116 protein-coding genes, 2 tRNA genes and 1 pseudogene (1 of these 119 only partly in view) are annotated in these 109,923 nt (G+C 57.4%); 72 read left to right on the forward strand and 47 right to left on the reverse strand.

Going from position 1 to position 109,923, the window contains the following annotated elements:
* Positions 1-14 precede the first annotated feature (14 nt).
* A tRNA-Met gene (locus ACR0BZ_RS06290) sits at positions 15-91 on the forward strand.
* A 258-nt stretch (positions 92-349) separates the two neighbouring features.
* On the opposite strand, the gene ACR0BZ_RS06295 is transcribed toward ACR0BZ_RS06290, so the two are convergent.
* The 3 genes and pseudogenes from ACR0BZ_RS06295 to ACR0BZ_RS06305 all read right to left on the reverse strand — a co-directional run.
* On the reverse strand, positions 350-748 hold the full coding sequence (locus ACR0BZ_RS06295; RefSeq protein WP_480919762.1) for a cupin domain-containing protein: 399 nt from the start codon (positions 746-748) through the stop codon (positions 350-352).
* A gap of 296 nt (positions 749-1,044) precedes the next feature.
* The gene (locus ACR0BZ_RS06300; protein WP_480506815.1) at positions 1,045-1,740 is read right to left on the reverse strand and encodes a LysR substrate-binding domain-containing protein; all 696 of its coding nucleotides are present in this window, start codon (positions 1,738-1,740) and stop codon (positions 1,045-1,047) included.
* A 24-nt stretch (positions 1,741-1,764) separates the two neighbouring features.
* Positions 1,765-1,956, reverse strand: a pseudogene (locus ACR0BZ_RS06305) (helix-turn-helix domain-containing protein); the annotation flags it as partial.
* A 121-nt stretch (positions 1,957-2,077) separates the two neighbouring features.
* On the opposite strand from ACR0BZ_RS06305, the gene ACR0BZ_RS06310 reads away from it, so the two are divergent.
* From ACR0BZ_RS06310 to ACR0BZ_RS06340, 7 genes are all read left to right on the forward strand, one after another.
* The gene (locus ACR0BZ_RS06310) at positions 2,078-3,133 is read left to right on the forward strand and encodes a dipeptidase (protein ID WP_480486513.1); all 1,056 of its coding nucleotides are present in this window, start codon (positions 2,078-2,080) and stop codon (positions 3,131-3,133) included.
* Between the two features lie 34 nt (positions 3,134-3,167).
* Positions 3,168-4,763 carry an ABC transporter substrate-binding protein gene (locus ACR0BZ_RS06315; RefSeq protein WP_480474887.1) on the forward strand — a complete coding sequence of 532 codons (1,596 nt, stop codon included), beginning with the start codon at positions 3,168-3,170 and terminating at the stop codon, positions 4,761-4,763.
* Positions 4,764-5,822, forward strand: coding sequence for an ABC transporter permease (locus ACR0BZ_RS06320; protein WP_480919763.1), 1,059 nt, complete (start codon positions 4,764-4,766; stop codon positions 5,820-5,822). It begins immediately after the preceding gene.
* Positions 5,819-6,730 (forward strand): ABC transporter permease, encoded by a 912-nt coding sequence (locus tag ACR0BZ_RS06325; RefSeq protein ID WP_480486519.1) that lies wholly within the window; start codon positions 5,819-5,821, stop codon positions 6,728-6,730. Before ACR0BZ_RS06320 ends, ACR0BZ_RS06325 begins: the two co-directional genes overlap by 4 nt.
* Positions 6,727-7,575 carry an ABC transporter ATP-binding protein gene (locus tag ACR0BZ_RS06330; RefSeq protein ID WP_480506615.1) on the forward strand — a complete coding sequence of 283 codons (849 nt, stop codon included), beginning with the start codon at positions 6,727-6,729 and terminating at the stop codon, positions 7,573-7,575. Before ACR0BZ_RS06325 ends, ACR0BZ_RS06330 begins: the two co-directional genes overlap by 4 nt.
* Before the next feature lies 1 nt (position 7,576).
* A complete protein-coding gene (locus tag ACR0BZ_RS06335) occupies positions 7,577-8,332 on the forward strand; it encodes an ABC transporter ATP-binding protein (protein WP_480506616.1) in 756 nt (251 codons plus the stop codon).
* A 210-nt stretch (positions 8,333-8,542) separates the two neighbouring features.
* Entirely contained in the window at positions 8,543-9,283 is a 741-nt protein-coding gene (locus ACR0BZ_RS06340) for an outer membrane protein (protein ID WP_480539066.1), read from the forward strand.
* 156 nt (positions 9,284-9,439) lie between these two features.
* On the opposite strand, the gene ACR0BZ_RS06345 is transcribed toward ACR0BZ_RS06340, so the two are convergent.
* Positions 9,440-9,529, reverse strand: a tRNA-Ser gene (locus tag ACR0BZ_RS06345).
* 433 nt (positions 9,530-9,962) lie between these two features.
* Here ACR0BZ_RS06345 and ACR0BZ_RS06350 point away from each other — a divergent pair.
* Positions 9,963-11,945 (forward strand): phosphatase PAP2 family protein, encoded by a 1,983-nt coding sequence (locus ACR0BZ_RS06350; protein ID WP_480919764.1) that lies wholly within the window; start codon positions 9,963-9,965, stop codon positions 11,943-11,945.
* Positions 11,946-12,129: 184 nt separating this feature from the next.
* Complete coding sequence (locus ACR0BZ_RS06355) at positions 12,130-13,338, forward strand: hypothetical protein (RefSeq protein ID WP_480919765.1); 1,209 nt, start codon at positions 12,130-12,132, stop codon at positions 13,336-13,338.
* An 8-nt stretch (positions 13,339-13,346) separates the two neighbouring features.
* Here the strand turns inward: ACR0BZ_RS06355 and ACR0BZ_RS06360 are convergent, their stop codons facing one another.
* A complete protein-coding gene (locus tag ACR0BZ_RS06360) occupies positions 13,347-14,288 on the reverse strand; it encodes a YcaO-like family protein (RefSeq protein ID WP_480919766.1) in 942 nt (313 codons plus the stop codon).
* A 68-nt stretch (positions 14,289-14,356) separates the two neighbouring features.
* On the opposite strand from ACR0BZ_RS06360, the gene ACR0BZ_RS06365 reads away from it, so the two are divergent.
* Together ACR0BZ_RS06365 and ACR0BZ_RS06370 are read left to right on the forward strand one after the other, a co-directional pair.
* Positions 14,357-14,668, forward strand: a complete 312-nt coding sequence (locus tag ACR0BZ_RS06365) for a hypothetical protein (protein WP_480919767.1) — start codon at positions 14,357-14,359, stop codon at positions 14,666-14,668.
* Between the two features lie 32 nt (positions 14,669-14,700).
* Positions 14,701-16,320, forward strand: a complete 1,620-nt coding sequence (locus ACR0BZ_RS06370; protein WP_480919768.1) for a hypothetical protein — start codon at positions 14,701-14,703, stop codon at positions 16,318-16,320.
* Positions 16,321-16,326: 6 nt separating this feature from the next.
* Here ACR0BZ_RS06370 and ACR0BZ_RS06375 read toward each other — a convergent pair whose 3' ends face one another.
* The 3 genes from ACR0BZ_RS06375 to ACR0BZ_RS06385 all read right to left on the reverse strand — a co-directional run bounded on the left by ACR0BZ_RS06375 (position 16,327) and on the right by ACR0BZ_RS06385 (position 18,918).
* Positions 16,327-16,710, reverse strand: a complete 384-nt coding sequence (locus ACR0BZ_RS06375; RefSeq protein WP_480919769.1) for a carboxymuconolactone decarboxylase family protein — start codon at positions 16,708-16,710, stop codon at positions 16,327-16,329.
* 235 nt (positions 16,711-16,945) lie between these two features.
* Positions 16,946-18,034, reverse strand: coding sequence for an aromatic ring-hydroxylating oxygenase subunit alpha (locus ACR0BZ_RS06380; protein WP_480919770.1), 1,089 nt, complete (start codon positions 18,032-18,034; stop codon positions 16,946-16,948).
* A complete protein-coding gene (locus ACR0BZ_RS06385) occupies positions 18,031-18,918 on the reverse strand; it encodes a MurR/RpiR family transcriptional regulator (RefSeq protein ID WP_480919771.1) in 888 nt (295 codons plus the stop codon). The genes ACR0BZ_RS06380 and ACR0BZ_RS06385 overlap by 4 nt, the downstream gene beginning before the upstream one ends.
* Positions 18,919-18,986: 68 nt before the next feature.
* Between ACR0BZ_RS06385 and ACR0BZ_RS06390 the strand changes: the two genes are divergently transcribed.
* Genes ACR0BZ_RS06390 through ACR0BZ_RS06415 form a run of 6 tightly spaced genes read left to right on the forward strand, consistent with a single transcriptional unit; the run spans position 18,987 to position 26,573 of the window.
* Positions 18,987-21,440 (forward strand): FAD-dependent oxidoreductase, encoded by a 2,454-nt coding sequence (locus ACR0BZ_RS06390; protein WP_480919772.1) that lies wholly within the window; start codon positions 18,987-18,989, stop codon positions 21,438-21,440.
* Entirely contained in the window at positions 21,440-22,522 is a 1,083-nt protein-coding gene (locus ACR0BZ_RS06395) for an alcohol dehydrogenase family protein (RefSeq protein WP_245220588.1), read from the forward strand. Before ACR0BZ_RS06390 ends, ACR0BZ_RS06395 begins: the two co-directional genes overlap by 1 nt.
* Positions 22,519-23,097, forward strand: a complete 579-nt coding sequence (locus tag ACR0BZ_RS06400) for a dimethylsulfonioproprionate lyase family protein (protein ID WP_480919773.1) — start codon at positions 22,519-22,521, stop codon at positions 23,095-23,097. The genes ACR0BZ_RS06395 and ACR0BZ_RS06400 overlap by 4 nt, the downstream gene beginning before the upstream one ends.
* Positions 23,094-24,200: a mandelate racemase/muconate lactonizing enzyme family protein gene (locus tag ACR0BZ_RS06405; RefSeq protein WP_480919774.1), complete on the forward strand. Its 1,107-nt coding sequence runs from the start codon at positions 23,094-23,096 to the stop codon at positions 24,198-24,200. The genes ACR0BZ_RS06400 and ACR0BZ_RS06405 overlap by 4 nt, the downstream gene beginning before the upstream one ends.
* A complete protein-coding gene (locus ACR0BZ_RS06410; protein WP_480506630.1) occupies positions 24,197-25,300 on the forward strand; it encodes a mandelate racemase/muconate lactonizing enzyme family protein in 1,104 nt (367 codons plus the stop codon). The genes ACR0BZ_RS06405 and ACR0BZ_RS06410 overlap by 4 nt, the downstream gene beginning before the upstream one ends.
* A 1-nt stretch (position 25,301) precedes the next feature.
* Positions 25,302-26,573, forward strand: a complete 1,272-nt coding sequence (locus ACR0BZ_RS06415; protein WP_480919775.1) for an aspartate aminotransferase family protein — start codon at positions 25,302-25,304, stop codon at positions 26,571-26,573.
* A gap of 223 nt (positions 26,574-26,796) precedes the next feature.
* Here the strand turns inward: ACR0BZ_RS06415 and hemC are convergent, their stop codons facing one another.
* Positions 26,797-27,762 (reverse strand): hydroxymethylbilane synthase, encoded by a 966-nt coding sequence (gene hemC, locus ACR0BZ_RS06420; RefSeq protein WP_480539054.1) that lies wholly within the window; start codon positions 27,760-27,762, stop codon positions 26,797-26,799.
* A gap of 106 nt (positions 27,763-27,868) precedes the next feature.
* On the opposite strand from hemC, the gene hemE reads away from it, so the two are divergent.
* The gene (gene hemE / locus ACR0BZ_RS06425; RefSeq protein ID WP_480919776.1) at positions 27,869-28,903 is read left to right on the forward strand and encodes a uroporphyrinogen decarboxylase; all 1,035 of its coding nucleotides are present in this window, start codon (positions 27,869-27,871) and stop codon (positions 28,901-28,903) included.
* A gap of 81 nt (positions 28,904-28,984) precedes the next feature.
* Here the strand turns inward: hemE and ACR0BZ_RS06430 are convergent, their stop codons facing one another.
* Positions 28,985-30,073, reverse strand: coding sequence for a CaiB/BaiF CoA transferase family protein (locus ACR0BZ_RS06430; RefSeq protein ID WP_480919777.1), 1,089 nt, complete (start codon positions 30,071-30,073; stop codon positions 28,985-28,987).
* 170 nt (positions 30,074-30,243) lie between these two features.
* Between ACR0BZ_RS06430 and ACR0BZ_RS06435 the strand changes: the two genes are divergently transcribed.
* From ACR0BZ_RS06435 to uvrC, 6 genes are all read left to right on the forward strand, one after another.
* The gene (locus ACR0BZ_RS06435) at positions 30,244-31,173 is read left to right on the forward strand and encodes an ABC transporter ATP-binding protein (RefSeq protein WP_480869882.1); all 930 of its coding nucleotides are present in this window, start codon (positions 30,244-30,246) and stop codon (positions 31,171-31,173) included.
* Positions 31,170-31,931 carry an ABC transporter permease gene (locus ACR0BZ_RS06440; RefSeq protein ID WP_480506637.1) on the forward strand — a complete coding sequence of 254 codons (762 nt, stop codon included), beginning with the start codon at positions 31,170-31,172 and terminating at the stop codon, positions 31,929-31,931. Before ACR0BZ_RS06435 ends, ACR0BZ_RS06440 begins: the two co-directional genes overlap by 4 nt.
* 114 nt (positions 31,932-32,045) lie before the next feature.
* On the forward strand, positions 32,046-32,843 hold the full coding sequence (locus tag ACR0BZ_RS06445) for a S49 family peptidase (protein ID WP_480482989.1): 798 nt from the start codon (positions 32,046-32,048) through the stop codon (positions 32,841-32,843).
* Positions 32,844-33,014: 171 nt separating this feature from the next.
* On the forward strand, positions 33,015-33,977 hold the full coding sequence (locus ACR0BZ_RS06450; RefSeq protein ID WP_267365434.1) for a calcium/sodium antiporter: 963 nt from the start codon (positions 33,015-33,017) through the stop codon (positions 33,975-33,977).
* Between the two features lie 21 nt (positions 33,978-33,998).
* Positions 33,999-34,778, forward strand: a complete 780-nt coding sequence (locus tag ACR0BZ_RS06455; protein ID WP_480919778.1) for an SDR family oxidoreductase — start codon at positions 33,999-34,001, stop codon at positions 34,776-34,778.
* 290 nt (positions 34,779-35,068) lie between these two features.
* Positions 35,069-36,931 carry an excinuclease ABC subunit UvrC gene (uvrC, locus tag ACR0BZ_RS06460; protein ID WP_480919779.1) on the forward strand — a complete coding sequence of 621 codons (1,863 nt, stop codon included), beginning with the start codon at positions 35,069-35,071 and terminating at the stop codon, positions 36,929-36,931.
* Here uvrC and ACR0BZ_RS06465 read toward each other — a convergent pair.
* On the reverse strand, positions 36,928-37,812 hold the full coding sequence (locus ACR0BZ_RS06465) for a DMT family transporter (RefSeq protein ID WP_480919780.1): 885 nt from the start codon (positions 37,810-37,812) through the stop codon (positions 36,928-36,930). The genes uvrC and ACR0BZ_RS06465 overlap by 4 nt on opposite strands.
* Positions 37,813-37,986: 174 nt before the next feature.
* On the opposite strand from ACR0BZ_RS06465, the gene pgsA reads away from it, so the two are divergent.
* The 3 genes from pgsA to ACR0BZ_RS06480 are packed head-to-tail and all read left to right on the forward strand — an operon-like array spanning position 37,987 to position 39,351.
* Positions 37,987-38,655, forward strand: coding sequence for a CDP-diacylglycerol--glycerol-3-phosphate 3-phosphatidyltransferase (pgsA, locus tag ACR0BZ_RS06470; RefSeq protein WP_480482997.1), 669 nt, complete (start codon positions 37,987-37,989; stop codon positions 38,653-38,655).
* A gap of 3 nt (positions 38,656-38,658) precedes the next feature.
* The gene (gene moaD, locus ACR0BZ_RS06475) at positions 38,659-38,904 is read left to right on the forward strand and encodes a molybdopterin converting factor subunit 1 (protein WP_209506660.1); all 246 of its coding nucleotides are present in this window, start codon (positions 38,659-38,661) and stop codon (positions 38,902-38,904) included.
* A 3-nt stretch (positions 38,905-38,907) separates the two neighbouring features.
* On the forward strand, positions 38,908-39,351 hold the full coding sequence (locus tag ACR0BZ_RS06480) for a molybdenum cofactor biosynthesis protein MoaE (RefSeq protein WP_480494390.1): 444 nt from the start codon (positions 38,908-38,910) through the stop codon (positions 39,349-39,351).
* Between the two features lie 55 nt (positions 39,352-39,406).
* Here the strand turns inward: ACR0BZ_RS06480 and ACR0BZ_RS06485 are convergent, their stop codons facing one another.
* The 3 genes from ACR0BZ_RS06485 to ubiA all read right to left on the reverse strand — a co-directional run bounded on the left by ACR0BZ_RS06485 (position 39,407) and on the right by ubiA (position 42,675).
* Positions 39,407-39,727, reverse strand: a complete 321-nt coding sequence (locus ACR0BZ_RS06485) for a hypothetical protein (protein ID WP_267365430.1) — start codon at positions 39,725-39,727, stop codon at positions 39,407-39,409.
* Position 39,728: 1 nt separating this feature from the next.
* Positions 39,729-41,648 carry an OmpA family protein gene (locus ACR0BZ_RS06490; RefSeq protein WP_480919781.1) on the reverse strand — a complete coding sequence of 640 codons (1,920 nt, stop codon included), beginning with the start codon at positions 41,646-41,648 and terminating at the stop codon, positions 39,729-39,731.
* Between the two features lie 64 nt (positions 41,649-41,712).
* Positions 41,713-42,675 carry a 4-hydroxybenzoate octaprenyltransferase gene (gene ubiA, locus ACR0BZ_RS06495; RefSeq protein ID WP_480919782.1) on the reverse strand — a complete coding sequence of 321 codons (963 nt, stop codon included), beginning with the start codon at positions 42,673-42,675 and terminating at the stop codon, positions 41,713-41,715.
* A gap of 11 nt (positions 42,676-42,686) precedes the next feature.
* Between ubiA and ACR0BZ_RS06500 the strand changes: the two genes are divergently transcribed.
* From ACR0BZ_RS06500 to pheT, 8 genes are all read left to right on the forward strand, one after another.
* On the forward strand, positions 42,687-43,412 hold the full coding sequence (locus tag ACR0BZ_RS06500) for a 16S rRNA (uracil(1498)-N(3))-methyltransferase (protein ID WP_480919783.1): 726 nt from the start codon (positions 42,687-42,689) through the stop codon (positions 43,410-43,412).
* A 68-nt stretch (positions 43,413-43,480) separates the two neighbouring features.
* Positions 43,481-44,254 carry a GNAT family N-acetyltransferase gene (locus ACR0BZ_RS06505; protein WP_480919784.1) on the forward strand — a complete coding sequence of 258 codons (774 nt, stop codon included), beginning with the start codon at positions 43,481-43,483 and terminating at the stop codon, positions 44,252-44,254.
* Positions 44,251-44,778 (forward strand): hypothetical protein, encoded by a 528-nt coding sequence (locus ACR0BZ_RS06510; RefSeq protein ID WP_480558732.1) that lies wholly within the window; start codon positions 44,251-44,253, stop codon positions 44,776-44,778. The genes ACR0BZ_RS06505 and ACR0BZ_RS06510 overlap by 4 nt, the downstream gene beginning before the upstream one ends.
* Positions 44,779-44,844: 66 nt before the next feature.
* On the forward strand, positions 44,845-46,215 hold the full coding sequence (locus ACR0BZ_RS06515; RefSeq protein WP_480919785.1) for a glutamate--cysteine ligase: 1,371 nt from the start codon (positions 44,845-44,847) through the stop codon (positions 46,213-46,215).
* Between the two features lie 71 nt (positions 46,216-46,286).
* On the forward strand, positions 46,287-47,360 hold the full coding sequence (gene pheS, locus ACR0BZ_RS06520) for a phenylalanine--tRNA ligase subunit alpha (RefSeq protein WP_480919786.1): 1,074 nt from the start codon (positions 46,287-46,289) through the stop codon (positions 47,358-47,360).
* The gene (locus ACR0BZ_RS06525; protein ID WP_480919787.1) at positions 47,357-47,695 is read left to right on the forward strand and encodes a DUF2513 domain-containing protein; all 339 of its coding nucleotides are present in this window, start codon (positions 47,357-47,359) and stop codon (positions 47,693-47,695) included. Before pheS ends, ACR0BZ_RS06525 begins: the two co-directional genes overlap by 4 nt.
* A 222-nt stretch (positions 47,696-47,917) precedes the next feature.
* Entirely contained in the window at positions 47,918-48,724 is an 807-nt protein-coding gene (locus ACR0BZ_RS06530) for a CE1 family esterase (protein WP_480919788.1), read from the forward strand.
* A gap of 78 nt (positions 48,725-48,802) precedes the next feature.
* Positions 48,803-51,199 carry a phenylalanine--tRNA ligase subunit beta gene (gene pheT / locus ACR0BZ_RS06535; RefSeq protein WP_480919789.1) on the forward strand — a complete coding sequence of 799 codons (2,397 nt, stop codon included), beginning with the start codon at positions 48,803-48,805 and terminating at the stop codon, positions 51,197-51,199.
* Between the two features lie 43 nt (positions 51,200-51,242).
* Here pheT and ACR0BZ_RS06540 read toward each other — a convergent pair whose 3' ends face one another.
* Complete coding sequence (locus tag ACR0BZ_RS06540; protein WP_480919790.1) at positions 51,243-52,127, reverse strand: LysR family transcriptional regulator; 885 nt, start codon at positions 52,125-52,127, stop codon at positions 51,243-51,245.
* Positions 52,128-52,213: 86 nt separating this feature from the next.
* Between ACR0BZ_RS06540 and ACR0BZ_RS06545 the strand changes: the two genes are divergently transcribed.
* Together ACR0BZ_RS06545 and ACR0BZ_RS06550 are read left to right on the forward strand one after the other, a co-directional pair.
* Positions 52,214-52,846 carry a methyltransferase domain-containing protein gene (locus ACR0BZ_RS06545; RefSeq protein ID WP_480506657.1) on the forward strand — a complete coding sequence of 211 codons (633 nt, stop codon included), beginning with the start codon at positions 52,214-52,216 and terminating at the stop codon, positions 52,844-52,846.
* 74 nt (positions 52,847-52,920) lie between these two features.
* A complete protein-coding gene (locus tag ACR0BZ_RS06550) occupies positions 52,921-53,370 on the forward strand; it encodes a YtoQ family protein (RefSeq protein WP_209506645.1) in 450 nt (149 codons plus the stop codon).
* 47 nt (positions 53,371-53,417) lie between these two features.
* On the opposite strand, the gene ACR0BZ_RS06555 is transcribed toward ACR0BZ_RS06550, so the two are convergent.
* Positions 53,418-54,116 carry a glutathione S-transferase N-terminal domain-containing protein gene (locus ACR0BZ_RS06555; RefSeq protein ID WP_480506659.1) on the reverse strand — a complete coding sequence of 233 codons (699 nt, stop codon included), beginning with the start codon at positions 54,114-54,116 and terminating at the stop codon, positions 53,418-53,420.
* 142 nt (positions 54,117-54,258) lie between these two features.
* On the opposite strand from ACR0BZ_RS06555, the gene mscL reads away from it, so the two are divergent.
* Positions 54,259-54,687 (forward strand): large conductance mechanosensitive channel protein MscL, encoded by a 429-nt coding sequence (gene mscL / locus ACR0BZ_RS06560; protein WP_209598698.1) that lies wholly within the window; start codon positions 54,259-54,261, stop codon positions 54,685-54,687.
* Positions 54,688-54,817: 130 nt separating this feature from the next.
* Positions 54,818-55,606, forward strand: coding sequence for a mechanosensitive ion channel family protein (locus ACR0BZ_RS06565; RefSeq protein ID WP_480506817.1), 789 nt, complete (start codon positions 54,818-54,820; stop codon positions 55,604-55,606).
* 161 nt (positions 55,607-55,767) lie between these two features.
* Here the strand turns inward: ACR0BZ_RS06565 and ald are convergent, their stop codons facing one another.
* Positions 55,768-56,886: an alanine dehydrogenase gene (gene ald / locus ACR0BZ_RS06570; protein WP_267366958.1), complete on the reverse strand. Its 1,119-nt coding sequence runs from the start codon at positions 56,884-56,886 to the stop codon at positions 55,768-55,770.
* A gap of 135 nt (positions 56,887-57,021) precedes the next feature.
* Between ald and ACR0BZ_RS06575 the strand changes: the two genes are divergently transcribed.
* Positions 57,022-57,480, forward strand: coding sequence for an Lrp/AsnC family transcriptional regulator (locus ACR0BZ_RS06575; protein WP_209506641.1), 459 nt, complete (start codon positions 57,022-57,024; stop codon positions 57,478-57,480).
* Positions 57,481-57,483: 3 nt separating this feature from the next.
* Here the strand turns inward: ACR0BZ_RS06575 and ACR0BZ_RS06580 are convergent, their stop codons facing one another.
* Positions 57,484-58,323, reverse strand: coding sequence for a CPBP family intramembrane glutamic endopeptidase (locus ACR0BZ_RS06580; protein WP_480919791.1), 840 nt, complete (start codon positions 58,321-58,323; stop codon positions 57,484-57,486).
* 252 nt (positions 58,324-58,575) lie between these two features.
* On the opposite strand from ACR0BZ_RS06580, the gene ppk2 reads away from it, so the two are divergent.
* Positions 58,576-59,514 (forward strand): polyphosphate kinase 2, encoded by a 939-nt coding sequence (gene ppk2, locus ACR0BZ_RS06585; protein ID WP_267365547.1) that lies wholly within the window; start codon positions 58,576-58,578, stop codon positions 59,512-59,514.
* Between the two features lie 48 nt (positions 59,515-59,562).
* Here the strand turns inward: ppk2 and ACR0BZ_RS06590 are convergent, their stop codons facing one another.
* Together ACR0BZ_RS06590 and rpsU are read right to left on the reverse strand one after the other, a co-directional pair.
* Positions 59,563-60,693, reverse strand: a complete 1,131-nt coding sequence (locus tag ACR0BZ_RS06590) for a CAP domain-containing protein (RefSeq protein ID WP_480919792.1) — start codon at positions 60,691-60,693, stop codon at positions 59,563-59,565.
* A 297-nt stretch (positions 60,694-60,990) separates the two neighbouring features.
* Complete coding sequence (gene rpsU, locus ACR0BZ_RS06595) at positions 60,991-61,197, reverse strand: 30S ribosomal protein S21 (protein ID WP_005614280.1); 207 nt, start codon at positions 61,195-61,197, stop codon at positions 60,991-60,993.
* 111 nt (positions 61,198-61,308) lie between these two features.
* Between rpsU and ACR0BZ_RS06600 the strand changes: the two genes are divergently transcribed.
* Together ACR0BZ_RS06600 and ACR0BZ_RS06605 are read left to right on the forward strand one after the other, a co-directional pair.
* A complete protein-coding gene (locus tag ACR0BZ_RS06600) occupies positions 61,309-62,001 on the forward strand; it encodes a COQ9 family protein (protein WP_480919793.1) in 693 nt (230 codons plus the stop codon).
* A gap of 61 nt (positions 62,002-62,062) precedes the next feature.
* Positions 62,063-63,049: an NAD(P)H-quinone oxidoreductase gene (locus ACR0BZ_RS06605; protein ID WP_480899201.1), complete on the forward strand. Its 987-nt coding sequence runs from the start codon at positions 62,063-62,065 to the stop codon at positions 63,047-63,049.
* Between the two features lie 30 nt (positions 63,050-63,079).
* On the opposite strand, the gene ACR0BZ_RS06610 is transcribed toward ACR0BZ_RS06605, so the two are convergent.
* Positions 63,080-63,937 carry a DUF2189 domain-containing protein gene (locus ACR0BZ_RS06610; RefSeq protein ID WP_480486575.1) on the reverse strand — a complete coding sequence of 286 codons (858 nt, stop codon included), beginning with the start codon at positions 63,935-63,937 and terminating at the stop codon, positions 63,080-63,082.
* Between the two features lie 193 nt (positions 63,938-64,130).
* On the opposite strand from ACR0BZ_RS06610, the gene ACR0BZ_RS06615 reads away from it, so the two are divergent.
* A complete protein-coding gene (locus ACR0BZ_RS06615; RefSeq protein WP_480919794.1) occupies positions 64,131-65,114 on the forward strand; it encodes a quinone oxidoreductase family protein in 984 nt (327 codons plus the stop codon).
* Between the two features lie 129 nt (positions 65,115-65,243).
* Here the strand turns inward: ACR0BZ_RS06615 and ACR0BZ_RS06620 are convergent, their stop codons facing one another.
* From ACR0BZ_RS06620 to ACR0BZ_RS06660, 9 genes are all read right to left on the reverse strand, one after another.
* On the reverse strand, positions 65,244-65,720 hold the full coding sequence (locus tag ACR0BZ_RS06620) for a YHS domain-containing (seleno)protein (protein ID WP_480919795.1): 477 nt from the start codon (positions 65,718-65,720) through the stop codon (positions 65,244-65,246).
* Positions 65,721-65,913: 193 nt separating this feature from the next.
* Positions 65,914-66,183: a hypothetical protein gene (locus ACR0BZ_RS06625; RefSeq protein WP_480483043.1), complete on the reverse strand. Its 270-nt coding sequence runs from the start codon at positions 66,181-66,183 to the stop codon at positions 65,914-65,916.
* Positions 66,180-66,785 carry a glycerol-3-phosphate 1-O-acyltransferase PlsY gene (gene plsY, locus ACR0BZ_RS06630; RefSeq protein ID WP_267365533.1) on the reverse strand — a complete coding sequence of 202 codons (606 nt, stop codon included), beginning with the start codon at positions 66,783-66,785 and terminating at the stop codon, positions 66,180-66,182. The genes ACR0BZ_RS06625 and plsY overlap by 4 nt, the downstream gene beginning before the upstream one ends.
* A complete protein-coding gene (gene pyrC / locus ACR0BZ_RS06635; protein ID WP_480919796.1) occupies positions 66,785-68,065 on the reverse strand; it encodes a dihydroorotase in 1,281 nt (426 codons plus the stop codon). The genes plsY and pyrC overlap by 1 nt, the downstream gene beginning before the upstream one ends.
* On the reverse strand, positions 68,062-68,514 hold the full coding sequence (locus tag ACR0BZ_RS06640; protein WP_480919797.1) for a hypothetical protein: 453 nt from the start codon (positions 68,512-68,514) through the stop codon (positions 68,062-68,064). Before ACR0BZ_RS06640 ends, pyrC begins: the two co-directional genes overlap by 4 nt.
* Positions 68,511-68,897: a hypothetical protein gene (locus tag ACR0BZ_RS06645; protein ID WP_209506628.1), complete on the reverse strand. Its 387-nt coding sequence runs from the start codon at positions 68,895-68,897 to the stop codon at positions 68,511-68,513. Before ACR0BZ_RS06645 ends, ACR0BZ_RS06640 begins: the two co-directional genes overlap by 4 nt.
* Entirely contained in the window at positions 68,882-69,400 is a 519-nt protein-coding gene (locus ACR0BZ_RS06650; RefSeq protein ID WP_480919798.1) for a hypothetical protein, read from the reverse strand. The genes ACR0BZ_RS06645 and ACR0BZ_RS06650 overlap by 16 nt, the downstream gene beginning before the upstream one ends.
* A complete protein-coding gene (locus ACR0BZ_RS06655; protein ID WP_480919799.1) occupies positions 69,397-70,332 on the reverse strand; it encodes an aspartate carbamoyltransferase catalytic subunit in 936 nt (311 codons plus the stop codon). The genes ACR0BZ_RS06650 and ACR0BZ_RS06655 overlap by 4 nt, the downstream gene beginning before the upstream one ends.
* A 59-nt stretch (positions 70,333-70,391) precedes the next feature.
* Positions 70,392-71,006 carry a scavenger receptor class F, member 2 gene (locus tag ACR0BZ_RS06660; RefSeq protein WP_480919800.1) on the reverse strand — a complete coding sequence of 205 codons (615 nt, stop codon included), beginning with the start codon at positions 71,004-71,006 and terminating at the stop codon, positions 70,392-70,394.
* An 83-nt stretch (positions 71,007-71,089) separates the two neighbouring features.
* Here ACR0BZ_RS06660 and ACR0BZ_RS06665 point away from each other — a divergent pair, with 83 nt between their 5' ends.
* The 6 genes from ACR0BZ_RS06665 (at position 71,090) to ACR0BZ_RS06690 (ending at position 78,581) form a co-directional block, all read left to right on the forward strand.
* Positions 71,090-71,857 carry a uracil-DNA glycosylase gene (locus tag ACR0BZ_RS06665; protein WP_480919801.1) on the forward strand — a complete coding sequence of 256 codons (768 nt, stop codon included), beginning with the start codon at positions 71,090-71,092 and terminating at the stop codon, positions 71,855-71,857.
* A complete protein-coding gene (locus ACR0BZ_RS06670; protein WP_480506680.1) occupies positions 71,854-72,453 on the forward strand; it encodes a metallophosphoesterase family protein in 600 nt (199 codons plus the stop codon). The genes ACR0BZ_RS06665 and ACR0BZ_RS06670 overlap by 4 nt, the downstream gene beginning before the upstream one ends.
* Positions 72,450-73,070 carry a LysE family translocator gene (locus ACR0BZ_RS06675; RefSeq protein WP_480919802.1) on the forward strand — a complete coding sequence of 207 codons (621 nt, stop codon included), beginning with the start codon at positions 72,450-72,452 and terminating at the stop codon, positions 73,068-73,070. Before ACR0BZ_RS06670 ends, ACR0BZ_RS06675 begins: the two co-directional genes overlap by 4 nt.
* A gap of 6 nt (positions 73,071-73,076) precedes the next feature.
* The gene (gene moaB / locus ACR0BZ_RS06680; protein ID WP_480919803.1) at positions 73,077-73,619 is read left to right on the forward strand and encodes a molybdenum cofactor biosynthesis protein B; all 543 of its coding nucleotides are present in this window, start codon (positions 73,077-73,079) and stop codon (positions 73,617-73,619) included.
* Between the two features lie 106 nt (positions 73,620-73,725).
* The gene (locus tag ACR0BZ_RS06685) at positions 73,726-75,174 is read left to right on the forward strand and encodes an efflux RND transporter periplasmic adaptor subunit (protein ID WP_480919804.1); all 1,449 of its coding nucleotides are present in this window, start codon (positions 73,726-73,728) and stop codon (positions 75,172-75,174) included.
* A 5-nt stretch (positions 75,175-75,179) separates the two neighbouring features.
* The gene (locus ACR0BZ_RS06690) at positions 75,180-78,581 is read left to right on the forward strand and encodes an efflux RND transporter permease subunit (protein ID WP_480919805.1); all 3,402 of its coding nucleotides are present in this window, start codon (positions 75,180-75,182) and stop codon (positions 78,579-78,581) included.
* Here ACR0BZ_RS06690 and ACR0BZ_RS06695 read toward each other — a convergent pair.
* Positions 78,578-78,997 carry an NUDIX hydrolase gene (locus ACR0BZ_RS06695; RefSeq protein ID WP_480919806.1) on the reverse strand — a complete coding sequence of 140 codons (420 nt, stop codon included), beginning with the start codon at positions 78,995-78,997 and terminating at the stop codon, positions 78,578-78,580. The two genes, ACR0BZ_RS06690 and ACR0BZ_RS06695, sit on opposite strands and share 4 nt — an antisense overlap.
* Positions 78,998-79,001: 4 nt before the next feature.
* Positions 79,002-79,802, reverse strand: coding sequence for a protein-disulfide reductase DsbD domain-containing protein (locus ACR0BZ_RS06700; RefSeq protein ID WP_480585461.1), 801 nt, complete (start codon positions 79,800-79,802; stop codon positions 79,002-79,004).
* Positions 79,803-79,959: 157 nt separating this feature from the next.
* On the opposite strand from ACR0BZ_RS06700, the gene ACR0BZ_RS06705 reads away from it, so the two are divergent.
* Positions 79,960-80,514 (forward strand): YqgE/AlgH family protein, encoded by a 555-nt coding sequence (locus ACR0BZ_RS06705; RefSeq protein WP_480483069.1) that lies wholly within the window; start codon positions 79,960-79,962, stop codon positions 80,512-80,514.
* On the opposite strand, the gene ACR0BZ_RS06710 is transcribed toward ACR0BZ_RS06705, so the two are convergent.
* Positions 80,515-81,465, reverse strand: a complete 951-nt coding sequence (locus tag ACR0BZ_RS06710; protein WP_480919807.1) for an L-threonylcarbamoyladenylate synthase — start codon at positions 81,463-81,465, stop codon at positions 80,515-80,517.
* Positions 81,466-81,603: 138 nt separating this feature from the next.
* On the opposite strand from ACR0BZ_RS06710, the gene ACR0BZ_RS06715 reads away from it, so the two are divergent.
* From ACR0BZ_RS06715 to ACR0BZ_RS06745, 7 genes are all read left to right on the forward strand, one after another.
* Positions 81,604-83,307, forward strand: a complete 1,704-nt coding sequence (locus ACR0BZ_RS06715; RefSeq protein WP_480919808.1) for an acyl-CoA dehydrogenase — start codon at positions 81,604-81,606, stop codon at positions 83,305-83,307.
* Entirely contained in the window at positions 83,307-84,353 is a 1,047-nt protein-coding gene (locus ACR0BZ_RS06720; protein ID WP_480919809.1) for an MBL fold metallo-hydrolase, read from the forward strand. The genes ACR0BZ_RS06715 and ACR0BZ_RS06720 overlap by 1 nt, the downstream gene beginning before the upstream one ends.
* A 4-nt stretch (positions 84,354-84,357) precedes the next feature.
* The gene (locus tag ACR0BZ_RS06725) at positions 84,358-84,810 is read left to right on the forward strand and encodes a DUF6173 family protein (RefSeq protein ID WP_480919810.1); all 453 of its coding nucleotides are present in this window, start codon (positions 84,358-84,360) and stop codon (positions 84,808-84,810) included.
* Between the two features lie 56 nt (positions 84,811-84,866).
* A complete protein-coding gene (locus tag ACR0BZ_RS06730; RefSeq protein WP_480919811.1) occupies positions 84,867-86,708 on the forward strand; it encodes a glycerophosphodiester phosphodiesterase in 1,842 nt (613 codons plus the stop codon).
* Positions 86,695-87,234, forward strand: coding sequence for a hypothetical protein (locus tag ACR0BZ_RS06735; protein ID WP_480486605.1), 540 nt, complete (start codon positions 86,695-86,697; stop codon positions 87,232-87,234). The genes ACR0BZ_RS06730 and ACR0BZ_RS06735 overlap by 14 nt, the downstream gene beginning before the upstream one ends.
* An 89-nt stretch (positions 87,235-87,323) precedes the next feature.
* A complete protein-coding gene (locus ACR0BZ_RS06740; protein ID WP_267364539.1) occupies positions 87,324-87,458 on the forward strand; it encodes an aa3-type cytochrome c oxidase subunit IV in 135 nt (44 codons plus the stop codon).
* A gap of 17 nt (positions 87,459-87,475) precedes the next feature.
* Positions 87,476-88,108: a hypothetical protein gene (locus ACR0BZ_RS06745; RefSeq protein WP_480475007.1), complete on the forward strand. Its 633-nt coding sequence runs from the start codon at positions 87,476-87,478 to the stop codon at positions 88,106-88,108.
* Here ACR0BZ_RS06745 and ACR0BZ_RS06750 read toward each other — a convergent pair.
* Both ACR0BZ_RS06750 and ACR0BZ_RS06755 read right to left on the reverse strand, forming a co-directional pair.
* Complete coding sequence (locus ACR0BZ_RS06750; RefSeq protein ID WP_267364537.1) at positions 88,097-88,429, reverse strand: AzlD domain-containing protein; 333 nt, start codon at positions 88,427-88,429, stop codon at positions 88,097-88,099. The genes ACR0BZ_RS06745 and ACR0BZ_RS06750 overlap by 12 nt on opposite strands.
* Entirely contained in the window at positions 88,426-89,136 is a 711-nt protein-coding gene (locus ACR0BZ_RS06755; protein ID WP_267364536.1) for an AzlC family ABC transporter permease, read from the reverse strand. Before ACR0BZ_RS06755 ends, ACR0BZ_RS06750 begins: the two co-directional genes overlap by 4 nt.
* On the opposite strand from ACR0BZ_RS06755, the gene ACR0BZ_RS06760 reads away from it, so the two are divergent.
* The 6 genes from ACR0BZ_RS06760 to ACR0BZ_RS06785 are packed head-to-tail and all read left to right on the forward strand — an operon-like array spanning position 89,135 to position 93,940.
* Positions 89,135-90,073: a formate dehydrogenase accessory sulfurtransferase FdhD gene (locus ACR0BZ_RS06760; protein WP_480919812.1), complete on the forward strand. Its 939-nt coding sequence runs from the start codon at positions 89,135-89,137 to the stop codon at positions 90,071-90,073. The two genes, ACR0BZ_RS06755 and ACR0BZ_RS06760, sit on opposite strands and share 2 nt — an antisense overlap.
* Positions 90,070-90,726 (forward strand): molybdenum cofactor guanylyltransferase MobA, encoded by a 657-nt coding sequence (mobA, locus tag ACR0BZ_RS06765; RefSeq protein ID WP_480919813.1) that lies wholly within the window; start codon positions 90,070-90,072, stop codon positions 90,724-90,726. Before ACR0BZ_RS06760 ends, mobA begins: the two co-directional genes overlap by 4 nt.
* The gene (mobB, locus tag ACR0BZ_RS06770; RefSeq protein ID WP_480919814.1) at positions 90,723-91,214 is read left to right on the forward strand and encodes a molybdopterin-guanine dinucleotide biosynthesis protein B; all 492 of its coding nucleotides are present in this window, start codon (positions 90,723-90,725) and stop codon (positions 91,212-91,214) included. Before mobA ends, mobB begins: the two co-directional genes overlap by 4 nt.
* The gene (locus tag ACR0BZ_RS06775; RefSeq protein WP_480919815.1) at positions 91,211-91,903 is read left to right on the forward strand and encodes a hypothetical protein; all 693 of its coding nucleotides are present in this window, start codon (positions 91,211-91,213) and stop codon (positions 91,901-91,903) included. Before mobB ends, ACR0BZ_RS06775 begins: the two co-directional genes overlap by 4 nt.
* Positions 91,896-93,350 carry a molybdenum cofactor synthesis domain-containing protein gene (locus ACR0BZ_RS06780; RefSeq protein WP_480919816.1) on the forward strand — a complete coding sequence of 485 codons (1,455 nt, stop codon included), beginning with the start codon at positions 91,896-91,898 and terminating at the stop codon, positions 93,348-93,350. The genes ACR0BZ_RS06775 and ACR0BZ_RS06780 overlap by 8 nt, the downstream gene beginning before the upstream one ends.
* Entirely contained in the window at positions 93,347-93,940 is a 594-nt protein-coding gene (locus ACR0BZ_RS06785) for a GNAT family N-acetyltransferase (RefSeq protein WP_480919817.1), read from the forward strand. The genes ACR0BZ_RS06780 and ACR0BZ_RS06785 overlap by 4 nt, the downstream gene beginning before the upstream one ends.
* Here ACR0BZ_RS06785 and ACR0BZ_RS06790 read toward each other — a convergent pair.
* The 3 genes from ACR0BZ_RS06790 to ACR0BZ_RS06800 all read right to left on the reverse strand — a co-directional run bounded on the left by ACR0BZ_RS06790 (position 93,937) and on the right by ACR0BZ_RS06800 (position 96,032).
* Positions 93,937-94,932 (reverse strand): hypothetical protein, encoded by a 996-nt coding sequence (locus tag ACR0BZ_RS06790; RefSeq protein ID WP_480919818.1) that lies wholly within the window; start codon positions 94,930-94,932, stop codon positions 93,937-93,939. The two genes, ACR0BZ_RS06785 and ACR0BZ_RS06790, sit on opposite strands and share 4 nt — an antisense overlap.
* Positions 94,933-94,946: 14 nt before the next feature.
* Positions 94,947-95,417, reverse strand: a complete 471-nt coding sequence (gene greA / locus ACR0BZ_RS06795; protein WP_209506599.1) for a transcription elongation factor GreA — start codon at positions 95,415-95,417, stop codon at positions 94,947-94,949.
* A 234-nt stretch (positions 95,418-95,651) separates the two neighbouring features.
* Positions 95,652-96,032, reverse strand: coding sequence for a VOC family protein (locus ACR0BZ_RS06800; RefSeq protein WP_209598670.1), 381 nt, complete (start codon positions 96,030-96,032; stop codon positions 95,652-95,654).
* A gap of 81 nt (positions 96,033-96,113) precedes the next feature.
* On the opposite strand from ACR0BZ_RS06800, the gene soxR reads away from it, so the two are divergent.
* The 4 genes from soxR (at position 96,114) to ACR0BZ_RS06820 (ending at position 100,979) form a co-directional block, all read left to right on the forward strand.
* Positions 96,114-96,569, forward strand: a complete 456-nt coding sequence (soxR, locus tag ACR0BZ_RS06805; protein ID WP_209598669.1) for a redox-sensitive transcriptional activator SoxR — start codon at positions 96,114-96,116, stop codon at positions 96,567-96,569.
* A 136-nt stretch (positions 96,570-96,705) separates the two neighbouring features.
* The gene (locus ACR0BZ_RS06810; RefSeq protein WP_480919819.1) at positions 96,706-98,352 is read left to right on the forward strand and encodes an electron transfer flavoprotein-ubiquinone oxidoreductase; all 1,647 of its coding nucleotides are present in this window, start codon (positions 96,706-96,708) and stop codon (positions 98,350-98,352) included.
* Positions 98,353-98,497: 145 nt separating this feature from the next.
* Positions 98,498-100,168: a tetratricopeptide repeat protein gene (locus tag ACR0BZ_RS06815; RefSeq protein ID WP_480919905.1), complete on the forward strand. Its 1,671-nt coding sequence runs from the start codon at positions 98,498-98,500 to the stop codon at positions 100,166-100,168.
* Complete coding sequence (locus tag ACR0BZ_RS06820; RefSeq protein ID WP_480919820.1) at positions 100,158-100,979, forward strand: 4-(cytidine 5'-diphospho)-2-C-methyl-D-erythritol kinase; 822 nt, start codon at positions 100,158-100,160, stop codon at positions 100,977-100,979. The genes ACR0BZ_RS06815 and ACR0BZ_RS06820 overlap by 11 nt, the downstream gene beginning before the upstream one ends.
* Here ACR0BZ_RS06820 and ACR0BZ_RS06825 read toward each other — a convergent pair.
* Entirely contained in the window at positions 100,972-101,970 is a 999-nt protein-coding gene (locus ACR0BZ_RS06825; RefSeq protein WP_480919821.1) for a polyprenyl synthetase family protein, read from the reverse strand. The two genes, ACR0BZ_RS06820 and ACR0BZ_RS06825, sit on opposite strands and share 8 nt — an antisense overlap.
* Before the next feature lie 56 nt (positions 101,971-102,026).
* Between ACR0BZ_RS06825 and ACR0BZ_RS06830 the strand changes: the two genes are divergently transcribed.
* From ACR0BZ_RS06830 to ACR0BZ_RS06840, 3 genes are all read left to right on the forward strand, one after another.
* Positions 102,027-102,242, forward strand: coding sequence for a putative signal transducing protein (locus tag ACR0BZ_RS06830; protein ID WP_050604033.1), 216 nt, complete (start codon positions 102,027-102,029; stop codon positions 102,240-102,242).
* A complete protein-coding gene (locus tag ACR0BZ_RS06835; protein WP_480919822.1) occupies positions 102,239-103,003 on the forward strand; it encodes a tRNA1(Val) (adenine(37)-N6)-methyltransferase in 765 nt (254 codons plus the stop codon). The genes ACR0BZ_RS06830 and ACR0BZ_RS06835 overlap by 4 nt, the downstream gene beginning before the upstream one ends.
* A gap of 131 nt (positions 103,004-103,134) precedes the next feature.
* A complete protein-coding gene (locus ACR0BZ_RS06840) occupies positions 103,135-103,299 on the forward strand; it encodes a YdcH family protein (RefSeq protein WP_083445267.1) in 165 nt (54 codons plus the stop codon).
* On the opposite strand, the gene yddG is transcribed toward ACR0BZ_RS06840, so the two are convergent.
* From yddG to ACR0BZ_RS06880, 8 genes are all read right to left on the reverse strand, one after another.
* Positions 103,296-104,162, reverse strand: a complete 867-nt coding sequence (yddG, locus tag ACR0BZ_RS06845) for an aromatic amino acid exporter YddG (protein ID WP_209598665.1) — start codon at positions 104,160-104,162, stop codon at positions 103,296-103,298. The two genes, ACR0BZ_RS06840 and yddG, sit on opposite strands and share 4 nt — an antisense overlap.
* Positions 104,159-105,106 (reverse strand): transcriptional regulator GcvA, encoded by a 948-nt coding sequence (locus ACR0BZ_RS06850; RefSeq protein WP_480919823.1) that lies wholly within the window; start codon positions 105,104-105,106, stop codon positions 104,159-104,161. The genes yddG and ACR0BZ_RS06850 overlap by 4 nt, the downstream gene beginning before the upstream one ends.
* A 300-nt stretch (positions 105,107-105,406) precedes the next feature.
* The gene (gene phbB / locus ACR0BZ_RS06855) at positions 105,407-106,129 is read right to left on the reverse strand and encodes an acetoacetyl-CoA reductase (RefSeq protein ID WP_209506587.1); all 723 of its coding nucleotides are present in this window, start codon (positions 106,127-106,129) and stop codon (positions 105,407-105,409) included.
* A gap of 187 nt (positions 106,130-106,316) precedes the next feature.
* A complete protein-coding gene (locus tag ACR0BZ_RS06860) occupies positions 106,317-107,492 on the reverse strand; it encodes an acetyl-CoA C-acetyltransferase (protein ID WP_209598663.1) in 1,176 nt (391 codons plus the stop codon).
* A gap of 190 nt (positions 107,493-107,682) precedes the next feature.
* Positions 107,683-108,516 (reverse strand): EAL domain-containing protein, encoded by an 834-nt coding sequence (locus ACR0BZ_RS06865; RefSeq protein WP_480919824.1) that lies wholly within the window; start codon positions 108,514-108,516, stop codon positions 107,683-107,685.
* Between the two features lie 104 nt (positions 108,517-108,620).
* Positions 108,621-108,809: a hypothetical protein gene (locus tag ACR0BZ_RS06870; protein ID WP_480585514.1), complete on the reverse strand. Its 189-nt coding sequence runs from the start codon at positions 108,807-108,809 to the stop codon at positions 108,621-108,623.
* 90 nt (positions 108,810-108,899) lie between these two features.
* Positions 108,900-109,871 (reverse strand): sterol desaturase family protein, encoded by a 972-nt coding sequence (locus tag ACR0BZ_RS06875; protein ID WP_480919825.1) that lies wholly within the window; start codon positions 109,869-109,871, stop codon positions 108,900-108,902.
* Positions 109,868-109,923, reverse strand: partial view of a hypothetical protein gene (locus ACR0BZ_RS06880; RefSeq protein WP_480558783.1) — the final stretch only. It continues 331 nt past the right edge of the window; only the last 56 of its 387 coding nucleotides appear in the window; the start codon falls outside the window, past its right edge; the stop codon is at positions 109,868-109,870. Before ACR0BZ_RS06880 ends, ACR0BZ_RS06875 begins: the two co-directional genes overlap by 4 nt.

Here is a 109,923-nt window from a genome sequence, read left to right on the forward strand (position 1 = left end):
AAATCTGACTCTGACGCGGGATGGAGCAGCCCGGTAGCTCGTCAGGCTCATAACCTGAAGGTCGCAGGTTCAAATCCTGCTCCCGCAACCAGCGTCAGAAAACCCCAACACTGCCCGTTCAGACCACAAGTGATCCCCCGGATCTTTTGCTTAACCTCTTAACCTCGTCAGCATCATAACCTCAACCGCAGAGGATCATATCCTCTCACCACAACCAAATATAACACACAATATCAGATTGTTACGAACCGCCTCAGGGCGGTGTTTCTATTTGCGCAAATACCGCCGGAAATACTCTGGAAGAAACAGGAATTAGAGAACTGCTGCTGGCCCCCAACAGTATTTTGCGTCACCCCGGAATAAGGTCTTCAAGCTCCGGCATCAGGACAACGCTTTCCTGTTCGTTCGGGTCCGTGCGTGCGATAACTGCAACTGCGGGTTCGTTCCCATCGTTGAACGGAAGGTGCGGAGTGTTTGCCGGTATATAGATCAGGTCTCCTGCTTGCGTTTCCATAACGTGTTCCAGCCTGTCGCCCCAATACATCTTCGCAGACCCGGAAAGCACATAAATCGCAGTTTCATGTGTCTCATGTTTATGCGCCTTGGCGCGCCCTCCGGGCGGGACCGTAAGCAGATGCATGCAGATAGCTTGGCTTCCTACCGTCTGTCTGGCGATGCCTTCGAAGTAATCGAACCCCTGTTTCCCGGAATAGGTTTCGCCGGGGTGCAGTTTCGCACAATCCGCCATCTAGGTATTCCTTCCTAAGATTTGAGCGAGAGAATGATACGCCAGCTTCGCCTGGAAACGTAGGGAAATCAGAAGCGGGTTTTGGGCGGAGATTCTAACGAGCCTTATGAACGAACCGCATACCGGGTGATACGGCCTGAGATACATAAGGACGAAGAAACCCACGTTTGCGGACGTTACTCATACCAAACTGTGCACGTAGCCATGACAGGTCCGTACCTCGACCCTCCTCCAAAATCTTCCCTGTTGGGCGGTCACATGGCGTATTGCCAGTGAAGACCTTTGGAAAGATTTCATTACCTCGGGTCAGAGAAAGGGTCCGGAGGGGTATTCAATCGCAGATGCCGCATGAATGCCCGTGCGATCCTTGGAACCGGTTTTTGATCAGAGACCACAAAATGGCCCCGGTACCGCATAAGAGATTCAAATCGGACAAATGCCAGGTCGGGAGATCGGTAATGGTAGACGGGAAAGGGATTGATAACAGACAGCCCCAATCCTTCGCGCGCCATGTCGGCAGCGGCGAATGAGGTTGAAACTTCGGCAACGATCCTCGGTTTAGCGCGCACTTGATGAAGCAACCGGTCCAGCTGCCCGCGCCGCCCATGTCGATACGTCAGCGCGATCAGCTCTTGCTCATGCAAGTCTGAAGGCGTCAGAACGGTGCGTTCAGACAGAGGATGTTCGGGTCGCATGACGCAAACGGCTGGTGACTCGCGAAATGGTATAAGTTTGATGCCAGCGCGGCTTTGTTCAATCCCGGTCACGGCAAGATCAAATCGGTTCTCAAGCACGCCAAGCGTGACCATATCCGACGTTGTCACCTCAAGGTTCACGAAAAAACCGGGATTCCCGCGAATGAAACTGGCGATGAGGGAAACGATGTATCGATGAGCATAGCTGGGCGGTGCAACGAGGCGCAGTGTTTCCTGCACAGTTTCGCCCGGACCATCGATCCTGTCCAATGCCTCGAACAAAGGATCCAATCGCATATTCAGCCTTACGGCTTCTTGCGTCGGTCGCAATCTGCCTGCATCCCGTTCGAACAGTGTTCTGCCCAGTCGATCCTCTAAGCTGCTGACCGAGCGACTGACCGCGGACTGAGATAAGCCGAGCTGTCGTGCGGCAGCGGCCGTTGTTCCAGACTGCATGAGCGCACGGAGCGCCTGGTATTCCGGCAGAGAATGCCAGTTGCGAGGTTTCTTCATCGCTGGGCGCCCGCATGATTCCGACTAGCTCTATGAGTAAAACTCATCAAGATTTTTTGCAATCATGATGATTGCGTCTGTTAGCGTGTGTCGAAATGACACTAACCTGGGAAAAACGAGTTTGAGCACCTCCCCTCTTATCTTTGATGGGCACAATGATGTTCTGTCAAAACTGGCCTCGTCAGGCGGTCTGCCCGAAGCGGGCCGCTTCCTGACCGGGCTCGAAGGCGCGATCGACTCTGTTAAATCCAAGGCCGGTGGATTTGGCGGAGGCTTCTTTGCCGTCTGGGTCCCTTCGCCTATCGATGCCGATGCTAAAATGGAAGAAATGGTCCAGCCTAGCTATGACCTGCCGCTTCCCAATCATATAGACGCCGAAGATGCTCTGCCCTCAGCGCTGGGGCAGATTGCCATACTGCTGGAACTGGAACGTTTGGGGGCGTTGAAAGTGGTTCGATCAGTTTCGGATATTCGAAACAGCATGGCGCTAGGCCAGATTGCGGCCATTTTTCACATCGAGGGCGCCGAGCCGATTGATGCCGATCTGCATTCGCTTGACGTGTTTCATGCGGCGGGGTTGCGATCATTGGGGCCCGTGTGGAGCCGACCCAACATTTTTGGCCATGGTGTGCCGTTTAGATATCCATCGGGGCCGGACACTGGCCTTGGATTGACGGATCATGGACTGCGGCTTGTGCAGCGATGCAATGCGCTGGGTATCATGTTGGATTTGTCCCACCTCAATGAAAAAGGTTTCTGGGATGTAGCGCGGTATTCGGATGCGCCTTTGGTCGCAACGCATTCGAATGCCCACGCCATCTGTCCGCACGCGCGAAATCTGACCGATGATCAGCTTCGCACCATCGCGGAAAGCGACGGGATGGTCGGGTTGAACTTTGCCACTGCGTTTCTGCGTGAGGATGGTCGGATGCTGTCCGATGTGCCGTTGATGCAGGTTCTGAAGCACCTTGACCACCTGATCGGGATAATGGGTGAAGACCGGGTCGGGCTTGGGTCCGATTATGACGGGGCGGTCGTGCCGGACGACGTGAAGGACATCTCGATGCTGCCTCGATTGAGAGATGCCATGGTGACCCATGGATACGGCGAAGAGCTCATCAAGAAGCTCTGCCACGAAAACTGGTTGCGTGTTCTTGAGAAGACCTGGGGCTCGTAACCGTTAGTGAAGACTTGATGACAGAGAGGACAAAATGAACGCATTTAACAGATTGCTTACCGGTGCGGCGCTAGGATTGGCGCTGGCCGTGACCTCGACTTCGGCAATGGCCGAAACGCCGCCGAACATGTTGGTTATCGCGCATCGTATCGACGACATCACGACGTTGGACCCGGCCGAAAGCTTTGAGTTTGCGGGTTCGGATGTCAGCCGGAATGTCTATCAGAAGCTGGTGAACTTCGACCCGCTCAATCTGGATGCTGGCTATCAGCCCGACATCGCTGAAAGTTGGGATGTGTCTGAAGACGGCAAATCGATTACCTTCAATATCAGGGAAGGGTTGACCTTTCACTCCGGAAATCCGGTGACGGCCGAAGATGTTGAATTTTCACTGCGTCGGGCGATCATTCTAAACAAGACCCCGGCCTTTATCCTGACCCAGTTTGGGTTCACGCCGGAAAATGTCGAACAAACGATTGTCGCGGACGGCAACACTCTGACGATCACGACGGACAAACCCTATGCGACATCCTTCGTTCTGAACTGTCTGACCGCTACCATCGGCGGCATTGTCGATAAGAAGACGGTGATGGAACACGACAAGGATGGCGACTTGGGCAATGAATGGCTCAAGACCAATACTGCTGGATCTGGGGCTTATAGCCTGGTCAGCTGGAAACCCAATGAAAGCGTAACACTGAAGTCGAACCCCGATTTCTATTTGGGTGCTCCGGCCATGGAGCGTGTGGTTGTCCGCCACGTTCAGGAAAGCGCCAGCCAGCGCCTGTTGCTGGAACGTGGTGATATCGATGTCGCGCGCAACCTGAATCCAGAAGATGTTGCCGGTGCTTCATCCGTTGCCGGCGTAAAGATTGCAGACGAGCTTAAGGGCCGCCTGATGTATGTTTCGCTGAGCCAGAAACATCCCGAGCTGAGCAAGCCTCAGGTTCGGCAGGCGTTCAAATATCTGGTTGACTATGAAGGGATGCGCGACAGCTTCCTGAAAGGGCAATACACGATCCACCAGAATTTCCTGCCCCAAACCTATCTCGGTGCCTCTGACGAGACGCCGTTTAGCTTTGATGTGGAAAAGGCCAAGGCCCTGCTGGATGAAGCAGGTGTAAGCGGGCTTGAGATTGAAGTAGGTGTGCGTGAAGCGCAGGAACGGATCGAAATCGCCCAATCGCTACAGAATGCGCTGAGTCAGGTTGGCATCACGATGAACATTACCGTGGGAACCGCCAAACAAATTTTGGCGCGGTATCGTGCGCGGGAACTGGATGTTTACCTTGGCGCATGGGGGCCGGACTATCCTGACCCGCAGACGAACGCAGGTACCTTTGCCTATAACCCGGATAATTCGGACGAAGCCAATGCCACAGGATTGCTGGCATGGCGGAATTCTTGGGATACCGGCGGGTTGACCGACAAAACGGACGCGGCTGTTGTCGAAAACGACACCGCGAAACGGGCTGACATGTACAAGGAAATCCAGGCCGAGTTCCGCGAGACTTCGCCGTTTGTCATCATGTTCCAGCAGATTGAGCAATCGGCCCTGCGTGAAAACGTGACGAATTTCTCAACCGGTCAGGCGATTACATCGGCGTCGTATTGGCAGGTGACCAAGTAAATGGCACTGGCCGAAAGACCAACTGAGGGGCGCCGCTCGGCGCCTCTTATCCATTGTATCAAGAGTATCCTGAAAACTCTTGGCACCATCGCAATTACAATGCTGGGTCTGCTTTTCGTGACCTTCATCATCGGTCGCGTGATGCCGATCGACCCGGTGCTGGCAATCGTCGGTGAACGCGCATCGCAATCGACTTATGATGCGGTCTATCAACAGCTTGGTCTTGATAAGCCGCTGTTGGTTCAATTTGGATATTACCTTTGGGATGTTCTGCACGGTGATTTTGGCGATTCACTTCTGAATGCCCGCCCGGTTTCTCAGGATATTGCCCGCGTCTTCCCTGCCACGCTGGAATTGGCGACTTTGGGCGTTCTGATTGGAATCTTTCTGGGTGTTCCGCTTGGTGTGATCGCCGCAGTCAAGCGCGGATCATGGATCGATCAGATCGCCCGTGTGGTCGCGCTTGTCGGGTATTCAATGCCAATCTTCTGGCTGGGGCTCATGGGGCTTCTGGTCTTCTACGGGATACTCGGCTGGGTTGGTGGCCCGGGCCGCCTGGATATCTTCTACGAGGACATAGTGCCCTCACGCACTGGGCTGATTTTGGTAGACAGTGCCTTGGCCCAGGATTGGGATGTCTTCCGCAATGCGTTGTCCCATATTATCCTGCCCGCGGCATTGCTGGGGTACTACTCGCTTGCCTACATCAGCCGGATGACCCGATCCTTCATGCTGGAACAGTTGTCAGCCGAGTATGTCATCACCGCCCGCGTCAAAGGGCTGTCTGAAAGACAAGTTATCTGGCGCCACGCCTTCAAGAATATCCGGGTGCAGCTGATCACAGTGATCGCACTCAGCTATGCCAACTTGTTGGAAGGATCAGTTCTGACCGAGATCATCTTTAGCTGGCCGGGGATCGGCAGCTATATCACGACGGCCTTGCTGAGCGCCGATATGAATGCCGTTCTTGGAGGAACCGTTGTGGTCGGGCTGATCTTTATCTGCCTGAACATATTCTCGGACCTTCTTTACCGTTTCTTTGATCCGAGGTCGAAATGAGCGACATGACCTTGCGCCAGTGGCTGCTGACCGACGAGCCGACTTCGCGCCGCCATGCCAGACTGGCCAGCTTCTACAAAGGCTGGCTGACTTTGCGATCAAACTCGATGGCGATGGTCGGGTTGGCGATCCTTGTCATCCTTGTTCTGGCAGCGCTCTTTGCGCCTTTTCTTGCGCCGCACGATCCCTTTGTTCAGAGCCTGTCCAGCCGACTTCTCCCCATCGGGGCTGAAGGGCACCTGTTGGGAACCGACAGCTTGGGGCGGGATATTCTGTCACGCCTGATCTTTGGGGCGCGAATTACACTGTACATCGTAGCTCTTGTGGCGCTCATCGCACCGATTGCGGGGCTTCTGGTCGGGACTGTTGCGGGATATGTGGGGGGATGGACGGATGTGATCCTTATGCGCATCACGGATATTTTCCTCGCTTTTCCACGACTTGTTCTGGCGCTGGCGTTTGTCGCAGCGCTTGGGGCAGGGATTGAAAACGCGGTTCTGGCAATCTCACTCACGGCGTGGCCTCCCTATGCGCGTATGGCGCGTGCAGAAACCCTGACCATCCGGTCAACCGACTATATCAACGCGATCCGCCTTCAGGGTGCCGGGCCGCTGCGCATCATCACCCGGCATATCTGGCCACTTTGCATCTCATCTTTGATCGTGCGGGTCACGCTGGATATGGCCGGGATCATTTTGGCTGCAGCCGGTCTTGGTTTTCTGGGGTTGGGGGCACAACCTCCAAGCCCGGAATGGGGTGCCATGATATCCGAGGGTCGAAGGTTCATCCTTGATCACTGGTGGGTGGCCACGGTGCCGGGGCTCGCAATTTTCACGGTTTCGCTGGCCTTCAACCTGTTGGGTGACGGACTGCGGGACGCGCTTGATCCAAAGGACGGTGGGCAATGAACTTACTCGACATCGAAGATCTGTGGGTTCGTTTCCCAACCCGTCAGGGCGTGTTTGACGCCGTGCGGGGCGTGTCGTTTTCGCTGGGGCGCGAGCGTCTGGGGATCGTCGGCGAAAGCGGCTCGGGCAAGTCGATGACGGGACGGGCCATTCTGCGCCTGATCCGAAATCCGGGTATCGTGGAGGCCAAACACATCAATTTGGAAGGCCGAGACCTGATGAAGCTCAGCGAGCGCGAGATGCGTGAGGTGCGAGGCAAGCAGATCTCGATGGTGATGCAGGACCCCAAGTTTTCTCTGAACCCGGTGGTCACCGTTGGCGAGCAACTCATGGAAGCATACCTTCAACACAATTCCGGCTCTAAGGCCCATGCGAAAAAGATGGCTATTGAGATGTTGGACAATGTCTCAATCCGTGATCCTGAGCGGGTGATGCGGGCATACCCGCATGAGGTGTCCGGAGGCATGGGGCAGCGGATTATGATTGCGATGATGTTGATTCCCAACCCCAAGATACTGATTGCCGACGAACCAACTTCGGCACTTGATGTCAGCGTTCAGCGGCAGGTGCTGAATATCATGGACGGATTGGTCAAGGAACGGGGGATGGGTCTGATATTCATCAGCCACGACCTGAATCTGGTGTCTGAATTCTGCGACCGTGTCCTCATCATGTATTCAGGTCGGATCGTCGAGGTTTGCGAGGCTGACAAGCTGCATCAGGCCCAACATCCCTATACCCAGGGCTTGCTGAACTCGCTGCCGCGCCTTGATGAAAAATGCAACCACCTGAGTGTTCTCACACGCGATCCGTCTTGGTCCGAAGCCCCAAGCGTGAGGGGCTGAAATGAAGGCACTGGAAATCAACCATCTGAATGTCTGGTTTGGTCATGCACACGACCGGGTCGATGCGGTGAAAGACGCAAACCTTGAAGTCGCGCAGGGCGAGAGTTTTGGCCTTGTGGGCGAAAGCGGTTCCGGCAAGTCGACAATTCTGAGGGCAATAACGGGACTTGCACCGCAATGGTCGGGCACAATCCGCGTAGAAGGTCAGGCGATATCCGGGTCCCGGCGGGATCGGTCATTCTTTCGAACCGTCCAGATGGTGTTTCAGGACCCGTATGCATCGTTACATCCCCGACATACTGTCGACCAGGTCCTCAGTGAAACAATTCATCTGCATGGGTTTGGAGATATCGATAAACGCGTGAGCGATTTGCTCAACGACGTCGGACTTGGGCAAAGATTCCGGTTTCGGTATCCACACCAGCTTTCCGGTGGTCAAAGACAACGCGTGGCAATCGCAAGGGCCTTGGCAGGTGAGCCGGACATCCTGCTTTTGGACGAACCCACGTCAGCTTTGGATGTCAGCGTTCAGGCCGAGGTTCTCAACCTGTTGACTGACCTGCGCAAACAGCGCGGATTGACCTATCTGATGGTGTCTCACGATCTTCCGGTTATCGCACATATGTGCGAGCAGTTGGCGGTCATGAGAAATGGTGAAATTGTTGAGGTCATGTCCTCGGAAACACTGCGTTTGGGGAACCCAAGCCACGAGTATTCCAAGCAATTGTTGACCGCCTCTGTTGCCCCAAACCAGTAGCGACTGTTCGTTAGAAGCAGGATTATTCTTCGTATGATCATTTCGGGGGACGCACGACAGCGTCCTTTAGCATTTCCGGTGTGAACGCACCTTTTGATTGATAAGGACCGTGTTGGCACTACAGCGATCGAGATATTGGAAACGGCTACAAATTGTGTAACCGTAAAGCATGCAAGTAATGCAATATAAATTTTAGCAACGAGGTCACTGATGAAAAGCAAGGTGCAAAACTTGGCGATTGCGGTTGCGTTACTGATCGCGCCACCTGTTTCAGCCCAGCAATCTGATTGGTCTTTTTCGGGCACAGCTTATCTGTTCATGGCCGAAACGGATATTTCTCTTGCAACACCAAGTGGAACAATCGACGGCACGTTGAGTTTTTCAGACGCTCTCGAAAACCTGGATTTTGCGTTTATGGGCAGTATTTCAGCGTCTAACGGGCGCTGGTTGTTGCTTGCTGATTACAACTACACCGATTTGGCGTTTAGTAACTCAACTCCCGGCCCGGCGTTTTCGAGTTTGGATACCTCTGCCACCACGCAGTTTCTCAGCGGCTATGTCGGTTACCATGTTTATGAGACACCCGCGATCAGCGTGGCCTTAGCAGGCGGGTTCAGGTGGTTCAGCACGGAAACCACGTTCCGATTGCAACCTGGGGTCGCTGCTGGGCGAAGTGTGACGACCGACGACAACTGGACTGATCCGGTCGTAGCTGCCCGTGCAAGAGTTCGGATTTCTGACAAATGGTCAGGGACCGGGTTCGTGGATTATGGCGGGTTTCGGAGCGGTAGCGAAACCTGGCAAGTTTTGCTGACTGCAGATTATGAAATCAATGACAGATGGCTGATCCGCGGCGGCTACCGGTATATTTCCTTCGATCATGAGATCAACGGCAATGATTTCAGGTTTGACCAATCAGGTCCGCTGCTGGGCGCAACGTACAGGTTCTGAAGACAACGTCAGGCGCATCCCTGATACTAACCTATGTTGCAACAGCGGCGGAGCGCGGTTGTTTCTAAGGGCTGTCGTCGCTCGATAGTCCAGAAACGTACAGTCTGATTTCAAATAAGCTTTTGCTTTTTATGATTATTATTTGACTTCGGTGGATGGCGGAGACGAAGGGATTCGAACCCTCGAGACCCTTCCGGGCCTACTCCCTTAGCAGGGGAGCGCCTTCGACCACTCGGCCACGTCTCCGCCGACGGGTATATCCGTGCAAGCAACGGAAATACAAGGTCAATTCCGCAAAGTTTGGTTTTTTTTACAGATCTGTCCGAACTCTTTGAAATAGAACGGAATCGCACCTGTTTGCATCCTCCATTGGCAAGACTTGGTTCACTTTCTTCAGACCCAATGCAGTTCGTAATATCCTTAGAATCGCGGGCCTTGCCTGTGGCATCTGGCCTGATGTGCGAGAATCCGAGACGTGGCAGGTCTACAGCGGCGTTCAAGTGCACGGTTGGCTTAGCAACGTGAAACCGAGTCACGAGTTTTTGCGTGATTGCGTTCCGTGCGCCAGTGTGAATCCAGCAACTTATTGAAAAAGCATAGAAAACACATTCTCTTTTTGGAAGTCACGATCCGGTAACGCCGTGATGCGATTCGTTCCTTCGTCGATGAGGAGAACATCATGTCGCAACATACCGTTCCGTCTGAACCATGGCAGAACCCTGATGAAGCCAATCAAAAGGTAGGCCGGGGTCGGCGCCGTTTGAGTGTGTTGGCGCGTTCCACTCAGGAGGTTTTCAAGGATCACAACGGTGAATCGGACCTTTTTGAAGGGACATGGCCCACGAATTTCTCGAAGGGTTTGCGTCATGACGTGAACGGAATTGTCGACGCGCAGGTCTATACCGAGTTTCTGGAAGAAGTGGCTGATCCGACCTGCACCGACAATCATGGCAATCGGTTGGCGTTGTTCGACACGCCAGCCTACTCCGGGCCCTTCCGCACCGCGCCATCAGAGGGTGGTGAATTTAGGTGGCGTGCGTGGGAAGGGCCAATCCTGGGCCATCGGCTTGGTCTCAACGGATGTGACGCGGGGGGGTTGGGAATTGCACCCGCGCCCCGGCTTGGATCGGATGAGTTGGCGGCGGAGATGGCCGAGATTTACGCGATGGCCTATCTGCGGGATGTGCCGTTCGAATCCATCAGGGATGGTGCCAGTGATGCGGCCAACGTGGCGGGTGCCCTTTGTCAGATGGAATGGTTCCGGCGCGATGGCAGCCCTCGGGACGCTGATGGCGCAGAGATTGGAAAGGTTTCGGCGGCGCGGCGGGTTCGGGACGGTGGCGGCCTGACCCCTCAAACCCTGTTTCGCGGTTGCTCACAGGGCTGTGCACAGGGACCGTATCTGTCGCAGTTCCTGGTACAAGGCCACGATCCACTGACAGCAGATCAAGCGCGCCGACAAAAGCAAAAGCTGACGCAGGCAATGGCCGTTGGGGCTGTTCCCTTCGGCGCTTTGAGGATCGACCAGAAAATCCAGCCGCAGGCGGCGGGCGTGGACTATCTGCGGGATTGGGCTGAGTGGCTGGACGTTCAAAACGGGGCGGACACGACGGCTGAACAAGCCTTTGAGAGCGAGGGAACGAAATTCATTGAAACACCGCGCGACCTTGCCTCTTACGTGCATTTTGACAGAATTTATCAGGCTTTTTTCAATGCCTGCCTGCTGATGCTGGGACAGGGCACGCCGACAGATGAAGGTTTGCCCGAGGATGGATATGCCGGTGTGCGTGATCCAGGCTCTGCCTGGGGCGGCGCGCACGTACTGTCCCTGTTGACGGAAGCCGGGGCACGGGCCCTGAGGGCCGCGAAACGCCAGACGTTTCAGGTGCACAATCGTGCCCGGCCTGAAAAGCTGGGCAGTGTTACGAGTTTGATGGCGAACGGTCACGGCGCAACCCTTGGCGCGGCCGAGCCTTTTGCCGCGACCCATCTGGGAAAACTCGAAGCGGCGACAAGCGAAGGTTTCAGCCTTATGGATGCAATCGCCGCCTCGCCTTCGGTGAAGCGGTTTGCGCATAACGCCATTTCCCATAAGGGCTTGCCGCGAAATGACCGTAACTTGCTGCTTCCGGTTGCTTACCCCGAAGGGTCGCCAATGCACCCGTCTTATGGCGCGGCTCATGGTGCCGTTGCCGGGGCATGCATCACAGTGCTCAAGGCTTTCTTCAGAACGCACGCTTTGGATGGATCACGGGTGTCTTTGGCTGCGGCTGGTCTGCCTCGGGTCCTTGTGTCAGCTGCGGGGGGTAAGACCCTGATCGACTCGACCCGACCAGAAGACAGTGCAGACTGCCTGACGCTGAATGGCGAGCTGAACAAGTTGGCTTCGAATATTGCACTTGGGCGCAATTTGGCGGGCGTTCATTTCTATAGCGATTATTTCGACAGTATCCGGATGGGTGAGCGTATCGCGGTCGGAATACTGGCAGAGCATATGGCAAAATCACCGACGTCATCGAAAGTGTCGCTGGAGACTTTTGACGGCGATCATCTCAGCATCTCGGGAAAACGGTCTTCTGGCAGTGAAATCCACGTAGCCAACAGTTCGCCTGAATTGTGGTGGACCCGCCACCTGCCAGAGCAGGCAGGTTGGGGCGGATGAGGTTTCAGATTTTTTCGGAGGGAGATTTTTCATGATGCTTCCGTGCCCGTCAACGATGATGATCTCTCGAACCGGGCTGGAACTGCCGTGGCAAGTATTGATGGCAGATCAGCCCTGCATTTCAGATACAGATCGGTGTTCGGTGATGGCTGTTTTTCAATCTCCAGGTTGCGCCGATAGGGGGGTGAGTGAAGCCGCCCTGTCGGACTGGAACTCGAGAATTGAAGGGTTCTTTGATGGCAATGGAGTGAGCCCGTTCCTGGTCATGGACCCAGACGACATCGTCGATGGTCAGATATCGACGGGGTTCAAATGGTCTGCCAACCCGCGCGAGCCCCTGGATTGTCTGGGCGAGGATCTGGCCGCCAGTCTTTCAGATCAGGGTTGGGCAGGCAGGGCTGAGCTGCACAATGAATTTCTGGAATATGCGCTGATTTTACGGCCCGATTCCGACGGCAAAATGCGGCCGAAGCGCTTTGTCGCCACGACCGAACTGATGGAGTGGTGGAGAACCATGGCAGTGTTCGATCTGGATCACTTCCTTTCGGTCGTTGAAACCGTATCCAGATGTTCATATTCCTGCGAAGAGTTGTTCGAGGTTTCGAAATCAGATTGGTGCGCATTGGATGTGCCTCAACGCATTGCTCGTTTTCACAAAAGATTGGTGGGAACAGATTTTGCCCATCCACCAGAGCATCCGTTGAATATCGAACATGCTTTGTTCATGATCAGAGAGACGAACAGCCTGAGCGACCTGATCGCTACAATGCATCTTTCCTCATTCCCATATGTTGTCGGCAATGGTGAAAACAGAAGGCCCGCGCGGCTTGATGAAGTGTTACATTTTGCCGACCGACAGGATTTGTATTGTCGCCATGCGGGATCTGGGTTGGCAGGTGAAGCCCTTGATCTGGCCTTCTCCAGAGGCGCAGCAACACCGACAGGGCGCGCGATGGCGTTCGCGAATCCTCTGGGGCTTTATATTCGGGCGTTTCACATGTCCGAACTCTTCGTGGATGCGGTGAATGTCCCGACAGATTGGGTGCGTTATCCGCGCGGTGAAGCGGGAATGCCCATGCGCCTTGAGTTCGGGCCGGGCGACGATGATCCGCGGTTTCTGGACGATATCACCATGGGATCAGGGTCGACCGCACGGTCTGCGTCGGGTTATGCGCTTGCCAGCCTGATCGAGGTTGGCCCTTTGATAACAGTAGCGGCCAATCCACGCGCGATCACAAGGGTCGAATTTGTTGAGGTCCCGCCTGTTGATCCAAGCGACATCGTTTGTGGACTGCCGAAAACCCAACGATGCAAACAGATTTCTGAATTTGCGGACCGGACTGAAACCGAGGTCTTTGGCAAACTGGCGCTAACTCGCCAATTCAGTCACTGACAAAGGTTTCAAACTGGCACGGCTTTGACAACGGGCAAAGGTATTTCCGGCGCGGTCATATCGAATATGGCAATCGGGCGACCGGCAGCGTTGGCCGCCGCTGTCAATACAGTCATCAGCGTCGGGTCGGGGCTCTGCCAGGCATCCACATCGAAAGAGGATGCCGGAGTTGTCGGGCGATCTGTTCGCGCGCCGCGATACAGTCGGAACAAGCGCGCCTGTTCCTCATTCATCGCGTCATCTGTCACGCCGGTGTGGTCAAGCGTCACCATATTGCGCCAGGACACAACCGCTTCGCATGCCGCGTGCCAGACACCTGTCGCCAGATCGGCGGAAAAAGCCGTTCCATAAGTTGGCCGCCCGCCATCCGCATCGGCGCAGACCGCACGCAGTAGCAGGCCGACGCCCGAAACCACGCGAACGTGAACGCTCAGAATGCGCAGGTGGGTGTTCAGCCAGCGGGCCAGATCGCGCGGCAACGCTGTTTCGGGCAACACTTGGTCGAACCCGCGTGGTCCAAGCGCGTGTTCCAGACATTCAAGCGCGGCCCACAGCGCAGCGGCCTCATGCGTTGGTCCGGCTGCGGCCCCCTTCGACGTGATCTGCCCGCCGCTGCCCGGAGCACCCAGAGCAAGGGCATCATTTGGCAGAACATGCGTGGCACCATCCGATGAAATCAGGCTTTCGCGGGTTTCGGGCGAATCCGCGCTGTATTGCAGCGCATAACGTTCGATCGCTTCGAAACCCGAAAGCCGGGCGGCTTCGTTCCGGTTACGCGCTGTGCCAAAGGACACGCGATGTTTCATTGCGCCAGCGGGTGGCACTGTTCCGTTTCGCAAATTGATCATGCGAAAAGCGGTATGGATCGGAGCACTTTTAGGAAATTCAGCAAAAGAAGGTCCGGAAATAAGCCCTGCGTTTTCGGCCAGTTCAATCAGCGCGTCGGTCATTTTTGTTTCCGGATAGGCATGTAACGGGTTATACAAATTGTTGTGGTTGTTAAGAAAGGACTTTTAGTATGGCTCGTTTGATTATTAATCCGAAATACACACTTAAGGATCTTGGCTGTGAAGTTCTGAACGCCGCCCGGAGCAACGCGTTGGGGTCACAAGAGGATCGCGACGCGGCTGAGCGAAAGATTCATGAAATCCTTGCTGATGTCGGTAATCCTGCGGTGGAGTTTGTTTATGATTCCAAGGGTAAGGTTCATATCGTCATCCCCGATCTGAGCGATAAAGAGCCAGACCCAAATCCCGATCACGAGTCATGGTGCTGCAAGCTGGCCTATGAAGCGATGGGTGGCATTGTCGTTTATGGCTGTGGTTCCTGATCACAGTATCTGAACTTGCCTGAGGAGTTTATTTGAGTAAGGCAAAAACCAAGATATTCCTGACCGGTCCGTTTCAGGTGATTTGCGACAACGGCCAGGATGCAACACCACGCGGCACCAAGGCGAAAGCGCTTCTCGCCTTGGTGTTGTTGTCTAAGAATGCTGTTCGCAGCAGGGCTTGGCTGCAAGACAAACTTTGGAGTAAAAGCTCACCCGCGCAGGGTGCAGCTTCGTTGCGCAAGGAACTTAGTGTCCTGACCAAGCATCTGGCCGGGTTCAAGCTGGAGTTTCTGGACATCGGGCGCGAGAATGTCTCCATCGACCTGAAAGCGCTTGAAATCGATTTGTTTGATGAACCGCTTCAACCCGATCGCGCCGAGCTTTTGGAAGGGTTGGATGTTGCAGATCCGGAGTTTGAAGACTGGTTAGCCGTTGAACGGCAAGCGTATTGGGATGTTGGTTTTGACGAAAATGCACCCGTTCCGGTCGGCGCGCGCTTTCCACCCCATTGGGGGCGCCAAAGACCGGCTATTGTAGTCGAGCCGTTTGAAGTAATCGGTGACGATAACAACATCGACGTGGCAGCGGCGTCGATACGGGATGAGCTGCTTTTCCTGTTGGGCACCCTGTCGGATGTCATCGAATTGCGCGATGCGCGCAGGCAAGAAGGGCCTGTCGACGGTTATATGCTAAGCGGCAGCGTGGTAGCGGCCGAAGGGCTGCGGGTGGCGGCACAATTAACATCAACCGTGGATCAGGTGTGCCTGTGGACCGAACGTTTCCGGTTTCGGGAAAAGGATACGTTTGACGCCGTTGAAGAAATCGCAATGAAAGTTGTCGAAGCGCTTCAATTGCGGCTGCGGGATGGTCACTGGTCCGATATCTGGTCAGCACGCGCCACATCCACCGAAGTTTGGACCGCATTTCAGAATGGTCGCATTCAGGAGAGCCTTACGACCAAGGACGGCCTGTTTCGTGCCATTCGCCAGTATGAGGTCTGTTTGCAGCGCGATCCGGACTATCTGCCTGCGCGGATCGCTGTCGGATTCTGCCGTCTGGACCTGATCCGGTTGGGCATGGAAGATTCACCGGAGCAAATGTTGGCACTGGTCGAGGCCGACTGCGCCATCATGCGTGAAAAACACCCTACGGATCCCTATTGCGCTGCGCTTGAAGCGTTTACCCACAACGTTGCTGGCCATACTGCCGAAGCTTGTCAGCTGATGCGCAAAGTTCTTGAGCGGTTCCACAGCAGCCCCGAATTGCTGGGCTACTATGGTGTTTTGTTGATGTATGATGACCGGCTTGAGGACGGAATAGCCACGTATCGGCAGGCCCTTGCGTTAACACCGCACCCGCCCATCTGGATCGAGGCCAACCTGTCCATGACCCTTGCCCTCTCCGAAGACAAGGCAGCATGGCAGCACGCGCATAATGTCTTACGAGTGGACCCCGGCAGCGTGCGCGCACGGGTCGTGTTATGCATGTTGTCTGCCGCCGCTGGCAACCAGTCACTGGCACGCCGGCACGCCCGTCGCATCCTGGAATTGCAACCGGGTTTTACGGCCAAACGCTGGGCCTGGCCTGGCTGTTTCAAAAACAGAAAATACTATGAAGAAGGCGCACGGTTGTTAGCCGAAGCAGGTCTGTGATGGTGGCTATTTGTCTTCCAGCACTTGACGGGCGACGCGGAAACACTCCAACGCCTGCGGAACACCGCAATAAATCCCGACCACGTGGATGATGGCGCGTATTTCTTCTTTGGTCACTCCGTTGGTGATGGCACCCCGGCAGTGTATTTCCCATTCATGCATCTTTCCCAAAGCGCCGATCATGGACAGGTTCATCATCGATCGCGTTTTTGCGTCGATCACATCATCCCCCCAGCCAAAACCCCAGCACCAGGCGGTCATGGCTTCCTGAAACGGGCGCGTAAAATCATCTGCTGCTGCAAGGTTCTTTTCCACATACTCTGCGCCCAGTGTATTCTTCCGTTGTTCCAACCCTTTCAGGAACAGGTTTTCGTCAAATAAGTCGGCCATTGCGGGTCTCCGATTTTACAGCGTGTCAGGCGGTGTTTGTATGCGGGATCGTAGTATGATTTCATCCGGTGGTGTACCTGTATACCCGGTCCGGCATGTCCACTATGTCGATATACCTAAGTGCTTTGGGCAAAAACCGGTCGATTTTGCAAGGGTGCCATTCCTTGGGCATCAGCGTGGTTGATCTACCCGCACAAGGGCAGGGCAAACAGGTTATGTCTGCCTGGGGTGGGTTTCATTCCACGGCCTCGCGCATCCATTGTTGCAACTTGGCGATTGAGTGTTCGGACATCACACCGCAGCCCGGATCCAGCACCAGCGGGCCGGGGCGGTAACCGCGGGATCTGAGTCCGCGATGCACGGATTCCACAAGCCGGATGTCTTCTTCGACCGTTGTTTCCCTGTCCTGAACGGCCAATTGCCTGATCACCGCGCTTTCCGAACCACCTTCGGTGTACCAACCACGCCAGACGGTGCAGTGATCCGTGTCACTTGCGCGCCAGTGATATGTGTTCAGCACATTGCCCGGATAGCACTGGAACGAAAACATCGGCCACAGGAACCAAGACTGGTAATCGCCCGCATGAGGCACTGACAGGTCGATAGGGTAGGTCATCTTGTCGAGACTCTGACATTCGGTCGTGTGGCGCAGCACGAAACCGCCGCCTGCATCGGGTTGGATGTCGTAGGTTTCGGGCTTGACGACACCTTCAGCGAATGTCGGGTGGTTGGTCGGACAGTGATAACACTCCGAGTAATTCTCGACGCTGACCTTCCAGTTGCAGTGTTCGGGGATCTCGACCCATTCCAGCGGCTCAAGCTCGTCGACATGCGGGACAAATGTACGGATTTCCTGCCGCACTCCGGGATACCAGTCATCCATCGGGGCTGCGTTGTCGTCGAGATTGACGAAGATGAATCCATTGAAGATTTCGGTTCGGACCGCCGTCAGGCAGATTGCACTGCGGTCAAATCCGGGGACGGATTTGATATTTGGACCTGCGCGCAGCTGGCCGGACAACTCGTAGGTCCACGCGTGGTAAGGGCAGACGACGACGCGGGTGTTTCCTGCGCCCGAGATCATTTCATGCGCACGGTGCTGGCAGACGTTATAGAAAGTGCGAATTTCGCCATCGCGCCCGCGAATGCAGAACAGGTTTTGCCCGGCGATCTCAAAAGCAAAGTAATCCCCTGTTTCCCGAACCTGCGCGACATGGCCTGCGAACTGCCATGTTCGGGCCAAAAGCCCCTGCATCTCCTTCTCGAAGATGGCGGGGTCGGTATAATATCGCGCGTCCAGTGAGTGGGTCAGAGGTGCGTTCATTCGGGTTCCTCCGCATATATGCCAAGCTGGTGGCGACGACGATGGAAACGTTCGACCCGTTCGACGATCTCGTCGCTGGATACCGCGATCACGAAAGACAGCAGCGTTTCCAGCAGCGCGATGGTCGAAACGGATGACGGGAAAAACTGTGGGGTATCTGCTGCGACGACAAACCCGTGATGGGCGTTCCGGATTACAGGGCTGGCCGGACTGTCCGAGATACCTATGACAGTCAGGCCCTGCTGACGTGCCAGTTTGACCGCCTCGATCACTTCGGTGCGGTAGGGATGACAGGTGATCGCAATCAGCACGTCCTGCTCATCGGCCCAGGCCAGATCGTCTACCGGGGTTGAACCGGGGCGGGGGATTGCATGAAACTGCTTCATCCCGGTCGAAGCCAGATAGGTAAAGTTGCGTGCGTTGGAATTGTTGACGCCCACGCCGAGTGTGAAAATCTGGCGAGAATTCCAGATGACTTCGGCAGCAGATTTCAGGCGGGTCGCGTCGATCCCTGCAAATGTTTCCTCGATATTCCGGATCGCAGCACCGATCATATCGGCATACAGCCCGCCCAATTCACCGGATTTGCCGATGTCCTGAAGCCATCTGGCGCGGTCTGGAAACGACACGCGCCCTTTTCGGATCGCGTCGCGAAAGGGTTCGCGAAAATCTTCGTACCCTTCAAACCCCACTTGCCGCGCCATGCGCACGAATGTGTTGGGCTTGACCTTTGCCGCCTCGGCAATTTCGCGCACGGTTGAAACCCCTACATCCGTAGGGTTTTCCAGAACGTAACGCGCGGCTTTCTGCGCCTCAGGGGTCAGGGCGTCCCACTCTTCGGTCAGGCGATCCAGAACAGTTGATGATACATTTGTGTCATTCATGATTGACGATGGTACAAATGTGGAATTAGCCTGTCGAGCAGAAAAGCGACTCGGGAAGAGGAAAAATCATGTCCGGGAATGAACTGCCGTCACACGCACGTGTGGTCATCGTCGGAGGCGGCGTCATGGGCGTTGGTCTGGCCTACCATCTGGCCCATGAAGGCTGGGGCGAAGAGACTGTTCTGCTGGAAAAGGCCGAGCTGACCAGCGGCAGTACATGGCATGCGGCGGGGCAGATTACGCATTCAACCTCAAGCTTTGGTCTGGGCAAATGCGTCGATTACAACATCGGCTTGTATTCCGGCCTGCTGGAGGCCGAGACAGGTCAGCCTGTCACGTGGCATGGCTGTGGCTCGTTCCGCCTTGCTTATACCGAGGATGAGATGGGCTGGCTGCGCCACACCTTGTCGGTTGGTCGGTCGCTGGGCTTCAATATCGAGCTTGTCGGCCCCGAGAAGGTGGCCGAACTGCATCCGTTTTATAACCTCGAGGGTGTTCTGGGCGCGCTGCACACGCCCGATGACGGCCATGTGGACCCGACCAACGTGACCATGGCGATGGCCGCCGGGGCACGCCAGAAGGGCGTGCGCATTTTCCGCAGCTGCCGGGCGACGAACATCACGCAGGGCGCAAACGGTGAATGGATTGTTGAGACCGAACGGGGAGCCATCATCTGCGAGCATGTGGTGAACGCGGGCGGCACCTACGCGCGCCAGATGGGCGAATGGTCCGGGCTGCAACTGCCGATGACGTCAATGACGCACCATTATTTCGTGACCGAGCCGGTGCCGGAATTCCAGAATCTGGACAAAGAACTGCCGGTGATCCGCGATGACCGCAAAGTCTCGGGTTATATCCGGATGGAGCAGAAGCGTGGCCTGATCGGAATATACGAGAAAGCGAATCCGAACTCGGTCTGGCATGATCACTGCCCGTGGGAGTACGAGAACTGGTTGTTCGACGCGGATTATGACCGGGTAATGCCATGGCTTGAGGAAAGCCTGAACCGGATGCCGATCTTTGCCGAGCTGGGCATTCAGCGCGATGTGCATGGGGCGATTTCGCACCCGCCGGACGGCAACCCCCTGATCGGTCCTGCGCCGGGTGTGCGGAATTACTGGTGCTGTTGCGGGACGCAGATCGGGATCGGCTGGGGCCCGGGTCTGACCCGAGAACTGGCGCGCTGGATGGTGCATGGGGCTGCCGATATCTCGATGCGGGATTTCGATCCGCGCCGCTTCGGCAGCTATGCCACCAAAGACTGGCAAGTGATCAAGGCGGAAGAAGATTACTGCTTGCGGCACGAAATCCCGTTTCCACACTTCAATCGAATTGCAGGGCGTCCGATCAAGCCGTCGCCACTGTACGAGTTGCTGAAATCCAAGGGCGCGGTACATGAAGAGGTCTATGGCTTCGAACGCCCCCGCTGGTTCGCCCGGGACGGCGTGGAACAGCGCGATCACTATTCCTTCCGCCGCACCCCTGCCGACGACATGGTCGCGGCCGAGGTCAAGGCAGTGCGCGAACGTGTCGGCATCATGGATGTCACCGCCTTCACCAAAGTCGAAGTATCGGGGCCGGATGCCTATACCCTGCTGGATCGGTTGACTGCCAACCGGATGCCACAAAAAGTTGGCTCGATCACGCTGACCCATATGTTGAACCGTCGTGGCCGGATTGAGTTGGAGACTACCATTGTCCGCATCGCCGAAGACCGCTTCTATCTGGTCTGTGCGGCGTTCTTCGAACAGCGCTTGCTTGATCACCTGGCACATCAGCGCAAGGGTGAAGTTGTGCAAATCACCGCGCTGTCTTCTGATTGGTCGGCCTTGTCGCTGAACGGTCCCCGATCACGCGAAGTTCTGGCGCGCTGTACGGATACCGATCTGAGCAATGCCGGGTTCCGCTGGCTGTCAGCGCAGGAGGTCACGATTGCCGGTCATAAACTCTGGGCGTTTCGCATGTCTTATGCGGGCGAACTGGGTTGGGAACTGCATATGCCTAACGCTGCCTGCCTTGATGTCTACAATGCGCTATGGGCTGCAGGCGAGGAGTACGGCATCGCGGACTATGGCAGTTTCGCCATGAACGTGATGCGGATGGAGAAGGGCTTCAAAGGGGCAGGTGAGCTGACCAACGAGGTCACTCTGGCCGAGGCTGGCGTGCTGCGCTTTGCCCGTACGGACAAGGATTACCTGGGCAAGGACAAGACGTTGAACACCGATTTGCCATGGATATGTGCCTATCTGCAAATCGAGCCGGATGGCGAAATTGACGGCCATGGAGGCGAGGCGGTGATGCTGGACGGGCGTGTCATAGGCTCGACGGCTTCGGTCGCATTCGGCCACACGGTCGGTAAGATATTGGCCTTTGCATACATCAAACCCCAAGCAGCAAAAGCGGGAACCGAATTGGAGGTCGTGATTCACGGCAAGCCGCGTCCGGCCCGAGTACTGGATGAGCCCGCCTACGATCCCGACAGCCTGCTGCCCCGCACAGACGCATTAGTGGAGACCGCCTGATGAGCCTGCCCGCCACAATGAAAGCCATGGTCACGATGGGCCACGGAGGGTTAGAGCAGATAGTTCGGCACGATAACTGGCCGCGCCCTGAACCTGCGGAAGGCGAAGTGCTGATCAAGGTTGCGGCATGTGGGCTGAACAATACGGACGTCAACACACGGTCGGGTTGGTACTCCAAGACGGTCACAGCCGCAACAACCGGTGGCGCGTTTGAACAGGTTGGTGAAGATGATCCCACCTGGGGCGGTAATCCGATCACCTTCCCGCGAATTCAAGGGGCCGATATCTGCGGATATATCGTTGCCGTCGGCGAAGGTGTTGATCGTGGGCGTATCGGCGAGCGTGTCATCACGGATGGCTGGTTGCGCGATCCGGTGGAACCCGACAATATGGACAAGACTGGCTATTTCGGCTCGGAACGGGATGGCGGTTTTGCCGAATACGCGACAACTCTGGCGGTGAATGCTGTGGCAATCACCTCGGACCTGACGGATGCTGAACTGGCAACTTTTTCCTGCTCTTACTCCACCGCCGAAGGCATGTTGACCCGTGCCAATGTGACCGGCGAGGATACGGTTTTGGTTCCAGGTGCTTCCGGCGGTGTGGGCGGCGCGCTTGTGCAACTGGCCAAACGGCGCGGCGCACGGGTGATCGCGATGGCATCCGAATCCAAACACGCGGACGTGGCCAGACTTGACCCCGATGTCATTCTGCCACGCGCACCTGCGAACCTGCGCAAGGCGCTGAGCGCGGAAAAGATCAGTGTGGTTGCTGATGTCGTAGGCGGGCCATACTGGCCGAACCTGATCGACATATTGGAACGGGGTGGCCGTTATACCTGTTCGGGCGCAATTGCAGGTCCGATCGTCGAACTTGATCTGCGTACATTCTACCTGCGCGACCTGACCTTCACCGGTTCGACCGTCATTGACCCTCAGGTCATGAAGAACCTCGTAACATACATCGAGGCTGGTGAGATCAAGCCAGCGCTTGCCGCGACATACCCGCTGGAGGAGCTCCGAGAAGCACAAGCCGCGTTCATCGCCAAAGAGCACACTGGCAACATCGTGGTGATGCCATGAAGCTGGACGATGTTCTCGAAGCTGCCCGGCAAATGCACCATGCGCATCCTGATCTGTCTGCGTTCGCGCAATGGCCGGGTGATCTGAGCCAGACGGGGTTGGATCCCGCACCCATTCCCGCAACGAGACTGGTGGCAGCATTTGATCTAGTTGAAGACGTGCCAACCCGCGACCTGATCGCGGCGGTCAAAACGACTGCGCATCTGGCACATTGGAAACACACCTACACCGAAAACGAAGTTGGTGCGGATTTCCTGAATCGATACGGCTATTATGAGCTGTTCGGTCCAACCGGACATTTTCACTCGACCCTGCTGCGTGGCTACATCGCGTATTGGGGGGCTAGCCTGAACTACGATTGGCACAGCCATCAGGCCGAAGAACTCTACCTCGTTCTTGGCGGAGGTGCGTTGTTCAAGGTCGATGGGGACGAAACATATGTTGGTGCCAATCAAACACGCTTGCACGCAAGTCGGCAAAGTCATGCCATGGTCACCACAGATCAGCCGATCCTGACTTATGTTCTGTGGCGCGGTGAAGGCATGGGTGATCTGCCCCGGATGGATATCGCATGAAGATCAAGGCTATCACAGTATTTCACGTCGACCTTCCTCTGGAGCATCCATATTGGTTGTCTGGTGGGCGACTGAAATTCGAAACGCTTGACGCGACACTCGTGAAAATCGAAACCGATGCGGGGTTTGTTGGCTGGGGTGAAGGGACCCCATGGGGCCATACCTATGTGCCGGCGCATGGTCCGGGTATCCGCGCCGGAATTGAAACGATGGCGCCGTTCATTCTGGGCCTGGATCCGCGGCGGGTTCTGGATGTGGAACGGGCGATGGATCTTGCCTTGCCCGGGCACCTTTATGCCAAAAGCCCAATTGATATGGCCTGCTGGGATATCGCGGGTCAGGCGGCGGGCGTGCCGATTGCCGATCTGATGGGGGGTGGATCGCGGACACCGCGCCCGATTGCGTCCTCGGTCGGGGCGAAAACCGTCGACGAAACGCGCGCGGTCATAGAGCGTTACCGCCAGCGGGGCTACATCGCCCATTCTGTGAAGATCGGTGGTGACGTTGAACGGGACATCGCGCGTGTTCGCGATGTCGAGAGTATTCGGCGACCCGGCGAGATCGTTCTTTATGATGTCAATCGTGGCTGGACGCGTCAGCAAGCGTTGCGTGTGATGAGCACCTGCGCGGACCTGAATGTCATGTTCGAACAACCTTGTGAGACGCTGGATGACATTGCTGCAATCTCGGGGCTTCACCCGTCACCCGTTTCAGTGGACGAAAGCCTCGTGACTTTGCAGGATGCGGCCCGTATTGCCCGCGATGGTCTGGCTCAGATTTTCGGGATCAAGTTGAACCGCGTCGGCGGGCTGACCAAGGCTGCGCGCATGCGGGATATCGCGCTGGCCCATGGGATAGACATGTTTGTAATGGCCACAGGCGGTACGGTTCTGGCCGATACCGAAGCATTGCATCTGGCCGCGACCATCCCGGATGACAACTGCCTTGCAGTATGGGCCTGTCAGGACATGATCACGGTCGATATTGCCGGTGGGCGTGGGCCTCGGAATGTTGATGGCCATTTGCACCTGCCAGAAGAACCCGGGCTCGGTGTTCATCCGGATGAAAGCACATTGGGTGATCCAGTGGGAGTATACGCTTGAAAATCAACAAGATAACGCTCTGGTCTGTTGATCTGACAAGTCACGAAACGTACCATATGGCTGAAGGCAAGACCTGTGCCACTGTGAAATCCCATGTCCTGAGCCTTGAAACGGACACCGGTCACAGGGGGTGGGGTGAGGTCTGCCCGATCCCGCATTACCTGCCGGCCTATGCGGACGGGGTGCCAGGTGCCATTGCTGAGATGGGGCCCGAAATTCTTGGGATCACCCCTTTTGGTGCAGACTCTCCCATGCGCAAGCTGGACGGGTTTCTGCAAGGGCATCAATACGCGAAATCGATCGTCGATATCGCGCTTTGGGACCTGTTCGGTCAGGCGGCAGGGTTGCCGGTTTATGCGGTGTTGGGTGGGCGAACGCAGGCGGATATGCCGCTCTATCATTCGATCACCTGCATCGCACCGGACGAGATGGCGCGTATTGCCAAATCCGCTTTTCAAACCGGAATCCGGCAGTTTCAGGTCAAGCTGGGTGTCGAGGGAGATTGGCAGGCGGATGCCGAGCGGCTGATCAAAGTGCGCGAAGCCGTGGGAACCGGGCCGTTGGTATATGGTGACTGGAATTGTGGAGCATCGCGATTGCAGGCGACCCGTACCGGGCGTGCGGTGGCACATCTGGACGTGATGTTGGAACAGCCCTGCAAAACGCTGGAAGACTGTGCCGCTGTCCGTCAGGCTACTGGTCTTCCGATGAAAATCGACGAGAGTGCCTTTGATCTTGCCTCGCTTTTGCGTGCGTATGAACTGGGTTGCATGGATGCGGTGGCGCTTAAACTTTCGAAATTCGGCGGATTGTCAGCAATGCGTCGTGCACGGGATCTGACCGTGCATCTGGGTGCCGAGATTTGCGCGGAATGCACATGGGGGTCTGACATTATTACTGCGGCTTCACTTCACTTTGCGGCGTCGACGCCGAAAGGTTCTCTGATGAACACGTGCGACTTGTCGTCTTACGTGGCCCCGCGTCTGTGTCCTGATGCACCAATTCGTGAAAACGGCCGGATTGCTCCGCCCGAAGGTCCGGGTTTAGGTGTTGTGCCGGACCTCGATATCCTTGGCACCCCAATTCTGGAGATCGACTGAGATGCTGAAAATCCAATCACAATCCGAATGGATTGCTCGCGCGAACGAAGTTCTACCCGCCGGGGGGTTTGGCAACTTTGATCCGGGCATCATCATCGCCCGTGGTGAAGGCAGCCGTGTCTGGGACGAGGATGGCAACGAATATGTCGATTACCTGATCGGGTCGGGTCCGATGCTGCTGGGTCATGGCCACCCTGAAGTGATGGAAGCCGTTTTGGAACAGCTGCCCAAAGGGATGACGTTTTTTGCCAACAACAGAAAAGGAATCGAACTGGCCGAGGCCATCATCGACGCCGTTCCCTGCTGCGAGCAGGTGCGCTTTGTCGCGTCGGGAGGCGAAGCCGACATGTATGCGATTCGCCTGGCGCGGGCTTATACCGGGCGCAGCAAGATCCTGAAGTTTGAAGGCGGTTACCACGGTATGAGCGCCGAGGCGCAGATGAGCCTTGCCCCAAGCCGCAGAGTTAATTTCCCGCAGGCTGTTCCCGACAGCGCCGGTATCCCCGACAGCGTGGCCGAGCAAATGCTGATCGCGCCCTTTAACGATCTGGAAGCCGTCGCTGCTTTGCTGGATGAAAATGACGACGTTGCCGCGATTATAGTCGAGCCTTTGCAACGGATCATCCCGCCAATGCCGGGATATTTGCAGGGCCTCCGAGCTCTGTGTGATCAACATGGTGTGCTGTTGATCTTTGATGAGATCGTCACCGGATTCCGGCTGGCTTATGGCGGGGCGCAGGAACGATACAGGGTCACACCGGATATCTGCACTTTGGGAAAGATCACGGGCGGCGGCTTCCCTCTGGCTGCGCTTGGTGCCAGCGTCGAGATCATGAAGCATTTCGATAAGTCGAAGGTCGGGGAAGAAGGTTGGCTGATGCAGTTGGGTACCCTCTCGGGGAATCCGGTCGCCTCGGCCGCTGGGCTGAAGACGATGGAGATTTTGCGGCGTGAAGGCGCGTATGAGCGTTTGCGCGCAATTGGAAAACACTTGCAGCAGATTCAGACGGACGCCTTGAATGAAGCGGGCATCGCGCATCGGATTTGCGGTGACGAGACTTTGTTTGACATCTATTTCACCAACGCCGAGTGCCGTGATTATCGCAGCGCAAACCACGATGATCCACAGCGCAACGCCACTTATAATGCGGTGCTGCGCGCCCATGGAATCTTCAAGTCTCCGGGCAAGCTTTATCCGTCGCTGGCGATCACCGATGCGGATCTGGAACAGACACGCATCGCCGTCCGTCACGCGGTTGATGCCATTTCCTGAAGGTTGGATGTATACAACGTAAACGGGTCGCTTTTGAGTTCAACAGCGACCCGCTACCTTTGGAAGTCGGGGGTCAGCCTCGCCCCCTCGAATACTGATTAAATCACCGGCAATCTGAAAACTTTTCGATACTTTCGAGACTGACCCGACTTCCTCATCGGTATGTCACTTTAATGCCCGAGAATCTCGGCGGTCACAGTGATCAAGTTCACACTGCCTTAAATTAATTTGAATTTTTCCAATCAAAAAAACCTGGACCCGCCTGTTCCAACAGTTCCGCTGCCATCGTGCGGGCCATTTCTGGCCCGTCTTTGACAGAACCGGTCACTTCTCTGTTCACGGTGTCCGACCCATCTGGGCGCAGGACTTCGCCGCGCAGCCTTAAGTTGTCTCCGTCCAGTTCCGCCAGGCCAGCGATCGGAGTTTCGCAAGACCCGTCCAGCGCGGCCAGCAAGGTGCGTTCGGCGGCCAGCCGCCATCCTGTTTCCGCGTGATGAATCGCTTCAAGCATTTCAGCCGCGCGTATATCGTTGCTACGCCGTTCGATGCCAATGGTACCCTGTGCAATCGCGGGCAGCATGTCATCCGGAGAAATGGCGCTGGCTGGAATCTCGTCCATGCCCAGACGGCGAATGCCAGCCATGGCCAGAAAAGTGCAATCCGCGACCCTGGCTTCCAGCTTTTTCAGCCGCGTCTGCACGTTCCCGCGAAACTCGACCACTTTCAGATCCGGCCGCCGGTTCAGCAGCTGCGCCCGGCGCCGCAATGACGAAGTGCCCACAACAGCCCCTTCGGGCAGATCGTGGATTGAGTTAAGGCGCGGCGAGATGAACGCGTCACGCACATCTTCGCGCGGAAGGAATGTGTCCAGAACCAGCCCTTCGGGCTGTTCAACAGGCATGTCTTTCGTTGAATGCACGGCGATATCGATTTCGGCGCGCAACATCGCCTCTTCGATTTCCTTGGTGAACAGGCCCTTGTTGCCGATTTCCTTCAGCGGGCGATCCGCATCGATCATGGCGCGATTGTCGCCGGTTGTTTTGATCACGACGATTTCAAAGGCCACTTCGGGCAGATCAAACGCATCGCTCAGGCGTTGGCGGGTTTCATAGGCCTGAGCCAGAGCCAGCGGTGAACCACGGGTGCCAATTCTGAGGGGCGATGCGGGGGTGGGCAGGGTCAAAGTCATGTGCACAGCTTTAGTCGCGTCACATTGCCCTGACAATGGGGGCTGAGCTTGACAAATTGCCGCCGAAGGACGACCCGTTGCCAAAACCGGAAGACTGGGGGCGAATATGGCCGAGACAAAGAAACTGCTGAGGGCGCTGGCGGGCGAAGTACAGGATGTGCCGCCAATCTGGATGATGCGCCAGGCGGGCCGGTATCTGCCGGAATACCGGGCCACCCGTGCCCAGGCCGGGGATTTTCTGTCTTTATGCTATAACCCGGAACTGGCCGCCGAAGTCACATTGCAGCCGATCCGGCGCTATGGGTTTGATGCTGCGATCCTGTTTGCCGATATCCTGCTGGTGCCGCAGGCGCTGGGTGCGGATCTGTGGTTTGTGACCGGCGAAGGTCCACGTTTGTCGACGATCACGCGGCAAGCGGAGTTTGATGCGTTGAAGCCGGTGGACGCGATTCACGAGACATTGTCGCCCGTTTATGAAACGGTTCGGATCCTGTCGCGAGAATTGCCGTCTGAGACCGCGCTGATCGGGTTTGCCGGCGCGCCCTGGACAGTCGCGACCTACATGATCGCCGGGCGTGGAACACCCGATCAGGGACCGGCACACGCTTTGCGAGAGAGCGATACTGCCTTATTCGAGGCGCTGCTGGATCGCATCACGGCGGCAACAATCGAGTATCTGTCGGCTCAGATCGACGCCGGGGCCGAGGTGGTCAAGATTTTCGATAGCTGGGCGGGTTCCCTGAAAGGTGAGGCGTTTCGCAAATACGCGGTGGAACCGTGCCGTGTGATTACGCAGGCCATCAAGGAACGTCACCCCGGCATCCCGGTGATCGGGTTCCCGCGCGAGGCGGGGGAGGGGTATGTCGGGTTTGCCAAGACGACGGGCGTGGATTGCGTCGCGCTGGACAACTCGGTGTCGCCTGATTGGGCCGCCAGACATGTACAGGTTGATGGTTGTGTGCAGGGAAACCTGGCCTCGTCGCATATGGTGACCGGTGGGCAGGCTCTGGTGGAAGAGACGCGGCGGATTGTCGAGGCTTTCTCGAACGGGCCGCACATCTTCAACCTGGGACATGGGATCACGCCGGATGCCGATCCTGAGAATGTTCAGTTGATGATCGATACGGTGCGCGGGCAGTAAGCAGGTTAAAGGGGGCCAGCCCCCTTCTTGGCCTGCGGCCAATTCATCCCCCGGGATATTTTGGGCCAGATGAAGTGCGGATCAGCGCAGGCTGTCGAGCTCTGCGAGGATGTCCTTGGTATGCTCGCCGCGCATGGGGCTGGGTTTCGGGGTCCAGTCATGGCCTGAAAACCGTGGGGCGGCGGCGGCCTGAAATGCGCCGTCAAAATCCTGCCAGCAGTTGCGATGGGTGTTCATCGGGTGTGAGCGGGCTTCGTCCGGGCTGAGAACTGGGGCAACGCAGGCATCTGTTCCTCGAAACAGGGCCTCCCAATGGTCGCGTGGTTGACTGGCGAAAATATCGGTCAGACGGCGTGAAAGCGAAGGCCATAGATTACGGTCGTATTGCCGTTGAAACTCGGTATCGTTTGTGAGGCCCATTAAGCTCAGAAATTGCATGTAGAATTTTGGTTCGAGGCATTGAACGGAAATAAAACCACCGCAGGCGCAGGCGTAGGTGCTGCTCCAGTGGGGACCGTCCAACAGGCTTTGACCCCGGGTTTCAGACAGGTTGCCGGTTTGGCGCATTGTCATCAATAGGTTCATCATATGGGCCGAGCCGTCATAGATTGCCGCGTCAACGACGGTACCTACACCGGTGCGTTGCGCATTGATGAGCCCTGCCAGAACGCCTGCCACAAGATACATGGCCCCACCGCCGATATCACCCACCAAAGTTGGCGGGGTCTGCGGTTCTTGGCCGGGACGTGATGCATACCAGAGCGCCCCGGACAGGGCGATGTAATTCAGGTCATGCCCAGCCGTGTCGGCCAGCGGGCTATCCTGCCCCCAGCCCGTCATGCGCCCATAGACCAGTTTTGGATTGCGGGTCAGGCAGACATCGGGCCCGAGCCCCAGTTTTTCCATCACACCAGGGCGGAATCCTTCGATCAGCGCATCGGCTGTGTCAATAAGGCGAAGCGCGGTCTCCAGATCATTGGCGTCCTTCAGATCAAGTGCGATGGATCTTTTGCCCCGATCCAGCAGGGAACGTTCCGGCATGCCCGGTGTCGTGGCGCCCCCTTTGCGATGGATTGTTATCACGTCAGCGCCAAGATCTGCCAGAAACATGGCTCCAAACGGGCCGGGACCCAGACCTTCAAGTTCGACAACACGTATTCCGTTCAGCATCAGGGCCCTCCATTCCCGGCAGAGTTTGCTGGCTGGTGTCGGGATTGCAAGCCGGATGATTGCTGGCGCGGGCGGTCTTCCTTTTGGCAGTTGTTCATCACATGGTGCGGAATGGGCCTGTTATCCCTGTGTTCGGGGCGATAGGGTTTGGGCCAGAACGGGGAGCGGATATGACGACCATTTTATCCATCAGAGATCTGCGCAAATCCTACGCCGATGGGTTCGAGGCGCTGAAAGGTGTGTCTCTGGACATTGAAGAAGGCGAAATTCTTGCGCTTCTGGGGCCGAATGGGGCGGGAAAAACCACTCTGATCTCGACGATCTGTGGAATAACCACGCCAACATCCGGCACGGTCTCAGTCGGCGGGCACGACATTCAGTCGGACTATCGCGCAGCGCGCAGGATGATCGGGCTTGTCCCGCAAGAGATCGCGCTGGAACCGTTTGAAAAGGTCTGGAACACAGTTCGGCTGTCACGCGGGTTGTTTGGGCTGGGCAAAGACAACGCCCGGATCGAGGGCATTCTGCGCAAGCTTTCGCTATGGGACAAGCGCAAGAACCCCATCAAGGAGTTGTCGGGCGGCATGAAACGCCGCGTGCTGATCGCCAAGGCCTTGGCGCATGAACCACGTGTTTTGTTTCTGGATGAACCGACGGCAGGTGTGGATGTCGAGCTGCGCAAGGATATGTGGGAAATCGTAGCAGAGCTGAAACGGGACGGTGTCACCATCATTCTGACCACCCACTATATCGAAGAGGCAGAAGCCATCGCGGATCGCGTCGGCGTCATCGACAAGGGTGAGTTGCTTTTGGTGCAGGACAAAGACACGCTTATGGCGCAGATGGGCAAAAAGCAGATTGTCGTCATGCTCACCGAGCCAATCGCCAAGATTCCCGATGATTTGGCCAGCCACAATCTGACCCTCAACGGCGCGGGGGATAGCCTGATCTATACCTACGATACCCATGCGGATCGCACGGGGATAACGACCCTGTTGAATGACGTGTCGCAGGCCGGACTGGTGTTGCGCGATGTGCAGACACGGCAATCGAGCCTGGAGGAGATATTTGTCAATCTGGTATCCGGAGAGGCGGCATGAACTGGACCGCAATCGCTGCAATCTACCGGTTCGAAATGGCCCGCTTCTTTCGCACCCTGGCGCAAAGCTTCCTGTCACCGGTTCTTTCCACTTCGCTGTATTTCGTGGTATTTGGCACCGCCATCGGCAGTCGAGTTCAGGAGGTCGAGGGTGTATCCTACGGCGCGTTCATCGTCCCGGGCTTGATCATGCTGTCTGTGGTGATGCTTTCGATCTCGAACGCGTCTTTCGGAATTTATTTCCCAAAGTTTCTGGGCACCATCTACGAGCTGTTGTCGGCGCCGGTGAATTTTATCGAAATCGTGATTGGGTATGTCGGTGCGGCGGCCACCAAAGCGCTGTTCGTGGGGTTGGTCATTCTGGCCACGTCGACCTTTTTCGTCGACATACGGATCGAACATCCCTTTGCCATGGCGGCGTTCTTGATCCTGTCATGTCTCAGCTTCTCGTTGCTGGGTTTTATCATCGGGATATGGGCCAGTAATTTTGAACAGATGTCATTGGTGCCGCAGCTTGTGGTCACGCCGCTTATCTTCCTTGGCGGTACGTTTTATTCAATCTCGATGCTGCCGCCTCTGTGGCAGACGATCACGTTGTTCAATCCGGTCGTCTATCTGATTTCGGGGTTTCGCTGGTCGTTTTTCGGGCTTGCGGATGTGCCCATCGCCCTGAGTTTGCTGGCCATCATAGCCTTTACTGGGGTGTGTCTGGCGGTCATTGGCTGGATCTTCAAAACTGGCTGGCGCATTCGCAGCTAACCCGCACCGGGGCGTTGCATTTTTGCCCATTGAGTGTGTGAATTTGGTTCACGTCGCGTTCAAGGTTCGAAGAGTCTCTTGTTTACGGGTTGGTGGCACTCTACATCGGCACCCATGAAGCTCAGCCTGCCGTTCGTCAAAAAACACCCTTGTGTGGCCGTTGTCCGCCTGTCCGGCGCCATTGGAATGGCCGGTCGCGGGTCCTTGAACGACGCCACGCTTGCGCCGGTTCTCGAGAAAGCCTTTCGCAAGGGAAAACCTGCGGCCGTGGCGCTTGAGATCAATTCACCGGGCGGATCCCCTGTCCAAAGTTCAATGATCGGTGCGCGCATTCGGCGTTTGTCCGAAGAACTGGACGTGCCGGTCATCGCTTTTGTCGAAGACGTCGCTGCATCCGGTGGGTATTGGCTGGCCGCCGCAGCGGATGAGATCTGGGCCGATGACAGTTCTGTACTGGGATCGATCGGTGTGATCTCGGCTGGATTTGGCGCGCATGTCTTTCTGGCGCGGCAGGGATTTGAGCGGCGGGTCCATACCGCCGGGAAATCGAAGTCCATGCTCGACCCGTTTTCACCGGAAAAGAAAGAGGATGTAGCCCGCCTGCAAGGGTTATTGGGCGATATCCACGAGAATTTCATTGCGCATGTCAAAGATCGGCGCGGGGACAAGCTGAATCAGGAAGCTGATCTGTTTACGGGCGAGGTCTGGCTGGCGCGTCGCGCGCAGGAACTGGGGCTTATCGACGGCATCGCCCATCTGAAGCCAAAGGTGCAGGACCGTTTCGGTGACAAGGTCAAATTTCGCCGCTATGGCGTGAAAAAACCGATCTGGACCCGGTTTGGGGCCAGCCTGGCGCAGGATGCTATCGCAGGGTTAGAGGAGCGGGCAGCCTACGCGCGTTTCGGTTTGTGACGTGATCTTAAAGGCTGTCACTCTTTTTCTGATCGCAATGGGCGTATTGGCAATGTTCGGCAAGCTGCGGTTTCCTGGGCAAAAGAAGCTAAGTTCGGCGAAATGTCCGCGATGCGGTCGCTATCGCATCGGAAAAGGCCCTTGTGCCTGTGAAAAAGGAGGCCGGGCTTGATCACCACGTGGCTGCTGTCTGGTCTTGGCTTGTTGATCCTGTTGCTGGCAGGCGATGCCTTGGTGCGTGGCGCAGTGAACCTGAGCCTGCGTTTAGGTGTTCCGGCTCTGATCGTCAGCCTTACGATTGTGGCCTTCGGCACGTCCGCGCCCGAGTTGCTGATTGCTATCAGCGCCGTCAAGGAACACGCGCCGGGTATTGCGCTAGGCAATGTTGTCGGATCAAACACTGCCAACATCCTGTTGGTTCTTGGTCTTCCTGCGATGCTGGCAACGATCCATACCAGCGAATGCGACAGCCGTAGGAACTATGCCTTCATGCTGATGGCGACGGCCCTGTTCATAGGGTTGGCGTTTTGTGGAACATTCACCGTCGTCAGCGGCCTGATCCTGCTGGCGGCTTTGGGCCTGGTTCTGATGAATGCGTTTCGTGAAGCAAAGGCGCACCGCAAGGCCTGTGGCGAAGCCTGTGCCGATGACGACGACCTTGAAGGTCTGGAAGAAGCCGATCCTGACATGCCTTACTGGAAGGTATCGGTTTACCTGATCCTCGGCCTTGTGGGCCTTCCTATGGGGGCGCACCTGCTGGTGGAAAATGCGACGGTCATCGCCCGGACATATGGTGTCAGTGAAACGGTTATCGGTCTGACTCTGATTGCGGTTGGAACGTCTTTACCTGAACTGGCGACAACCGTGATGGCCGCTTTGCGCCGACAGGCCGATGTGGCCCTTGGCAACGTGATTGGCTCGAACATGTTCAATCTTCTGGCCATTATCGGGATCGCAACCTGGTTCGGGCGTATCCCGGTTGATCCCGGTTTCCTGCATTTTGACCTTTGGGTCATGCTGGGCGCATCGCTGCTTCTGGTTCCTTTTGTTGTTTTCAAGCAGGATATCTCTCGCGGTTGGGGGCTGGTGCTGACCTTCCTTTATGCGCTTTATGTCACTGTATTGCTGGTGTGATCTGACAAAACGAGGTGAAGCATGACCCGAGCTTTAGTGACCGGTGCCGGTATTCGTCTGGGTCGGGCCATGGCGCTTTATCTGGCAGGTCGTGGATATGATGTCGCCGTTCATTATGCGTCCTCAGAACGCCCCGCGCACGAGACTGTGGCGGAGGTACAGGCTATGGGCCGACGGTCAGTGGCATTGCAGGCTGATCTGCTGGATGAGGCAGAGGTGCAGGATCTGCTGCCCAAAGCAGCCGAGGCTCTGGGCGGGCCGATCACCTGTCTGGTGAACAACGCCTCGATCTTTGAATATGACAGCGTTCACACTGCGACGCGCCAAAGCTGGGACCGCCATCTCGACAGCAACCTGCGGGCACCGTTCGTTTTGACCCAAGCCATGGCCGGGCAGGGGCTGGCCCCGGACACGGACGAAAATGGCGAACCCCTTGCGACCGGTCTGATCATCAACATGGTGGACATGCGTGTACGCAAGCTGACACCCGAGTTCATGTCTTACACCATCGCCAAAATGGGGCTATGGACGCTGACCCGTACCTCGGCACAGGCGCTGTCCCCGGCAATCCGGGTCAATGCCATTGGCCCCGGACCGACGGTGCAGGGGCATCGTCAAAGCGCTGAGCATTTCCAGGCGCAACGAACGAATACTGTTCTGGAACGCGGGTCAAATCCGTCGGATATCACCGCCGCCTTGGGATATTTTCTGGATGCACACGCAGTAACGGGGCAAATGATATGCGTGGATGGCGGTCAGCACCTGGGGTGGAAAACACCGGATGTTCTGGGAGTTGAATAAGCAATATCGCTGCAAGTTTTGCACCGCGCACGTTTGTGTTACCTGCGTGTTACAAAAATGTCTTTTTTTTCATACACTTGCTAAATGTGTGAAAAAATATCGTTAAAAATCAGCATCTTGATAATGTGCCTATTTTTTGTGCATGTTAATGAAGTGGTAATGAAACAAGGGAAATTCTAAGGCTGTGAAAACTTATCTTCACACTTATCCACAGGAATCGTGGATTTGTTTTCTCTTGATCTGAAGCCCGCAAGATTGCAGCCAGTAAAAGAGAATCATATCGGAATCCCATGACTACCCACAGTGAATCGTCCCTGACCGGTTATGCCTGCATTCAGCGCTATGCAAAGACGCTGGACAGCTCGCCCGGGGTGTACCGGATGCTGGATGCTGACAGTCGGGTTTTATACGTGGGCAAGGCGCGAAACCTGAAGGCGCGGGTGTCGAACTATACAAGGCCGGGTCACTCGGGCCGGATCGAGAAGATGATTTCCTCGACCGCTTCGATGATGTTTCTGACCACAAGAACGGAAACTGAGGCGCTGCTGCTGGAGCAGAACCTGATCAAGCAGCTTAAACCGAAATACAATGTGCTGCTGCGGGACGACAAAAGCTTTCCGAACATCCTGGTCGCCAAGGATCATGACTTTCCGCAGATCAAAAAACACCGTGGGGCGAAGAAGGAAAAAGGCGCCTATTTCGGACCATTTGCCAGCGCGGGTGCTGTAAACCGCACATTGAACCAGCTGCAAAAGGCATTCCTGCTGCGCAACTGTTCGGATTCCATGTTCGACAGCCGCACGCGGCCCTGTCTGCTTTATCAGATCAAACGGTGTTCCGGGCCGTGTGTCGGTTTGATTTCGGAGCAGGATTACAGTGAAAGCGTCAAGGATGCAGAACGTTTCCTGTCGGGGCGCTCGACCAAGGTGCAGGAGGAACTGGCTGAACAGATGATGGCCGCGTCCGAGGCTATGGAGTTCGAACGCGCCGCCGGTCTGCGCGACCGCATCCGGGCGCTGACGCAGGTACAGACCGCGCAAGGCATCAACCCTCGTGGCGTGACCGAGGCGGATGTGATCGGCCTTTATATGGACAGCGGGCAAGCCTGTGTTCAGGTATTCTTCATCCGGGCCAACCAGAACTGGGGCAACAAGGACTTTTATCCGCGTGTTGGCCCGGATGTATCACATGCCGAAGTGATGGAGGCTTTCCTTGGCCAGTTCTACAACAACAAGGAACCACCACGGCAGTTGATCTTGTCGGACGGGATCGAAAACGCCGATCTGATGCAGGAGGCTTTGTCCGAGAAAGCCGGGCGCAAAGTCGAAATCCTTGTCCCGCTGCGTGGTGAGAAACAGGAACTGGTTGCAGGTGCCTTGCGCAATGCGCGAGAGTCTCTGGCCAGGCGCATGTCGGAAAGCGCCACGCAGGCCAAGTTGCTGCGCGGGGTGGCAGAGGCGTTTGATCTGGATAGTCCACCGGGACGGATTGAGGTCTACGATAACTCTCATATCCAAGGCACTAACGCGGTGGGTGGTATGATCGTGGCAGGGCCCGACGGGTTCATGAAAAACGCCTATCGCAAGTTCAACATTCGTGGCGACGACCTGACGCCGGGTGATGATTTCGGCATGATGAAAGAGGTTCTGAACCGTCGCTTCACCCGCCTGCAAAAAGAAGACCCGGATCGGGATAAAGGGCTTTGGCCCGACCTGCTGCTGATCGATGGCGGTGCCGGACAAGTCAGCGCCGTGCACGAGATCATGCAGGCCCACGGGGTCGAAGACATTCCGATGGTCGGTGTTGCCAAAGGGGTCGACCGTGACCACGGCAAGGAAGAGTTTCACCGGATCGGCCAGCGCCCCTTTGCCCTAAAACGCAACGATCCGGTCTTGTACTTTATTCAACGGCTAAGGGACGAGGCGCACCGTTTTGCCATTGGCACCCACCGTGCGAAACGCGCCAAGGCTGTTGGTGCCACGCCGCTGGATGAAATTCCGGGCGTCGGGGCTGCACGCAAGCGCGCCTTGCTGACTCACTTCGGCAGCGCCAAAGCGGTAAGCCGGGCCAATCTGGCAGACCTGAAAGCGGTCGAGGGAATCTCGGCCGGATTGGCTCAGAAAGTCTATGATTTCTTCCACGACAAGGGTTAGACCTGTCGCCCCCGCCACAGGATATAGAGGCCCGAAGCCACAATAAGCGCGCTGCCGACCCACATAGTACGGTCCAGGCTTTCGCCGAACAGGGCGATACCCAACCCGATACCGAACAGCAGTCGCGTATAGCGGAACGGGGTCACGGCAGACACTTCACCCGTGCGCATTGCGTTCATGAGCGCGGCATAGGCCATGACGCCCATCAGAACCGCGCCCGTCAGATGCAGGCTGGTGTGCGTGCTAACCGGTGTCATGGGTGCGCCTTCCCACACCCGATAGGCAAGGCCCGCAACGATAATGCTGAGGAAACCATAAAACCCCAGAACTTCGGTTCCAAGCGTGGCAGGGGCCGCACGGCTGGCCAGATCACGCCCTGCGAACCCTAACATACCCAACACGGCCAGTATCGACAGCAGTGAAAAACTGTCCCCGGTCGGTTGCAGAATAACGACGACGCCGATCATACCGACAAAAATCGCGCTCCATCGCCGCCAACCAACCGCTTCACCAAAGAATAACGCCGCGCCTGCGACCACAACCAAAGGCGTTGCTTGCAAGATCACGGTGGCCGAGGACAAGGGCGTCAACGCGATGGCGAGCACATAGAACAGCCGACCAAAGACTTCGAACAGCACCCGAACTTTCATCGGGCGGGATAGAACGTCTGGGTGTATCAGACGTTTTCCGCGAGCCGACGCCAGTGCCGCAAAGATTACGGACCCGCCAGTCCCGAACAGAACCAGAACCTGCCAGATCGGAAGCGCGGTCGATGCTGCTTTCAGCAACGCATCCTCCAACGCAAAGCCCGCCATTGCGGCCACCATCCACAGGCTGCCGACCATGTTCGATCGGGCGTCGGTTTGAATATGCGCTGTCATCCTGAACGTTCCACTTTGCAGTCGACGGGCAATCTGACTGCAAAGACGTGAAACGCCAAGTGCACGAGGCGCAAAGCGTCGGACCTGCGGCGCTTTGACCAAGCTGTTGTGAGTGATGTAGTTTTTTACCGGTTTGTCTTTTCTGTCTTGAACCGGCGATATAGGGTCCAAGCCATGAAGTGGAATTTGCCCAATATCCTGACGGTTCTACGCCTGCTGGCTGCGCCCGGTCTGGCCGTAATGTTTTTGTACTTCACCCGGCCCTATGCGGACTGGTTCGCTTTGATCCTGTTTCTTTCGGCGGCGATCACCGATTGGTTTGATGGCTATCTGGCCCGTGCGTGGAAACAGGAAACCAAGATGGGCGCGATGCTGGATCCGATTGCCGACAAGGCAATGGTGGTGATCGCGCTGATGATTCTGGTTGGCTATTCGACCGAACACTGGACGCCATGGCTGGTGCTACCCGCCACCGTGATCCTGTTCCGCGAGGTTTTTGTCTCGGGCCTGCGCGAATATCTGGGCGATGTGGCGGGGACGCTGAAGGTTACAAAGCTGGCCAAGTGGAAAACTACAGCGCAGATGATCGCCATCGCCGTGCTGTTCTCGCAGGGCATCTTTGAACACTATGCCGTGATGGCGAGTTTCGGCATGGACGCCGCGCTGGTAGAACAGATTATCGCGGGCCAGGTTGAAGATGTGAATCACCTGCGCTGGAACATCCATGGTATGTTCTGGGCAGGCCAGATCGGGCTGTGGTTGCTGTGGATTGCGGCGACGCTGACATTGATCACCGGCTATGATTACCTACGTAAAGCCATGCCACATCTGAAGGAGATCTGAGGGATGGATGTGCTGTATTTTGCATGGGTACGCGAACGTATCGGTTTGCCAAAGGAAAAAGTCGAGACGCAGGCAGTCACTGTCAATGATCTGGTGGCCGAGTTGAGCGCGCGGGAAGAACGCTATGCCGCGGCATTTGCCGATTTGTCCGCCCTGCGCGTTGCACTGGATCAGGAGTTGTCGGATTTTGACGCCTCGCTGTCGGGCGTTCGGGAAGTGGCGTTTTTTCCACCAATGACGGGCGGTTGAGCGATGCGGATCGCTGTTCAGCAGGAAGCATTCGATCTGGGCGCCGAGGCCAATGCTTTTGCCGCCGGGGATGATGCCAACGGAGCCATTGTCACCTTCACTGGCGTTGTGCGCGACCTGGCAAGCGGTGATCTGGATGTGATGGAGATTGAACACTATCCGGGTATGACGGAACGGGCGCTGACCAAGATCGCCCAGGAAGCCAAGGAGCGGTGGTCATTGGGTGACGTCCTGGTGATCCACCGTCATGGCCGACTGGCCCCGGGAGACAGGATCATGATGGTGGCGACCGCTGCGCCGCATCGTAAAGATGCGTTTGAGGCAGCGGAATATCTGATGGATTATCTGAAGTCTCGCGCACCCTTCTGGAAGAAGGAAATCACCCACTCTGGTGCGGAATGGGTCGCAGCCAAAGACGAAGACGAAGACGCGCTGACCCGGTGGTAGTGATTTAGCGACCGTTTATTCTTGCAAACTTGGGCGGTGGCGCAAGGTCGTATGCTTAATCCGCGTTGTTGATCCGTCCGCGCAGTTCTTCGGCCTCCTGACGCGCGGCCCGCAGGCCATCCATAGCAGCTGCCAGCTCGGCCTCTGTCTGGGTTAGCTGGTTTGTCAATTCGGCCTCACGTTGCTGCAAATAGGTGATGGCCTGATCGCGGGTTTCCTCCGCCTCGTGCAACTCCTGACTCATCCGATCCAGATCGGCAACGTCGCTTTGACTTACTCGGGACAGGCGGTGCGCCAACCAGTTGGCAAACCAGCCCATGCAGAAGGCGGCGAACAGGATAATGGCTGTGACAATGACGAATTCTGTTCTGTTCAACTTACTGGTCCCCTGCATCCGCATCTGGTGCGGTCGTGTCGGTTTGGTCCTCTGCGGAAGTCGCAGCCTCGGCCTCAAGCGTTTCAAGACCTGTTTCTCTACCCTCAGCAGGCTCAGGGCGGATCAGACGGAACTCGATCCGGCGGTTTTCTTCCCGACCCTCTTCGGTGTCGTTGTCAGCGATGGGTTGCGTTTCCCCATACCCCACGGCGGTGTAGCTGCTGGTAGGAATGCGCCGCCCGCGCAGCTCGTTCAGAATGGATTGCGCCCGCGCCTGGCTGAGTTGTTGGTTCATCTCTTCACGGCCCTGACTGTCTGTGTGGCCCTGAATCTCCATACGGATCGGACCGCAGTCGCGCAGGATATCCGCAATCTGGTTCACCACATCGCGCGAGTCTGATGCAATCGTGGCCGATCCGGGCTCAAAGGCGATTTTGCTGGTGGCCTGAATTTCAGCAATTTGGGCCTCGCAGACTTCCGGGTCGGGCAGGGCGTCCTCGGGTTCCGGTGCGGGCTGATAGGTGATGGTCAGGGTGTATTCCTGCCCCTCGCCCAACTTGTCGGACAATTGACCTGCGATGCGGGCCTTGGCGTCTTCTTCGTGGCTGAGGCCGATCAGTTCGACCGTATCGGGTGTCACGGTCAATACGCCGTTGTGGAGCTGACCCAAAGCCTCCAGACCGGCCAGAACACGTACAGGCCAGTCCGTCGGGAGATCCGAAACGATGCGGGTGGCAGTATATACCTGATCAGATCCAAAGGCCGCGCGCGCGTAGCTGTCGACCATGTCGCGCAGAGTTTCATCACCCAGCCGTCCGCGCAATTGCACCAGCCCTTCAGGGCTGCGGGTGGCCGAGAACTCGACCGGGCCATTTGGGTTCGTTGTCTCAGGCTCAGGTAAAACGGTGTGCAAGGCGAAGACCGCAGGCAGCTCGGTTTCAAGCTCGCCCACAACCCGGTCGAACACCGCAGGATCGGTTCCCTCCGCTGCGATCAGGGTAATGTCCGCGTCTGACATGGTGACCGAACCCTGGCCTATCCGGAACAGCGCCTGAATGCTTTTCTCGGCTGCTTCTGGCCAGCGTGGCGATGGTTCGCCCAAGGCGATGGTGCAGGAATAAGGCCCCGTTAACCCGGCGTTTTTCGCGGCGGCCACGATTCGGTCACGTGCCTTCTCATCCTGCGCCGAGCAGGCGTCAAAATGCCCGCCTTCTTCGTCGATCAGGTAACGCAAAGTAAATGGAGTGACGACCGGGCGAGGTGCTGAAATTGCCAGCCCAACCCGCAGGCTGGGCGGTGCCGTACGCGTCAGGTCGCGTTCCAGTTTTTGTTTTTCTTGCTGACTGTTGGCAATTGCCGTGATCCTGACCAGATCCGGGTTGGCGGAAATTTTGGCGCGGGGCAGGTGGGTCAGGGCCTCCAACGCGTAAGATATTGCGGCATCCCACCCTTTGGGCTTCGGGTAATCTGCTGTTTCCATCAGGTCCGAAATGGCAACAGATCTGTCCAGATTGCCAAGCCGTTGGATCAGCTTGTCCCTGTTCTCACTGGCCGGGATCAGACCTATCACCGAAATTTCACTGTCATTTCGCAGGATTTCTACCGAAAAGCGCGGTGCTGCGAGGGCGGAAGTTGCGATAACCTCCATTTCGTCGATTACGCGGGATGTATCAACTTCGGTTCCCGCGGCGGTCAGAGCGTTAAAGCGGGTCGCTTCATCTGGCGCTGTACCGGTCAGGACCACCCGCAAACCATCGGCTTCGACCTCGGCCCAATCGTGTCCTTTCAGGTCCAGTGAGCGCCGTACAGCGAGTTCCGATGATTCTTCGATCTCGGTAACAGCATAGCTGGCCGCCAGAAGTGACAGGCCGGCTGATACAAGAAAGATCAGGGAAACAGCGATAAAATACGGCAGACGCATGTTTGGGTTTGGCACTCCTCAGGCGTTTGCGCCGATCTTTACAGGCCCCGTTCAGCAGGTGCAATCAGAGCAACAAGGCGACGCAAAGGAAGATCAGCGGAATAAAGCCGGTATCGCGGTTGGCCCGAAACAGCAGCAGCAGCTTGGCGTTGTCTTCGGTATCAAGCCCGCGCAATTGCCACATCATGTGCCAGCCCATGGCCCAGGGGCCGCAAAGCGCGACCCCCAACGCCAGAATTGACGCGTCAGGCACCCCGGCATCAATAATGGCCAGCCCCATCAGCGATACTGTTGCGACCAGAAAATACTTCAGCCATTTCGCCGTGTCGGTGCCGAACAGGCGCGCGGTGGATTTGATGCCGACCAGTTCATCATCCTCGGTATCCTGATGTGCATAGATCGTGTCATAGAACAGAGTCCAGGCGATGCCGGACAGGTACAGCGTGACAGCAGGCCAGCCGAGCGACCCGCTATGCGCCGTCCAAGCCAGTAATGCGCCCCAGTTGAAGGCCAGCCCCAGAAAAACCTGAGGCCACCAGGTAAACCGCTTGGCAAACGGATAAACGGTCACCGGCAGTAAAGATAACACACCCATGGCAATCGCCGCCTGATTGAAGCTGAGAAGAATGCCGAGCGCCAGAAGGCTTTGCAGTATCATCCAGGCCGCAGCTTGCCGGACACTGACTTGCCCCGACGGTATCGGGCGCGAGCGTGTGCGTTCAACCTGTGCGTCGAATTCCCGGTCTGTAATGTCATTCCACGTGCAACCGGCACCTCGCATCAAAAAAGCTCCGAATGCGCAGCCTAGGGCAATCCACAGATCTTCCCAACGCGGTTGACCGTCATGCAGGATGGCCAGCGCCAGCCCCCACCAACATGGAAGCAGCAACAGCCATGTGCCGATGGGCCGGTCCGCGCGGCTGAGGCGCAGATACGGTCGGGCAAAGGCTGGGGCATATGTGTCGACCCAGTTGCCGGTGACGGCATCGGCGACTTGACCATCTGGTGTTGGGGCATTGCCTTGCATATGTAGGTCTCATGAGTGCGAAAATCAGACTGTATGTAGAGCAGCCCTTGGGTCAGGGGCAATCGGTTCCTTTGACGCGCGATCAGGCGCACTATCTGTTTGGCGTCATGCGACTGCCGGTTGGCGGAGCAGTGGCGCTGTTTAACGGCAAAGATGGAGAGTGGCTGGCCGAGGTGGCCGAGTCCGGAAAACGCGGCGGGGCTCTGACCTGTGTCAGGCAGACCAAACCTTTGCAGCTGCCCCCCGATCTGTGGTTCCTGTTTGCGCCGATCAAAAAGGCGCGCACCGACTTCATTGTAGAAAAAGCCGCTGAAATGGGCGCAGCTCGCATCCTGCCAGTTCAGACCGAATTCACCAACGCTGACCGTATCCGGCAAGACCGGCTTCAGGCTCATGCAGTCGAAGCCGCTGAACAATGCGGAGGAACCTACGTGCCCGAAGTGGCAGACCTTCAGCGGCTGGACCGCGTGCTGAAGACCTGGCCTGAAGGTCGGCAGTTGATGTTCTGCAACGAAGCCGAGGTCGGCTCGGCCTTGCGGCTGGCAGCGAATGAAAAAGGGCGCCCCTGGGCGATTCTCATCGGCCCGGAAGGCGGGTTTTCCAACGCTGAGCGCGCACGGCTATCGGCTTTGCCCTATGCGCATGTGGTCAGTCTTGGCCCGCGTATTCTGCGGGCGGATACAGCGGCGGTGGCCGCGTTGACCATGTGGCAGCAGGCATTGGGGGATTGGTCCTGATTCGAGAGGCGGTTCAATCGGATGCCCCGGCGCTAGAGAGGTTTCTGTCCCGCTACCCTGACAGTTCAATGTTTTTGCGCAGCAATTTGGCGGCCCACGGGGTGGGGTTGAATGCGAATGAATATTCCAGCCGCTACTTCATCTGGGGTGAGGATCAGGTTCAGGGTGTCTTTGGGCTCAGCAAGAAGGGCTATCTGATGGTTCAATTGCCCAACGCCGAAACCCAAGCTGCCGAGTGTTTCGCGCGGATGATCGAAGGCGAAACCGTTTTGGGTATGACGGGGGATGCACCTCAGGTCGAGCTGACGTTGGGCGCTTTGGGATTGGGGCAGGCGAAGTACCGGTTGAATCACGATGAACCGCTTTATCGACGTGACCTGCGAGGTCTGACTGAGGCACCTGTTCCATATCGCGATTTGCGCGCCGAGGATCGGTCAAGACTGCACACTTGGTTCGCGGATTACATCGAGGATACCGGACAGGCCGCAGGCGAAGAGGCGCGTGAGCTGGCGGCAGAGCGCGTCGAGGCGGAATTGACCGCAGGCAGGGCGATTGTCCTGATGGAAGGCGACGCGCCGGTTGCCATGGCGTCTGTAAATGCCAGGGTTCACGACCAAATTCAGGTCGGTGGTGTTTTTGTTCCACGTAAAAACAGAAATCGTGGCTTGGGTCGACGGGTCACGACCGCATTGATGCAGAAAGCAAAATCCGAGGGCGCGGCGGCAGCGATCCTGTTTGCGAACAACGCACCTGCCGCCCGTGCCTATGAGGCGATTGGGTTCCAACAGGTGGGTTGGTACAAGGTCGCTTTGCTTCAGGAACCGCAAAGGGTGCTCTCATGAGTTTCATCCGACCCGAGGCAAAACTGGCGCTTTGGCGTTGGCGCGAGGTTCTGGTCGCGGCTTTTGTCCTGATCCTTGGTCTGAGCTGGATCAGCGGGCCGGGCGGACTGTTGGCCTGGATAGGCTGGTTTCTGATTGTCGTGTCAGCGGCTTTGGCCGTGATCGGCATACAGCGCGCGCGCTTCAGAACAGGTGTGGGCGGGCAAGGTGTCGTGACGATTGATGAAGGTCAGATCACTTATCTTGGCCCCTTGGATGGCGGCATCGTCGCGTCCCGCGAAATTGAGCGTTTGGCCCTTGACCCGACCTCCGACCCCGCACATTGGGTTCTGGATCAGCCGGGCCAGCCAACGCTTCACATTCCTGTGAATGCAGAAGGAGCCGAGGCGTTGTTCGACGTGTTCTCAAACCTGCCTGGCCTCAAAACCGAGCAAATGCTGTCGGAACTCAACGGCAAATCGCAGCATCCGGTCGTTATCTGGGAACGTACACCGTCGCGCCCGGCGCATTTGCCGTTGCATTGACACTGGCGCCATTTCCGACCACCACTTGACCTTCAAAACAGACACAGCAGGATCGGAGCACGGTTCATGTCCATCCCTCAGTCCGGCGGCGGTCCGATCGAACGCCATGAACAACTGGCCGAATATCTGGAATCGGGTTGCAAACCCAAGCAAGATTGGCGCATCGGCACCGAGCATGAGAAATTCGGCTATTGCAAGGACACGCTGAAACCTCTGCCTTTTGAAGGAAAGCGATCCATTGTCGCCGTGTTGGAGGGGTTGCGGGATCGCCACGGCTGGGGAGAGGTCCGTGAATCCGGTCATCTGATCGGTCTGGAAAAGGACGGCGCAAATGTCAGCCTTGAACCGGGTGGCGCGCTGGAGCTATCGGGTGCTCCGCTGGAAACGATCCATGAAACCTGCGATGAGGTGAATACTCACCTGCGCGAGGTGAAGGATATCGCCGATGAGATCGGTGTGGGATTCATCGGTCTGGGCGCGGCGCCGATCTGGACGCATGACCAGATGCCGCTGATGCCCAAGGGGCGGTATCGGCTGATGAACGATTATATGGAAAAAGTCGGCACCATGGGCCGCGCCATGATGCGGCGGACGTGTACCGTTCAGGTTAATATCGACTTCGGGTCCGAAGCCGACATGGTACAGAAACTGCGCGTGGCGCTGGCATTGCAGCCGGTAGCGACGGCGCTGTTTGCCAATTCTCCGTTCTTCGAAGGTAAAATGAACGGCCAGAAAAGCTGGCGCAGCCATATCTGGCGACATCTGGACGATGCGCGCACGGGCATGTTGCCCTTCGTGTTCGAGGATGGCTTTGGATTCGAACGCTATGTCCAATACGCGCTCGATGTTCCGATGTATTTTGTCTACCGCGACGGGCAGTACATCAACGCGCTGGGCATGTCGTTCCGCGATTTCCTCAAGGGTGAATTGCCTGCATTGCCGGGAGAAACGCCGACCCTGTCGGATTGGGCCGATCACCTGACGACGGCCTTCCCCGAAGCGCGGATCAAGAAGTTCATGGAGATGCGTGGCGCGGATGGTGGCCCTTGGCGACGGCTTTGCGCCTTGCCGGCCTTCTGGGTTGGGCTGACTTATGACCAAACCGCGCTGGATGCAGCGTGGGATCTGGTCAAAGGTTGGGATGCCGAAACGCGCGAGGGGCTGCGTGTTGCGGCGGCCAAAGACGGGCTTCAGGCGCAGGTTGGCAATGTCAACATGCATGATCTGGCGCGTGAAGTTGTGGCGATCTCTGAGGCGGGCTTGAAAGCCCGCGCGCGCCCTGGTGCTGGTGGGCTGGTCCCGGATGAGACGCATTTCCTGAACGCGTTGAAGGAAAGCATCGACACCGGCAAGGTGCCGGCAGATGAGTTGCTGGAACACTACAATGGCGACTGGAATGGCGATCTGACCCGGATTTATCCCGAATACAGCTATTGATGCGCACCGTCCCGCTTGCAATCGCGGGGCGGGGCCGATAGCAGGTTCTCGACCAAATTCAGAGGGCCGTCATGGACGATCTTAAGGCAAAATATCTGGGCCAAATCGCCGAAGCAGGCGACGAAAACGCGCTTGAGGCGATCCGCGTCGCGGCTGTTGGCAAAAAAGGCGAGGTCGCGCTGAAGATGCGTGAGCTGGGCAAGATGACGCCCGAGGAACGTCAGGTCGCAGGCCCGGCGCTGAATGCCCTGAAGGACGAGATCAACTCGGCGCTGTCCGCCAAGAAAGCCGCGCTAGCCGATGCCGCACTGGATGAGCGCCTGCGAACCGAATGGCTGGACGTCACCCTGCCGACCCGCCCGCGCCGTCAGGGATCAATCCACCCGATCAGCCAGGCGACCGAGGAACTAACTGCGATCTTTGCTGAACTGGGCTTCTCGGTGGCCGAAGGGCCGCGTGTTGAAGACGACTGGTACAATTTCGACGCGCTGAACATCCCCGGTCACCACCCCGCGCGGGCCGAGATGGACACGTTCTATATGCACCGCGCCGAAGGCGACAATCGCCCGCCGCACGTGCTGCGCACACATACGTCTCCGGTACAGATCCGGTCGATGGAGAAACAGGGCGCGCCGATCCGCGTGATCTGTCCGGGTGGCGTCTACCGCGCCGATTACGACCAGACCCACACGCCGATGTTCCATCAGGTCGAGGGGCTGGCCATCGACAAGGATATCTCGATGGCGAACCTGAAATGGGTTCTGGAAGAGTTCGTGAAAGCATTCTTCGAGGTCGACGATGTCGAACTGCGCTTCCGCGCCTCGCACTTCCCCTTCACCGAGCCATCAGCCGAGGTTGATATCCGCTGTTCGTGGGATAACGGCCAGCTGAAGATCGGCGAGGGCGACGACTGGATGGAGATTCTGGGATCCGGCATGGTCCACCCCAAGGTGATCGCTGCCGGTGGAATTGATCCCGAGGTTTATCAGGGCTTTGCGTTTGGCATCGGGATCGACCGTCTGGCGATGCTGAAATACGGTATTCCGGACCTGCGGGCGTTCTTTGATTCTGACCTACGCTGGCTTCGGCATTACGGGTTTGCAGCGCTGGATATGCCGAACCTGCATGGTGGTTTGTCTCGGTGAAGCGAGACCGCGACTACGCCAGAGAAATGCTGCTGGAAATGCAATCCAGCCGAACGGGGATTATCCTGCACGAGTTGGTATTGAATCCTAGCGACGATGAACTCAAACTCGACCACCATCTTGATCTTTTGATGGATGAAGGTCTGGTCGTCAAGAAAGGCCAGCACGGATATCGACTTACGCCGCTTGGGCATGATGCCGTGGAAGCAATTGAAAAACCTGAGACTTGGAAGAAGCTACGAGAGGCTGCGCCAAAAGAAGCCTACGAAATAGTTAAAGGCATAGGCTCATCTTTGGCGATAACTGCGCTCTCGAAAGTGATGGGGTGGGGTTAACGGCCTCTATCACTATGAAGCTCGCTCGGAGCAAAGGCCCATAGGCCGCGCTATCGCCATCATGCGGTCTGGCCATAGCGCGGCTTGATGCTTTGACCTGAGTTAGGGCGGGCTTCAGCCCGCCATGTGCGGTTGGTGGGTGCCGGGCTGAAGCCCGGCCTGCGTTCGGACCACACCGATATGTTAAGTGACAGGGCGGAATGCCCCGTTAGGGTCGGGCGCATGATCCGTCGATTGCTCTGCCTTCTTCTGCTGATGACCGCGCCCGCCTTTGCCATGGGTCCCTGGAAAACCGAATGCCACGGCGTTATTGCCTGTGATCTCGGTGACCGCTCGTATCACGTTCTTGAACCTGATGGCTGGGATGGTGAAACACCTCTGCCGGTGCTGCTGCATTTCCATGGTTGGGCGCGGCAAGGAACCGTGGTGGTGAACCACGAACGGATTGCCGGGGCCACGAAACGTCGGGGTGTGCTGCTGGTGGCCCCGAACGGTTTGGGCAAAAGCTGGGATTTCTGGTCCGCAAGCTCGGATGATGTGCCTTTTGCCGACCGGGTGCTTGAGGATGTCTCCCGGCGCTATCCGATCGACGCGACCCGCATCTATGTATCAGGCTATTCCTATGGCAGCGCGATGGCGTGGCGCTTTGTCTGTGAAACCGGCGATGATATTGCAGCACTGCTGGGTGTGGCCGGAACACTCCGCCAGACCGAAAACTGCCCGCAAGCCCCGCGAGAAGTGCGGCATGTCCATGGGACAGATGACACTGTGATGGATTTCCCGTTTGGTCCGGGTGGCGATACAACGTATCCGGTGGCGCTGTGGCGTGAGAAATACGGCTGCGATGCAGCCACCCCGCGGGGTGATTGGAGTGTGGAACCGTTCCTGACCCTTAGCCGAGTGGAATGGACCGATTGCACGCAGGGGCAGGTGGTGCTGGACACGCATCCCGGCGGGCATTTCATCCCCCATGGCTGGATCGGATGGCAGCTGGATGAGCTTTTGGGCCGCACCCCCACGTATCCGTGACGCGCAGAGCTTGCACCCCGGCGCATTCTTTGCCATTGCCTGTGCCGACTGGATGTTTGCCAAAAAAGGCCCCGTGCAATGAAATTCACTCTGTCCTGGCTGAAAGACCACCTCGACACTGATGCTTCGGTTGATGAAATCGCCGAGGCGCTGACCGATCTCGGGCTTGAGGTCGAAGAGATCGTGAACCCGGCCGAACGGCTGGCAGGCTTTACGCTGGGCTATGTGAAACACGCCGAAAAACACCCCGACGCAGACAAGCTGCGCGTTTGCAAGGTCGATACGGACGAGGGCGAGCTACAGATTATTTGCGGTGCGCCCAATGCGCGTGAAGGGATCACCGTCGTGGTCTGCAAACCGGGCATGTATATCCCCGGTCTGGACCTGACGATCAGCGTCGGCAAGATCCGCGGTATCGAGAGCTTTGGCATGATGGCGTCCGAGCGTGAGCTGGAGCTGTCGGATGAACATGATGGCATCATCGAACTGCCTTCGGGCGAAGTGGGTGATACATTCGTGGACTGGCTTGCAGAAAACGACCCGTCCAAAGTCGATCCGATGATCGAAATCGCGATCACTCCGAACCGCCCGGATGCGTTGGGGGTTGAAGGGATTGCGCGCGATCTGGCCGCGCGTGGAATTGGCACGTTGAAGCAGCGTGATTATACGCCTGTTCCGGGTGATTTCGAGTGCCCGATCAAGGTGACGATCGACGAGGACACGCTGGACGGAGCGCCGCATTTCACCGGCCGTTTGATCCGTGGCGTGAAGAATGGCCCCAGCCCGCAATGGCTGCAGGATCAGTTGAAGGCCATAGGTCTGCGTCCGATCTCGGCGCTGGTGGATATCACCAATTACATGACCTACGATCACAACCGCCCGTTGCACGTGTTCGACGCCGACAAGGTGCAGGGCAACCTGCGGGTGCACCGCGCCAAAGGCGGCGAGACGCTGGTCGCACTGGATGAAAAAGAATACACGCTGCAACCCGGAATGATGGTGATTTCGGATGACAAGGGCCCGGAATCGATTGCGGGCATCATGGGCGGTGAGGAAACCGGATGTACCGAGGAAACGGTAAACGTTTTCCTCGAAAGCGCGTTCTGGGATCATGTGCAAATTGCGCTCACAGGCCGTGCGCTCAAGATCAATTCCGACGCGCGCTATCGGTTCGAGCGCGGTGTTGACCCGGAATACACCCGCGAGGGGCTGGAACACGCGACCCAGATGATTCTGGATATCTGCGGCGGAGAAGCCTCCAACGTGGTTGAGGCTGGCAAAGCGCCGAACCATGCGCGCGCCTACAAGCTGAATGCGGAAAGGGTGCAGTCTCTGGTCGGGATGGATATTCCCGAAAGCGAACAGCGACAGACCCTGACCCGTCTGGGCTTTCGTCTGGAAGGCGAGATGGCCCATGTCCCCAGCTGGCGCCCGGATATCCTGGGCGAGGCTGATCTGGTGGAAGAGGTCGCGCGGATTGCTTCCTTGACCAAGCTGCAAGGCCGGCCGTTGCCGCGCGTGACCGAGGGGATACCGAAACCGGTGATGACCCCGGCGCAGCGCCGTCAGTCCATGGCGCGCCGTACCTGCGCGGCGCTGGGTTATAACGAATGCGTCAGTTATACGTTCATTGATCAGGCTTCGGCGGCTTTGTTCGGTGGTGGCGATACTACGACCATGCTGGAAAACCCGATCTCATCCGAGATGAGCCATATGCGCCCCGATCTGCTGCCCGGCCTGTTGCAGGCTGCCGCCCGCAATCAGGCGCGCGGATTCGCGGATGTCGCCCTGTTCGAGGTCGGTCCGGTCTTTCACAATGGCGAGCCGGGTGATCAGAAAACCCAGATCACCGGCCTGCTGGTAGGACGTTCCGGCCCCAAGGATGTGCACGGTGCTGCGCGCCCAGTGGACGTGTTCGACGCCAAGGCAGATGTCGAGGCTGTTCTGGCCGCCGTTGGCGCGCCCGAAAAGGTTCAGATTCTGCGCGACGGCGATCCATGGTGGCATCCGGGTCGTCATGGCAAGATCTGTCTGGGTCCGAAAAAAGTACTGGCTGTCTTCGGAGAGTTGCACCCGCGCATTCTGCAGGCGATGGACATAAAAGGTCCGGCAATGGCGTTTACCATCTGGCCGGACGAAGTGCCTTTGCCCCGCAAATCCGGGGCCACCCGCGCTGCGCTGGAACTGCGCGACTTGCAGGCGGTCGAGCGTGATTTTGCCTTTGTTGTCGATGCCGATGTCGAAGCGCTGACGTTGGTAAACGCAGCCGCAGGTGCCGACAAGGCACTGATTGAGGGCGTGCGTGTCTTTGACGAATTCATCGGCGGCAGCCTTGGCGAAGGCAAGAAGTCTCTTGCCATTACCGTGCGCCTGCAACCGACTGAGGCGACGCTGAAAGAAAAGGACATCGAAGCCGTAGCCGAGAAGATCATTGCCAAGGTTGCCAAGGCGACGGGTGGGGTCCTTCGCGGTTAGAGCTCTGAGGCTCCAATGGAAAGCGCGCCTTCGGGCGCGTTTTTTATTTGGACAGGAACTTGGTCAGTAAGTCATAGACCAGCCGGATGCGGCGGCTGGTGTGCAACTCGCGATGCGTGGTCAACCAGATCGGAAATGTGATAGCCTCCATCCCGGGGCACACACGCTCCATACCTGGTGCCGCATCACCGACGGTCTGCGACATGGGCGCTATGCCAAAGCCTTGTTTGGCATATTCCCAAGCCACTATTCCGTTCTGAGACCCAAGCCGGAAATTCTCGTTGGTCAGGTGAATGCCAAGCGGTTTCAGATAGGCGATCATCTGATTGTCGTCGCCGAAGCTGATGAACTCATGCCGTGAAAGGTCCTGCTTTGATTTCGGGCGTCCCGCACGGTTGAGATATTCTGTGGTTGCATAGAAATGCCCCGACGCCTCCTGTACCTGTTTCGCGATTAGGTCGGGTTGATCAGGACGGACATGGCGGATCGCGATATCTGCCTCGCGCCGCATAAGATCCTGAATATCGTTTGAGGCAATCACGTCAATCCGCAGGCGCGGGGCTTGCGTCCGGATTTCGCGCAGCAGGTCGGGCAAGACATAGGCCGACATCACGTCACTGGCAGTGATGCGAACCCGGCCTTCAATGGATTGTGCCTGTCCGGATGCCGTCAGCGCGATGCGGTTGGCGGCGTCCCCCATTTTGCGAGTATGATCCAGCAGCTCCAATCCAGCCTGAGTGATCTCAAGAGTTCTGCCAACCCGTTCAAACAGCATCACGCCCAAGTCCTGTTCAAGCGCTGCTATCTGGCGACTAAGCGTAGGCTGGGTTTGCCGTAGCTGCCGTGCCGCTGCGGAAAATGACCCGGTTTCAGCCGTCGCCAGAAAGGCCCGGATGTGGTTCCAATCAAAATCGCCAAAATCATTCATACAAAAATGTATAGTAAACCTGCAAATTTCGGCAATTTATATTCGGTCTGCGCATGAATAATTTCTCGCCGAAAGGAGACTCCTCTATGACCACGACCGCGAAATTTTGGGATGGAGTGGCCGAGAAATATGCCCGCTCGCCTATCAAAGACATGGCTTCGTACGAGCAAACGCTGGAACGGACAGCGTCTTACCTGAAGAAAACCGATGATGTTCTGGAACTTGGGTGCGGCACGGGCATGACTGCTCTGAAGCTTTCCGGATATGTAGGATCTATCACTGCAACCGACGTGTCCCCCGGTATGTTGGCCGTTGGACGTCGAAACGCCGCTTCGCAAAGCATCGAAAACGTCACCTTTGCCGAGGCTGATGCAAATCAACCGCCTCAGGGTTCATTTGATGCGGCGCTGGCATTCAACCTTTTGCATCTGGTCGAAGATCTGGATCTGACATTGAGCCGAGTACACTCGGTCCTTAGACCCGGCGGACTGTTTATTTCGAAAACCTTTTGCCGGCCGTCCAGCGGGGCGAGCCTGAAGTATTACGCTGTTCGTCTCGCGCTGCCGATCATGCAGTTCTTTGGTAAGGCTCCGTTTGTGCGATTCCTGCCTGAGGCGGATCTTGATGCGGCCCTTGAACGCGCCGGGTTCAGCATCATCGAGAGCGACAGTTTCCCCTTACGTGACGCCCGCCGATTCCTAGTGGCTCGTAAAATGTAAGGTTTTTCCGGAATCCGCGTTGGGCTTTGGGTGTGGGACCCTTAAATTGGTCGGGAACAACAGCGGAGTTTGCCATGGGCCTGAACGTATATCTTTCCGGAGAAATCCACACCGACTGGCGTGAACAGATCATCGATGGGGCGCAAGGGTTGGACGTGACCTTCAACGGCCCTGTGACCGATCACGCGGCCAGTGATGATTGTGGTGTAGCCATTCTGGGGGCCGAGCCGAACAAGTATTGGCACGACCACAAGGGTGCGATGGTCAATGCGATCCGGACCCGCAAGGGGATTGCGGATGCGGATGTTGTCGTCGTCAGGTTTGGTGACAAGTACAAACAGTGGAACGCCGCCTTTGATGCGGGTTATGCTGCAGCACTGGGCAAGTCTATCATCGTTCTGCACGGCCCGGATCATCAGCACGCGCTGAAAGAAGTTGATGCCGCCGCACTGGCCGTTGCGGAAGAACCTGCTCAGGTGGTCGAAATTCTGCGTTACGTGCTGACTGGTGCTCTGCCCGGCTGATCGATGAAAGGGGCGCCGGTTTGGCGCCCCATTTCTTTTAACTGTTATCAGTCTCGTGCCGGTATGGCTTTGCCGCGCTGAACCGCTGGGCGTTGGAAGAAACGATCAACATAAGCGACGACATTGGAATAGCCGTCCCAATCAACCACATCCTTCGCGCCATAGAAATCCAGCGCATTCAGCCACGGAGCAAGCGCGATATCCGCGATGGAATACTCGCCTGCGATCCAGTCCTGTCCTTCCAGTTGCGTGTTCACTACGTTCAGCAGGCGCTTGGCTTCGTTGATGTAACGCTCGCGCGGGCGCGGATCTTCTATCTCGCTGCCAGCGAACTTGTAGAAAAACCCGAGCTGGCCAAACATTGGCCCGATGCCTCCCATCTGAAACATCAGCCATTGGGTGATCCGGTGCTTGTCCGCTGCGCTTTGACCCAGGAACTTACCTGTTTTTTCGGCCAGATACAGAAGGATGGCACCGCTTTCGAACAGGGCCAGCGGCACACCATCCGGGCCGTCGGGGTCGATTATCGCCGGGATCTTGTTGTTCGGGTTAAGCGACAGGAACTCGGAGCTTTTAACATCAGCATCTGCCAGTGTCACCAGATGCGCCTCATAGGGCAGGCCGGTTTCCTCAAGCATGATCGAGGCTTTAACGCCGTTTGGTGTTGGATAGGAGTAGAGTTGAAGGATGCTGGGATTCTTCGCAGGCCATCTGTCGGTTACGAAAAAAGGTGCAAGTTGAGACATGAAACCCCCTGAGTAATGCCGTTTGGGGAAAAATAGGGTGGCTTTCCCCTAAAAAACATACCCTTCTTCATGCGTTTAACGCACAATTCCTATGCGCTCATGCGTGAACAGAGGCGTGGTCTAAAAAAACAAGAGGGATGCTATGCTGGAAGAATTCAAGACTTTCATTGCCAAGGGCAATGTCATGGACATGGCGGTCGGTATCATTATCGGTGCCGCATTTACTGCAATTGTTACCTCATTGGTGGGCGATCTGATCAATCCGCTTATTGGATTGTTCACAGGGGGTATCGACTTTACGAACAACTACGCCGTTCTGGCAGGTGACGTGGCCGAAGGTGCCAGCCTTGAAGCGGCACGTGAAGCAGGCGCATCCGTCTTTGCCTATGGTGCTTTCATAATGGCTATTATCAATTTCCTGATCATCGCCTGGGTCGTCTTCATGCTGGTAAAAATGGTGAACAAGGTCAAAGACGCTGCCGAAGCAGAGGAAGAAGCGGCTGAAGAGGCGCCCGCAGGTCCCAGCGAACTGGACATCCTGATGGAAATCCGGGACGCTTTGAAGAAATAGACCAGTAGTTCTGTTATGACATCGGGCTCCGCACCAATCGCGGAGCTTGTTTTATTGGAATTGACGAACAGAAAACACGAGGAAATTCGAGATGGAACAAACCGCCGACTTGGCTGAGCAGGCGATTGGTATGGCCAATCAATACTTGCCCATTGCCTTGAATGCAGCGAAGGCACTGATCGTTCTTGTTCTGGGCTGGATCGCCGCCCGAACGATCGCGGGTGTTGTACGCCGCCGGATCAACAAAACACCGCAGATCGACCCGACTCTTGGGAATTTTGCCGCCAGCGTGATCAAGTGGGCGATTTTGGCAATTGTTCTGGTCGCCGTTCTGGGGATCTTCGGGATAGAAGCCACCAGTATCGTCGCCATTCTGGGTGCTGCCTCTCTGGCTGTCGGGTTGGCACTGCAGGGTACGCTGAGTGATCTTGCGGCCGGTGTAATGTTGGTGGTTTTCCGGCCCTACAAGCTGGGACAGTATGTGGATATCGGTGGCACGGCAGGAACCGTTATGGACCTGAGCCTGTTCACGACCGAGCTTGTGACCCCCGACAACGTGCAGATCATTGTTCCAAACGGTCAGGCATGGGGGTCGATCATCACCAATTATTCAGCCCATGACACACGACGTGTCGATCTGGTTTTTGGAATTGATTATGGGGACAGCGCAGATACCGCCATGCAGATCATTCTGGATGTGGCCAAGGCCGACCAGCGCATTCACAGCGACCCTGAACCCTGGGTTCGGGTCACGAATCTGGGTGACAGTTCGGTCGATCTGACTGCGCGGCTATGGTGTGCCGCAGCCGATTACTGGGACGTCAAGTTCGAGCTTACGAAGGCGGTTAAAGAGGCGTTTGACGCCAAAGGTGTTTCGATTCCGTATCCGCATTCGGTCGAAATTCAGAAACAGGGATGACAGCTGGCGCCCATTGTTTGGGCGAGCATTCATCCTTTCCGCGTATTGAGAAGGGCACCGCGCAGAAACGCGGTGCCCTTTTTTGTGAAAGTCGTCGGTTCGATACCGACCGCGCCACCCTGAGAATTGCCGTCAACAGGCAACTTCAGGAGTGGAGGCGCTTACGATTTGACCACAACGTTTGGCGAAACGACGTCGATGCCAAGGGCCTTGCCAACGGCATAGTAGGTCAGTTTACCAGCATGAACGTTCAGACCTTCCAGCAGGTGCGGATCGTCCTGACATGCCTGTTTCCATCCCTTGTCGGCCAGCGACAGCATGAACGGCATCGTGGCATTGCCCAGTGCTATGGTCGAGGTGCGCGCAACAGCGCCCGGCATGTTGGCAACGCAGTAATGCATAATGCCATCGACATCGTAGATCGGATCGGCATGGGTGGTGGCTTTTGACGTTTCAAAGCACCCGCCTTGGTCGATGGCGACATCCACCAGTACTGCGCCGGGTTTCATCGTCGACAGTTGAGCGCGCGACACCAGTTTCGGTGCGGCTGCGCCGGGGATCAGAACAGCACCGATGACCATATCGGCGTCCTGGATCAGTTCAGCGGTCGCGCCTGCTGTCGAATACTGATTCTTGAAAGTTCCGCCAAAGACATCGTCCAGATAGCGAAGGCGCGGCAGCGACCGATCCAGAACGGTAACATCAGCTCCCATTCCGGCGGCAATCTTGGCCGCGTGTGTCCCGACGACACCGCCGCCAATCACAACAACTTTGGCCGGGCCGACGCCGGGAACGCCACCCATCAGAACCCCACGGCCACCATTGGCCTTCTGCAGGGTCCAGGATCCGACTTGAGGGGCCAGACGACCGGCGACCTCGGACATTGGTGCCAGCAGCGGCAGACCGCCGTTGGCATCTGTTACGGTTTCGTAGGCAATTGCGGTACAACCCGATTCCAGCAGGTCATGTGTCTGATCCGGATCCGGAGCCAGGTGCAGATAGGTGAACAGCAGCTGGTCTTCACGCAGCATCTTGCGCTCCACGGCCTGCGGTTCCTTGACCTTGACGATCATGTCGGCGGTGGCAAACACCTCTTCCGCGGTGTCGATAATTTGCGCGCCTGCGGCGACATAGGCGTCATTGTCGAAACCTGCGCCGATGCCCGCGCCGGACTCGATCAGGACTTGGTGTCCGCGAGCGACCGCTTCCTGAGCGGCATTGGGCGTCATCCCGACGCGGAATTCCTGAGGTTTGATTTCCTTGGGGCAACCGATTTTCATTGGGCTCTCCGTTCATAAGCTGCTTAAATTATGTGCATTTCGTGGCGCAATTTCTGTGAAAGAAAACGTGTCAGTAGACTTTTCTTTGGAAGAATTTCCCGTACTATTCAAAAAACTCGCAAAGGAATTGCAGGAATGAGCCTGGACACGACTGATCGAAAGATTCTGGCCGCACTTCAGAAGAATGGCCGGATGTCGAATTCGGAACTGTCTGAACAGGTCAACCTGTCTCCATCTGCGTGCCACCGCCGCGTTCAACGGTTGGAGGTTGACGGCTATATCCGCAACTATGTGGCTCTGCTGGATGCGCGGAAAATGAACGTGCCTACCACCGTCTTTGTCGAGATCACGCTACAAGGCCAGGCCGAAGAGGTTCTGGATGTGTTCGAAAAGGCGGTGGCCCGAATACCAGATGTGCTGGAGTGTCATCTGATGGCCGGAACCGCGGACTACATTCTGAAGGTCGTGGCGGAAAACACAGAAGATTTCGCGCGTATCCACCGGCAATACCTGTCGCGCTTGCCTGGGGTGGCGCAGATGCAAAGTTCATTTGCGCTGCGTACCGTGTTCAAGACCACGGCCTTGCCGGTCTGATCGTCATAACGGGCCGGGATAAGTGAACAGCAGCAGGTGGGTCAGATTGAACCCGAAATGCATCGCAACAGGCACCCAAAGCCGACCGGTTGCATAAAACCCCAACCCGCACCCCAGCCCGAGAAGGGATGCGAATACCACAAGCGCGGGTCCTCCGCCGATATGCGCCAATCCAAAGAGCAGGCTGGCAGCGACCAGACCGCCTGTTGCCCCAAGGCGCAAGGTAATGGCCGACTGCAAGTAGCCGCGAAAGAACGCCTCTTCCGTAAGACAAGTCAGAAACAGGTTGGACAGGCAAAATACCAGCCACCAATAAGGGGCTGAGAGATCCACGCGCACGGCGCCCAGCGATAGACCCAGCAGAAACAGGCCGGGCAGAATCAGAAAACCCGCTAGCAAAGGTCTTATTCTGGTCTGGATTGCGCTGTTCAGCATTCCGGGCCAAGCTAAAAGAACGGCAAAGAAGACCATGGGTTTGTCCAGATTCAGGTGCAGTGTGAAACTTGTGCTCGAGGCACTTGCCTGCACCTGATCTAGCAGTTTCAAATTGTTGAATCCTGGCAACAGATGTGCCCCCAATGCCAGGCACCACAGGATCAACAGCGTATGCCCCGCAATAGCCAGCAGACCTGTCTGGCGAGGGAGGAAGAAGGCCACGATCAGACCAAGCGCCACCGCCACGATTGCTGTCGGTGACATCAGTCCGGTAACCGAGGCGACACTGACGAACAGAACCAGCAGGGCATACGCAAGTCCGGTTCGTCGCCCCATCGCCGCGACTTGCGCTGTGATCAAGATCAGCCAGGGCCAAGTGACCGGCAATGTCGAAAAGAAATACGTCACGGCGTTCTCGTCTGAATTGTGGACCCAGTCATGCCGCACAAAAACAAGGCAATGCAAGCAACCTGAAAGCGCGTGATTGGCGCCTCGTGTCAATTCTTGTGCTTGTATCCTTTGGGCCAGACGTACAAATTCGGGTAAAAGACCATATACCCGTCCAGACCCTGATTTCCGATATAGACTGCTGCAACGGATCGGCTTCGATTTATCTGATGACATCAGGCGGTTACACAGGCCCGATATGGTTCGAACCCGATGACTGAGAAGGAGCTGATCTTGGCTTACGAGAACGATGGGGGCACCAAGAACTGGCTTGAGGCCGAATTGGAAGACACGCTGGATGAAGACTTCGAAATCGAGTTCAGCGAGCCTATGCTGTCGATGGAAGTCCGCAAAATCTATCGGGACCAGCACCCCGAAATGCTGGATCGCAAAGTCTATTTCCGAAACCTGCTGCGGTTGCAGGCCGAGTTGATCAAGGTGCAGGATTGGGTTCAGCACACTGGCGCCAAGGTTTGTATCCTGTTTGAAGGCCGTGATAGTGCGGGCAAGGGGGGCGTGATCAAACGGATCACGCAGCGCCTGAACCCCCGTGTCGCCCGTGTGGTCGCTCTGCCAGCCCCCAGTCGCCGCGAGCAGAGCCAATGGTATTTTCAACGCTACGTGCCGCATCTGCCTGCTGCGGGTGAAATCGTCTTGTTCGACCGCTCGTGGTACAACAGGGCGGGGGTTGAGCGAGTGATGGGCTTTGCGTCCGAGGATCAGGTTGAACAGTTCTTTCAGGACGTTCCCGAATTTGAACGGATGCTGGTGCGGTCAGGGATCATTCTGCTGAAATACTGGTTCTCGATCACGGATGAAGAGCAACAACTGCGGTTCCTCATGCGTATTCACGATCCGATGAAACAGTGGAAACTGTCACCGATGGATCTTGAATCCCGCATTCGCTGGGAGGCGTACACGAAGGCCAAGGAAGACATGTTGTTTCGAACCAACATACCAGAAGCACCGTGGTATATCGTTGAGGGCAATGACAAGAAACGCGAACGTCTGAATTGTATCGAGCATCTGTTGACAAGAATCCCCTACGAAGACGTGCCACAGGAAAAGGTCAATTTGCCTGACCGGCGGTACAATCCTGAATACGAGCGGCGGGTATTGCCAGACGAGCTTTACGTCCCAAAGATTTACTGAGCAACGCATGCGAGGCCGGCAGGGCCGACCTCGCACAATTTCAAGTGATCAGGCTGCATCCATCATGCAGTCATGGGTGAAGATATTGATCATGAAGACATCGCAGCCATCGTCTTCGGCTGTTTGGGTGTCGACAGGCTCAACCTCGGTCTCCGGAGTGGTATCTATGGCTGGCATGATATCGACGTCGTCATTATTGCCTGCCACATCAGTGCCGCCATTCATGTCGTCGCGCCAGTCAAACTCGTCAAACTGAGCTTGCAGGTTTTCAAGGAAGCTGGCGATTTCATCCAGGAAGGCCTGAACATCGAAGCAGAAGGCTTCCGGCTCACTATCATCGACGACTTCGGTATCGGGCGTTTCAGGTTGCGGGTCCTCGGTTTCGGTGACGTCAGTATCCGGCGCTTCAGGTTCCGGTTCTTCCGTCTCGGTGACGTCAGTGTCCGGTGTCTCGGGTGTTGGGTCCTCAGTGCCGGGGGTTTCAGGTTCCGGGTCTTCGGTCTCAGTGACGTCGGTATCGGGCGTTTCTGGGTCCGGCTCTTCCGTCTCTGTGACATCGGTGTCCGGTGTCTCGGGTATCGGTTCCCCGGTTTCTGGGGTCTCAGTCCCGGGCTCTTCGGTCTCGGTGACGTCAGTATCCGGGGTTTCGGTTTCTGGTTCCTCGGGCTCGGCAACCTCGTCCGGTGTTGTCGGAGGAACGGGCGGGGCGTTTGTATTGCCGTTGTCCAGCATGACAGCCGCGTCGGTTGCGGCAAAGTTTTGCGTAACCATCACCGCATCGAAGCCCTGCATGTCACCGGTTTCGATCCCGATCCCGACATACTTGAAATCCGGGTTCAGGATATTGGCGCGGTGCCCCGGACTGTTCATCAGGTTTTGATGCAACTGGGCGACATCGTCGCTGATACCCGGCGCGCCGCGTTCGGACTGCCATGCGATGTTTTCCCCGGTGCGCCAGCTTCCTTCAAGATCGAACCCCGCGTTTTGCATCCGCTGGGTTGCGCTGGAACCGCCTGAACCGGTGTGGCTGAAGGTGTCTGTATTCAGCATCCAGGTGCTGTGATCTTCGGACGAGTCGTTCAGCTGCGTTTCAAGTTGCAGCGGGTTGAGACCGCGGGATGTGCGCTCTTGGTTTATCAGCGCCAGCATCTCGCGTTCGTATGTACTTGCAGTCGACATATTTGCCTCCGTTTGTGTTTGTGCCCTTGCGGACGGGCTCACTTAGAGGCGGGGATGTCGGGGGTGATAGAGGGCGGTGCAATTTAGGCGAGTTTTGGCGGCGCAATGCTACCGAGACGAGATTCGTTGCGCTGCAAAGCGCCGGGCAAAACACTGCCTGTACGGAAATGGCAGCTTGCCGCACAACCTTAACCACGAGTCGGCGGATTGTATCCGAGCCCTGAAACGACAAACCCCCGGGCCATGCCTCGGGGGTCGTCAAATAGTGTCATCCAAAGCTGGACGAAATCAAAGATCTTAAAGCAGACCTTCGCGCTGGGCTTTCTTGCGCGCCAGTTTACGGGCACGGCGAATCGCTTCAGCTTTCTCACGCGCTTTTTTCTCGGACGGTTTCTCGAAATGTTGCTTAAGCTTCATTTCACGGAACACGCCTTCGCGCTGCAGCTTTTTCTTCAGGGCACGAAGCGCCTGATCGACGTTATTGTCGCGAACACTAACCTGCATGTGGTTGTCACCACCTTTCTAGATAGAGTTGCAAGGAAATTGCAGGAGTTGGCCGTATAGCAAAGCCGCCCTAACTTGTCTAGTACTGGGCCTGACAACCGGAGAACCGTCATGACCACCACATATGAAGATGCAAAACGGCAGCTTTTGGACGCGATGCTGAACCATGTTCCTTTCGACGGCTGGTCGGAAACTAGCTTTCGCGCCTCGGTTTCCGATTGTGGGCTGGATGACGGTTTGGCACGTGCAATCTGCCCGCGCGGGGCGGTTGATCTGGCACTGGCCTTTCATGCGCGCGGCGATCAGGTGATGCTGGACCGCCTCAGGTCCGAGGACATGAGCGGGCTAAAATTTCGCGACAAGATTGCCGCCGCGGTCAGGTTCCGGTTGCAGGCTGTTGAAGACAAAGAGCTGGTGCGCCGGGGCATGACGCTGTTTTCCCTGCCAGCATATGCGGCCGATGGGGCCAAGGCCTTATGGCAGACCTGTGACCTGATCTGGGGCGCGCTGGGCGATACATCGGACGATGTGAACTGGTACACCAAACGGGCAACCTTGTCGGGGGTCTATTCCTCGACCTTGCTGTTCTGGCTGGGCGATGACAGCCCCGACTATCAGCGCACCTGGGAGTTTCTGGATCGCCGGATCGCAAATGTCATGGAGTTCGAAAAGCTCAAGGCTCAGGTGCGTGACAACCCGGTGTTGAAACCCTTTCTTGCAGTTCCGAACTGGCTGGCGGGTCAGGTGAGGGCGCCGTCCAAGATGCAGGGTGATCTGCCTGGAGTGTTGAACCCCCGAAAGTAACACGTCTTGGTGCTGGGCCTTGCCTCTGATGCCTGCTAGGCATTGGGCAAAGGAGGTGCCTATGACCCAGATGATGCGTGCTGTTGAGATCACTCAACCGGGCGGTCCCGATGTATTGCAGCTGACCGAACGCCCTATTCCTAAGCCGGGGGCCGGACAGGTTGTATTGAAAGTAGCCTATGCCGGGGTGAACCGCCCCGACGCTTTGCAACGCGCGGGCGCTTACGATCCGCCGCCGGGTGCCAGCGACCTGCCGGGGCTTGAGGCTTCGGGCGAAGTGGTTTCAGTCGGTGCGGGGGTCGAAGGACTGTCTGTCGGCGATCAGGTCTGCGCACTGCTGCCGGGCGGAGGATATGCGGAATACGTTTCGACTCCAGCGGCCCATTGTTTGCCAGTGCCTGCAGGTATGGGAATGAAAGAGGCAGCGTGTCTGCCCGAGACATTCTTTACAGTCTGGTCCAACGTGTTCATGCGTGGCGGGTTGAAGGCAGGTGAACGCTTTTTGGTTCACGGTGGGTCCAGCGGAATTGGTACGACGGCAATCCAACTGGCCAATGCCTTTGGCGCGCGCGTTTTTGCCACGGCTGGGTCGGATGAAAAATGCGAGGCTTGTGTCAAACTGGGCGCGGAAAAGGCGATCAACTATCGAAACGAGGATTTCGTAGCAGCCATGCGCGCCGAAGGTGGGGCAAACCTGATCCTTGATATGGTCGGCGGTGATTACATCCCCCGCAACGTCAAGGCTCTGGCCGAAGATGGGCGGCTGGTGCAAATCGCGTTTCTGCAAGGCCCGGTGGTCGAGCTGAACTTTGCCCTGATGATGGTCAAGCGCCTGACCCTGACCGGCAGCACCTTGCGCCCACAAAGTGATCTGGCCAAGGCGCAAATCGCGCAGGACCTGCGCGAAGCTGTCTGGCCTCTGTTGGATGCCGGAAAAGTTGCGCCCGTGATGGACAGCGAGTTTGATCTGACCGAGGCCGCCGCAGCCCACGCGCGCATGGAAAGCTCGGGCCATATTGGCAAGATTGTTCTGAAGATTGCGGGTTGAGTTTAGAATGCGCGGGCGTGTCCCGCGCGTTCACGCAACGGCGCGGCGATACAGATGCCACGTGGCATGACCCAGAACGGGCATCACCACGATAAGCCCCAACAGCAATGGCAAAGCCCCCAGGAATAAAAGCACTGCCACGATGAATCCCCATGTCAGAATGACTCCGGGGTTGTGACGCAGCACTCTGAATGATGTCACAACAGCAACCGGCAGGCCCACTTTGCGGTCCAGCAGTAAGGGAAAACTGACCACGCTGATCGCCAGAGCGCAAAGGGCAAAAACAAACCCAACCGCAGTTCCGACAATGACCATCGCCCAGCCCGCAGAGGTCGTGAAAACCTGCGTGGCAAATGCGCTGAGCGACGCTGGAACCTCGGGGCCCATCGTGTAGGTGTGAATGCTTTGCGCCACCATTAGCCAAAGCAGCAGCAGCATTACTAGGTAAAACCCCAAAACCAGAATTGCTCCGAACGACGGCGATCGAAGCACACCAAATGCGTCCAGCCAGTGAACCTCGCTGCCCTGTTCACGTTTACGGCTGATCTCATAGAGGCCCACGGCCGCAACAGGTCCGATCAGCGCGAAGCCAGCGACCAGAGGGGCCAGAAGCGGAACCAGATTGGCGTTCAGGGCAAAGCCGAACATCAAAAGCCCGGCGATCGGATAAACCAGGACAATGAATACGACATCCGCTCGGGTTTCGAGAAAATCCTGATACCCCGCCCTCAGGCAGGCCCGTAGGTCTTGCAGGGTCAAGGTCTGCACCATTGGCACTTGCGTTGGATCTGCACTGCCAAGTTGCGAGACGCTTTCGGTGACGTGGTCACTTGTGGCGCCCAGAGCCTGGGCTGCCCAGCTGATCGGATTTCCGATTGTCTTAGCCATTTCTTCACCCTTCCCTGGCGAGACTTGCGCCGCGGAACGGATCCGGCATTCAGTTGCCCGTGGCCGGTCCAACCGGCAACGCCATACCTCAGTATAACATAAATTTGCGAAATCTGGATCAATACTCCGGCATCGGACGGATTGCCCTGTGTCACAGTCATGTTAGCTTGATGGCAGGCAAGAGGAGATCAGGATGCAGCAAACAGCGAAAACGGTTGTGATTCATGAATTTGGTGGGCCTGAGGTTCTGCGGATCAAAGACAGGCCAGTGGGCGACCCCGGTCCGGGTGAGATACGTATTCGGCATCAGGCCTGCGGGTTGAACTTCATCGACGTATATCAACGCACCGGCCTGTATCCCCTTGATCTTCCACATGCTTTAGGCATGGAAGCGGCGGGAACCGTTGAAGCGGTTGGGGAAGGGGTGACCCACCTTCAACCGGGGCAGCGGGCCGCTTACGCCGCAGCCCCGCCCGGTGCATATTGCGAGGCGCGTGTGATGCCCGCAGCGCAGGTTTGCCCGCTACCGGATGGCATCACATTCGAAGCCGGCGCAGCGATGATGCTGAAAGGTCTGACGGTTGAATACCTGTTTCACCGGACCACACCGTTGAAACGGGGCGATACGGTTCTGTTCCATGCGGCAGCTGGTGGGGTCGGGTTGATTGCATGCCAATGGGCTAAATCCGAAGGCATCACCTTGATCGGAACGGCGGGGAGTGACGAAAAATGCAGCCTTGCCCGGTTTAACGGGGCCGCGCATTGCATCAATTACAGGTCCGAGAATTTCGCAGAACGCGTGGTTGAGATTACAAAGGGTCAGGGCGTCGACGTGGTGATGGACTCGGTCGGGGCGGACACATTCGAAGGATCACTGGATTGCCTGAAACCGCTGGGCATGATGATTTCCTTCGGCAACGCCTCGGGCCCGGTTCCACCGTTCAACCTTGGGATTCTGGGTCAGAAAGGCTCGCTCAAGATCACCCGGCCCACGTTATTTACACATATCGCGGATCATGCGGTGTGTCAGGCAATGGCGCGTCGCCTGTTTGGCAAAGTCGAGGGGGGTGAGGTCAAAATCCATGTCGATCAGCGTTTTGCCTTGGATCAGGTTGCTGATGCGCATCGTGCGCTTGAAGCGCGGCAAACGACCGGCAGCACAATTCTGGATCTGTAACGCAGTACCCAAACGCCATCGTCCTTAGAATGCGGATATATGTTTCGCCCGTTGGGGAAGGATGAGAGGTGTTCAAAAAACATACGGCGGCGGAAAACCCGCCGCCGCTTTGCCTGAAACAGTCAGATCTTACTGCGATTGCAGCTCTGCCGGGGATTTTTCAGCAATCGTTTCCCAGTTTGCGCTCGCGCTTTCGATGAAACCCGGGATGTCGCCTTCCCAGCGCTCCTGAATGTCTTTGGACAGGTTCAGGTACAGTTTGTTGTCGACGATCTTCCAGTGGTTCGGGTCGCCGTCGAATTTAAAGCCCATGGCCGCGCCGAAGGCACAATAGCCACCATATGCGGGCAGGTATGCTTCGGGGTTGGTTTCAAAGGCTACTTTGTTTTCTTCCGACGAGAACCGGTACAGTGCCTCATCGTGCAACGCAGTGATGCGGTAGTCGCCTTTGGTTGCCTCGCCAGCGGTGAAGTACGCCACCGGGTCATAACCCTGCATGGCCAGACCGGTCGAGCTCGCGTTGATTTCAACGCCAGCCGCCAGCGCGGAGGTTGCCAATGTGACAGACAGTGCCACGCCACTGATCAGAGATCTAAACTTGTTCATTGCTTCACCTTTCGTGAAAAGAGCCCGTTCGACACCGCGAAAATTGCCGCCGTAAGGCCCAGATTGTTGTCCTGTGTGGCCCGTAATTGACCGTCACGATAGCGATTTGGGAAGCGGGCTGATCACGTTCAAAACAATGATTTGTGATTGTGCGCAGGTGATAGAGCCACTGTTCTTTTTTGCCGATCTCTCCTCAGGCATCCGGCCTTAGGTTCAGGACAAATGCGATGACTTTGCATGCGGACATTTCACAGGGTCTTAGCAACGCGCCGCTGCCCATGGTCTGATACAGGTTCAGGCTGATATAGTCGGCTCCGCCCAGTTCGTGCGCAACCAGCTTGTGGGATTTACCACCCGCCATTCGTTGACGCACAACAACATAGCGCCGACCGCCGGAGGTTCCGGTGAAACTGCCCAAGGGCAGTGCAAAAAGGGCATACAGAAACCCGTCTGGCGCGATCACGGCTTTCCGATTCTGGGTTCCGTTCCGGCCTTGATCCGCGCGACGTTCGAGCTGTGCCGCCAGTAGACCAGAAGTGTCAGAATTATCCCAAGGATAAATGTAGTCCCGTTTGACAGCAACAACACCCAAGTCGTTGACAGCGCGGCCGCAGCCAATGCGCCAACCGAGGATATCCGCCAGATTGCTGCCGCGACCAGCCAGGTCAGGCAGCAGGCAACACCGATGCGCCAGTCCAGTGCCAGCCAAAGCCCCAGAAAGGTTGCCACGCCCTTGCCACCCTTGAAGCTCAGCCAAACCGGAAAGCAATGGCCTAGAAACGCCATAAGAGCGGCAACCTGGGCTGCATCTTCACCCGCATATGCGCGTGCTATCAGAACGGCCGCCGCCCCCTTGCCTGCGTCAAACAGCAAGGTCAGTGCCGCAGCGGCCTTGTTGCCGGTGCGCAGGACATTTGTCGCCCCGATATTCCCGGACCCGATCTCGCGCAGATTTCCCAGCCCCATGATCTTGGCAAGCAACAAGCCGAAGGGAATGGAGCCCATCAGGTATCCAACGACCGCCCATTGGAGCAGTTCGCTAGTCGAGTTGTCGATTGGGGGCATCAGGGTCTCCGGAACACTTCATTACCTGCCACATAAGTCGAAATGACCTTACCTTGCATCCGCTGGCCGTCAAATGGAGTGTTCTGAGATTTTGATTTTAGTGCAAACCGATCAAGCACAAAAGGCACATCCGGGTCGAACAGAACCAGATCCGCTGGCGCGCCTTTCGACAGGCGACCGCTGTCCAGGCCTAGCCGTTTGGCCGGGTTGAGGGCCATGGCCCGAAACAGTGTCGGCAGATCCAGCTGGCCTGCATGGTACAGGCGCAAGGCCGCGGGCAGAAGCGTTTCCAGCGCGACTGCACCCGAGGCCGCTTCTTCAAACGGCAGGCGTTTGCTTTCTTCGTCCTGAGGGGTGTGCATCGAGCTGATGATATCGATCAGCCCGGTGCGAACGGCTTCGATAACCGCCTGCCTGTCATCTTCTGATCGCAGCGGCGGTTTGACCTTGAAGAAGGTGCGATAGTCGGCAACGTCAAGCTCGTTCAACGTCAGGTGGTGGATCGACGTCCCTGCGGTTATGTCCAGCCCATTGCGCTTGGCGCGCTCCAGTGCAGGCAGCGCCCGGGCAGTGGTGATTTGGTCGGCGTGATAGGCGGCGCCGGTCATCTCCAGCAGGGCAATGTCGCGGTCCAGCCCCATCCGCTCCGCCATCGGTGACACTGTGGGCAGGCCGCGCAGTGCCGCGAACTTGCCACTGGTCGCTGCGGCCCCGGCGCTCAGCACCGGCTCTTGCGGGTGGGCTATCACAAGCGCGCCACAGGATTTCGCATAGGTCAGGGCACGGGAAAACACCTTGGTATTAGTGATGACGTGATCGCAATCGGTGAAGGCGATTGCACCCGCGTCCATCAGAAACCCGATCTCGGTCATCTCGCGCCCTTCGCGTCCTTTGGTCAGGGCAGCCATCGGCAGAACATTGACCGGCGCATCGGCCTGCGCCCGGCGTGTCGCGAATTCCAGCGTTTCCGGTTTGTCGACTGCTGGCAGAGTATCCGGTCGGGTGACAATCGTCGTGACACCACCAGCCGCAGCAGCAAGTCCCGCTGACCGATAGCTTTCCTTATGACGTTCACCGGGTTCACAGACCTTGACGCCAATATCGATGATGCCAGGGGCGAGGCACTTGCCGTTGCAATCTACGATATGCCCCTCAGTACTCGGCGCGCTTCCTTCGCCTCGGGCGCTAATCCGGCCATCGTTCACCTGCAACCAGCCAGTAGACTCTGTTCCGGCTTCGGGATCGATCAGGCGTGCGTTGGTGAAAAGAACAGAAGTCATTGTGCGGTCTCTCGGGCTTGCTTCAGCGCCATCAATGCGGCATCCGGGTCAGATAGATGATCGAACGAAAAAAAAGGGTGGCGGTCAAAAGTCACTCGTCGTCGGTGGCAAGAGAAGTTCAGAAATCGGTCGATTTTCAGATATTTCGACTTCAGGTCTTTGTTTATCTCCCACGCTTTTTGCGAGGTCACAACATAGACACGTTGTGCGCGAATGAATCGATCAGCCCAAACGAAGAAGACAAATCCAACCGAACAGACAAAAATCTTCCAAAAATCTCCAGCCGTCTCAATCATCCAAGGGCTTGCCAGCCAAATCAATGCAATCAGACCGGCTGCTATCTTGTAGAACCAACCATATCGCAAAGGGAAAAACCCTTGCTCCGGGCGCTGATACCATAATACCTCCTCACCCTCTGGTATTTTTTCCCGCCACCACTCACCAGTCATCCAACGGCCCTTTCGATGGCGGCCTTCGTGGCGGCGGGATCGGCCTGATACTTGATCAGGTGTTTGTCGCCGCCCTTGGTAACGACTTGTACGAAACTGCCCATGGTTTTAACCGCCTCGACCTGATTCAACGGTACTTTGCGTGGGCCGGGACCGGTCAACAAAGTTTCGGTCATCTCCCAGTTAGCGGCCAGTTCTTCCGATGCCAGATACCACGCGCGGATGCCAATTGCGGCGAGGCCGGCAGGTGCTCCGGTCCAGACATAAGGGTTGCCGGTCAACCACAACACAGCCATTGCACCGGCCATGGCAGCCGCCGCAAGCCATGCATTGGTGCGGATATACGCGCCCTTGTCCGGGGCAAAGACTACAGGATCAGCCACAGAATCCCTCCGGTGATCAAAAGTGCTACCAATGCCATAACAGCCGAGCCTATGCGGAGCGGTTTGTTGTCAACCGGCGCGGTTTGCGGGGCCGAGAAAGGCTTGGCGCTTTCTGTTTCGATCGTTCCGCCGGTCCAATTGGTCGCCTCTTCCGTGAAAAGACCAATCATGTGAAGCCGGGGATCGGGTTCAAGGGTCGTGGCCCGGTTTTTGAACGCCGCGCTGCGCAGAACCATGACCCATCCGTCGATCAGCGCCAGCGCGGCACGGTCCAACTGATCTTCTGACACGCCGCACCCTTCGTTCAGATAGCCGTAAAGCCCAAGTTCTTCGAGGTCGGATACCGGAAAGATGTCGATGTGCTCGGGGTCCAGCCCGTCGACGCCAAGCACCTGTTCGGCAGCCCCCGGTTCGCGCAGGAACTTCGCCTCTTCCGGGCGCATGTCCAGCGCGAACAGGCGCAGGACGCCGCGTTCATGAGGGGCGACGGTCAGATTGCTCATGCAACCTCGCGCAGGTTTCGGGCCAGAAGGTCCATGGCGGCCATGCGGACAGCGACCCCCATCTCCACCTGCTCCTGTATGACGGATCGATTGATGTCATCAGCCAGGGTTCCGTCGATCTCAACCCCCCGGTTCATCGGGCCGGGGTGCATGACGATGGCATCGGGCTTGGCCAGCGCTAGCTTTTCCACATTCAGGCCATAACGGTGGTAGTATTCGCGTTCTGACGGGATGAAGCCCCCATCCATTCGTTCTTTCTGAAGGCGCAGCATCATGACCACATCGGCGTCTTTGAGGCCTTCGTTCATGTCGTCATATACCTCGGCCCCAAACTCGGCGAATTGCGACGGCACGAGTGTGGGCGGGCCGATCAGACGAATGCGGTTTTCCATCTTGCCCAGCAGGATCAAATTGGATCGAGCAACACGAGAGTGCGCGACATCGCCGCAAATGGCGATGTTCAGACGGTGCAGGCGACCTTTGGCGCGGCGGATCGTCAGCGCGTCCAGCAAAGCTTGTGTCGGATGTTCATGCCGCCCGTCGCCTGCGTTCAGAACAGCGCAGTTGACCTTTTGCGCCAGCAGGTCGACCGCGCCCGAATGCGGGTGACGCACCACCAAAAGGTCGGGATGCATCGCGTTCAGGGTCAGCGCAGTGTCGATCAGGGTTTCGCCCTTTTTGATCGAACTGGCCTGCATCGCCATGTTCATCACGTCCGCGCCCAGACGCTTGCCAGCCAGTTCGAAGCTTGCCTGCGTTCGGGTCGAGTTTTCAAAGAACATGTTGATCTGGGTCAGCCCCGACAGAACGTCCGAATGCTTGGTCGACTGGCGGTTCATGTCGACATAGGTTTCGGCCAGATCGAGAATTTCGGTGATATCGGATTGCGACAGATGCTCGATGCCAAGAAGGTGACGATGGGCGAAACGCATGGGCGGGCTCCTGTCTGACAATCGGGCCGCTTATAGAAAGCCCCGCGGGGCAAAGCAACCTAAGGATCAGAACCCTCTGGCAGTTTTTCGCAGCCGCCTTCGGGCAGACATTGTTCACCCGGTTTGCACCATTTGCCGTATCCGCAGTCGATGGCTTTGATCGGCACGCAACCCTGATGGTCCGAGCATTTGAATCCCGGACGGCACTGCGAGCCTGTTTCTTCGCACAGGAACCATCCCGGACGGGAACACCCCCCACCCGGCAGACAGGACGAGCCGCGCGCACAAGTGCGGCCATCCTCGCATATCGTAGGAGGGGCTGTACCCGGATCTGGTGTGATCCGTTCACATTCGCCGCGCCCATTGCAAAAACTGTCACCGGGGCAATCCAGACGCGATGTGCATTTGTTCGCGCCTGCGGGTGCACAACGCGCTCCTCCCGCTACGCAGCGTTCAAACGGGCCGCAACTGCGCCCGCCACCGCAATAGGTGCCGCCCAGCGGTATGCAGTGCCCATCAAAGCTGCATCTTTGACCACCGGAACAACAGGTGGTGCCGCATTTGAACTGGCCCGCACGGCACTGACCCTGTGCGTTGTGGAACGTCGCCAATGCCGGATTGCCGGTAAGCACCAGCCCAAGCCCGATCAGGAGGATTCGCAAGGTTCTGAGCATCGTGCCCTGATGGTCGGCGCGACAGAGCGACCGATCAAGCCCAATTCGCTTTCCATCAGCCCTCAGGCGGGTAAATTATCCATATGGAATCGGGCTTGGACTATTACTCTGCACGGGCCTTGCTGGAATGGCAGGTCGAACTGGGCGTGACCGAGGCAATCGGGGACGCTCCGGTTGATCGATATTCGGTGCCGGACACGTCACCAAAGCCCAAGAAGGCAGAGGTTGCGGCAGCCATCCCGTCAAAGCCCGGACAGGCCGACCCGGTAACGGTTGCGCAAGCAGCGGCCAAGGGGGCAGGGTCACTGGATCAGCTGCGCGATGCGATGGAAGCTTTTGATCACTGCGAGCTGAAGCGCGGTGCGCGGCAGTTGGTTTTTGCTGATGGAACGCCCGGTGCGCGGGTGATGATCATCGGTGAGGCTCCGGGCCGCGACGAAGACCGCGAGGGCAAGCCCTTTGTCGGGCGCGCGGGCCAGTTGCTGGATCGCATGTTGGCCGCGATTGATCTGGATCGCAGGCAGAACGTCTATATCACAAATGTGCTGCCGTGGCGGCCCCCACAGAACCGTGACCCAAAGCCCGAAGAAATAGGGATGATGAAGCCCTTTCTGGAACGTCACGTGGCGCTGGCCCGGCCCGAGGTTCTGGTGGTAATGGGCAATATCAGCTGTCAGGCTGTTCTGGGGAAACGCGGGATTACCCGATTGCGCGGCCAGTGGGATCAGGCGATGGACCTGCCTGTGATCCCGATGTTTCATCCAGCTTATTTGCTGCGCCAGCCGCAAATGAAGCGGCAGGCTTGGGCTGATCTGCTGGAGTTGAAAGCCCGGCTGCGAGGTGAGTCATGAAGGTCTTGGCGTTCTCCGATCTTCATATGGCGCGAAACCGCGCCGCTGATCTGGTAGCCGCCAGCGCTGATGCCGACTTGGTCATCGGCGCAGGGGACTATTGCAACATGCGGCAGGGTCTGGATGAGGCGATGCAAATGCTTTCGGGCGTTTCAGCGCCGCTGGTCCTGATACCCGGGAATGCCGAAAGCGCAGAGGATCTGGGCAAAGCGGTGCCCGAGGGTGTGCATGTTCTGCACGGAACGGGAATGACAGTGGATGGATTGCGCCTGTTCGGGCTTGGCTACGGTGTTCCACCCACACCGTTTGGTGATTGGTCCTGTGATCTGACCGAAGGTGAGGCCGCCGAACTGCTGGCGCGCTGCGGCGGAGCAGATATTCTGATTTCGCACTCGCCGCCCAAGGGTCATGGGGATGTGACCTCGCAAGGCGTGGCTGTTGGTTCGGTCGCTGTCCGGAACGCGATCGAGCGGATACAGCCTCGTTTCACGTTTTGCGGCCATATTCACGACAGCTGGGGATATCGCGGCTCGATCGGCCGCACCCGGATCGCCAACCTTGGTCCCAAGGTAAACTGGTTCGAGGTCGCCGTATGATTGAGTTGGTAACGCTTCTTGCCTTCATTCCCGCTGCACTGGCGCTGAACCTGACACCGGGCGCGGATATGATGTTCTGTTTCGGTCAGGGTTTGCGATCAGGTCCGCACGCCGCGATTGCCGCAAGTGCCGGGATTTCCGCCGGTGGAATGATACAGGTCCTTCTGGCTGGGCTGGGCCTTGGCGCGGCGGTTGCGACCTTGCCATGGCTGTTTGATGTCATTCGCTGGGTTGGTGTTGCATACCTGCTGTACTTGGCCTGGGGTGCCGTTCGAAATGGCGCGGTGTCAGCCGAGGCACCCGTCAAACCAACCCGGTTGTCTTTTCGGGAAGGGATGCTTGTCAATCTGACGAACCCCAAGGTAATTCTGTTCGTTCTGGCCTTTATCCCTCAATTTGTAGACCCGTCGCGGGGGTCGGTCCTGATGCAGTTTTTAATCTTCGGCACAATCATCGGCATCGGTGGGTTCGTCGTGAACGGGCTGGTTGGTGTTTTCGCCGGAAGCGCGGGGCGCCATCTGGTCTCGAATCCGCGCGCCTCACGTATTCTGGGCTGGATTACAGGGGGCATTTTTGCGGCCCTTGCGGTCCGGCTTGCCATTCTGGAAAGGGCCTGACACCACATGTCGCGCATTGACGAAACCATGGAGTTCATCCCGGTTAAGATCGCCGTACTGACTGTTTCGGATAGCAGATCGATGGAAGAGGACCGCTCGGGTCAGATATTGGCGGACCGGATCGAAAAGGCGGGCCATGTTGTCGCGGATCGGAGAATAATTCGGGACGAGCGCAGACAGATTTCAGATCAGTTGCGCGCGTGGGTGGAGGACGAACAGATCGACGTCGTGATTTCGACCGGCGGCACGGGTCTGACCGGGCGCGATGTCACCGTCGAGGCGCATCGCGATGTCTATGAAAAAGAGATCGAAGCCTTTGGCACCGTCTTCACGATCATCTCGATGGAGAAGATTGGAACTTCCGCGGTGCAATCGCGGGCGACGGGGGGCGTTGCCGGGGGGACATATCTGTTTGCCTTGCCCGGCAGCCCGGGGGCCTGCAAGGACGCGTGGGACGGTATTTTGGAAAAACAGTTCGATTATCGTCATCGCCCGTGCAATTTTGTGGAAATAATGCCCAGATTGGACGAACATCTGCGACGGAAGTAGACTGGTCATACGTTCCATTCCGTATAACCGCCTTGTGGCTTGGCATATTTCCTGATCCAGCTACATGTTGTGGACGGCAGCGTGGTGCAACCGGGGTAACTGATCGATGCGATTTCTACGACATAGTCTTGTCGGTATTTTTCTGGCGTTTCTGGCGCTGGCTTTGTTGTTTGTTGCCGTGCAGATGATCGTTGGGGCCGTTCAGGAGGCTTTGACGCACGATAACGCGACACCACCCGCACGAGAAAGGATCTTTGCTGTTGCGGTTCGGCCTGCCGAGGCGGAAACCGTCACCCCATATCTTGAAGCTTTCGGAGAGGTTCAAAGCCGCCGCAGGCTGGAGCTGCGTGCGGCGCTTGGAGGTCGCGTTGTCGCGCTGGCAGAAGACTTTGAAGATGGTGGAATTGTTGAGGCTGGCGAAGTGCTGGTCGAACTGGATCCGGCAGATGCGCAATCTGCGCTGGATCGGGCAAAGTCCGATCTCTTGGACGCCCAATTTGAAGAGCGAGACGCAGAACGCTCGTTGCTGCTGGCGCAGGACGAGCTGAAATCGGCCGAGGCTCAGGCGGAACTGCGGGAAAGGGCGTTGCAACGCCAACGGGATCTGGAATCACGGGGCGTGGGGGCCGCCGCCAGCGTGGAAGAGGCCGAACTGGCCGCAGCATCATCGCAACAGGCCGTTCTGGCGCGGCGTATTGCGCTGGCACAGGCTGAATCCCGTGTGGATCAGGCATCAACCCTGTTTGCCCGAGCCATGATAGCACTGGAAGCTGCGGAGCGCGATCTGGGCGACATGACAATCCGGGCGGGCTTTGGCGGCACTTTAACGGATGTTACGCTTGTGGAAGGGCGGCTGGTATCTGCAAGTGAAAAGCTTGCTGAACTGGTTGATCCCAACGACTTAGAGGTGGCGTTTCGGGTGTCGACCGCGCAATATGTGCGGCTTCTGGATGGCGGCGATCGTCTGATCAATGCGCCGGTCACCATATCTCTTGAAGTCACAGGGACCGATCTGACCGCAATTGGCCAGATTAGCCGCGATAGCGGGTCTGCCGGTGAAGGCCAGACCGGGCGGTTGATCTATGCCCGCCTGCAAGAGGCATCGGGGTTTAAACCTGGAGATTTCGTTACGGTTTCAGTTCAGGAACAGCCGCTTGCCGGAGTTTACCGACTGCCGTCTTCGGTCCTTGATGCATCCGGAACAGTTCTGGTTCTTGGCCCTGATGACCGATTGGAAAGTCTGCCGGTTCAGCTCATCCGCCGCCAGGGGGACGAAGTTCTGCTGCGGGGCGACGGGTTGGAAGGGCGTGAGGTCGTCGTCGGACGAACCCCCCTGCTTGGGTCGGGCGTGCGTGTGCGGCCCCTACGGCTTGAGGCGGGTGCAGACCCCGGAATGGTCGAGCTGACGGACGAGAAACGCGCCGAACTTGTGGCTCAGGTCGAGGCGAACAGTGCGATGCCACCGAAGGAAAAGACGAAGGTTCTAACCCGGCTGCGCGAAGCTCGAGTGCCGACATCTTTGGTGCGCAGTATTGAAACCAGGGCTGGGGGATAAACGCCATGATGCGCGAGATACCTGGCGCGGCGGGCGGCATTCTCAGTTACTTCACGCGGCATCGGACAGTTGCCAACCTGCTGTTGCTTGTCATGCTGGTTCTTGGCGCGGCGGCAATCCCGAACATGCGTGCACAGTTCTTTCCGGACGTCATTCTGGAACGCGTCGATGTATCCGTAACCTGGGATGGTGCCGGGCCCGAGGACATGGACGCCGGGATCGTGCAGTTGCTGGAACCTGCGCTGCTGGCCGTCGAAGGGGTGACCAGTACCGAGGCTTCCTCGCATCCGGGCTGGACCCGTATCAGGCTGGAATTCGAACCCAACTGGGATGTGTCCCGCGCTGTTGAGGAAGTCCGGACCGCCGTAGACGCTGTCACAGATCTGCCGGAAGACGCTGAGGAGCCCAAGATTCAACGCGGTGCGTGGCGTGATCGGGTGACGGATGTGGTGATTACCGGTCCGACCGATACTGCTCAGCTGGCTAAGCTGACGGATGAGCTTATCAATCGTTTATTCGCATCAGGTGTGACCCGCACGACAATCCGGGGTATTGCCGCACCGCGCATCGTTGTCGAGGTCACCACCGCTCAGTTAATCGCAAACGATATAACGATGGCCGAAATCGCGGCAGCGATAGGTGCCGAAGTCAATACGGACCCCGCTGGCAATGTCGAAGGTGCGGGTGCTCGTGTCCGGGCGGGAACTGAGAAACGCACGCCGGAACAGATCGAAGGCATCGCGCTGCGGACGAACGAAGACGGGTCGAAGCTGAAGGTTGGCGAAATAGCCACAATTCGGATTGAAGGCGTCACCCGCGACCGCAGCTATTATGTGGGCGACAATCCCGCCATGTCGATCAGAGTGGACCGGTCGAACCTGGGCGATGCGATAGGTATTCAGCACACGGTCGAGGACGTTGCCCGCCAGATGCAGGCCCGCCTGCCTGAAGGTGTGAGAATTGATCTGATCCGCACCCGGGCGCAAGCAATTACCGACCGGTTAAACATCCTGGTGGATAACGGGCTGATGGGGCTGGGGCTTGTTGTCATCCTGTTGTTCCTGTTTCTGAATGCGCGCATCGCATTTTGGGTCGCGGCGGGTATCCCGGTGGCGATGTCGGCGGCGATTGCGCTGATGTATCTGGGCGGTCTGTCGCTGAACATGGTTTCACTGTTTGGTCTGATCATTACGTTGGGGATCGTTGTAGATGATGCCATTGTCGTGGGGGAGCACGCTGATTTTCGCTCCCGCCGATTGGGCGAGACACCAGTGGAAGCCGCAGAGCGCGCCGCGCGTCGAATGGCGATGCCGGTTCTGGCCGCCACGGTAACGACGGTGATTGCGTTTTTCGGCCTGACTTTGGTTGGAGGACGTTTCGGAGAGCTGATCCGCGATATCCCTTTCACGGTGATCGCAGTTCTGGTTGCATCGCTGGTGGAATGCTTCTTGATCCTGCCCAATCACATGGCGCATGCAATTGCGCATTCGGCCAAAGAACACTGGTACGATCTGCCGAACCGTGTCGTCAATCGTGGCTTTCGTTGGGTTCGGGATCACTTGTTCCGCCCGTTGATCGCCTGGGTGATCTGGGCGCGATATGTGGTGGCCGCGCTGATGATCGCCATCCTGGCCAGTCAGGTCGCATTGTTCATTCGTGGCGACGTGAACTGGCGGTTCTTCAACGCGCCTGAACGCAGTTCGGTCAGCGGCGGGTTTATTATGCGCGAAGGGTCGACCCGGTCAGATACACTTGAGATGATGCGCATTCTACAGGATGCAACCAACGAACTGGGCCGGATCTACGAAGAGCGTCATGGCCGAAATCCAATTGACTATGTCCTGGCTGAAGTTGGTGGCAATGCCGGGCGTGCGCTTGCTGCGGCTGACGGCAAGGACGGCAGTGTGCTGGGAGGTATTTCGATTGAATTGATCGACGCCGATCTGCGCCCATATTCGAGTTTTGAGTTTGTGGGCGAGCTACAGGATTTCGTACCGCGTCACCCCAAGGTCGAAGTGATCAGCTTCCGCGGTTGGCGGTCCGGCCCCGGCGGCGATGCAATCGATGTGCAATTTTATGGCTCAGACGTAAATGTCCTGAAAGCCGCATCTGAAGATCTGCAAACTGCGCTGTCGAAGTTTCCTGAAGTTTCGGCACTTGAGGACACTTTGGCATATGACAAGGAAGAGTTTCTTCTTGACCTGACGGCGCAGGGTCAGGCGCTGGGCTTTCGGATCGAAACGCTGGGGCGGGCTTTGCGCGACCGTTTGAACGGGATTGAGGCCGCAACCTTCCCCGACGGGCCGCGCAGTGCCGAGATCCGTGTCGAACTGCCCGAAGGTGAACTGACAGCAGATTTTCTGGAACGAACTCTGATGCGTTCTCCTGATGGGGTCTATGTACCGCTGGCTGATATCGTTTCGGTCGAGCGCAAGTCCGGGTTTTCGACGGTTCGGCGTGAAAACGGCCTGAGGGTGGTTTCGGTAACAGGCGATATTTCGGAAGACGATCCGGCACGGGCCGCCGAAATTGAACGCGTGATGCAGGACGAGATCCTTCCCAATATCGCGGCCGAAAGGCAGGTTGAGTGGCGCATGTCGGGTCTGAGCGAACAGGAAAACGAATTCCTGTCCGAGGCCCGCAATGGTCTGATCCTGTGCCTGACTGGTATTTACCTTGTACTGGCCTGGGTTTTTGCCAGCTGGACACGACCCCTTGTGGTCATGGCGATTATGCCCTTTGGCCTGGTCGGAGCGATTTGGGGCCATTACATCTGGGAGGTGCCGCTTAGCATGTTCACGGTGGTCGGGTTGCTGGGCATGACAGGGATCATTATCAACGACTCGATCGTTTTGGTGACCACGATCGACGCATACCAGCAGGATCGCGGGTTGATTCCGTCGATTCTGGATGGCACGGCGGACAGGTTGCGACCTGTCATGCTGACCACGCTGACGACGGTTCTTGGGCTAGCACCCTTACTATATGAAGGCTCTCAACAGGCGCAGTTTCTGAAACCGACTGTAATCACACTGGTCTACGGGCTTGGTTTCGGAATGTTGCTGGTGTTGGTGCTTGTGCCCGCCTTGCTGGGAATTCTCAATGACGTGGCACGACCGATGACAGCCATGCGCCGTGCTGCACGGGCCCCTGACAAGGTTGTTCGTGGCGCGTTGGCCGGAACCGGTGTGATGCTTGGGATCTGGTTTGCCTTGACGATGATCTGGCCCGCCGTCAACGGTGCACCGCTTGCTATGCTACAAGGTCTTTATCCCGGTGATGATGGCATTGCCGCATTGAAAATGGGGCTGGGCGCGTTTGTTGCCGGAGCTGTGCCGATTGTGATTCTGAGCATTGTTGCCTCAGGCATGCTTTATGGTCGCCTCACGAAATCGGCAGATGCTTAAACCGCACGCAAGGCATATTCCATAAGCTCAATGACCCGCGCGCTCATGGGCAGGTTGCCCTGGCGTATCTGATCGACGGGAAACCACCGGGCATCCAGTGCGTCGTCACCGGCCCTCGGCGTGCCCGAGCGATACTGGCAGGCGACCCCGACCAGAAGGTAATGGGACACGATCAGCCCATCTGGGGTTCGGCGCACAAGGTCCAGATTTTTCAGATAATGTGACGACTGCGCGATCACCGAGGTTTCTTCCAGCAATTCGCGTTGTGCCGCTTCCAATACGGTTTCACCCCATTCGACATGGCCACCGGGAAACCCCCACAGCCCGGCGTCGGGCTGCTTGCTGCGCTGAACCAGAAGAATCTGATCCTGATGCAGAACAACGGCCAGGGCACCGATTTTTGGTGATTGGGTCATGAATTCAGCCTGCGCTGCAGCCCTGAATATCAACTGCGTGATTGGCGCCCAGAACTGTAATCCGGATTTCAGAGCGATCCAGCGCAAAGGGTGTACCCGATGCATTGATAATCTCGGCCTCGGCCACCAACGTATCACCTTGCCGTTGCGCAACCGGCTGCGACGCCCAGAGGGAGGGATTGCCGGGTTCGATCACAGCCACTTCATGACCACCTGCCGATGGCATGGTCACTCGTGCTTCGATACGCATACCATCTTTAGTCGGCGTCAGACGACAGGTGGCACTGGACACGCGAGCTTCTTGCGCGGAATAAGGGCGTTGCGCCAGTGCGGCGGCAATCGCGGGATGGCGCCCGGCATTGGCGTCGAGTGTGTGGTCAAAGCCCAGACGTTCCGGAATACAAACGTCTTTGCAAACGCCCAGATCCATTTCGCCCTGCAATCGGACCGGCTTGGCAGGGTTGCGCGGCGTAATCTCAATCGGAAGGACCAGTTGATTCTTGTAACCGATCGACTGCAACCCGTTCTGATCGAAGACATCGGGGGCAGGCCATGTGATCTCAACACGCCCGACATTGCTTGAGCGTTTCCAGTTGATTTCCGGCGGGATGCCAGCATCTCCGGGCGCACGCCAGTAGGTTTTCCAACCATCCTCAAGCGTCACCTTCAAGGCGGTAAGATAAGTGCCGTTTGCAGTCCGTCCGCCATCCAGAACATCCAGCTGAACCACGCCGTCCAGACCCTGAGCGGCAACCGGGGCGGCCAAATGCAGGCAAGCGAGTGCGGCGACAGCAGTGTGTTTCATCGACATCTTCATCCCTCTTAAATGCGCGGCGTTGACCCGGATTCCAAGTCACGTTCTGTTCACTGGGATGAAATCCGCCAAAATACCTGTTGTTCTCTTGCCAATAGACATGCTGCGGGGCCATTGTTGAGGTGTTCTGAGAAAGAGATGGCGGCCCATGGACCTGACCGGAAAACTGTTGATTGCGATGCCCGGTATGGGAGATCCGCGATTCGACCATTCGGTGGTGTATGTGTGCAGTCATGGTGACGACGGTGCCATGGGTTTGATTGTGAACAAGCCCTCGGACCTGCGGATAAAGACCTTGCTGGGTCAACTGAATATCGCCTGCCGTGTACCGATTGTCGGCGAACGCCTTGTGCATTTCGGTGGGCCAGTCGAGATGTCACGCGGCTTTGTCCTTCACAGCGCCGATTACGAGGCCAACCTGCATTCAATGCAGATTTCCGAGGATTTCAGCATGACGGCGACACTTGATGTGCTCGAGGATTTGGCGTCAGGCACTGGGCCGCTGAACTCGATGCTGGCGCTGGGCTATTCCGGCTGGGGGCCCGGTCAGCTTGAGGATGAAATTGCCATGAACGGCTGGCTAACCACCGAGGCAACGTCGAAACTTGTTTTCGATGTGCCCGATGATGCGAAATGGGAGGCAGCGTTGGCTTCTTTGGGCGTGGACCCGCTGACCCTTTCTGCCAGCGCGGGGCGAGCGTGATCAGCTGTCACGGGGTGCCGCCGCGCGCCGCAGCCGGTCATTGATTGCCGCCCCCAAACCCGTGTCAGGGATCGGAGAAACGGCAATCGGTCGCCCGGTTTCGTTCAGCTGATGCAGAAACGCAAACAGATTTGCCGCCGCTTCGGTCAAGTTGCCGGTGGCGGACAAGTTCAGGTCGCACTCTACCTGCCCAAATCCCAGTAACACCTCGTCACCCTGACGGGTTTTGGCATTCAAACGGACCGGGGCGTCCGGCGCATAATGTGATTGCAACTGGCCGGGGGCGGTCAGAAGGTCACCGGATTGATGCAAATGCAGTCGCGTTTTCAGCGTCTCTTCGACCTGCTCCAGCGCGATGCCACCTGGACGCAAAAGTGCAGGTTCCCCAGCCAGGCCGATGATGGTGGACTCAAGCCCGACATCGCACGGCCCGTCATCCAGAACAGCCGCAATCTTGCCGCCAAGACCCGACCAGACATGATTTGCCGTGGTCGGACTGATCTGACCCGACGGGTTTGCCGAAGGCGCCGCAACCGGGCCATCAAATTCGGCCAGCAGCGCGCGCGCTGTCGGATGTGCCGGAACGCGCACGGCCAACGTATCCAAACCTGCCGTCACCAGCGATGAAATCCCGTGCCCTTCGCGCAAGGGCAAAACCAAGGTAAGCGGACCGGGCCAAAAGGCCTGCGCCAGATGCTCGGCCTGATCTGACCATTGCACATACCGTTGCGCCGCGGCGACCGAAGCGACATGTGCGATCAGCGGATTGAAGCTGGGCCGCCCCTTGGCCTCGTAGATCGATGCCACCGCCTGCCCGTTGCGGGCATCGCCGCCCAGGCCATAGACCGTCTCGGTCGGGAAAGCGACCAGAAGGCCCTGTCGCAACATATCTGTAGCCCGCGCGATACCGCCGGGATCCGCCGTCAATTCCTGAGTGCCGGTTGAGATCATAACTGGTGACGCCGCGTTTTGGTTGCTTGTAACATAAGGGACAGTAGGTAATTGATCCAAGCTCATACGCTTACCGGCGCTTGCCCACAATTCCAAGCCTGCCGATATGTTCTGAATTGTTAGCCTTCGAGAGTGATCATGCCCTATCGCACCCCAATTTCAGATTACCAGTTCCTGCTGGACCAAGTGGTCGGGTTCGACCAGGTCGCTGCGACGGATAAATTTGCTGATGCCAGCGGGGATGTGGTCAATGCGATCCTGACCGAAGCTGGAAAGATGTGCGAAGAGGTGATGGCCCCTCTGCAGCGCCCCGGTGATCTGGAACCTGCACGGCTTGAAAATGGCGTGCTGCGAACTTCTCCGGGATATGCAGACGGCTGGAAGGCTATTGCTGAAGGTGGCTGGATCGGGATCAGTGGTAATCCTGAATACGGGGGGATGGGGTTGCCTATGACCATCACCACGGCGGTCAACGAGATGATGAGTGCCGCTTGCCTGTCGCTGCAACTTGCGCCGCTTATGTCTCAGGGCCAGATCGAGGCGTTGGACCATCACGCCAGCGACGAATTGAAAGCGCTGTATCTGCCTAAGATGATGACGGGGGAATGGTCGGGCACCATGAACCTGACCGAAGCTCAGGCCGGGTCGGATGTCGGCGCGTTGTCTGCGAAGGCTGAGCCGAACGGTGACGGGACATATTCGATCACCGGTCAAAAGATCTTCATCTCGTGGGGCGATACCGATTTCACCGAGAATGTCTGCCATCTGGTACTGGCCCGCCTTCCCGATGGGGTGCCCGGCACCAAAGGGATCTCGTTATTCCTTGTCCCCAAATTCCTGCCTGATGAAAATGGTGATCCGGGCGCGGCCAACGATCTGAAAGTGGTTTCGCTGGAACACAAGATGGGTTTGCACGGGTCGCCCACCTGCGTGATGCAATATGACAAAGCCAAAGGCTGGCTGGTGGGCGCCGAACATGGCGGTATGGCGGCCATGTTTACCATGATGAACAATGCGCGTCTGGGTGTGGGCGGACAGGGCGTGGGTGTGGCCGAAGGTGCATATCAGCACGCGTTGGCCTATGCGCTGGAACGGAAACAAGGCAAAACGCCGTCCGGGACGATTATCGACCATGCGGATGTGCGCCGTATGCTTTTGGATATGCGTGCTGATGTTTATGCCGCGCGCGCGATCCTGTTGGCCAATGCGGTTGCAATTGATATGGCAGAGGCCACTGGTGACGCCGATTGGGCTGCGCGGGCCGCGCTGTTGACGCCGATCAGCAAGGCGTTTGGTACTCAGACTGGGATGCGTGTGGCTGAAACCGGGGTCCAGGTGCATGGTGGCATGGGATATATTGAGGAAACCGGAGCGGCACAGTTCTATCGCGATGCGCGTGTCACCGCGATCTACGAGGGCACCAACGGCATTCAGGCGATGGACCTTGTTGCGCGGAAGATGATGGACGGGGGCGAGGCTGCTTCGAACCTGCTGGATGAGATTGAAGACCAGGCTGAACGCGCCCGTGCAACACTGCCTGATCTGGCGGGCCCTGTTTGGGAAGCCACCGAAACGCTGCGCGAGGCGACAGAATGGTTGGTGGCTCAGGATGATTTGAATAACCGCTTTGCAGGCGCAGTTGCTTATCTCCAGGCTTTTGCCCGGGTGCTGGGTGGGCACTATCACCTGACCGCCGCCCTTGCCGATCCAGATGGGCCGCGGGCGAAACTGGCGCGGTATTATATCAACGCCCTGTTGCCCGAACATACGGGCCTTTTGGCACGGGCACAGAACGGCGCGGATGACCTTTTCGCGCTGAGCACGGACGAGTTTGCAGTTTGATGGACGGGGATCACGTATTGGGGATCAGATATCCGTGGTCTGAACCGCCCGCGCAGGGCGAAGCCACCGAGATTGCCCAAGGTGTTCTCTGGATGCGGCTGCCCCTGCCTATGGCGCTGGACCATGTAAATATCTACGCACTGGACGATGGCGGCAGCTGGACTGTGATCGATACGGGGCTGTCCTCGAACAAGACGCGGCGCATCTGGGAAGCGTTGATGGCCGGGCCTCTTGCAGGCAAGCCGATCAGGCGGGTGGTGGTGACTCACCACCATCCCGACCATGTTGGCAATGCCGGATGGTTTCAGACGGAACACGGCGCCGAGCTGGTGACAAGCCGCACCTCGTGGCTGTTTGCGCGGATGCTGACGCTGGATGTGCAGGAAACCTGGCCGCAAGAAACGCTGGGTTTCTATCGCAGTGCGGGCATGGCATCCGAAGTTTTGAACAAACGGATGGCGGACCGGCCCTTTAATTTTGCCGACACGGTCTATCCCATGCCGCTGGGTTTTACCGGGATCCAGCAGGGTGATGTGATCCGTATGGGCGGACGTGACTGGGACGTTCATATGGGCAATGGCCATGCACCGGAACACGCCACCTTCTGGAGCCGCGATGACAATCTGGTACTCAGCGGCGATCAGATCCTAAGCTCGATCAGCCCCAATCTGGGTGTCTATGCGACCGAACCCATGGCCGATCCGGTGTCAGGATGGATGGAGGCCTGTAAGAGGCTTCAGGCGCTCGCCCGTCCCGATCATCTGGTTTTGGGCGGGCACAAATTGCCCTTCACGGGTCTGCCGTTGCGTATGAAGCAGCTGATTGACAACCACCATGGCGCGCTGGAACGGCTGCTGGATCATCTGGATCAGCCCAAATCTGCCGCTGACAGCTTTATGCCGCTGTTCAAACGTACAATCCGGGAGGGTGAGTATGGCCTTGCGCTGGTCGAGGCGGTTGCACATGTAAATCACCTCTACCACATTGGTGCAGTAACCCGGACGCAACGCGCGGATGGGGCATGGCTGTATCAACGCAAAGGGTAGACCAATGCAGGACCAGATCGAAACCTCGGCCGAGGCCGCAGAAGCCGCAGCTTTGCCAAAGTGTTACGAGGTGCACGCCGATCCCAAAGCCGAATCCGGAAGCAAAAAACTGCCCGAGACGTTGAAAAAACCCTTGGCTAGCAAGAGCCCCGCACAATGGGCCTACGAGCGGTTAATCCTGTACATCCAGAATTTCGAACAGACGCTGGACGGCGATCATGAGGTCGCGATGGGGTTCACCGGTGGCGATGCAGGTGTAATGCGGATCGAGGGGATGGGTTATTTCGACCCCGACATGATAACCTTTTACGGGTCCGACGGGACCGGAGCCCGCACGCAACTGGTGCAACATGTCAGCCAGTTGAACGTGATGTTGCGTGCGCTTCCCAAATCGGTTGAAGACAAGCCAGCCAACCGCATCGGGTTCCGCCTGGCTGCAGACCTGAAAGACAGCTGACTTGCAATTCACGTTTGCGCGCCTTTGAATGAATGTATCAGTTCGGAGGCGACCGCGTGAGCAGATATTTCCATGCCGTAACACATGCCTACGCGGGGGCCTGGGCCCGGCGTCGGGTTTTTGTGCCTATCTATATCGCTGTCCGATTGCTGCTTGTGGCGTTGATTGCGCCAGGGGTGGCGCTGGCGGTCAATCTGGCAGTCTCTCTGTCTGACCAGACGGCCTTGACCGATCAGGACATTGCCATGTTCCTGCTGTCTCCGGTCGGGTTTATCTCGTCTGTTGTAGTTCTGAGCCTGTTTCTGCTGGCTGAGGTCCTGGTGTTCTCGGTCATGGCCGGGTCGCTGCGCATGGGCGAACAAGATCCCTGGCGTGCTGGCAGTGCGGCGCTCGCATTGATCCTGTCCCGTTTCCCGGCGTTGTTCGGATTTGCCGTGCGTTTCATCCTGCGTGTCCTGTTGCTTGCCCTGCCATTCGTGGCTGTCGCTGGCCTGATCGCTTGGTGGACGCTGACTGAATATGACATCAACTATTACCTGACCTTCCGCCCCCCCGCCTTCAAGGTGGCGGCTCTTCTGATCGGAGTGGTTGTTCTTGTACTGGCGTGGCTTTTGATCCGCCGTCTGTCCGCCTGGGCGCTGGCCCTGCAATTGGTCCTTTTCGAACGAACTGCGCCCCGAACGGCGTTTGCCCAAAGTGCGCAGAAAATGGAGGGCAAGCGCGGGCGGTTGAAGATCGAACTTGCCCTTTGGCTGGGGATGCGCCTTGTCATTGCCGCTTTGATTGCCGCAGTGGCCAGCCTTTTGTTTACTCTCGTACCCGTGCAGGACGGCAGCAATCTCAAGCTGGCCTTGACCTTCAGTTTTGTCGTTGCTGGACTGTGGTCATTGGCGGGGCTGGTTCTGGCAGCAACGGCGCTGGGCGCGTTGGCCGTCTTGTTGGACGGGTTTTTCGATATTGACGCAAAAAAGATCGCCCACCCAGAACCCCGGAAAATTCGGGCGCCTGTATTTGTGACAGTGGGCGCATCCCTTGCCGCGTTGGTTATTGGCCTTTGGTCAGGTCAAAGTCTGCTGGAACGTGTGCAGGCCCCGGATCATGCCGAGGTCATTGGCCACCGGGGTGCCGCGGCCTTGCGGCCGGAAAACACGATGGCCTCGGTTCTGAAAGCGATCGAGGACGGCGCGGATTGGGTTGAAATCGATGTTCAGGAATCTGCGGATGACGTGATCATCGTGGCCCATGACAGCGATTTCATGAAGCTGGCGGGTGTTAATCTGAAGGTCTGGGATGCCACAATGGCGGATGTGGCCGATATCGACATCGGCAGCTGGTTCGACCCGGAATACGCCTCGGAACGCACGCCAACTCTGCGTGATGTGCTGGAGGCGGCCAAAGGCAAGTCCAGGGTTCTTATCGAACTGAAATACTATGGCCATGATATCGATCTGGAAAACCGGGTGATCAAACTGGTGGAAGAGTTGGAGATGCAGGACGAGGTTGCCACCATGTCGTTGAAATACCCGGCTGTCCAAAAGATGAAGAAACTGCGCCCGGACTGGCGTTCGGGTGTATTGGCGGCCACAGCCGTTGGTGATCTGTCGGGGTTGGAGGGCGAGTTCGTCGCCGTTAACGCAGGGATGGCGACGCCGGGCCTGATCCGAAAGGTTCACGATGCCGGCAAGGATATCTATGTCTGGACAGTAAACGATCCGCTGCAGATGTCCAAAATGGCGTCTATGGGCGTTGATGGTCTGATTACCGATCGCCCGGCTATGGCCAATGAGGTTCTGCGCGTGCGCGCTGAAATGGGACCGGCAGAGCGGCTGATGTTGTGGCTGGCCACGGCGTTCGGATTACAGGTCGACACCAAGGCGATGCGCGATGAAAGCCCTTAATCTGTCGCTGCTGTTACTCATCATTCCGCATGTTGCCTTGGCACAGGACTTGATGCGCCGGTTCGAAATGCCTGCCCATCGCGCCTTGATGGACCAGAGCGACGGAGCCGAGCTGCAACCATTTGAAACAGACGGGTGCTCGGGTGGGTTGTCCGCAAGCTGGCGCTGGGTGGCAAAGCAATTCCCGCAGGTTGGTGAGATTTTTGAAGAACATCCACCTTGGGAAAACTGTTGTGTGATCCACGACCGGGCATATCACAATGCTGGCGGCGCGGATTCGGCCGAGGAAAGCTATGACGCGCGTTTGGCGGCGGACGATGCCCTGCATGCCTGTGTTGCGGCGCATGGAGATCTGAATGCCGACGAATATGCGGATCGCTACGATATGGAACCTGATCAGATCCGCACCATTCATGCGATCACTGCGGATGCCATGTATGGGGCGGTTCGTTTCGGTGGCGGGCCGTGCAGCGGCCTGCCCTGGCGGTGGGGGTTTGGGTATCCAGGATGCTCGGTCCTCAAGTAAGCGCGCCCTGCGCGCGAATGACGTGGTGACAGGCGTTTTGTTTTCCATTATCCAACAGGTCAAACACGCGAATTGGGATTCTGAGACTCATGGCTGAATACAAGCACGGCGAAATGAACATCGACGTTCAAACCAAAACTTTCAACGGTTTCATCAAAGCCACCACTTGGTGTGTGGTCGCGATCGCCTTGTTGTGCCTGTTCCTGGCAGTTTTCGCCTCGTAAGCAATTCGGGGGCGGCTTTGCTCAGGATATTGACTGCGTGCCTCGTGGCCGCAACGCTGGCTGGTTGCGCTGCATCACAGCGCCCGCAAGCAGATCAAACTGAAATTACGTCCCGCTCCTATCGCGATCCGGGGCCATCGACCCTGACCTTGTACACGATGATCAGCACCCGAACCGGTTCGGGTGCGCATACGTCGTTGATGATCAGCGGCAGTGAGCGGGTTATTTTCGACCCGGCAGGGTCGTTCCGGGCGGATGTTGTACCGATCAGGAACGATGTGCTGTACGGTATTACCCCGAATGTCGAACGTGCGTATCGCAGCAGCCACGCCCGCGAAACACATTATGCGCGCATCCAGACGATCGAGGTCACTCCGCAACAGGCCGAAATTGCATTGCAATTGGCCAAGCAGATGGGCCCGGTGGCTGGTGCATTCTGTGCGAACTCTACCTCGCAGCTGTTGCAGCAGGTTCCGGGGTTCGAACAGATCACGACCACATTTTATCCGGTCAAACTGTCGGATCAGTTTGGAGCGCTGCAAGGCGTTCAAACGGCGGAGTACCGTGAAAACGACGACGCGGACCTGCAGAAGGGACTGGCGTTCAACAATGCGCGCCTGAACCAGCTGGACGCGGCTTCATCCAACTAAATACAGCAATATGTAAAGTGTTGCCGCCCCGGTAAAGATGGCGGCCAGCACATTCTTGGTTAGAATGCCCACAGACAATGCAACCGCTGCGGCCGACATACGGGGTATGTCCGGTTGTCCTTCGGTGGCTGCAGGCCAAACCACCAGCGGCGCGATCAGTGCGGGCAGGATGGCCACGGCTGTATATCGAAGGTGACGTAACAACCAGGGCGGCATCGGGCGATCACCGACGAGACCGATAAAGGTAAAGCGCAAAGCATAGCTGCCCACCGCAAGACCCGCGATGATGATCCATATTGTTGTCTGATCGATCTGGTTCATGGCGCGTTCCGCTTTAGCATCAATTCTGCCTGCGCACCGGCCATCATCCCTGCTGCGCCCGCGATCAGCAGGCCCAGATTAAACGGCACACTCACGGTCAGCAGGGCAACGACAATGGCGACCAGGGCGGCGATGACATGGGCCAGCGTACGCATCATCGGCCCGATCATCGCCAGAAAGGTGATCGGCAGGGCAAAGTCCAGCGCCCAACTCTCTGGGATTTGAGCACCCAGCACGGCACCCAGACAGGTTCCCAAAACCCACAGCGGTGTGATCGGAGTGACCGAACCCAGGAAATAGGCCATTCGCTGGGGGATCGTCAGATCAGGCTCTTTTTCGAACTGCGCGATTGAACAGGCGTAAGACTGATCAACGATCAGGTAAGCCGCACATGCTCTCTGCCACAAGGGCGCGGCACCCAGAAACGGCGTCAGTGATGCGGAATACATCGCAACCCGCAGGTTCACTGCCAGGGCCGAGATCAAAACAATGATCGTAGGAGTTTCATCCTGCAGAAGTTGCAGAGCTGTGAACTGCGCCGCGCCTGCAAAAACGGTGATGGAAAAGGCGATGGTTTGCACGATATTCAACCCGGCTTCTGTCGAGAAGACACCGAACAACAGACCAAAAGGCACAGCCACGAAGACAAACGGCGTGCCGTCGCGAAAACCTTTCCAGAAGTATGACTTGGATGTGGCAGAGGCCATGGCTAAATCCTATGGTGACGCCAGCAGCAGTATCGGTCTTGTGGAGGGGTTGCAATTGGTCACCGAAACCGACGTGTCAGACTATGTAATCGCTCCTGATCCGGGCGCGGCCCGCCTGACCCGTGCGGTCGAGGGTGTGGATCAGAATGGCGAGGTCAGCCAGATTTCAGTGGTCGAAGAGCGCCCACTGACGATCTTCCTCAACGCGCAGGAAATTGTGACGGCGATGACCATTGGCGACTATCCCGAATACCTGGCGCTGGGTTTTCTGCGAAATCAGGGCATGTTGCTGGCTGATGATGAGATTACCCGTGTCGATTACGATGATGATCTTGAAACCGTTGTTGTCCGCACCGCACGCGCGACTTCGTACGAAGACAAGCTGAAGAAAAAGACACGCACCAGTGGCTGCGCTGTGGGAACGGTGTTCGGGGACATGATGGAGGGCCTTGAGGGCGTTCAACTGCCACAAGTGCAGGTGCGGACCTCGTGGCTTTACGATCTGGCGGCCAAGATCAACCGCACCCCGTCGCTTTATCTTGAGGCCGGGGCAATTCATGGGACTGTACTGTGCCGCGAAAACCGCCCGCTGGTTTATATGGAAGACGTGGGTCGCCATAACGCTGTCGACAAGATCGCAGGTTGGATGCTTTCCGAGGGGGCGACGGCGGAGGACAAGATCCTCTATACCACCGGTCGCCTGACATCCGAGATGGTGATCAAAACGGCGATGATGGGTATTCCTGTGTTGGCGTCCCGTTCCGGCTTTACCGCCTGGGGTGTCGAGATCGCGCGTGAGGTCGGCCTTACGCTGATCGGCCGGATGCGCGGACAGCGCTTTGTTTGTCTTTCCGGTGAGGAACGGTTGGTTCGCGATGTGGACCCGTCGACGGTTGTGGCCGAAGACAGGAAACACCGGCGGAAGAGTAGCCAATGAGTGATGAAAACAGGAAACCCCTCGGCGTCATCCTCGCAGGCGGGCAGGCCACCCGGATGGGCGGCGGTGACAAAGGTCTATTGCAGATTGGTGGGCAGAGCTTGCTGTCCCATGTCGTTGATCGGCTGTCTCCTCAAGTCGATGGTTTGGCCCTGAACGCAAATGGTGACCCCAAGCGTTTCAGCGATCTGACGCTACCTGTTCTTCCTGACACAATTGAAGACTTCGCTGGCCCTTTAGCCGGCGTTTTGGCGGGGCTAGATTGGGCGGCAGATCAGGGGGCCGACAGCATCGTAACGGCTGCCGCAGATACACCGTTCTTCCCGCGTGATCTGGTGGCGCGTCTGCAAGAGGCGGCAGCGGGGCAGGTGCATCCTCTGGTCTTGGCCACTACTCCGCGAACGGGTGACGAAGCGCTGAAATCCGGTGGGGGCAGGCGCGTCAACCGGCACCCGACCTTTGGGCTCTGGCCCGTGGCTCTGCGCGATGATCTGCGGGCGGCTCTGACGGACGGGTTGCGCAAGGTCGTGCTGTGGACTGATAAACACGACGGGCGCGAGGCTTTGTTCCAGGCTGACCCGTTTGATCCGTTCTTCAACGTCAATACGCCTGACGATTTGGACCGCGCCCGGACATTGTTGGAGCAGGTATGAGAGTCTACGGCGTCACTGGCTGGAAAAACGCAGGCAAAACCGGGCTGATGGAACGGCTGGTGGCCGAGATCACGGGGCGGGGCTTTGCCGTCTCAACCGTCAAGCACGCGCATCACGGCGTCGATGTGGACCAGCCGGGCACGGACAGTCATCGTCACCGCGTTGCTGGCGCCAGCGAGGTGTTGCTTGCGTCGGGGCGGCGCGTCGCCTTGATGCAGGAGCTGCGCGGCGCGCCCGAGCCGCCTTTGGCCGAACTGCTGGCGCGGCTTTCACCGGTTGATCTGGTGCTGGTTGAAGGCTTCAAACGGGAAGGCCACCCAAAGATCGAGGCGTTTCGCGCCGAGGCGGGAAACCCTCTGATCGCGATTGAAAACGATACCGTTCGAGCCGTTGCCAGCGACACGGCGCTGGAACTAGATCGCCCGGTTTTCGACCTGAACGACACAGTCGGGATCGCGGACTTCATATTGGATGAGGTCGGTTTGTGACCCTGTTCCAGACCTTTGCCATGGTGGACTGGTCTGGTGGAAATGACACCGGGCCTACACCGCGCAAAGACGCGATCTGGGTCTGTATTGTGCGTGAAGGGCAGGCACAGGAACCTGAATACCTACGCAACCGGGCGCTTGCCGAGGCGTGGCTGGATGCCCTGATCCGCACCGAACTGAAGGCAGGTCGCCGCCTGTTTCTGGGGTTCGATTTCCCTTTTGGATACCCGAAGGGCTTTGCCCGCGCGATCACCGGAACGGATGACCCCTTGACCTTGTGGGACTGGTTCGAACAACATGTCGAGGACGGTCCGAAAACGAACAATCGTTTCGACTTGGCAGGCCGGATCAATCGACAATTCGGAGGAAGAGGCCCATTTTGGATGAATGGCCTCGGGCGTGACATTGATGGTTTGCCGCGAACCAAGACGGGCTATTCCAATCCGTTTTCCGACCGTCGTGCGGTTGAAGCCTTGGCAAAAGGCAGTTTCACCTGCTGGCAGATGGCAGATGGCAGATGGCAGATGGCAGATGGCAGATGGCAGATGGCAGATGGCAGATGGCAGATGGCAGATGGCGGGTGCAGGCGCGGTCGGTGGGCAGGTGATGATGGGGCTTCCAGTTCTGAGCAGGCTCCGCCATCGCTTTGCCGGACAAGTCGCGGTCTGGCCGTTCGAGTCGTTGGATAGACCCGTTGCCTTTGTGGAAATCTGGCCGTCGCTCACCTTGGGTGCGCCACCGGACGGGCGGATCAAGGATGCTTGGCAAGTCGAACAGGTCGCCTTGACTCTGTCGCGTTTGACAGAGCAGGAGTTGAAAGCGCAATTAGATGTTTCAGCGGCAGAGGAAGGCTGGATATTGGGTGTGACTCAGAAAAAGCCGAACATAGCCCCGCCACCATTGCGCAACGATTGTTTTGCGCTGCCAGCGGGTGTGGAGTGGACGCCGGTTGATGACGCCTTGGCCTATTTGCGCGACAGGTTGCATCCGATTACCTCGGTCGAGGTGATCGCGCTGAAAAAGGCGAGTGGGCGCATTCTGGCAGAAGATGTGACAGCCCAACGTTCCAACCCGCCGCAGCCGAATACAGCCGTGGATGGGTTTGGGTTCGCTGGTCCGGTTTCAGATGGGCCACAGGTCCTGCCGCTGGTCGATGGGCGTGCAGCAGCCGGTATCCCGTTCGACGGTGATGTTCCCGAGGGTCAGGCAGTGCGCGTTCTGACGGGTGCCGCGCTGCCTGACGGGGTGGATACGGTTATTCTGGAAGAGGATGTCACAGTTAAAGACGGGCATATCGCATTCCACGGCCCGCTGAAAAAGGGGGCAAATACAAGGCAAGCGGGCGAGGATGTGGCCGCAGGCGATCTGGCCCTACCTACAGGGCGCCGATTGACACCGGCTGATCTTGCGCTGCTCACCGCTTTGGGCATTGCCGAGGTGAAGGTGCGCAAACCGCTGCGTGTCGCCGTGGTATCGACTGGCGATGAACTGGTCGACGCCGGAGAGTGCGCCGGACCGGGTCAGATATTCGACGCCAACCGCCCGATGCTGTTGTCTCTGGTCGAAAGGCTGGGGTTTGTACCAGTGGATATGGGGCGTGTTTCAGATGATCGGGACACCCTGCGGGAACGGCTGGACCAGGCTGCGGAACAGGCAGATGTGATACTGACGAGTGGTGGCGCATCTGCTGGTGACGAAGACCACGTGTCTGCCTTGCTGCGCCAGGCGGGGGCGATGCAATACTGGCGGATCGCCTTGAAACCCGGTCGCCCTCTGGCTTTGGGGTTGTGGTCCGGAACCCCAGTCTTTGGACTGCCCGGCAATCCCGTTGCCGCCTTGGTCTGCACCTTGATCTTTGCGCGACCGGCGCTGGGCCTGATGTCTGGCGAAGGCTGGATCGAGCCGCAAGGGTTCGAAGTGCCCGCTGCCTTTGAAAAGCGCAAGAAACCGGGCCGCCGCGAATACCTGCGCGCGCGCATACGGGAAGGCCGGGTTGAAGTCTTCAAGTCAGAAGGATCGGGCCGGATCAGCGGGCTCAGCTGGGCCGAAGGGCTGGTCGAAATAGAAGATGGTGCCCGGCATATCCAACCGGGTGATATGGTTCGGTTTATCCCGTATGGCAGTTTTGGGTTGTGAAAATCACGATCTCACGCGGTTTTTCTGATGCGGAACGCCCACTGGTGGCGACCCTGTTCTGGCAGGCATTTTCGGCGAAACTGAACAAAGTCATGGGTCCGGATGAAAAGGGGCTGGCTTTCTTCGAAACTTCGTTGAACCCGGATTTCGCGCTTGTTGCACGGGACAAGGAAGACCGGATTTTGGGGCTTGCAGGTTTCAAGACACGCGATGGTGCATTGGCCGGAGGCAGAATGTCAGACCTAGCAAAGGTCTATGGCTGGTTTGGGGCCATTTGGCGCGCCCTCATCCTCAGCATTTTGGAACGCGAACTGAAACCCGGTGTGTTTCAGATGGATGGCATATTTGTGGCCGCGGGCTCGCGTGGAAAAGGCGTTGGTACGGCCTTGCTGGATGCCGTTAAGCGTGAGGCGCGGAAACAAAACATGTCAGTGGTTCAGCTTGACGTTATCGACACAAACCCCCGCGCCCGCGCTTTATATGAGCGCGAAGGATTTCGGCCTGTGGGGGAAGAAAAAACCGGGCCTTTAAGTTACGTGTTTGGTTTCAGCAGCGCGACAAAGATGTCTTGGGTCGTCAAATCGGACTAATCAAACGTCCCGGCCACGCGCCCCAGCAACATGAACGCCCGCGCCGTGCGGGTCTCACCCAAAGCGCTCAGTTCTGCATCGCTTGCGGTGGGCTCGAACTCGGCCATCATCTTGTCGAAGCGGCGAAGAAAATGGTGGGCGGCGTCGCGAAAAATGGGATCCTGTTTCATCCGCGCAGCTGTCAGCGCCAGCGAGGACCGGTCGCGTACACCCCCCAGCGAGGCGACAGCGCGACCCCGCGCGCCCTGCGCGAACTGACGCCAGATTTCGGGCCGGGCCATGTCAGGGCGCAGGTCGTCCATATAGATGCCTTCCTGGCTGAGCAGTGTAAGAACATCCTGCGAGGCTTGCACGATCTGCGCCGTCTTGCGGTCTTTCAGCGCCACGCGCAGGGCATTAAACCCTTCGGTGTCATTCTGAGTTTCCGGGAAGTTCAAGGCGCGGATAAAGATATCGGTGCTCAGCGGTGGCGCAATTTCTTCCGCAGATGTGCCCAGTTCAAGCGAGGTTTGAGCACCCGCAACGAGTGGTTTTGCAGGGGCGTAAGGGGGCGTTGTGCGCTTGGTCGAAAATGTTGCCAGCGCGCTTTCGGTTTTTCGCGCCGCGGCTGCGATCTCATCCAGTTTCTTTGCTACCGCAGGTTCGTAGGTGCTGGATGCGCGCTGCTGCTGCGCCACATAAGCCTGGCGGATCGCATCAATCGCAGTTTGCAGCCGCGCGCTTTCCTCGCGCATCACGCGGCTGGCACGCATGGCAGTGGCCGCGACCCAGATCATCGCCACAGGCATGAAAACGGCCAGAAAGGTGACAACAAAACCACCGCTCTGCGCCTTATCTGGCAACACCAGAAAAACAACCGACACCACCAGCCAAATCAGGCTGAGCACCAGTGCGGCAATCTCAATCTCGGTGACAGACGGCGCCTTTGGGCGGTCATAGATGCCCAGCGAAGTCGGTCTTTCAGTTTCCGGGTCAGGTTTGGGCCCCGACATTACATGCGCTCCGGTCAGGCGTACTTGATACTCAGAATTTCATAAGAGCGCACGCCGCCAGGGGTGCGCACCTCGACACTGTCACCTTCGTCCTTGCCGATCAGGGCGCGGGCGATGGGGGATTTGATATTCAAAAGGCCAGCTTCGATATTGGCTTCATATTCACCGACGATCTGCCACGTCTTTTCTTCGTCGGTATCCTCGTCAACCAATGTAACCTTTGCGCCAAACTTGATCGCGCCAGACAGTTTTGCAGGGTCAATTACATCCGCCAGTGACAGGATACCTTCCAGTTCCTTGATGCGACCTTCGATAAACCCCTGCTTTTCGCGGGCTGAATGATATTCGGCGTTTTCTTTCAGGTCGCCAAGTTCTCGCGCCGATGCGATGGCTTCGATGATCGCAGGGCGTTCGACGGATTTGAGGTTCTTCAGCTCAGCTGCGAGTGCGGCATTGCCCGCAGGCGTCATCGGGATCTTTTCCATACTCTCTACGTCCACGCATAAACTGACTCGCCCCGCCGCACAGAAGCGTCGGGGCGAGTCCTAGGTTGACGATTACCTGACCCAAATACCACGTGAATTGCAAGGGGTGTCAGCAGGTGCAGCGATCAATTTGCAACATTGCGCCGGCGGGATTGTTTCGGGTGTGGCCTATGGCGATGGTCCGGTTGCCCACCCTTGCACCATCGCTTTGAAGGCGTGCAGAGCCACAGCATCTCAATCATATTGAACCACTTCAAACTCGATGCCGTTGTCATCCCTGAAATAGAACCGACGCCCCGGTTCGTAATCGGCATGATTATGGGGTTCGAACCCGGCCTTGCGCACCTTGGCCTCGGTTGCATCGATATCTTCGACCAGAACACCAACATGATTCAGCCCGCCGACGATATCGTAGCTGCTTTCGACCAATGGTTTCGGCGCATCTGGTTTGTAAAGCGCAAGATAGGTGTGGGCCGATCCGACATGCACCGTGTATCCGCCTGATATTGCGGGTCCTTCCCACCGTGTTTTCCAGCCAAAGACCTGCTGCATCCAGGCGGCCGAGGCCTGTGGGTCGCTGACAGTGAAATTGGTATGTTCAAGCGTTGCCATCATGGGATCTCCTTTTTTGGCTTGTTTCGACTCACCGTAATTTCTAAACCTAACTTTAGGTCAAGGTATTTCTTCGAGGGCGACATGGCTGTTTCAGAAGGGTTGGCAATCGGGGCATTGGCCCGACGTACGGGGTTGGCCGTTTCGGCGATCCGGTATTACGAAGCACAGGGTTTGATCGCGCCCTGGCGCAATGCAGGTGGGCAGCGACGTTACCAGCGGGCAGATATCCGGCGGCTGAGCTTTGTCATGATCGCACAGCAGTTCGGCCTGACCTTGCCTGAAATTCGCGAGGTCTTGTCGGGCTTGCCGGGAAAGCGAACACCGACACCACAGGATTGGAAAGCCATAAGCGTGCGGTTGCGCACTCATCTGGATCAGCGAATCGATACCCTGATGCGATTGCGCGACAATCTGGACGGCTGCATCGGGTGTGGGTGCCTCAGCTTGCCGAAATGCAAGCTTTATAACCCCGATGACAGGGCAAAATCCCATGGTAGCGGTCCCAGATACCTGATGGGTGATGCACCAGAGGACTGATGTGTCGAATAGCGCCCTTGTTACGCCGTGTTTCGATTGACCAAAGTCTTACTGACCATGTAATCAGCCGTGAAACAAAATTGCGCAGATCCTGCAGTGACAGCGCCAATTCGGAAAGTAAGCTAGGGAGCCCGCGATGGCCGAGATTGAACGCGAAGCAATGGAATATGACGTGGTGATCGTAGGCGCAGGTCCTGCGGGCCTGTCGGCGGCCATTCGTCTGAAACAGCTGGATGCGGATCTGAACGTTGTCGTTCTGGAAAAGGGCTCGGAAGTGGGCGCTCATATCCTGTCTGGCGCAGTTCTCGATCCCTGCGGGCTGGATGCTTTGATCCCGGATTGGAAGGCTAAGGGTGCTCCGCTGAACGTGCCGGTGCATGAAGACAATTTCTACATGCTGGGCGAGGCAGGTAAAATCCGCATCCCCAACTTCCCGATGCCGCCGCTGATGAACAACCATGGCAACTACATCGTTTCGATGGGCAATGTTTGCCGCTGGATGGCCGAGCAGGCTGAGGAACTGGGCGTGGAAATCTTCCCCGGCATGGCCTGTTCCGAACTGGTTTACGGCGATAACGGTGAAGTCAAAGGCGTGGTGGCCGGTGTCTTTGGTCTGGAAGCGGACGGCTCTTATGGCCCCAATACTGAGCCTGGCATGGAACTGCACGGCAAATACGTCTTCTTGTCGGAAGGTGTGCGCGGCTCACTGTCCAAGGAAGTCATCGCCAAATACGACTTGTCTGCCGGCAAAGAGCCGCAGAAATACGGCGTCGGCATGAAAGAGATCTGGGAGATCGATCCGGCAAAGCACAAGGAAGGTACGGTCACGCACACAATGGGCTGGCCTCTGGGCGGCAACGCAGGCGGCGGGTCGTTCATCTATCATCTTGAAAACAATCAGGTCTATGTCGGCTTTGTGGTTCACCTGAACTACAAGAACCCGCACCTGTACCCCTACATGGAATTCCAGCGCTTCAAGCATCACCCGATGGTGGCCGAGCTGCTGAAAGGCGGCAAGCGCGTGGCTTACGGTGCCCGTGCGATCACCGAAGGCGGCCTTCAATCGATGCCCAAGCTGGTGGCGCCGGGCGTGGCGCTGCTGGGCTGTTCCGCGGGCATGGTCAACGTGCCGCGCATCAAAGGCAACCACAATGCGATGCTGTCGGGCAAGGCCGCGGCTGAGGCTGCTTATGACGCGATCAAGGCTGACCGTTCAGGCGATGAGCTGACCGCTTACGAAGCCGATGTTCGCAACGGCGCAATTGGCAAGGACCTGAAGAAGGTGCGCAACGTCAAGCCGATGTGGTCCAAGTGGGGCATGATCCCCTCGCTGGTGCTGGGTGGTCTGGACATGTGGACCAACACATTGGGCTTTTCGCTCTTTGGTACGCTGGGACATGGCAAGAACGACGCCCAGTCGACCGAAGAAGCCAGCAAGCACAAGCCGATCGACTATCCCAAGCCCGATGGGACACTGTCCTTTGACCGGCTGACCAACGTGTCCTTTGCGGCAACCAATCACGAGGAAAGCCAGCCCTGCCACCTGCGCCTGGCAGACCCGGAAATCCCGGTCAAGGTCAACCTGCCCAAGTTCGACGAACCGGCGCAGCGCTATTGCCCGGCAGGCGTTTACGAAATGGTCGAGGATGACAACGGGCCGCGATTCGTCATCAACTTCCAGAACTGCGTTCACTGCAAAACCTGCGACATCAAGGATCCAAGCCAGAATATCACCTGGACCACGCCGCAGGGTGGCGACGGGCCAAACTATCCGAACATGTAAGCAAAAAACCGGCAATGGCAGGGTCGTGAAGGCTCTGCCATTGCCTCTTGCCGACCGAAGCCCTAGCTTAACCGTCAGTCAACGATAGTAAGGCAGGATTTCGGTGGTTTCCCTGGTTCGTCGCGCGGCATTGTCCGTGCTGCTCATGTCGTCGGTCGCAGTTCCGGCCTATTCGGATTCGGGTGCCGGTTCATATCTGGCCGGGCGTCAGGCGATCTACGAAAGCGACTATTCTGCGGCGGAAAGATACTACGCCCAGGCTCTCAGGTTTGATCCGGAAAACGCGCTGCTCTTGGAAAGCGTTGTTGTCGCCCGCCTTGCGCTGGGGGAAATTGCCCGTGCTTTGCCCGTTGCAAAGCAGATCGAGGAAGCCAACCTTCCCAGTCAGGCCGCGCGCATGGCGATTTCGGCCAATTTGATTGCTGACGGCAAGTTTGACGAACTTCTGGCGCGTGACCCTGAAACGCAGGGGATCGGTCCTTTAGTTGATGGACTGATGATCGCATGGGCCCATCTGGGGCAAGGTGAAATGACAAAGGCCATGGAGCAGTTCGATGCCGTGGCCACGCAGGAAGGCCTCAGGGAATTTGCGCTGTATCACAAAGCCATGGCATTGGCCTCTATCGGCGATTTCGAAGGTGCCGAGGTGATATTTGCGGATAATAACGGCGCGGTTGCGCGGTTCTCACGTCGGGCCGCGCTGGCCCGTACAGAGGTGCTGTCACAGCTGGATCGCAACGAAGACGCCATTCGATTTCTGGACGATGTGTTTGTTTCCGGTAGCGATCCGACCATTGAAGCCTATACCGGCCAATTGACTGCGGGCGAGACGCTTCCGTTCACCCATGCGGGCTCTGCGCTGGATGGCATGGCGGAAATATTCTTTACCGTTGGTGCCGCATTGAACAGCGAGGCTTCGGCTGACTACGTCCTGCTTTACGCGCGACTGGCGAGCTTTCTGCGCCCTGACCACGTGGACGCCATTCTGCTGAGTGCGGAATTGCTGGACAAGCTGCAACAGTATGATCTGGCTGTTGCGGCCTATCGTATGGTCCCGGCAGGCAGCAATGACCACCATGCCGCAGAACTTGGACGGGCCGAGACCCTGGATAAATCCGGAAAAACCGATGCGGCCATTGAAGTTCTGCAAAACCTGGCGCTGCAAAACCCTGATTTGCCCAGCGTGCATGTTTCTCTGGCAGATCTTCAGCGTCGTCAGGAAAACTATGCGGCTGCGGTTGCCTCTTATGACACTGCGATTGCTTTGACGGACAGTCAGGCAGGTGGGAATTGGTTCCTGCACTACGCGCGCGGCATAAGCCACGAGCGGCTGAAGCAGTGGGATCAGGCTGAAACCGATTTCCGCCGGGCGCTGGAGTTGAATCCGGATCAGCCGCAGGTGCTGAACTACTTGGGCTATTCTTTGGTAGAACGGAAAGAAAAGCTGGATGAAGCGCTGGACATGATCCAACGCGCGGTCGAAGCCCGCCCGGATAGCGGCTACATCGTGGATAGTCTGGGTTGGGTTCTGTTCCGTCTGGGTCGTTACGAAGAAGCGGTCGAGCATATGGAGCGCGCGGTCGAGCTGATGCCTGTTGATCCGGTCGTCAATGATCATCTGGGGGATGTCTATTGGGCTGTCGGACGTGCGCGCGAGGCCGAGTTCCAATGGAAGCGGGCGCTGTCCTTTGTTGACCCCGAAGAGACAGATGGCGAGGCTGACCCAGATCGCATTCGACGCAAGATCGAGGTCGGACTAAGTGCCGTTCTGGCCGAAGAAGGTGCGGAACCTTTGAAAGTCGCAAATGGAAATTAAGGCGTTTGCGCCCGCCAAGATCAACCTGACCCTGCATGTGACCGGACGTCGTAAGGACGGTTATCACCTGTTGGATTCGTTAGTGGTTTTTGCTGATCTCGGCGATCAGTTGACATTCACACCCGGCCCTGAGCTGACTATGGACGTGAGTGGGGAGTTTGCTGAAGGCGTGCCCACGGACAGCCGTAACCTGGTCTGGAAAGCGGCCGAAGGTGTCGGTTGGACCGGGCATATCGACCTGACCAAATCTCTGCCCCACGGAGCAGGTATTGGGGGTGGATCATCGGATGCGGCCGCCACGCTGAATATTCTGGGCGGTCTGGGCCGTGACATCCCGCCTGACCTGCCGTTGTCACTGGGGGCAGATGTGCCCGTTTGTCTCGAAAACCGGGCGATCAGAATGCAAGGCATTGGCGATCGTTTGGCGGCGGTAAACCTTCCGAACCTACCTGCCCTGTTGGTCAACCCGAATGTGCCGGTGCCGACAGGAGCCGTTTTCAACGCGCTGGCGTCCCGAGACAATCCGCCGATGCCTGAGCTGGTCCCTGATTTTGAAGACGCTGAAGCCTGTGCCCTGTGGTTGCGTGATCAACGCAATGACTTGCAGGTACCTGCCATGGGCGTTGCACGTGAGATCGAACAGGTTTTGGACGAGTTGAACATGACCAGTCGTGCCCTTGTGACGCGCATGTCGGGGTCAGGATCAACCTGTTTTGCCCTATATCCCACAATGAAAGACGCGCATCTCGCGGCCTATGAGATCGGTGCGGCGCATCCTGACTGGTGGTGCCGCGCGACACAGCTTAACTAAGACGCGAGACCACGTAATCGGCCAGTTCGCGCAGCAGGCTGCGAATTTCATGATCGGGCAGAACATCCAAAGATGCCTTTGCCTTGTTCGCCCAGCCCAAAGCGTCCTGCCGGGTTTTTTCCAGCGTTGCGTATTTGTCCATCAAACCCAGCGCATGATCCAGATCACCGTCCTGTTGGCGGCCTTTTTCGATCGTACGCTCCCAGAAAGCACGCTCTTCGGGCGTGGCCTGTGCAACAGCCTTGATGACAGGCAGGGTCAGCTTTCGTTCGCGGAAATCATCGCCCACATTTTTGCCGGTTGTCTTGCTGTCCCCTTGATAGTCCAGCAGGTCGTCTGCAATCTGGAATGCGATCCCCAATGCGTCACCATAATCGAACAGGGCCTTGATCTGTTCTTCCGATGCACCGGCGATCACGCCGCCCACCTCGGTCGCAGCTGAAAACAAAGCTGCTGTCTTGCCGCGCACGACCTGTAGGTAAACGCTTTCATCTGTCCGCAGGTCGGTTGCTGCGGTCATTTGCAGCACCTCGCCCTCGGCGATGGTTGCTGAGGCATTGGCCAAGATATCCAGAACCCGCAGCGAACCCGTTTCGACCATCAATTGGAAGCTGCGAGAAAACAGGTAATCACCGACCAGCACACTGGATTTATTGTCCCAAAGTAGATTTGCGGTCGGGCGTCCGCGCCGCTGCGCGCTCTCATCCACAACGTCGTCGTGCAGAAGGGTAGCGGTATGGATGAACTCGACCGTGGCAGCAAGGCGTACATGGTGCTCGCCCGAATAGCCAAACAGCCGCGCCGCTGCCAATGTCAGCATCGGGCGCAGGCGCTTTCCGCCCGCCTCGACCAGATGCTGGGTCACTTCGGGGATACGTGGGGCATGGTCCGACGCCATCCGGGTGCGGATCAACGTGTTCACAGCCTCCATTTCACCCGCCAGTATTTCAGCGAGGCGCTCATGCGGTTTTGAGATCATGCCGACGGTCATCATACTCCTGATACAAGGCTCGACTTTCGCCCCGCCTTGCCCTTACATCCATCCCCATGAAAGAACTATTGCGCAGTACCGATCCGACGATCCTGGCCTTTGCATCCGCTCTCCTTGAAGGCGAGGATATAGACTGCTTTCAGATGGACGTAAATATGAGCATCCTCGAAGGTGGGATCGGGATATTTCCCCGCCGACTGATGGTTCGCGCCGAAGACCTGACCCGTGCCGAACGTGTGATGCGCGACAATGAAATTCCGCTGGGCCGATGACCCGGTTTTCCGATAGTGAACTCAGCTGCAATGATTTCCTGGGGGGCAGGGTCCAGTTGCTGCAACCTCGGTCGGGTTATCGTGCCGGGGTCGACCCGGTATTGCTTGCCGCATCCGTTCCGGCCAGGGCAGGTCAGTCCGTGTTGGAACTGGGGTGCGGTGCAGGGGCTGCCATTCTTTGCTTGTCCTCCCGAGTGCCCGGTCTGCACCTGACAGGTATCGAGCTACAGCCCGCCTATGCGGAATTGGCCTGCAGAAATGCGGAAATCAACGGGATAGAGCTGGAAGTTGTCCAAGCAGACCTGACCGCTTTGCCCGAGGCGTTTCGGCAGCGCCAGTTCGATCACGTCATTGCGAATCCGCCCTATTATCGGGCAGGGGCGCATAGCCCTGCAAAGGATGCGGGACGAAGTGTGGCCCTGAGCGAAGACACCCAGTTGGCCGACTGGATTGCAGTGGCTGCAAAACGCCTTGCGCCAAAAGGGTACCTGCACATGATCCAGAAAGCCGATCGGCTGCCCGACATGCTGGCAGCGTGCCAGGGGGTGCTGGGATCGGTGGAGTTGTTGCCACTAAGCCCACGGACAGGGCGAGAGGCTGAGCTGATCATTCTGCGCGCCCGCAAAGGAGGGCGTGCGGCATTTCGCCTCCACCCACCTTTGATTGTGCACGCGGGTGAACGTCACGAAGAAGACGGCGAAAGCTATACGGATGCAGTTTCGGCCGTGCTCCGGAAGGCCGCTGCCCTGCCCGGGTTCTGACGGCGACCGGCAATGTCCAGCCGATTTTGTCGGATTTGTTTTAGATTCTGTGCGTCTGCAGCGTGACAGGGTGGAAACGATGTGATCAACTTCTTACGTGACATTCAGACACGTATAAAAGGAGGATCGCAATGAGCGTGAGCGCACATCTGACGGAACTGAAGAAAAAGCACGAATCTCTCGGTCTAGAAGTAGAACAAGCCCAACGCTCGCCAGGCATCGATGATCTCCACATCGCCCAGCTGAAGAAACAGAAGCTCAAGCTGAAGGAAGAGATCGAGCGACTGTCTGCTTAAGATTTCAAACTGGATCGGGCCGCGATCAAGGCCCCGCCGGTAATCAGAAAGGCCGCGATCGCCAGCCCCCAGGATGGGGCAGCGATCCCGGCCATCACCAAAGCAAGTGTCGACAATAACGGGGCCGCGTAAGATGAGGTTCCGAGCATTTGAATATCGCCCTGCTTTACCCCGATATCCCAGATATAAAAGGCCAGTCCAACGGGCCCGAGGCCAAGCGCCAGTACAGAAACCCACCCCAGTGTCGTGTTAGGCAGCACGGCGTCTTCTATAGCCAGATGCAGCAGACCCGAAGCCAACGCAGCCATCAGACAAAAGACCGCAACCGAACTGGTCGGTGTACCCCCCAATTTGCGCGACAGAACCGAATAGCCTGACCATGTCAGGGCGCAAAGCAAGGCCAATGCATACCCGGGTAGATGTTGCGCCTGAAAACCGGCGCTTCCGCCTCCGGTGATGATCAAAGCAGCCCCAGCAAAGCCAAGGCATGCCCCAACCAGATGACCAGCGCGAAGCCGTTCGCCCGGCAGCAGGCCGGAAAACAGAACGATAAGAAGGGGCCAGAGATAGGCAATAAGTCCGGCCTCGGCCGCAGGGGCCATACGCAGGGCCGAAAAATACAATGCGTGGTACCCGAACAGACCCAATGAACCGAACAGGTAGGTCGTCCAGGGGACTTGTTTCAACCCGCTAAACCCACCGGTTGCTGCTGTCCAGATCAACCCAAGCGCCCCACCAATCGAAAAGCAAATCGTGTTCAACAGCAAAGGTGGTGTGGGTGCAGAGCCGACGGTCAAAAGTGCCAGCAAAGCCCATAATAGTACGGCCCCAAAGCCGATGGCTGTTGCGCGCGTTTTGGTCATGATCCGGAAACCTCTTCGATCGGAATAATGTCGAACTCATCCGAAATATGCGCGGTCTTTTCAATCTCGGTCAGGAACCAATCCCGAAAGGCTGCGATCTGAGGACGTTTCTCGGCCCCCGGAAGGCACAGGAACCGGAACCGGCCCTGTGTTTCCAGCGCGACCTTGAAGGGGGCAACCAGCCGACCCTCGGTCAAGTCCTTGAGGATCATGGCGCGCCGTCCAAGGGCGACACCAACACCGGCGACAGCGGCGTCAATCGCGTGATCTGCGTTGGAAAAATGCGCCCCATGAGTGGGGGTGAAATCGATACCCACAGCGCGGAACCAGGCAGGCCAGTCGCAGGGTGGGGTCAGAAAGTTGATCGAATCGTCGTGGATCAACGGTGCATCACGCAGGCTGTCTGGCGTGGTGAATTGTTCTGCCAGCTCCGGGGTCATGACCGGGGTCAGCCACTCCTTTCTCACCGGTACGGAATACAGCCCCTTGTCGGCGGAATTCCCGAACCGGATGGCAACATCCACATCATCTCGCTCCAGATCCATGTTGCGCAACGTGGCCGAGAATTTCAGGTCGATCTCGGGATGCGCACGGGCAAACTCGTAAAGGCGAGGCGCCAGCCACTTTGCAGTCAGTGCCGGACCTGCGGTGACGGTCAGTCCGGTGTCATTCTCCTTCCTGCGCACGGCGCGCCACGCGGTTTGCAAGGTGGCAAACCCTTCTGCCGCACCAGGAGCAAGGGCACGGCCCGCCTCGGTCAGCTCTACGGCGCGGTTCAGACGGCGAAACAGCGGACGTCCAAGGTGTTCTTCAAGCGACTTGATTTGAAAGGACAGGGCAGCTGGCGTCACATGCAGCTCTTCCGCCGCCTTCGAAAAAGACATGTGCCGGGCTGCGGCGTCAAAAGCACGCAATGCGGTAAGTGGGGGCAGATAGTCACTCATAGTGAAGAAAAACTTAACTGAAGTCTCAAGAAAGCTCGTTTGTCGTGTTTGTTTTTAGCCGCCATGTTCGCATCAGGTCAAATAAAACTGATTTGAAAAAGGAGACTGCCATGATCGAGATGACGACAAATCCCGCCGCCCAGATGGCGATCCTGCGTGCCCACCAAGAGCGCAGCAGGGTGATTTGGCAGTTTTGGGGATGGATATTCGGTTCCCGCTGATCGCAGCGCGCGCGTTCTTACGGGATCAGAAAGGGCCGGTCCAAAGTGACCGGCCCGTTTTTTTGTTCACAAGTCTGGATCAGACGAAGAATTGCGCACCGTTGGCCGAGATGGTCGAGCCGTTGATGAACTGAGATTCGTCCGAGGCCAGGAAGGTCACACAGCGTGCAATCTCTTCGGGCTCGCCCAGACGACCGGCGGGGATCTGGCCAATGATCGATTCGCGCACCTTTTCGGGCACCGCCATCACCATCTCGGTTGCGATATAACCGGGGCAGATCGCGTTGGCCGTGATGCCTGCCCGCGCGCCTTCCTGCGCCAGAGATTTCACGATGCCCAGATCGCCCGCCTTGGTCGCAGCATAGTTCACCTGAGCGAACTGACCTTTCTGGCCGTTGATCGAGCTGATGACGATGACACGGCCAAATTTGCGCTCGCGCATGCCGGGCCAGACAGGGTGCACAGTGTTGAACACGCCGGTCAGGTTGGTGTCGATCACGTCTTTCCACTGATCGGGTGTCATTTTGTGGAAAGGTGCATCACGGGTGATGCCCGCGTTGGCGACAACGATGTCGATGGGGCCAACCTCGGCCTCGACCTTTTCGATGCCCGCTTTGGATTCGTCATAATCGGCGACGTTCCACTTGTAGGTCTTGATGCCGGTTTCTTCGGTGAATTTCGCGGCGGCTTCGTCATTCCCTGCATAGGTGGCCGCAACGTTGTATCCTTCGGCTTTGAGCGCCTTGGAAATTGCTGCGCCAATGCCGCGGGAACCGCCGGTAACGAGTGCTGTACGTGCCATTTAGGACTCCTCCAATTTTAGTCACCTTGGTAATGCTGTTACTTTGAGAGATGTTTGTGCGCAATATTGTTTCGTCGTTAAGGTGTTTATTTCGGATGGCAATATCGTCGCATCTAAGGGGTACGACCCCAGTGTAACAAAAAAGGGCGTCCCATGGACGCCCTTTTCTATTTGGTTATTGGCGCACTTAGTCGCGCTCCACACACAGGGCGACACCCATGCCGCCGCCGATGCACAAGGTGGCCAGACCTTTCTTTGCGTCGCGGCGCTTCATTTCGAACAGCAGCGTGTTCAGAACGCGGCAACCTGATGCGCCGATTGGGTGGCCGATGGCAATTGCACCGCCGTTCACGTTCACAATCGACGGATCCCAGCCCATATCTTTGTTCACTGCGCAGGCCTGCGCGGCAAAGGCTTCGTTGGCTTCAACCAAGTCCAGATCGTCGACGGACCAACCTGCTTTTTCCAATGCCTTGCGCGAAGCGTAGATCGGGCCAACGCCCATGATCGACGGGTCCAGCCCGGCAGTTGCGTAGGACGCGATGCGCGCCAAAGGTTCGATTCCGCGCTTCTCTGCGTTTTGAGCTGACATCAGCAGGGTTGCGGCCGCACCGTCGTTCAGGCCCGAAGCGTTTGCAGCAGTAACCGATCCGTCCTTGGTAAAGGCGGGGCGCAGCTTTGCCATGGCTTCCATTGTAGCGCCGTGGCGGATGTATTCGTCCTTGTCCATCACGATGTCACCCTTGCGGGTCTTGATGGTGAAGGGCACGATTTCGTCGACAAATTTGCCAGCTTTTTGCGCCGCCTCGGCTTTGTTCTGCGAAGCAACAGCGAATTCATCCTGCATGTCGCGGCTGATCTGCCATTTCTCGGCAACATTTTCCGCCGTCTGACCCATGTGATAACCGTTGAAGGCATCCCACAGACCATCGCGGATCATGGTGTCGATATATTTCATATCGCCCATCTTGTGACCGGCGCGCAGGGCAGCTGCGTGGGGCGACAGGGTCATGTTCTCTTGGCCACCAGCGGCGACGATGTCGGCATCGCCCAGCTGGATATGCTGAGCGCCCAATGCGACCGCACGCAGGCCCGAGCCGCAAACCTGGTTGATTCCCCAGGCGGCACTTTCCTGCGGCAAACCGGCGTTGATATGCGCCTGCCGAGCCGGGTTCTGCCCCTGAGCCGCAGTCAGCACCTGACCCAAGATGGTTTCGCTGACTTCGCCTTTTTCAATCCCGGCGCGCTCAACAACTGCTTCCAGGACGGCCGCGCCCAGATCATGTGCGGGGGTGTTCGCAAACGAACCACTAAAGCTGCCGACACCTGTTCGTGCGGCGGATGCGATTACTACGTTGGTCATATGATCAGTCCTTTACCGTCATTGTCTGGCGGAATGTCTGACGGCGCAGGCCGAGAGTTTCCCTCTCGAAACAAGAGCGCCCCGTTATCCCCCGCTCAAGTACTTCTGCAATAGCGTAATGCTGCACTTGCAGCAACGGGCAGCTTGTCTCAGCTTGGGAAATGGCGGAAAAATGTCGATCACCCACGGGTCAACTTGCTGTTTTTGAATTTTTTTCCTGTTTCCACTGGGGCGAAACACTGGGCGCGCCAAACAAAAAGCCCTGCATGCAATCCACGCCAAATTCAAGCAAAAATGCCGCATCCTTCTGAGTTTCGACCGATTCGGCAGTGACCAGAATTTCAAACTCACGCGCTACGGCAATCAGGGCCCGCACCAAAGCCTGGTTGTCGGGGCTGTTGCTGATGCCCCTGATAAACTGACCGTCGATCTTGGCGGCGTCGAACAGAAACTCGCGAAAGTGGCGGAAACTGAAGTTGCTGGCACCAAAGTCGTCCAGCGCAAAGGCGATGCCGCGATCCTGTAGGCGGTCCATGAAGTCGACCACCAATTCCGGCACCTGCATAGCAGAACTTTCGGAGATTTCTAGGATCAGCCGTTCGCCCAGTTGCGGATCCCGTTTCAGAAACCGGTCCAGTATACCGGACCAGTTGGAATAACCGATCGAGCGGGCGGACATGTTGATCGACAGGCGGATCTGGGGGTTGTTCACCAACGTGCGCAGACCAAGTTCCAACGCGACGCAGTCGAGATCACGTCCGATCGGAGTGTTTTCAACCTGTGGCATGAACTCGCGCGCGGGGATAACGCGCCCTGTTTCATCCAATACACGAATGAAGCCTTCGTAAAACGCGATGTCATGCGGCGGGTGCGCCTGAACAACCGGCTGAAAGGCCAACCGACATTGCTTGTGCTTCACAGCATCGGTTGCCATCTGAACCACCGAACGATCCCGTGTTGACACTGCTGCATTCAAAGGGGTGTCCAACCCTTCGGGAAGATTGGTGAGCTTTTTGTTTCCCATAGGCGCAGATTCCCGTGTGTCCGGAACAGGTGTTTTGACACAGTTTCGGGGCAAACAGATGAATCTGCGGTTAAAGCGTCAGATGAAGTTGCTTATTGCGGTTTTCAGCGCGCGGAGTGCCCGGCACGGGCCAGCGACGCCGCGGCTCCGAGAAGGGCTCCTGTCGCACCCAGAATCATCAGGACAAAACCCAATGCGATCAGAGTGCCAACAAAGCTGCCGAGCGCGGCAAGCATGGCCAGCAACAGGCCAAACAACCCCACGAAGGTTGAAATGGTTGCCAAACGTTTCATGCCGCCCCTCGCTCATCTATGCGCCACATTCAATCACTGATATGGCGTGCAAAGACCGGAGTTCAAGTCTAGCGGGGCCTGACGGCTGTATCAGGCCTGTTCTGCCTGTCCTTTGGGCAGGATCTTGTCGACCTGCTCAAAACCGGGCGTTCCCCGGTCCTCGGGATGGCGAGCCAGGTGCTTGGCTTTTATCTGTTCCGAGTTGTCGCGGCTGCCGTCGTGGCTGTACCCCGGAGGCGCGAAACAATAGGCCAGACGTTGCCGTAGTGTCAGGCCGGGCTGCGTGGCGTCGTGCCAGATGCCGACCCATTCGTGAAACGCAACGCGCAAAGGGTTGAAGGTGCCGATATTGTGAACCAGCCCGTAATCGACCCGATCGTTTTCCTGTTCAGGCACAAATGTCCCGAACATCTTGTCCCAGATGATGAAAACTCCGGCGTAATTGCAATCCAGATACCGTGCGTTCCGGCCGTGATGCGCGCGATGATGGCTGGGGGTATTCATGACCGCTTCGAACCATCGGGGCATCTTGCCGATGGCCTCGGTGTGAATCCAGAACTGATAGATCAGGTTCAATCCACCGACGAACAGAACCATGGCCGGATGGAAACCCAGCAGGATCAGCGGCGCGCGAACGACCATCATGAACGTAAAGGTATAGGTCCAAGTCTGCCGCAGAGCTGTGGTCAGATTGTAGTGCTGTGAACTGTGGTGGTTGACATGGCTGGCCCAGACCCAGCGAATGCGATGCCCAAAACGGTGTACCCAGTAATAGCGAAGATCATCCAGGACAAAGCACAGAATGATAATGGGAAATGACGTGCCCAGGTCCAAAGGAGTGATCTGCCACAGCCACATGAAAAACGCATAGGCAATAAAGCCCAGCAAAAAGCCCGACGCGATGTTCCCGGCCCCCATGATCAGCGAGGTTACAGCATCGCGCGTTTCATACCGCCCGCCTTTGCCTTTGACTGCGATCCACAGGAATTCTGCCAGAATAGCAGCGATGAAAAACGGGACGGCCCATTGCACCGCATCGGGAAAGCTTACCTGGTCTGTCATGCGGGCCTCATCAAGTGTTGCCAGTGCTGGCGTTCGGTCTGGTCAAGGTGAA

The sequence above is a fragment of the Ruegeria sp. P8 genome (assembly GCF_056534665.1).

What these genes read in the sequence shown, in the direction of transcription:
- ACR0BZ_RS06715 (WP_480919808.1), top strand. Translation starts at nt 81,604, where the DNA reads ATGCCCTATCGCACCCCAATTTCAGATTACCAGTTCCTGCTGGACCAA.
- ACR0BZ_RS06750 (WP_267364537.1), bottom strand. Translation starts at nt 88,429, where the DNA reads ATGAACCAGATCGATCAGACAACAATATGGATCATCATCGCGGGTCTT.
- ACR0BZ_RS06720 (WP_480919809.1), top strand. Translation starts at nt 83,307, where the DNA reads ATGGACGGGGATCACGTATTGGGGATCAGATATCCGTGGTCTGAACCG.
- ACR0BZ_RS06415 (WP_480919775.1), top strand. Translation starts at nt 25,302, where the DNA reads ATGCTGAAAATCCAATCACAATCCGAATGGATTGCTCGCGCGAACGAA.
- soxR (WP_209598669.1), top strand. Translation starts at nt 96,114, where the DNA reads ATGGCTGTTTCAGAAGGGTTGGCAATCGGGGCATTGGCCCGACGTACG.
- phbB (WP_209506587.1), bottom strand. Translation starts at nt 106,129, where the DNA reads ATGGCACGTACAGCACTCGTTACCGGCGGTTCCCGCGGCATTGGCGCA.
- ACR0BZ_RS06690 (WP_480919805.1), top strand. Translation starts at nt 75,180, where the DNA reads ATGATGCGCGAGATACCTGGCGCGGCGGGCGGCATTCTCAGTTACTTC.
- ACR0BZ_RS06440 (WP_480506637.1), top strand. Translation starts at nt 31,170, where the DNA reads ATGAACTGGACCGCAATCGCTGCAATCTACCGGTTCGAAATGGCCCGC.
- ACR0BZ_RS06760 (WP_480919812.1), top strand. Translation starts at nt 89,135, where the DNA reads ATGGCTAAATCCTATGGTGACGCCAGCAGCAGTATCGGTCTTGTGGAG.
- ACR0BZ_RS06695 (WP_480919806.1), bottom strand. Translation starts at nt 78,997, where the DNA reads ATGACCCAATCACCAAAAATCGGTGCCCTGGCCGTTGTTCTGCATCAG.
- ACR0BZ_RS06395 (WP_245220588.1), top strand. Translation starts at nt 21,440, where the DNA reads ATGAGCCTGCCCGCCACAATGAAAGCCATGGTCACGATGGGCCACGGA.
- ACR0BZ_RS06465 (WP_480919780.1), bottom strand. Translation starts at nt 37,812, where the DNA reads ATGACAGCGCATATTCAAACCGACGCCCGATCGAACATGGTCGGCAGC.
- ACR0BZ_RS06320 (WP_480919763.1), top strand. Translation starts at nt 4,764, where the DNA reads ATGGCACTGGCCGAAAGACCAACTGAGGGGCGCCGCTCGGCGCCTCTT.
- ACR0BZ_RS06860 (WP_209598663.1), bottom strand. Translation starts at nt 107,492, where the DNA reads ATGACCAACGTAGTAATCGCATCCGCCGCACGAACAGGTGTCGGCAGC.
- ACR0BZ_RS06505 (WP_480919784.1), top strand. Translation starts at nt 43,481, where the DNA reads ATGTTTTTGCGCAGCAATTTGGCGGCCCACGGGGTGGGGTTGAATGCG.
- ACR0BZ_RS06685 (WP_480919804.1), top strand. Translation starts at nt 73,726, where the DNA reads ATGCGATTTCTACGACATAGTCTTGTCGGTATTTTTCTGGCGTTTCTG.
- ACR0BZ_RS06655 (WP_480919799.1), bottom strand. Translation starts at nt 70,332, where the DNA reads ATGCGTTTCGCCCATCGTCACCTTCTTGGCATCGAGCATCTGTCGCAA.
- ACR0BZ_RS06755 (WP_267364536.1), bottom strand. Translation starts at nt 89,136, where the DNA reads ATGGCCTCTGCCACATCCAAGTCATACTTCTGGAAAGGTTTTCGCGAC.
- ACR0BZ_RS06705 (WP_480483069.1), top strand. Translation starts at nt 79,960, where the DNA reads ATGGACCTGACCGGAAAACTGTTGATTGCGATGCCCGGTATGGGAGAT.
- ACR0BZ_RS06850 (WP_480919823.1), bottom strand. Translation starts at nt 105,106, where the DNA reads ATGAGTGACTATCTGCCCCCACTTACCGCATTGCGTGCTTTTGACGCC.
- ACR0BZ_RS06435 (WP_480869882.1), top strand. Translation starts at nt 30,244, where the DNA reads ATGACGACCATTTTATCCATCAGAGATCTGCGCAAATCCTACGCCGAT.
- ACR0BZ_RS06825 (WP_480919821.1), bottom strand. Translation starts at nt 101,970, where the DNA reads ATGACCGTCGGCATGATCTCAAAACCGCATGAGCGCCTCGCTGAAATA.
- pheS (WP_480919786.1), top strand. Translation starts at nt 46,287, where the DNA reads ATGGACGATCTTAAGGCAAAATATCTGGGCCAAATCGCCGAAGCAGGC.
- moaD (WP_209506660.1), top strand. Translation starts at nt 38,659, where the DNA reads ATGGATGTGCTGTATTTTGCATGGGTACGCGAACGTATCGGTTTGCCA.
- ACR0BZ_RS06820 (WP_480919820.1), top strand. Translation starts at nt 100,158, where the DNA reads ATGGAAATTAAGGCGTTTGCGCCCGCCAAGATCAACCTGACCCTGCAT.
- ACR0BZ_RS06300 (WP_480506815.1), bottom strand. Translation starts at nt 1,740, where the DNA reads ATGCGATTGGATCCTTTGTTCGAGGCATTGGACAGGATCGATGGTCCG.
- pheT (WP_480919789.1), top strand. Translation starts at nt 48,803, where the DNA reads ATGAAATTCACTCTGTCCTGGCTGAAAGACCACCTCGACACTGATGCT.
- ACR0BZ_RS06840 (WP_083445267.1), top strand. Translation starts at nt 103,135, where the DNA reads ATGAGCGTGAGCGCACATCTGACGGAACTGAAGAAAAAGCACGAATCT.
- ACR0BZ_RS06800 (WP_209598670.1), bottom strand. Translation starts at nt 96,032, where the DNA reads ATGATGGCAACGCTTGAACATACCAATTTCACTGTCAGCGACCCACAG.
- ACR0BZ_RS06510 (WP_480558732.1), top strand. Translation starts at nt 44,251, where the DNA reads ATGAGTTTCATCCGACCCGAGGCAAAACTGGCGCTTTGGCGTTGGCGC.
- pgsA (WP_480482997.1), top strand. Translation starts at nt 37,987, where the DNA reads ATGAAGTGGAATTTGCCCAATATCCTGACGGTTCTACGCCTGCTGGCT.
- ACR0BZ_RS06865 (WP_480919824.1), bottom strand. Translation starts at nt 108,516, where the DNA reads ATGGGAAACAAAAAGCTCACCAATCTTCCCGAAGGGTTGGACACCCCT.
- ACR0BZ_RS06455 (WP_480919778.1), top strand. Translation starts at nt 33,999, where the DNA reads ATGACCCGAGCTTTAGTGACCGGTGCCGGTATTCGTCTGGGTCGGGCC.
- ACR0BZ_RS06650 (WP_480919798.1), bottom strand. Translation starts at nt 69,400, where the DNA reads ATGAGCAATCTGACCGTCGCCCCTCATGAACGCGGCGTCCTGCGCCTG.
- ACR0BZ_RS06675 (WP_480919802.1), top strand. Translation starts at nt 72,450, where the DNA reads ATGATTGAGTTGGTAACGCTTCTTGCCTTCATTCCCGCTGCACTGGCG.
- ACR0BZ_RS06350 (WP_480919764.1), top strand. Translation starts at nt 9,963, where the DNA reads ATGTCGCAACATACCGTTCCGTCTGAACCATGGCAGAACCCTGATGAA.
- ACR0BZ_RS06700 (WP_480585461.1), bottom strand. Translation starts at nt 79,802, where the DNA reads ATGAAACACACTGCTGTCGCCGCACTCGCTTGCCTGCATTTGGCCGCC.
- ACR0BZ_RS06620 (WP_480919795.1), bottom strand. Translation starts at nt 65,720, where the DNA reads ATGAACAAGTTTAGATCTCTGATCAGTGGCGTGGCACTGTCTGTCACA.
- ACR0BZ_RS06530 (WP_480919788.1), top strand. Translation starts at nt 47,918, where the DNA reads ATGATCCGTCGATTGCTCTGCCTTCTTCTGCTGATGACCGCGCCCGCC.
- ACR0BZ_RS06400 (WP_480919773.1), top strand. Translation starts at nt 22,519, where the DNA reads ATGAAGCTGGACGATGTTCTCGAAGCTGCCCGGCAAATGCACCATGCG.
- ACR0BZ_RS06540 (WP_480919790.1), bottom strand. Translation starts at nt 52,127, where the DNA reads ATGAATGATTTTGGCGATTTTGATTGGAACCACATCCGGGCCTTTCTG.
- ACR0BZ_RS06550 (WP_209506645.1), top strand. Translation starts at nt 52,921, where the DNA reads ATGGGCCTGAACGTATATCTTTCCGGAGAAATCCACACCGACTGGCGT.
- ACR0BZ_RS06430 (WP_480919777.1), bottom strand. Translation starts at nt 30,073, where the DNA reads ATGCTGAACGGAATACGTGTTGTCGAACTTGAAGGTCTGGGTCCCGGC.
- ACR0BZ_RS06665 (WP_480919801.1), top strand. Translation starts at nt 71,090, where the DNA reads ATGGAATCGGGCTTGGACTATTACTCTGCACGGGCCTTGCTGGAATGG.
- ACR0BZ_RS06315 (WP_480474887.1), top strand. Translation starts at nt 3,168, where the DNA reads ATGAACGCATTTAACAGATTGCTTACCGGTGCGGCGCTAGGATTGGCG.
- ACR0BZ_RS06575 (WP_209506641.1), top strand. Translation starts at nt 57,022, where the DNA reads ATGAGCCTGGACACGACTGATCGAAAGATTCTGGCCGCACTTCAGAAG.
- ACR0BZ_RS06295 (WP_480919762.1), bottom strand. Translation starts at nt 748, where the DNA reads ATGGCGGATTGTGCGAAACTGCACCCCGGCGAAACCTATTCCGGGAAA.
- ACR0BZ_RS06545 (WP_480506657.1), top strand. Translation starts at nt 52,214, where the DNA reads ATGACCACGACCGCGAAATTTTGGGATGGAGTGGCCGAGAAATATGCC.
- ACR0BZ_RS06735 (WP_480486605.1), top strand. Translation starts at nt 86,695, where the DNA reads ATGAAAGCCCTTAATCTGTCGCTGCTGTTACTCATCATTCCGCATGTT.
- ACR0BZ_RS06405 (WP_480919774.1), top strand. Translation starts at nt 23,094, where the DNA reads ATGAAGATCAAGGCTATCACAGTATTTCACGTCGACCTTCCTCTGGAG.
- ACR0BZ_RS06365 (WP_480919767.1), top strand. Translation starts at nt 14,357, where the DNA reads ATGGCTCGTTTGATTATTAATCCGAAATACACACTTAAGGATCTTGGC.
- ACR0BZ_RS06835 (WP_480919822.1), top strand. Translation starts at nt 102,239, where the DNA reads ATGACCCGGTTTTCCGATAGTGAACTCAGCTGCAATGATTTCCTGGGG.
- ACR0BZ_RS06870 (WP_480585514.1), bottom strand. Translation starts at nt 108,809, where the DNA reads ATGAAACGTTTGGCAACCATTTCAACCTTCGTGGGGTTGTTTGGCCTG.
- ACR0BZ_RS06660 (WP_480919800.1), bottom strand. Translation starts at nt 71,006, where the DNA reads ATGCTCAGAACCTTGCGAATCCTCCTGATCGGGCTTGGGCTGGTGCTT.
- mobB (WP_480919814.1), top strand. Translation starts at nt 90,723, where the DNA reads ATGAGAGTCTACGGCGTCACTGGCTGGAAAAACGCAGGCAAAACCGGG.
- ACR0BZ_RS06515 (WP_480919785.1), top strand. Translation starts at nt 44,845, where the DNA reads ATGTCCATCCCTCAGTCCGGCGGCGGTCCGATCGAACGCCATGAACAA.
- ACR0BZ_RS06815 (WP_480919905.1), top strand. Translation starts at nt 98,498, where the DNA reads ATGTCGTCGGTCGCAGTTCCGGCCTATTCGGATTCGGGTGCCGGTTCA.
- ACR0BZ_RS06325 (WP_480486519.1), top strand. Translation starts at nt 5,819, where the DNA reads ATGAGCGACATGACCTTGCGCCAGTGGCTGCTGACCGACGAGCCGACT.
- ACR0BZ_RS06360 (WP_480919766.1), bottom strand. Translation starts at nt 14,288, where the DNA reads ATGACCGACGCGCTGATTGAACTGGCCGAAAACGCAGGGCTTATTTCC.
- ald (WP_267366958.1), bottom strand. Translation starts at nt 56,886, where the DNA reads ATGAAAATCGGTTGCCCCAAGGAAATCAAACCTCAGGAATTCCGCGTC.
- ubiA (WP_480919782.1), bottom strand. Translation starts at nt 42,675, where the DNA reads ATGCAAGGCAATGCCCCAACACCAGATGGTCAAGTCGCCGATGCCGTC.
- ACR0BZ_RS06740 (WP_267364539.1), top strand. Translation starts at nt 87,324, where the DNA reads ATGGCTGAATACAAGCACGGCGAAATGAACATCGACGTTCAAACCAAA.
- ACR0BZ_RS06445 (WP_480482989.1), top strand. Translation starts at nt 32,046, where the DNA reads ATGAAGCTCAGCCTGCCGTTCGTCAAAAAACACCCTTGTGTGGCCGTT.
- ACR0BZ_RS06590 (WP_480919792.1), bottom strand. Translation starts at nt 60,693, where the DNA reads ATGTCGACTGCAAGTACATACGAACGCGAGATGCTGGCGCTGATAAAC.
- ACR0BZ_RS06830 (WP_050604033.1), top strand. Translation starts at nt 102,027, where the DNA reads ATGAAAGAACTATTGCGCAGTACCGATCCGACGATCCTGGCCTTTGCA.
- greA (WP_209506599.1), bottom strand. Translation starts at nt 95,417, where the DNA reads ATGGAAAAGATCCCGATGACGCCTGCGGGCAATGCCGCACTCGCAGCT.
- plsY (WP_267365533.1), bottom strand. Translation starts at nt 66,785, where the DNA reads ATGCCCCCAATCGACAACTCGACTAGCGAACTGCTCCAATGGGCGGTC.
- mobA (WP_480919813.1), top strand. Translation starts at nt 90,070, where the DNA reads ATGAGTGATGAAAACAGGAAACCCCTCGGCGTCATCCTCGCAGGCGGG.
- ACR0BZ_RS06380 (WP_480919770.1), bottom strand. Translation starts at nt 18,034, where the DNA reads ATGAACGCACCTCTGACCCACTCACTGGACGCGCGATATTATACCGAC.
- ACR0BZ_RS06605 (WP_480899201.1), top strand. Translation starts at nt 62,063, where the DNA reads ATGACCCAGATGATGCGTGCTGTTGAGATCACTCAACCGGGCGGTCCC.
- ACR0BZ_RS06640 (WP_480919797.1), bottom strand. Translation starts at nt 68,514, where the DNA reads ATGACTGGTGAGTGGTGGCGGGAAAAAATACCAGAGGGTGAGGAGGTA.
- ACR0BZ_RS06375 (WP_480919769.1), bottom strand. Translation starts at nt 16,710, where the DNA reads ATGGCCGACTTATTTGACGAAAACCTGTTCCTGAAAGGGTTGGAACAA.
- ACR0BZ_RS06810 (WP_480919819.1), top strand. Translation starts at nt 96,706, where the DNA reads ATGGCCGAGATTGAACGCGAAGCAATGGAATATGACGTGGTGATCGTA.
- pyrC (WP_480919796.1), bottom strand. Translation starts at nt 68,065, where the DNA reads ATGACTTCTGTTCTTTTCACCAACGCACGCCTGATCGATCCCGAAGCC.
- ACR0BZ_RS06390 (WP_480919772.1), top strand. Translation starts at nt 18,987, where the DNA reads ATGTCCGGGAATGAACTGCCGTCACACGCACGTGTGGTCATCGTCGGA.
- ACR0BZ_RS06500 (WP_480919783.1), top strand. Translation starts at nt 42,687, where the DNA reads ATGAGTGCGAAAATCAGACTGTATGTAGAGCAGCCCTTGGGTCAGGGG.
- ppk2 (WP_267365547.1), top strand. Translation starts at nt 58,576, where the DNA reads ATGACTGAGAAGGAGCTGATCTTGGCTTACGAGAACGATGGGGGCACC.
- ACR0BZ_RS06600 (WP_480919793.1), top strand. Translation starts at nt 61,309, where the DNA reads ATGACCACCACATATGAAGATGCAAAACGGCAGCTTTTGGACGCGATG.
- ACR0BZ_RS06875 (WP_480919825.1), bottom strand. Translation starts at nt 109,871, where the DNA reads ATGACAGACCAGGTAAGCTTTCCCGATGCGGTGCAATGGGCCGTCCCG.
- ACR0BZ_RS06615 (WP_480919794.1), top strand. Translation starts at nt 64,131, where the DNA reads ATGCAGCAAACAGCGAAAACGGTTGTGATTCATGAATTTGGTGGGCCT.
- ACR0BZ_RS06340 (WP_480539066.1), top strand. Translation starts at nt 8,543, where the DNA reads ATGAAAAGCAAGGTGCAAAACTTGGCGATTGCGGTTGCGTTACTGATC.
- ACR0BZ_RS06330 (WP_480506615.1), top strand. Translation starts at nt 6,727, where the DNA reads ATGAACTTACTCGACATCGAAGATCTGTGGGTTCGTTTCCCAACCCGT.
- ACR0BZ_RS06610 (WP_480486575.1), bottom strand. Translation starts at nt 63,937, where the DNA reads ATGGCTAAGACAATCGGAAATCCGATCAGCTGGGCAGCCCAGGCTCTG.
- ACR0BZ_RS06725 (WP_480919810.1), top strand. Translation starts at nt 84,358, where the DNA reads ATGCAGGACCAGATCGAAACCTCGGCCGAGGCCGCAGAAGCCGCAGCT.
- ACR0BZ_RS06480 (WP_480494390.1), top strand. Translation starts at nt 38,908, where the DNA reads ATGCGGATCGCTGTTCAGCAGGAAGCATTCGATCTGGGCGCCGAGGCC.
- ACR0BZ_RS06670 (WP_480506680.1), top strand. Translation starts at nt 71,854, where the DNA reads ATGAAGGTCTTGGCGTTCTCCGATCTTCATATGGCGCGAAACCGCGCC.
- ACR0BZ_RS06490 (WP_480919781.1), bottom strand. Translation starts at nt 41,648, where the DNA reads ATGCGTCTGCCGTATTTTATCGCTGTTTCCCTGATCTTTCTTGTATCA.
- ACR0BZ_RS06565 (WP_480506817.1), top strand. Translation starts at nt 54,818, where the DNA reads ATGGCCAATCAATACTTGCCCATTGCCTTGAATGCAGCGAAGGCACTG.
- ACR0BZ_RS06790 (WP_480919818.1), bottom strand. Translation starts at nt 94,932, where the DNA reads ATGTCGGGGCCCAAACCTGACCCGGAAACTGAAAGACCGACTTCGCTG.
- ACR0BZ_RS06710 (WP_480919807.1), bottom strand. Translation starts at nt 81,465, where the DNA reads ATGATCTCAACCGGCACTCAGGAATTGACGGCGGATCCCGGCGGTATC.
- yddG (WP_209598665.1), bottom strand. Translation starts at nt 104,162, where the DNA reads ATGACCAAAACGCGCGCAACAGCCATCGGCTTTGGGGCCGTACTATTA.
- hemC (WP_480539054.1), bottom strand. Translation starts at nt 27,762, where the DNA reads ATGACTTTGACCCTGCCCACCCCCGCATCGCCCCTCAGAATTGGCACC.
- uvrC (WP_480919779.1), top strand. Translation starts at nt 35,069, where the DNA reads ATGACTACCCACAGTGAATCGTCCCTGACCGGTTATGCCTGCATTCAG.
- ACR0BZ_RS06335 (WP_480506616.1), top strand. Translation starts at nt 7,577, where the DNA reads ATGAAGGCACTGGAAATCAACCATCTGAATGTCTGGTTTGGTCATGCA.
- moaB (WP_480919803.1), top strand. Translation starts at nt 73,077, where the DNA reads ATGTCGCGCATTGACGAAACCATGGAGTTCATCCCGGTTAAGATCGCC.
- hemE (WP_480919776.1), top strand. Translation starts at nt 27,869, where the DNA reads ATGGCCGAGACAAAGAAACTGCTGAGGGCGCTGGCGGGCGAAGTACAG.
- rpsU (WP_005614280.1), bottom strand. Translation starts at nt 61,197, where the DNA reads ATGCAGGTTAGTGTTCGCGACAATAACGTCGATCAGGCGCTTCGTGCC.
- ACR0BZ_RS06555 (WP_480506659.1), bottom strand. Translation starts at nt 54,116, where the DNA reads ATGTCTCAACTTGCACCTTTTTTCGTAACCGACAGATGGCCTGCGAAG.
- ACR0BZ_RS06385 (WP_480919771.1), bottom strand. Translation starts at nt 18,918, where the DNA reads ATGAATGACACAAATGTATCATCAACTGTTCTGGATCGCCTGACCGAA.
- mscL (WP_209598698.1), top strand. Translation starts at nt 54,259, where the DNA reads ATGCTGGAAGAATTCAAGACTTTCATTGCCAAGGGCAATGTCATGGAC.